This is a genomic window from Pseudomonas sp. AC193, from assembly GCF_979258075.1.
This window is the reverse complement of the sequence record NZ_OZ409832.1, coordinates 2,071,882-2,187,224: the sequence shown is the minus strand read 5'-3', so window position 1 is coordinate 2,187,224 and position 115,343 is coordinate 2,071,882. Positions and strand designations below refer to the sequence as shown.

98 protein-coding genes, 3 tRNA genes and 3 pseudogenes (2 of these 104 only partly in view) are annotated in these 115,343 nt (G+C 58.3%); 65 read left to right on the top strand and 39 right to left on the bottom strand.

The genetic code is table 11. The features are described from left to right. From ahpF to ACZZ0D_RS10045, 3 genes are all read right to left on the bottom strand, one after another. Positions 1-1,078 carry the 5' portion of an alkyl hydroperoxide reductase subunit F gene (gene ahpF / locus ACZZ0D_RS10055; protein ID WP_400644936.1) on the bottom strand. Its footprint begins 485 nt before the window's first position, so the window shows 1,078 of its 1,563 coding nt (coding positions 1-1,078); its start codon is at positions 1,076-1,078; the stop codon falls past the left edge of the window. A gap of 123 nt (positions 1,079-1,201) precedes the next feature. Then, positions 1,202-1,765 carry an alkyl hydroperoxide reductase subunit C gene (ahpC, locus tag ACZZ0D_RS10050; RefSeq protein ID WP_007912224.1) on the bottom strand — a complete coding sequence of 188 codons (564 nt, stop codon included), beginning with the start codon at positions 1,763-1,765 and terminating at the stop codon, positions 1,202-1,204. A gap of 136 nt (positions 1,766-1,901) precedes the next feature. Next, positions 1,902-2,834 (bottom strand): site-specific integrase, encoded by a 933-nt coding sequence (locus tag ACZZ0D_RS10045; RefSeq protein ID WP_463553095.1) that lies wholly within the window; start codon positions 2,832-2,834, stop codon positions 1,902-1,904. Positions 2,835-3,011: 177 nt separating this feature from the next. Here ACZZ0D_RS10045 and ACZZ0D_RS10040 point away from each other — a divergent pair, with 177 nt between their 5' ends. Next, the gene (locus ACZZ0D_RS10040) at positions 3,012-4,028 is read left to right on the top strand and encodes a DNA-binding protein (RefSeq protein WP_463553094.1); all 1,017 of its coding nucleotides are present in this window, start codon (positions 3,012-3,014) and stop codon (positions 4,026-4,028) included. On the opposite strand, the gene gorA is transcribed toward ACZZ0D_RS10040, so the two are convergent. The 3 genes from gorA to galU all read right to left on the bottom strand — a co-directional run bounded on the left by gorA (position 4,025) and on the right by galU (position 8,089). After that, positions 4,025-5,383 carry a glutathione-disulfide reductase gene (gene gorA, locus ACZZ0D_RS10035; protein WP_426620097.1) on the bottom strand — a complete coding sequence of 453 codons (1,359 nt, stop codon included), beginning with the start codon at positions 5,381-5,383 and terminating at the stop codon, positions 4,025-4,027. The genes ACZZ0D_RS10040 and gorA overlap by 4 nt on opposite strands. 74 nt (positions 5,384-5,457) lie before the next feature. Next, on the bottom strand, positions 5,458-6,984 hold the full coding sequence (locus ACZZ0D_RS10030) for an MFS transporter (protein WP_463553093.1): 1,527 nt from the start codon (positions 6,982-6,984) through the stop codon (positions 5,458-5,460). Positions 6,985-7,249: 265 nt separating this feature from the next. Beyond that, positions 7,250-8,089, bottom strand: coding sequence for a UTP--glucose-1-phosphate uridylyltransferase GalU (gene galU, locus ACZZ0D_RS10025; RefSeq protein WP_053120371.1), 840 nt, complete (start codon positions 8,087-8,089; stop codon positions 7,250-7,252). A 248-nt stretch (positions 8,090-8,337) separates the two neighbouring features. Between galU and ACZZ0D_RS10020 the strand changes: the two genes are divergently transcribed. Next, entirely contained in the window at positions 8,338-8,526 is a 189-nt protein-coding gene (locus ACZZ0D_RS10020; protein WP_053120372.1) for a hypothetical protein, read from the top strand. A 140-nt stretch (positions 8,527-8,666) separates the two neighbouring features. Continuing rightward, positions 8,667-8,954: a hypothetical protein gene (locus ACZZ0D_RS10015; protein ID WP_249342556.1), complete on the top strand. Its 288-nt coding sequence runs from the start codon at positions 8,667-8,669 to the stop codon at positions 8,952-8,954. Positions 8,955-8,957: 3 nt separating this feature from the next. On the opposite strand, the gene ACZZ0D_RS10010 is transcribed toward ACZZ0D_RS10015, so the two are convergent. Then, positions 8,958-9,188: a hypothetical protein gene (locus ACZZ0D_RS10010; protein ID WP_053120375.1), complete on the bottom strand. Its 231-nt coding sequence runs from the start codon at positions 9,186-9,188 to the stop codon at positions 8,958-8,960. A 71-nt stretch (positions 9,189-9,259) separates the two neighbouring features. Further along, positions 9,260-9,616, bottom strand: coding sequence for a hypothetical protein (locus ACZZ0D_RS10005; protein ID WP_053120376.1), 357 nt, complete (start codon positions 9,614-9,616; stop codon positions 9,260-9,262). 211 nt (positions 9,617-9,827) lie between these two features. Here ACZZ0D_RS10005 and ACZZ0D_RS10000 point away from each other — a divergent pair, with 211 nt between their 5' ends. The 5 genes from ACZZ0D_RS10000 (at position 9,828) to ada (ending at position 12,962) form a co-directional block, all read left to right on the top strand. Then, complete coding sequence (locus tag ACZZ0D_RS10000; protein ID WP_007946189.1) at positions 9,828-10,130, top strand: DUF1883 domain-containing protein; 303 nt, start codon at positions 9,828-9,830, stop codon at positions 10,128-10,130. 29 nt (positions 10,131-10,159) lie between these two features. Further along, positions 10,160-10,333 carry a hypothetical protein gene (locus tag ACZZ0D_RS09995; RefSeq protein WP_156316150.1) on the top strand — a complete coding sequence of 58 codons (174 nt, stop codon included), beginning with the start codon at positions 10,160-10,162 and terminating at the stop codon, positions 10,331-10,333. A gap of 93 nt (positions 10,334-10,426) precedes the next feature. After that, entirely contained in the window at positions 10,427-11,137 is a 711-nt protein-coding gene (locus tag ACZZ0D_RS09990) for a 2OG-Fe(II) oxygenase (protein ID WP_463553092.1), read from the top strand. Between the two features lie 5 nt (positions 11,138-11,142). Further along, positions 11,143-11,808, top strand: coding sequence for a DNA oxidative demethylase AlkB (gene alkB, locus ACZZ0D_RS09985; RefSeq protein ID WP_400751611.1), 666 nt, complete (start codon positions 11,143-11,145; stop codon positions 11,806-11,808). Between the two features lie 86 nt (positions 11,809-11,894). Further along, positions 11,895-12,962: a bifunctional DNA-binding transcriptional regulator/O6-methylguanine-DNA methyltransferase Ada gene (gene ada, locus ACZZ0D_RS09980; protein WP_463553091.1), complete on the top strand. Its 1,068-nt coding sequence runs from the start codon at positions 11,895-11,897 to the stop codon at positions 12,960-12,962. 13 nt (positions 12,963-12,975) lie between these two features. Here ada and acuI read toward each other — a convergent pair whose 3' ends face one another. Next, complete coding sequence (gene acuI, locus ACZZ0D_RS09975; protein ID WP_463553090.1) at positions 12,976-13,959, bottom strand: acrylyl-CoA reductase (NADPH); 984 nt, start codon at positions 13,957-13,959, stop codon at positions 12,976-12,978. 190 nt (positions 13,960-14,149) lie between these two features. Here acuI and ACZZ0D_RS09970 point away from each other — a divergent pair, with 190 nt between their 5' ends. The 10 genes from ACZZ0D_RS09970 (at position 14,150) to ACZZ0D_RS09925 (ending at position 24,592) form a co-directional block, all read left to right on the top strand. Then, on the top strand, positions 14,150-16,612 hold the full coding sequence (locus tag ACZZ0D_RS09970; protein ID WP_463553089.1) for an autotransporter: 2,463 nt from the start codon (positions 14,150-14,152) through the stop codon (positions 16,610-16,612). A 97-nt stretch (positions 16,613-16,709) separates the two neighbouring features. After that, complete coding sequence (locus tag ACZZ0D_RS09965) at positions 16,710-17,771, top strand: NAD(P)H-dependent flavin oxidoreductase (protein ID WP_463553088.1); 1,062 nt, start codon at positions 16,710-16,712, stop codon at positions 17,769-17,771. 181 nt (positions 17,772-17,952) lie between these two features. Then, a complete protein-coding gene (modA, locus tag ACZZ0D_RS09960) occupies positions 17,953-18,720 on the top strand; it encodes a molybdate ABC transporter substrate-binding protein (RefSeq protein WP_053120386.1) in 768 nt (255 codons plus the stop codon). After that, positions 18,721-19,401 carry a molybdate ABC transporter permease subunit gene (modB, locus tag ACZZ0D_RS09955; protein ID WP_212550761.1) on the top strand — a complete coding sequence of 227 codons (681 nt, stop codon included), beginning with the start codon at positions 18,721-18,723 and terminating at the stop codon, positions 19,399-19,401. Between the two features lie 3 nt (positions 19,402-19,404). Continuing rightward, positions 19,405-20,484 carry a molybdenum ABC transporter ATP-binding protein gene (modC, locus tag ACZZ0D_RS09950; RefSeq protein WP_463553087.1) on the top strand — a complete coding sequence of 360 codons (1,080 nt, stop codon included), beginning with the start codon at positions 19,405-19,407 and terminating at the stop codon, positions 20,482-20,484. 72 nt (positions 20,485-20,556) lie between these two features. Further along, on the top strand, positions 20,557-21,594 hold the full coding sequence (locus ACZZ0D_RS09945; protein ID WP_463553086.1) for a DNA topoisomerase IB: 1,038 nt from the start codon (positions 20,557-20,559) through the stop codon (positions 21,592-21,594). Between the two features lie 144 nt (positions 21,595-21,738). Beyond that, positions 21,739-23,367: an ABC-F family ATP-binding cassette domain-containing protein gene (locus ACZZ0D_RS09940; RefSeq protein ID WP_463553085.1), complete on the top strand. Its 1,629-nt coding sequence runs from the start codon at positions 21,739-21,741 to the stop codon at positions 23,365-23,367. Between the two features lie 71 nt (positions 23,368-23,438). After that, the gene (locus tag ACZZ0D_RS09935) at positions 23,439-23,669 is read left to right on the top strand and encodes a hypothetical protein (protein ID WP_053120397.1); all 231 of its coding nucleotides are present in this window, start codon (positions 23,439-23,441) and stop codon (positions 23,667-23,669) included. Positions 23,670-23,790: 121 nt separating this feature from the next. Then, the gene (locus tag ACZZ0D_RS09930; RefSeq protein WP_053120399.1) at positions 23,791-24,021 is read left to right on the top strand and encodes a hypothetical protein; all 231 of its coding nucleotides are present in this window, start codon (positions 23,791-23,793) and stop codon (positions 24,019-24,021) included. 286 nt (positions 24,022-24,307) lie between these two features. Next, entirely contained in the window at positions 24,308-24,592 is a 285-nt protein-coding gene (locus ACZZ0D_RS09925) for a hypothetical protein (RefSeq protein ID WP_053120401.1), read from the top strand. A gap of 43 nt (positions 24,593-24,635) precedes the next feature. On the opposite strand, the gene ACZZ0D_RS09920 is transcribed toward ACZZ0D_RS09925, so the two are convergent. Together ACZZ0D_RS09920 and ACZZ0D_RS09915 are read right to left on the bottom strand one after the other, a co-directional pair. Continuing rightward, complete coding sequence (locus ACZZ0D_RS09920) at positions 24,636-24,893, bottom strand: hypothetical protein (RefSeq protein WP_282353964.1); 258 nt, start codon at positions 24,891-24,893, stop codon at positions 24,636-24,638. Positions 24,894-24,993: 100 nt separating this feature from the next. Next, positions 24,994-25,215 carry an MFS transporter gene (locus ACZZ0D_RS09915; protein ID WP_463554788.1) on the bottom strand — a complete coding sequence of 74 codons (222 nt, stop codon included), beginning with the start codon at positions 25,213-25,215 and terminating at the stop codon, positions 24,994-24,996. 43 nt (positions 25,216-25,258) lie between these two features. Here ACZZ0D_RS09915 and ACZZ0D_RS09910 point away from each other — a divergent pair, with 43 nt between their 5' ends. Next, the gene (locus tag ACZZ0D_RS09910) at positions 25,259-25,486 is read left to right on the top strand and encodes a hypothetical protein (RefSeq protein WP_463553084.1); all 228 of its coding nucleotides are present in this window, start codon (positions 25,259-25,261) and stop codon (positions 25,484-25,486) included. A 222-nt stretch (positions 25,487-25,708) separates the two neighbouring features. Here the strand turns inward: ACZZ0D_RS09910 and ACZZ0D_RS09905 are convergent, their stop codons facing one another. Beyond that, complete coding sequence (locus ACZZ0D_RS09905) at positions 25,709-26,887, bottom strand: M20 aminoacylase family protein (protein WP_463553083.1); 1,179 nt, start codon at positions 26,885-26,887, stop codon at positions 25,709-25,711. A 141-nt stretch (positions 26,888-27,028) separates the two neighbouring features. Here ACZZ0D_RS09905 and ACZZ0D_RS09900 point away from each other — a divergent pair, with 141 nt between their 5' ends. Continuing rightward, the gene (locus tag ACZZ0D_RS09900) at positions 27,029-27,982 is read left to right on the top strand and encodes a LysR substrate-binding domain-containing protein (RefSeq protein WP_463553082.1); all 954 of its coding nucleotides are present in this window, start codon (positions 27,029-27,031) and stop codon (positions 27,980-27,982) included. A 71-nt stretch (positions 27,983-28,053) separates the two neighbouring features. Here ACZZ0D_RS09900 and ACZZ0D_RS09895 read toward each other — a convergent pair. The 8 genes from ACZZ0D_RS09895 to ACZZ0D_RS09860 all read right to left on the bottom strand — a co-directional run bounded on the left by ACZZ0D_RS09895 (position 28,054) and on the right by ACZZ0D_RS09860 (position 32,982). Beyond that, positions 28,054-28,140 (bottom strand) — tRNA-Leu (locus ACZZ0D_RS09895). A gap of 195 nt (positions 28,141-28,335) precedes the next feature. After that, a tRNA-Cys gene (locus ACZZ0D_RS09890) sits at positions 28,336-28,409 on the bottom strand. 47 nt (positions 28,410-28,456) lie between these two features. Beyond that, a tRNA-Gly gene (locus ACZZ0D_RS09885) sits at positions 28,457-28,532 on the bottom strand. A gap of 60 nt (positions 28,533-28,592) precedes the next feature. Next, positions 28,593-29,153: a CDP-diacylglycerol--glycerol-3-phosphate 3-phosphatidyltransferase gene (gene pgsA / locus ACZZ0D_RS09880; RefSeq protein WP_053120408.1), complete on the bottom strand. Its 561-nt coding sequence runs from the start codon at positions 29,151-29,153 to the stop codon at positions 28,593-28,595. Positions 29,154-29,185: 32 nt separating this feature from the next. Next, entirely contained in the window at positions 29,186-31,009 is a 1,824-nt protein-coding gene (gene uvrC / locus ACZZ0D_RS09875; RefSeq protein WP_463553081.1) for an excinuclease ABC subunit UvrC, read from the bottom strand. Positions 31,010-31,011: 2 nt separating this feature from the next. Next, positions 31,012-31,653 carry a response regulator transcription factor GacA gene (gene gacA, locus ACZZ0D_RS09870; protein ID WP_024012761.1) on the bottom strand — a complete coding sequence of 214 codons (642 nt, stop codon included), beginning with the start codon at positions 31,651-31,653 and terminating at the stop codon, positions 31,012-31,014. A 127-nt stretch (positions 31,654-31,780) separates the two neighbouring features. Then, the gene (locus ACZZ0D_RS09865) at positions 31,781-32,224 is read right to left on the bottom strand and encodes a GNAT family N-acetyltransferase (protein WP_463553080.1); all 444 of its coding nucleotides are present in this window, start codon (positions 32,222-32,224) and stop codon (positions 31,781-31,783) included. Next, positions 32,221-32,982: a carbon-nitrogen hydrolase family protein gene (locus tag ACZZ0D_RS09860; protein ID WP_463553079.1), complete on the bottom strand. Its 762-nt coding sequence runs from the start codon at positions 32,980-32,982 to the stop codon at positions 32,221-32,223. The genes ACZZ0D_RS09865 and ACZZ0D_RS09860 overlap by 4 nt, the downstream gene beginning before the upstream one ends. Before the next feature lie 617 nt (positions 32,983-33,599). On the opposite strand from ACZZ0D_RS09860, the gene ACZZ0D_RS09855 reads away from it, so the two are divergent. Further along, positions 33,600-34,676, top strand: coding sequence for a 3-deoxy-7-phosphoheptulonate synthase (locus ACZZ0D_RS09855; protein ID WP_463553078.1), 1,077 nt, complete (start codon positions 33,600-33,602; stop codon positions 34,674-34,676). 43 nt (positions 34,677-34,719) lie between these two features. Here the strand turns inward: ACZZ0D_RS09855 and ACZZ0D_RS09850 are convergent, their stop codons facing one another. Further along, positions 34,720-35,898 carry a hypothetical protein gene (locus ACZZ0D_RS09850; RefSeq protein ID WP_463553077.1) on the bottom strand — a complete coding sequence of 393 codons (1,179 nt, stop codon included), beginning with the start codon at positions 35,896-35,898 and terminating at the stop codon, positions 34,720-34,722. Positions 35,899-36,233: 335 nt separating this feature from the next. On the opposite strand from ACZZ0D_RS09850, the gene ACZZ0D_RS09845 reads away from it, so the two are divergent. From ACZZ0D_RS09845 to ACZZ0D_RS09800, 10 genes and pseudogenes are all read left to right on the top strand, one after another. Further along, positions 36,234-37,103 (top strand): lipase family alpha/beta hydrolase, encoded by an 870-nt coding sequence (locus ACZZ0D_RS09845; RefSeq protein WP_463554787.1) that lies wholly within the window; start codon positions 36,234-36,236, stop codon positions 37,101-37,103. Positions 37,104-37,198: 95 nt separating this feature from the next. After that, positions 37,199-37,481, top strand: a pseudogene (locus ACZZ0D_RS09840) (peptidylprolyl isomerase). A gap of 135 nt (positions 37,482-37,616) precedes the next feature. Further along, positions 37,617-39,485: an extracellular solute-binding protein gene (locus tag ACZZ0D_RS09835; protein ID WP_159812375.1), complete on the top strand. Its 1,869-nt coding sequence runs from the start codon at positions 37,617-37,619 to the stop codon at positions 39,483-39,485. Further along, positions 39,485-40,546, top strand: coding sequence for a microcin C ABC transporter permease YejB (locus tag ACZZ0D_RS09830; protein ID WP_463553076.1), 1,062 nt, complete (start codon positions 39,485-39,487; stop codon positions 40,544-40,546). Before ACZZ0D_RS09835 ends, ACZZ0D_RS09830 begins: the two co-directional genes overlap by 1 nt. After that, complete coding sequence (locus tag ACZZ0D_RS09825) at positions 40,546-41,568, top strand: ABC transporter permease (protein ID WP_463553075.1); 1,023 nt, start codon at positions 40,546-40,548, stop codon at positions 41,566-41,568. The genes ACZZ0D_RS09830 and ACZZ0D_RS09825 overlap by 1 nt, the downstream gene beginning before the upstream one ends. Before the next feature lie 14 nt (positions 41,569-41,582). Beyond that, positions 41,583-43,157, top strand: a complete 1,575-nt coding sequence (locus tag ACZZ0D_RS09820) for an ABC transporter ATP-binding protein (protein WP_463553074.1) — start codon at positions 41,583-41,585, stop codon at positions 43,155-43,157. 136 nt (positions 43,158-43,293) lie between these two features. After that, positions 43,294-44,700 carry a sigma-54 interaction domain-containing protein gene (locus ACZZ0D_RS09815; protein ID WP_426620119.1) on the top strand — a complete coding sequence of 469 codons (1,407 nt, stop codon included), beginning with the start codon at positions 43,294-43,296 and terminating at the stop codon, positions 44,698-44,700. A 286-nt stretch (positions 44,701-44,986) separates the two neighbouring features. Continuing rightward, positions 44,987-46,378 (top strand): GntP family permease, encoded by a 1,392-nt coding sequence (locus ACZZ0D_RS09810; protein ID WP_463553073.1) that lies wholly within the window; start codon positions 44,987-44,989, stop codon positions 46,376-46,378. 7 nt (positions 46,379-46,385) lie between these two features. Next, complete coding sequence (gene hbdH / locus ACZZ0D_RS09805; protein ID WP_400751567.1) at positions 46,386-47,159, top strand: 3-hydroxybutyrate dehydrogenase; 774 nt, start codon at positions 46,386-46,388, stop codon at positions 47,157-47,159. Between the two features lie 143 nt (positions 47,160-47,302). Beyond that, a complete protein-coding gene (locus tag ACZZ0D_RS09800; protein ID WP_463553072.1) occupies positions 47,303-49,258 on the top strand; it encodes an acetoacetate--CoA ligase in 1,956 nt (651 codons plus the stop codon). A 227-nt stretch (positions 49,259-49,485) separates the two neighbouring features. Here the strand turns inward: ACZZ0D_RS09800 and ACZZ0D_RS09795 are convergent, their stop codons facing one another. Together ACZZ0D_RS09795 and ACZZ0D_RS09790 are read right to left on the bottom strand one after the other, a co-directional pair. Continuing rightward, on the bottom strand, positions 49,486-49,830 hold the full coding sequence (locus ACZZ0D_RS09795) for a hypothetical protein (RefSeq protein WP_463553071.1): 345 nt from the start codon (positions 49,828-49,830) through the stop codon (positions 49,486-49,488). A 242-nt stretch (positions 49,831-50,072) separates the two neighbouring features. Then, the gene (locus ACZZ0D_RS09790) at positions 50,073-51,179 is read right to left on the bottom strand and encodes a PilT/PilU family type 4a pilus ATPase (RefSeq protein WP_463553070.1); all 1,107 of its coding nucleotides are present in this window, start codon (positions 51,177-51,179) and stop codon (positions 50,073-50,075) included. Positions 51,180-51,308: 129 nt separating this feature from the next. Between ACZZ0D_RS09790 and ACZZ0D_RS09785 the strand changes: the two genes are divergently transcribed. Both ACZZ0D_RS09785 and ACZZ0D_RS09780 read left to right on the top strand, forming a co-directional pair. Then, positions 51,309-53,846 carry a hybrid sensor histidine kinase/response regulator gene (locus ACZZ0D_RS09785; protein ID WP_463553069.1) on the top strand — a complete coding sequence of 846 codons (2,538 nt, stop codon included), beginning with the start codon at positions 51,309-51,311 and terminating at the stop codon, positions 53,844-53,846. 51 nt (positions 53,847-53,897) lie between these two features. Next, complete coding sequence (locus ACZZ0D_RS09780) at positions 53,898-54,173, top strand: peptidylprolyl isomerase (protein ID WP_282357700.1); 276 nt, start codon at positions 53,898-53,900, stop codon at positions 54,171-54,173. 115 nt (positions 54,174-54,288) lie between these two features. On the opposite strand, the gene kdgK is transcribed toward ACZZ0D_RS09780, so the two are convergent. The 10 genes from kdgK to ACZZ0D_RS09730 all read right to left on the bottom strand — a co-directional run bounded on the left by kdgK (position 54,289) and on the right by ACZZ0D_RS09730 (position 61,908). Further along, positions 54,289-55,221 carry a 2-dehydro-3-deoxygluconokinase gene (gene kdgK / locus ACZZ0D_RS09775; protein WP_463553068.1) on the bottom strand — a complete coding sequence of 311 codons (933 nt, stop codon included), beginning with the start codon at positions 55,219-55,221 and terminating at the stop codon, positions 54,289-54,291. 134 nt (positions 55,222-55,355) lie between these two features. Beyond that, positions 55,356-56,570, bottom strand: coding sequence for an amino acid deaminase (locus tag ACZZ0D_RS09770; RefSeq protein ID WP_463553067.1), 1,215 nt, complete (start codon positions 56,568-56,570; stop codon positions 55,356-55,358). Between the two features lie 39 nt (positions 56,571-56,609). Continuing rightward, on the bottom strand, positions 56,610-57,374 hold the full coding sequence (locus tag ACZZ0D_RS09765; protein ID WP_159812387.1) for an IclR family transcriptional regulator: 765 nt from the start codon (positions 57,372-57,374) through the stop codon (positions 56,610-56,612). Positions 57,375-57,538: 164 nt separating this feature from the next. Next, complete coding sequence (locus ACZZ0D_RS09760; protein WP_007912330.1) at positions 57,539-57,928, bottom strand: RidA family protein; 390 nt, start codon at positions 57,926-57,928, stop codon at positions 57,539-57,541. 31 nt (positions 57,929-57,959) lie between these two features. After that, positions 57,960-58,757: an amino acid ABC transporter ATP-binding protein gene (locus ACZZ0D_RS09755; protein WP_053120511.1), complete on the bottom strand. Its 798-nt coding sequence runs from the start codon at positions 58,755-58,757 to the stop codon at positions 57,960-57,962. Beyond that, positions 58,754-59,416 carry an amino acid ABC transporter permease gene (locus tag ACZZ0D_RS09750; RefSeq protein ID WP_400644856.1) on the bottom strand — a complete coding sequence of 221 codons (663 nt, stop codon included), beginning with the start codon at positions 59,414-59,416 and terminating at the stop codon, positions 58,754-58,756. The genes ACZZ0D_RS09755 and ACZZ0D_RS09750 overlap by 4 nt, the downstream gene beginning before the upstream one ends. Positions 59,417-59,425: 9 nt before the next feature. Next, positions 59,426-60,088, bottom strand: a complete 663-nt coding sequence (locus tag ACZZ0D_RS09745) for an amino acid ABC transporter permease (protein ID WP_003225455.1) — start codon at positions 60,086-60,088, stop codon at positions 59,426-59,428. 175 nt (positions 60,089-60,263) lie between these two features. Then, a complete protein-coding gene (locus tag ACZZ0D_RS09740) occupies positions 60,264-61,112 on the bottom strand; it encodes a transporter substrate-binding domain-containing protein (protein WP_053120514.1) in 849 nt (282 codons plus the stop codon). A gap of 276 nt (positions 61,113-61,388) precedes the next feature. Next, positions 61,389-61,670, bottom strand: a complete 282-nt coding sequence (locus tag ACZZ0D_RS09735; RefSeq protein ID WP_282357706.1) for a type II toxin-antitoxin system RelE family toxin — start codon at positions 61,668-61,670, stop codon at positions 61,389-61,391. Beyond that, positions 61,660-61,908 (bottom strand): type II toxin-antitoxin system Phd/YefM family antitoxin, encoded by a 249-nt coding sequence (locus tag ACZZ0D_RS09730; protein WP_053120518.1) that lies wholly within the window; start codon positions 61,906-61,908, stop codon positions 61,660-61,662. The genes ACZZ0D_RS09735 and ACZZ0D_RS09730 overlap by 11 nt, the downstream gene beginning before the upstream one ends. A gap of 471 nt (positions 61,909-62,379) precedes the next feature. On the opposite strand from ACZZ0D_RS09730, the gene wecB reads away from it, so the two are divergent. The 5 genes and pseudogenes from wecB (at position 62,380) to ACZZ0D_RS09705 (ending at position 70,792) form a co-directional block, all read left to right on the top strand. Next, on the top strand, positions 62,380-63,534 hold the full coding sequence (gene wecB / locus ACZZ0D_RS09725; RefSeq protein WP_463553066.1) for a non-hydrolyzing UDP-N-acetylglucosamine 2-epimerase: 1,155 nt from the start codon (positions 62,380-62,382) through the stop codon (positions 63,532-63,534). Continuing rightward, on the top strand, positions 63,531-65,702 hold the full coding sequence (nfrB, locus tag ACZZ0D_RS09720; protein ID WP_463553065.1) for a cyclic di-3',5'-guanylate-activated glycosyltransferase NfrB: 2,172 nt from the start codon (positions 63,531-63,533) through the stop codon (positions 65,700-65,702). Before wecB ends, nfrB begins: the two co-directional genes overlap by 4 nt. Further along, positions 65,699-68,854, top strand: a pseudogene (locus ACZZ0D_RS09715) (NfrA family protein). Before nfrB ends, ACZZ0D_RS09715 begins: the two are co-directional and overlap by 4 nt. Next, complete coding sequence (locus tag ACZZ0D_RS09710) at positions 68,854-69,732, top strand: DUF4434 family protein (RefSeq protein WP_463553064.1); 879 nt, start codon at positions 68,854-68,856, stop codon at positions 69,730-69,732. The pseudogene ACZZ0D_RS09715 and the gene ACZZ0D_RS09710 overlap by 1 nt, the downstream one beginning before the upstream one ends. After that, positions 69,716-70,792 (top strand): GGDEF domain-containing protein, encoded by a 1,077-nt coding sequence (locus ACZZ0D_RS09705; RefSeq protein WP_463553063.1) that lies wholly within the window; start codon positions 69,716-69,718, stop codon positions 70,790-70,792. Before ACZZ0D_RS09710 ends, ACZZ0D_RS09705 begins: the two co-directional genes overlap by 17 nt. Before the next feature lie 116 nt (positions 70,793-70,908). Here the strand turns inward: ACZZ0D_RS09705 and ACZZ0D_RS09700 are convergent, their stop codons facing one another. Together ACZZ0D_RS09700 and ACZZ0D_RS09695 are read right to left on the bottom strand one after the other, a co-directional pair. Then, positions 70,909-72,465: a TerC family protein gene (locus ACZZ0D_RS09700; RefSeq protein ID WP_463553062.1), complete on the bottom strand. Its 1,557-nt coding sequence runs from the start codon at positions 72,463-72,465 to the stop codon at positions 70,909-70,911. 328 nt (positions 72,466-72,793) lie between these two features. Then, positions 72,794-73,836 (bottom strand): annotated as a pseudogene (locus tag ACZZ0D_RS09695) (Ldh family oxidoreductase). A gap of 231 nt (positions 73,837-74,067) precedes the next feature. Here ACZZ0D_RS09695 and ACZZ0D_RS09690 point away from each other — a divergent pair. Beyond that, on the top strand, positions 74,068-78,858 hold the full coding sequence (locus ACZZ0D_RS09690; protein ID WP_463553061.1) for a dermonecrotic toxin domain-containing protein: 4,791 nt from the start codon (positions 74,068-74,070) through the stop codon (positions 78,856-78,858). A 58-nt stretch (positions 78,859-78,916) separates the two neighbouring features. On the opposite strand, the gene ACZZ0D_RS09685 is transcribed toward ACZZ0D_RS09690, so the two are convergent. Next, positions 78,917-79,186 (bottom strand): PepSY domain-containing protein, encoded by a 270-nt coding sequence (locus ACZZ0D_RS09685; protein ID WP_053120534.1) that lies wholly within the window; start codon positions 79,184-79,186, stop codon positions 78,917-78,919. A 153-nt stretch (positions 79,187-79,339) separates the two neighbouring features. Here ACZZ0D_RS09685 and ACZZ0D_RS09680 point away from each other — a divergent pair, with 153 nt between their 5' ends. Further along, a complete protein-coding gene (locus ACZZ0D_RS09680) occupies positions 79,340-80,344 on the top strand; it encodes a FecR family protein (RefSeq protein ID WP_463553060.1) in 1,005 nt (334 codons plus the stop codon). A 56-nt stretch (positions 80,345-80,400) separates the two neighbouring features. Here ACZZ0D_RS09680 and pvdQ read toward each other — a convergent pair whose 3' ends face one another. Beyond that, positions 80,401-82,746 (bottom strand): bifunctional acylase PvdQ, encoded by a 2,346-nt coding sequence (gene pvdQ / locus ACZZ0D_RS09675; protein WP_463553059.1) that lies wholly within the window; start codon positions 82,744-82,746, stop codon positions 80,401-80,403. Positions 82,747-83,041: 295 nt separating this feature from the next. On the opposite strand from pvdQ, the gene ACZZ0D_RS09670 reads away from it, so the two are divergent. Then, complete coding sequence (locus tag ACZZ0D_RS09670) at positions 83,042-83,416, top strand: fe2+ zn2+ uptake regulation protein (protein WP_053120540.1); 375 nt, start codon at positions 83,042-83,044, stop codon at positions 83,414-83,416. Positions 83,417-83,434: 18 nt separating this feature from the next. Here the strand turns inward: ACZZ0D_RS09670 and ACZZ0D_RS09665 are convergent, their stop codons facing one another. Next, a complete protein-coding gene (locus tag ACZZ0D_RS09665) occupies positions 83,435-83,623 on the bottom strand; it encodes a hypothetical protein (protein WP_053120542.1) in 189 nt (62 codons plus the stop codon). 157 nt (positions 83,624-83,780) lie between these two features. On the opposite strand from ACZZ0D_RS09665, the gene ACZZ0D_RS09660 reads away from it, so the two are divergent. The 6 genes from ACZZ0D_RS09660 to ACZZ0D_RS09635 all read left to right on the top strand — a co-directional run bounded on the left by ACZZ0D_RS09660 (position 83,781) and on the right by ACZZ0D_RS09635 (position 91,196). Next, positions 83,781-83,921, top strand: a complete 141-nt coding sequence (locus ACZZ0D_RS09660) for a hypothetical protein (RefSeq protein ID WP_007918111.1) — start codon at positions 83,781-83,783, stop codon at positions 83,919-83,921. A 241-nt stretch (positions 83,922-84,162) separates the two neighbouring features. Next, on the top strand, positions 84,163-85,410 hold the full coding sequence (locus ACZZ0D_RS09655; RefSeq protein ID WP_463553058.1) for an MFS transporter: 1,248 nt from the start codon (positions 84,163-84,165) through the stop codon (positions 85,408-85,410). A 10-nt stretch (positions 85,411-85,420) separates the two neighbouring features. After that, entirely contained in the window at positions 85,421-86,551 is a 1,131-nt protein-coding gene (locus tag ACZZ0D_RS09650; RefSeq protein ID WP_463553057.1) for a LuxE/PaaK family acyltransferase, read from the top strand. Position 86,552: 1 nt separating this feature from the next. Beyond that, the gene (locus tag ACZZ0D_RS09645; protein WP_463553056.1) at positions 86,553-88,952 is read left to right on the top strand and encodes an aldehyde dehydrogenase family protein; all 2,400 of its coding nucleotides are present in this window, start codon (positions 86,553-86,555) and stop codon (positions 88,950-88,952) included. A gap of 28 nt (positions 88,953-88,980) precedes the next feature. After that, positions 88,981-90,270, top strand: coding sequence for a phenylacetate--CoA ligase family protein (locus tag ACZZ0D_RS09640; protein ID WP_463553055.1), 1,290 nt, complete (start codon positions 88,981-88,983; stop codon positions 90,268-90,270). After that, positions 90,270-91,196 (top strand): N-acetyltransferase family protein, encoded by a 927-nt coding sequence (locus tag ACZZ0D_RS09635; protein ID WP_463553054.1) that lies wholly within the window; start codon positions 90,270-90,272, stop codon positions 91,194-91,196. Before ACZZ0D_RS09640 ends, ACZZ0D_RS09635 begins: the two co-directional genes overlap by 1 nt. Before the next feature lie 55 nt (positions 91,197-91,251). Here ACZZ0D_RS09635 and ACZZ0D_RS09630 read toward each other — a convergent pair whose 3' ends face one another. After that, positions 91,252-91,782, bottom strand: coding sequence for a hypothetical protein (locus ACZZ0D_RS09630; RefSeq protein ID WP_463553053.1), 531 nt, complete (start codon positions 91,780-91,782; stop codon positions 91,252-91,254). Between the two features lie 380 nt (positions 91,783-92,162). Here ACZZ0D_RS09630 and ACZZ0D_RS09625 point away from each other — a divergent pair, with 380 nt between their 5' ends. The 18 genes from ACZZ0D_RS09625 to ACZZ0D_RS09540 all read left to right on the top strand — a co-directional run. After that, a complete protein-coding gene (locus ACZZ0D_RS09625; RefSeq protein ID WP_463553052.1) occupies positions 92,163-94,154 on the top strand; it encodes a methyl-accepting chemotaxis protein in 1,992 nt (663 codons plus the stop codon). A 217-nt stretch (positions 94,155-94,371) separates the two neighbouring features. Next, positions 94,372-94,818 (top strand): DUF411 domain-containing protein, encoded by a 447-nt coding sequence (locus tag ACZZ0D_RS09620; RefSeq protein ID WP_463553051.1) that lies wholly within the window; start codon positions 94,372-94,374, stop codon positions 94,816-94,818. Further along, positions 94,818-95,252 (top strand): YqaA family protein, encoded by a 435-nt coding sequence (locus ACZZ0D_RS09615; protein WP_282358015.1) that lies wholly within the window; start codon positions 94,818-94,820, stop codon positions 95,250-95,252. The genes ACZZ0D_RS09620 and ACZZ0D_RS09615 overlap by 1 nt, the downstream gene beginning before the upstream one ends. Positions 95,253-95,340: 88 nt before the next feature. Next, entirely contained in the window at positions 95,341-96,387 is a 1,047-nt protein-coding gene (locus ACZZ0D_RS09610; RefSeq protein WP_463553050.1) for an alpha/beta fold hydrolase, read from the top strand. A gap of 13 nt (positions 96,388-96,400) precedes the next feature. After that, entirely contained in the window at positions 96,401-97,354 is a 954-nt protein-coding gene (locus tag ACZZ0D_RS09605) for a D-2-hydroxyacid dehydrogenase family protein (protein ID WP_463553049.1), read from the top strand. 665 nt (positions 97,355-98,019) lie between these two features. Continuing rightward, on the top strand, positions 98,020-99,606 hold the full coding sequence (gene glgA, locus ACZZ0D_RS09600; protein ID WP_212550726.1) for a glycogen synthase GlgA: 1,587 nt from the start codon (positions 98,020-98,022) through the stop codon (positions 99,604-99,606). 32 nt (positions 99,607-99,638) lie between these two features. Continuing rightward, the gene (gene treZ / locus ACZZ0D_RS09595; protein ID WP_463553048.1) at positions 99,639-101,441 is read left to right on the top strand and encodes a malto-oligosyltrehalose trehalohydrolase; all 1,803 of its coding nucleotides are present in this window, start codon (positions 99,639-99,641) and stop codon (positions 101,439-101,441) included. Beyond that, positions 101,438-103,516, top strand: coding sequence for a 4-alpha-glucanotransferase (gene malQ, locus ACZZ0D_RS09590; RefSeq protein ID WP_463553047.1), 2,079 nt, complete (start codon positions 101,438-101,440; stop codon positions 103,514-103,516). The genes treZ and malQ overlap by 4 nt, the downstream gene beginning before the upstream one ends. After that, positions 103,513-106,281, top strand: coding sequence for a malto-oligosyltrehalose synthase (locus tag ACZZ0D_RS09585; protein ID WP_463553046.1), 2,769 nt, complete (start codon positions 103,513-103,515; stop codon positions 106,279-106,281). Before malQ ends, ACZZ0D_RS09585 begins: the two co-directional genes overlap by 4 nt. 27 nt (positions 106,282-106,308) lie before the next feature. Beyond that, positions 106,309-106,623 (top strand): DUF2934 domain-containing protein, encoded by a 315-nt coding sequence (locus ACZZ0D_RS09580; RefSeq protein ID WP_053120574.1) that lies wholly within the window; start codon positions 106,309-106,311, stop codon positions 106,621-106,623. 230 nt (positions 106,624-106,853) lie between these two features. Further along, positions 106,854-109,013: a glycogen debranching protein GlgX gene (gene glgX / locus ACZZ0D_RS09575; RefSeq protein ID WP_053120576.1), complete on the top strand. Its 2,160-nt coding sequence runs from the start codon at positions 106,854-106,856 to the stop codon at positions 109,011-109,013. 1 nt (position 109,014) lies between these two features. Further along, positions 109,015-110,013 (top strand): acyl-CoA dehydrogenase family protein, encoded by a 999-nt coding sequence (locus tag ACZZ0D_RS09570; RefSeq protein ID WP_463553045.1) that lies wholly within the window; start codon positions 109,015-109,017, stop codon positions 110,011-110,013. Continuing rightward, positions 110,010-110,768: a PIG-L deacetylase family protein gene (locus ACZZ0D_RS09565; RefSeq protein WP_463553044.1), complete on the top strand. Its 759-nt coding sequence runs from the start codon at positions 110,010-110,012 to the stop codon at positions 110,766-110,768. The genes ACZZ0D_RS09570 and ACZZ0D_RS09565 overlap by 4 nt, the downstream gene beginning before the upstream one ends. After that, a complete protein-coding gene (locus tag ACZZ0D_RS09560; protein ID WP_463553043.1) occupies positions 110,765-111,364 on the top strand; it encodes an SAM-dependent methyltransferase in 600 nt (199 codons plus the stop codon). Before ACZZ0D_RS09565 ends, ACZZ0D_RS09560 begins: the two co-directional genes overlap by 4 nt. After that, the gene (locus ACZZ0D_RS09555; protein WP_463553042.1) at positions 111,361-112,020 is read left to right on the top strand and encodes a glycosyltransferase family 2 protein; all 660 of its coding nucleotides are present in this window, start codon (positions 111,361-111,363) and stop codon (positions 112,018-112,020) included. Before ACZZ0D_RS09560 ends, ACZZ0D_RS09555 begins: the two co-directional genes overlap by 4 nt. Positions 112,021-112,201: 181 nt before the next feature. Then, positions 112,202-112,960 carry a PIG-L deacetylase family protein gene (locus ACZZ0D_RS09550; RefSeq protein WP_463553041.1) on the top strand — a complete coding sequence of 253 codons (759 nt, stop codon included), beginning with the start codon at positions 112,202-112,204 and terminating at the stop codon, positions 112,958-112,960. Between the two features lie 424 nt (positions 112,961-113,384). Then, positions 113,385-114,167: an endonuclease/exonuclease/phosphatase family protein gene (locus ACZZ0D_RS09545; protein ID WP_053120620.1), complete on the top strand. Its 783-nt coding sequence runs from the start codon at positions 113,385-113,387 to the stop codon at positions 114,165-114,167. A 322-nt stretch (positions 114,168-114,489) separates the two neighbouring features. Beyond that, positions 114,490-115,343, top strand: the 5' portion of a protein-coding gene (locus ACZZ0D_RS09540) for an autotransporter domain-containing protein (protein WP_282358001.1). It continues 217 nt past the right edge of the window; only the first 854 of its 1,071 coding nucleotides appear in the window; the start codon lies at positions 114,490-114,492; its stop codon lies off the right edge, out of view.

Below are 115,343 nucleotides of genomic sequence, written 5' to 3'. Positions count from 1 at the left end.
CAATCACCGCGACACGCTTGCCTTTGAACAGCGGGCCGTCGCAGTGCGGGCAGTACGCTACGCCTTTGTTGCGGTAATCCTGCTCACCGGGCACGTTCATTTCACGCCACCGCGCACCGGTCGCCAGAATCACGCTCTTGGCTTTGAGGGTCGCGCCGCTGGCGAAGTGGACTTCATGCAGCTCGCCGTTTTTGCCAGGGATCAGCTTGTCGGCACGCTGCAGGTTCATGATGTCGACGTCGTATTGTTTGACGTGTTCTTCCAGCGCCGTGGCCAGTTTCGGCCCTTCGGTTTCCTGTACGGAAATGAAGTTCTCGATGGCCATGGTGTCGAGCACCTGACCGCCGAAGCGCTCAGCGGCGACGCCGGTGCGGATGCCTTTACGAGCGGCATAAATCGCTGCCGAAGCACCGGCCGGGCCACCGCCGACGACCAATACATCAAAAGCTTCTTTGGCGCTGATTTTTTCGGCCTGACGTTCAATGGCGCCGGTGTCGAGTTTGGCGAGAATCTCCTCCAGGCCCATGCGGCCCTGGCCGAAGTTTTCGCCGTTCAAGTAGATGCTCGGCACGGCCATGATCTTGCGATCGTTGACTTCATCCTGGAACAACGCGCCGTCGATGGCGACGTGGCGGATGTTCGGGTTGAGCACGGCCATCAGGTTCAACGCCTGAACAACATCCGGGCAGTTCTGGCAGGACAGCGAGAAGTAAGTCTCGAAGCTGAACTCACCTTTAAGCGAGCGAATCTGCTCGATCACTTCAACGCTGGCCTTCGATGGGTGGCCACCGACTTGCAGCAGGGCCAATACCAGCGAAGTAAATTCGTGGCCCATCGGGATACCGGCGAAACGCAGACTGATGTCGGCGCCCGGGCGGTTGATCGAAAACGATGGCTTGCGTGCATCGTCACCGCTGTCGATCAAAGTAATTTGGCTCGAAAGACTGGCGACGTCTTTCAGCAGTTCCAGCATTTCACGGGATTTCGCACCGTCGTCGAGGGAAGCAACGATCTCGATCGGCTGGGTGACCCGTTCCAGGTACGATTTCAACTGGGCTTTAAGATTGGCGTCCAACATACGGGCGATTTCCTTTATTTGAGGCGAAAAAAAGCCCGAGCGAATCTCGCCCGGGCATTTTTTGGGGCGGTGCAGCGTACTTAAGAAGGTGCGGCGTACCGCCCTGAGTTGCGTGTCACAGACTTAGATCTTGCCGACCAGGTCCAGGGACGGAGCCAGAGTGGCCTCGCCTTCTTTCCACTTGGCTGGGCAAACTTCGCCTGGGTGAGCAGCAACGTACTGAGCAGCCTTGATTTTGCGCAGCAGCTCGGAAGCATCACGGCCAACGCCGCCATCGTTCAGTTCAACGATTTTGATCTGGCCTTCAGGGTTGATCACGAAGGTGCCACGGTCAGCCAGGCCAACTTCTTCGATCAGCACGTCGAAGTTGCGGGAGATGGCGTGGGTCGGGTCGCCGATCATGGTGTATTCGATTTTGCCGATGGCTGGCGAAGTGTTGTGCCAGGCAGCGTGGGCAAAGTGGGTGTCAGTGGAAACGCTGTAGATTTCTACGCCGAGTTTCTGGAAGGCAGCGTAGTTGTCCGCCAGGTCTTCCAGCTCGGTTGGGCAAACGAAGGTGAAGTCGGCTGGGTAGAAGAACACGACCGACCACTTGCCTTTCAGGTCAGCGTCCGACACTTGAACGAAGTCGCCGTTTTTGAACGCGGTAGCTTTGAACGGTTTTACTTGGCTGTTGATGATAGGCATTGATGACTCTCCGTCAGGGTTGTGAATTCGATGGGAGAATCCTAACCACTCGCTCGACGGATGGCTCATTGGCAAACCTGATGCTGCTGATATGTTTTGGCTATTAGGCAACTGTATTAATAGAATAAATGGATATCTAGGCGGGCACGTCGGTAATCCGCGACATTCCTTGAAACGGGCTGACCTCGACATAGCGCATCGCAGACTTCATGTCCTTCCAACCGACGTAGCTCATTAACGATTTCAAATCCCAACCACTTTGATGCGCCCAAGTGGCGAAGCCGCGCCGCAGGGAATGGCTGGTGTAGTTTTCGGCAGCGATCCCGGCACGCTGCAAGGCCTGGCGCAGTAAAGGGATGATGCTGTTGGCATGCAGGCCTTCCTCGTTCAGATTGCCCCAGCGATTGATGCTGCGAAAAACCGGGCCGCGCACCAGCGCTGCTTCGGTGATCCAGTCGATGTAGGCCTGAACCGGGCACAGCTTTAACAGCGCCGGCGCTTGATAAGTCTGTCCAAGGTTTTCCCGATCGCCCTTACTGCGTGGCACATAAAGGGTGATGCCTTTGCCGGCGTGCGCTTGCACATGTTCAATCTGCAAGCGGCACAGCTCATCGCTGCGGAAGCCCCGCCAGAATCCCAGAAGAATCAGGGCGCGGTCGCGGTAAGCCTTGAGCAGCGCCGGGCGATCCTGCTTTTCTTTGGCGGTTTGCACTTCGTGCTCCAGGCAATCGATGACGCGCTGCAAATCCTGCAACTGCAACGGCTCGGCCTGTTTCTCCTGTGCCGGGTGCAGGGCGCGAATGCCTTTGAACACCTTGCGCACCACCGGCGCCTTGGTCGGATCAGCAAAGCCCTGACTGTTATGCCACTGCGCCAACGCTGACAGACGCAGCTTCAGCGTATTGATCGATAACTCCCCAGCATGCGCCACCAGATACCGCGCGACGCTATCAGCCGTAGCTGGCAGGAACCCGCCCCACTTCACTTCGAAATGTTCAATGGCTGCACGATAGCTTCGGCGCGTGTTGTCACGGGTGGCGGCTTGCAGGTAGCGATCCAGATCGCTCATGGGCTGTTTTCTCGCTGGCGTACTGATTCAAGGATGCAGACACGCATTTTGCCGCCTGACACTGGGTAATACCAGTATATCCCGTGTCTTTAATATCAATGATTTAACTTTATTTTCAGCATGGTACACTGCGTACTTAAGTGGCATGTACCACAGTATGAAATCGTAGGAGTTCACATGGCCCGTGGCGGCATTACCAAAGCACTGGTGCAGATCGCGCGCACAGCGATTCTGGCTCGCGGAGAACACCCGAGCATCGATGCAGTACGCATTGAAATGGGCAACACCGGCTCGAAAACCACGATCCATCGCTATTTGAAAGAGCTGGATGATGGCGCTCAGCCGACTGAAGCATCAGCAGAACCCATCGACGATGAGTTGACCGCCCTCGTCTCCCGCCTCGCTCAGCGCCTGAAAGAACAGGCGCAAGAGCCCATCGAACAAGCTCGCGAGCAGTTCGACGAACAGCGCGAGGCATTGGAATCGGAGCTGAAGCAGGTTGGTCAGGCGCTGGAAAAAATCGAGCATGAGCACGACATTCAAGGCGCAGCGCTCGCGCGCGAATCCGAAGCGCTGAACAACACGCGCTCGATGCTGCAGACCGAACAAACCCGTAATGCCGGTTTGAATCAGGCCTTGGCCGACTTTGAATTGCGCCTGCAGGACAAGGACGAGCAGATTCGCTCGCTGGAAGAAAAGCACCTGCATGCTCGCGACGCACTTGAGCATTACCGCAACGCCACCAAAGAGCAGCGCGAGCAGGAACAGAGCCGCCACGAAAGCCAGGTGCAGCAGATTCAGGCAGAACTGCGCCAGGCACAGCAAAGCGCACTGGTGCGTCAGGACGAGATCACGCAACTGCATCGCGACAACGAGCGCCTGCTCACGGAAAACCGTGGCACCCAGCGCGAATTGAGCCTTGCACAGGATCAGCTCAAGCAAAGCAATCAGCGTCAGGATCAGTTACTGGAACAAGCGACGCGCGTGGATAGCGAACGCACCCTCCTCCAGGAACGTTTACGCGTGGCCACACTGGAAAGTCAGACACTCAAACAGAACGTCGAAGAGCAGGCGCTCCTCAATCAGTCACTGGAAAAGGAATTAAGCAAAACGCAGGCGAGCCTGGAAGAAAGCCGGCGTCTGGCGGCTACCGTTGCGGCAGCGCCAGACTCGGCCAAACCGAAGGACGCTTAAGCGCCGACCGGTGTACGCATGGTGACAAACTCTTCGGCGGCCGTCGGATGTACCCCGATCGTGTCGTCGAAGTCGCGCTTGGTCGCGCCTGCCTTCAGCGCAATCGCCAGGCCTTGGACGATTTCGCCAGCGTCCGGGCCGACCATGTGGCAGCCGAGAACTTTGTCGGTCTTGCCGTCCACCACTAGCTTCATCAGCGTCTTCTCCTGACATTCAGTCAAGGTCAGCTTCATCGGGCGGAAGCGGCTCTCGAACACCACAACATCGTGGCCAGCCTCGCGCGCTTCCTCTTCGGTCAACCCGACCGTACCAATGTTCGGCAGGCTGAACACCGCCGTCGGGATCATCTTGTAATCCACCGGACGATATTGCTCAGGCTTGAACAAACGACGCGCTACAGCCATGCCTTCCGCCAATGCCACTGGCGTCAGCTGCACTCGACCAATAACGTCGCCGAGGGCCAGAATTGACGGCTCAGTAGTCTGGTACTGATCATCGACCTTGATGAAGCCTTTGTCGGTGAGCTGCACATCGGTGTTTTCCAGTCCGAGATTGTCGAGCATCGGACGGCGACCGGTCGCGTAGAAAATGCAATCCGCCTCCAGCTCGCGACCATCCTTGAGAGTGGCTTTGAGGCTGCCATCGGCCTGTTTATCGATGCGCGCGATGTCGGCATTGAATTGCAGATCCAGACCGCGCTTGGTCAGTTCTTCCTGCAAATGTTTGCGCACCGAACCATCGAAACCGCGCAGGAACAGATCACCGCGATACAGCAGCGTGGTGTTCGCGCCGAGACCGTGGAAAATCCCGGCGAACTCAACCGCGATGTAACCACCACCCACCACTAGTACACGCTTAGGTAGCTCTTTGAGAAAGAACGCCTCGTTGGAACCAATCGCGTGTTCGTGCCCCGGAATTTGCGGAATCTGCGGCCAGCCGCCGGTGGCGATCAGAATGTTATTCGCGGTAAAGCGTTCGCCATTGACCTCGACTTCATGAGGCCCAACGATCTTGGCGTGCGCCTCATGCAAGGTCACACCGCTGTTGACCAGCAAGTTACGATAAATGCCATTAAGGCGATTGATCTCGCGGTCCTTGTTGGCGATCAGCGTCGCCCAATCGAAGTTCGCTTCGCCAAGGCTCCAGCCAAAACCGGACGCTTGCTCAAAGTCTTCAGCGAAATGCGCGCCGTACACCAACAGCTTTTTCGGCACACAGCCGACGTTGACGCAGGTACCGCCCAGATAACGGCTCTCGGCCACCGCCACTTTCGCGCCGAAACCGGCTGCAAAACGCGCAGCGCGCACACCGCCGGAACCGGCACCAATCACATAAAGGTCAAAATCGTAGGCCATTTCTATCTCCTCGGCAGGTGAACAGCATACCTGCCGACGCTCATTGAGCAAGTCTCCAACGGGTTTGCCCTGCATTAGCAACGCCAAGAATCCTCCACCGTCATAGCTTCAGGTATCCGCAAGGTGCGCCAGGTGATCAGCATCGCAACGAGCGCCAAGCCGAAAGCGGCCCATGACACCAGCCCCACACCACCTTCAAACGCCAACGCCGCTTGCAACATCAGCACTTGCGCTTGCTCAGCAGATAACCCGGCGGCGACAGAAAGTGCGCCGGAGAGCGTCTCGCTCGCCAACATAAACTGAATGTCGTTCAAGAAGGCCGGCAGTTGCAAAGCGCCGCGATAGTAGGCCGTGACCAGACCACCAAGCAGAGTAGTGCCCAGCACCACGCCCACTTCATACGCGGTTTCACTGATTGCGGAGGCTGCGCCCGCCTTCGCCGGCGGCACAGCAGACAAAATCACATCGTTGGTCACTGTCGTAATTGCGCCCACCCCGATATTTAGCAAGGCGAACGCTGCCACCCATACCGCCAGACTGCCGCCCATGCTCGCCACCAACAGAAACGCCGCGCCGACAAATCCAGTCAGAATCGGAATCAGGACATGCACGGGCACACGTTTCGCAATCGGCACGACAGCCATCCCGACGATGATCGCCATGATTTGCCCGGGCACGAGCGCCAGACTCGCACTCAGCGGCGACATCTGCAGAACGATCTGCAAGTACTGAGTGGTGAAGAAAACAAAACCTACAAGAAAGGCAAGGCTCATCAGATTGATCAGAATTGAGCTGCTGAAAGCACCATTGCGAAACAGGCTCAAGTCCATCAACGGCTCAGCAAGGCGCGACTGACGCCGCACGAACATCCAGCCTGCTAACAGTCCAATCAGAAACGTGATCAACACGACCTCGTCGATACCGTCACTGGCGCCACGCTTGACGCTGTAAACAATAGCTCCCAACGCGACCATCGATTGCACAATGCTCACTGGATCCAGCGGCCCTGACGCATCCCGCTCCGACTCAGGCAGAAACAGCGGCCCCGAAACCAGTAACGGTATCAGCACAGGCACCGCCAATAGAAAAATGGCGCCCCAATCAAAGAACTCCAGCAGCACCCCGCCGACCAAAGGCCCTAACGCCGAACCCACCGTCAACGTTGTCGCCCAGATCGCCACGGCCAGTCGGCGCTCTTCGCGATCTTCAAATACCCAGCGTATCAACGCCAAAGTCGAGGGCATCAGCATTGCGCCGAAAATACCCATACAGGCACGCCCGATGATCAGCTGCATGGCTGTTTCGGAATAGGCAGTCAAAACAGAAACGACAGCAAAACCAAAGGATCCCGCGAGCAGTAATTTTCGATGCCCGATCCGGTCACCCAAGCTGCCCATCGACACCAGCAAACCTGCCAGCACCAACGAGTAGGCATCGATCATCCACAGTTGCTGACTAGCGGTTGGGTGCAACGCTTCTGCGATTTTTGGCAGTGCGAATCCCAACGCCGTGTTGTCAACGGTCACCAGTAACACTGGCAGCATCAGAACGGCAAGACTCAACCAGCGCGTTTTACTTGGAGGCTTTGCTATCAACACCACGGGTAACTCTCCTTATTGCCAAAAATGGCTCCACGGCAATGCCGTGGAACGCCTCTCCTGCACTCATCCCTGGCAAGAGCCCGTCAGTTCAGCAGTGAATACACCTTCTGACAAACGCTCATTTGTTTCAGCTTGCATCCCAAGAACAAGGTCAGAGACCGTGTCTTTTTTCGGCACAAAAAAAACGCCCCGAACCGGTCGGGGCGTTTTTTGGCCTTCACACAAATGACATCGTGCGAAGGTGCTACAAACGGATCAAGCGCTCTTAGTAAGCCTTGCCAGTCTTGTAGAAGTTTTCGAAGCAGAAGTTGGTCGCTTCGATGTAGCCTTCAGCACCACCGCAGTCGAAACGCTTGCCTTTGAACTTGTAGGCCATGACGCAGCCGTTCTGGGCTTGTTTCATCAGGGCGTCGGTGATCTGGATCTCGCCGCCTTTGCCTGGCTCGGTTTGTTCGATCAGGTCGAAGATGTCCGGGGTCAGGATGTAACGACCAATGATCGCCAGGTTGGACGGCGCGTCTTCCGGCTTTGGCTTCTCGACCATGCTGTGAACACGGTAAATGTCGTCACGGATCATCTCGCCAGCGATTACGCCATACTTGCTGGTTTCCTGCGGGTCGACTTCCTGGATGGCGATGATCGAGCAGCGGAACTGCTTGTACAGTTTGACCATCTGGGTCAGGACGCCGTCGCCATCAAGGTTGACGCACAGGTCGTCCGCCAGCACCACGGCGAACGGTTCGTCACCGATCAGCGGGCGGCCAGTCAGGATCGCGTGGCCCAGACCTTTCATCTCGGTTTGACGGGTGTAGGAGAACGAGCACTCGTCGAGCAGCTTGCGGATACCAACCAGATATTTTTCTTTGTCGGTGCCTTTGATCTGGTTTTCCAGCTCGTAGCTGATGTCGAAGTGGTCTTCCAGAGCGCGTTTGCCACGACCGGTGACGATGGAGATTTCCGTCAGACCAGCGTCCAGAGCTTCTTCAACGCCGTACTGGATCAGTGGCTTGTTTACCACCGGCAGCATTTCTTTAGGCATGGCTTTAGTCGCTGGCAGGAAGCGAGTACCGTAACCGGCTGCTGGGAACAAGCATTTCTTGATCATATAAGTCCTTGAAAAGGCTGTGTGTACGAGTTTCGGCGCAGTCTAATCAGGCGGCGTGCACCTTACAATGCCCCGCGCTGGCTAACCGATGCCATCATAGAGAAATATTCTGGCGGATAGTTCCGCTGGCATCATCGAGCAGCGAAATCAGCGTAGCTCAAAGAATCTACCACCATACGCGCATCATCACCCAGCGCCAGCATTTGCCGGTATCATGGCGACTTTGAAACAGCGAACGAGACAGATAGATGGCCGAACCAAAAATCATCAACGGGTACACCGTCGGCAAGGGCAAAGATGGCCAATGGCACATTACTGCCACCAATGGCGAGGATGTTTCCGGGCCGCTACCTACTGAAGCAATGGCGATTGAGGTGGCCTCGGTGCTCGACTACACCCCTCCTGCGCCTAAGCGTCGCGGCAAAAATCAAGATTGATAGACCGCGTTACGCCATAAGCCCTGCCAATACGCAGGGCTTTTTTGTGTCTACGTGCAAACAAGTGGCCAATCGCTATAACCTTTTCACGCCGGCGCTGTCAGAGCGTCTAGTCCCCCTACTCGCTGAAGACGACACCTATGAACATAAACAAATTTTTGCCACTGATTGCAGTACTGGCATTGGCCGGCTGTGCCACCTCTGAGCCGACGTACCTGAAAACCGGTGAACAGGGTTTGACCATTGATTGCTCCGGCGAAGCCAATTCCTGGGCCACTTGCTATGAAAAGGCTGACGCCTCTTGCGCAGGTACCGGGTATCGCATCGTTGGCACTGACGGCACACCTCAGCCAAAAGAGAGCGACAAAACGCTGGGCGTTGACGTCGGCAACTACAAAACCCGCAGCGTCGTGGTGGTCTGCAAATAAGCGTTACATGTGAATTTCGGCGAACTTGATCCCGAGGCCGCGCACGACTTCGATCAGGTCATCGAGTTTGCTGAACGATTCGACTTCGTCGTTATCGTCGACCAGAAAATAGCTGCGACCGGCGCTTTTCTTGAAAAAGACAATCCATTCACCCGAGTTCGCCGGGTTCTGGATGACATGGGTGGCAGAGATAAGGCCCTCTGCATGGCGCTCCCGCACTTGCTCTCGCTTCATCGCGACTCCAGAAATGAAAATGCCGCCACAGCATGACTGTGGCGGCATTGATGCTGATGACGCTTAGTCTATCAGCCAGAGATGCAGGCGTTGGCCGCGTTACGCACATCGCGAGGGCGTACCGGCACATTGGACATGCGCTCGTGCAGCTTGATGCTGCTGCCGCCGGAGCGGTCTTCGATGTCAAACACCGCTGCTGCACCCGTCGACAATTTGCCCGGGACGATCACCTGGACGCCGTCCTTCTTCGGCTGCACCTGCAGCGCACCACGGCTGTCAGCCAGCTTTTCCGCCAGGCACTGCGCATACTCATGGGGCTTCTTGCCAGAGATCACGCTCATGGTCGGCAGCGTTTCGTTGATTTCAGAAACATTCGCGCAACCACCCAAAGCCAAAACCAACGGCAGACACACCACACCCCACTTCATACAAATCCTCCTTTAAAGACCGTCCGACAGCACAAATGCCGTTTTTCTCCGAGGTCTTCTGCATTTAACCTGCATCCAATCGCGAATATCTGTTCAAAATTGTCAAACCAACGCCCGACGGCCAGATAATAACCCGTGCGGGCTGATAAACTGCGCCCAATCGACAAGCTATCGTTTTGATTTTGTAGAAAAAGCCCTTCTGGAGGCGCCCATGAAATTTATTCACCAGCGCGAGCACCTCAACGAAGACGACATCGTCGTCATCCAATGCTCGCAAACCTGCAACATCCGTCTGATGAACGACGCCAACTTCCGCAGCTTCAAGAACGGCGGCCGTCACACCTACCACGGCGGCGCTTTCGACACGTTTCCGGCCCGCATCACCGCACCGAGCACCGGTTTCTGGAACATCACCATCGACACCGTCAACCGTCGGCCGATCAGCGTGACCCGCAAGCCGACCCTGACGCACTCGATCAAGATCATCCGCCGCTCCAGCACCAAACTGAGCTGAGCCGATCCCGCCAACGCACACAGGTAAGCATGAACGTGGCCCAAACGACCAAATACGTCATCAAGTACAAACTCAATGGCGAACGCCGCTTTGAGTTCGCGCAGTTGGAAAACGGTACCGCCGAAGAAGCCAAGGCTGCACTCGATGCCCTGCATGACAGCGAAGATGTGATTAGCGAAATCAGCGTCAGCAAAGCGTTGTAAGGCGCCGCTGCGAATTCGACCGCAAGCGGCGGAGTGTTCTGCCGCAGGGATGTGTCTAGCCTGATCACCTCGACTTTGCGTCCAGGAATCAGCATGCCAATGTCCCCTGCCCGACTGAATTCGCTCGACTGGTCAGCGCTGGAGCAGCAACTGGATCAGGATGGTTTTGTCATCATCCGCTCCCTGCTGCTTGGCCAGACGTGTGATCGTTTGAGTGACTTGTACCCGCAGACCGAACCGTTCCGTTCGCAGGTCATCATGGCCCGCCACGGCTTCGGTCGCGGCGAATATAAATACTTCCGCTATCCATTGCCCACAGCCGTAGAACGGCTGCGCACAGCGTTGTATCCGTATCTCGCGCCGCTAGCGAATCGCTGGCAGGCGCGCATGAATCTGCCCGAATGTTTTCCGACGACGCACGCTGAATTTATTCAGCAATGTCACGCCGCCGAACAGACGCGCCCTACTCCGCTGTTACTGCGCTATGGCCCGCAGGACTACAATTGTCTGCATCAGGACGTGTACGGCGAACGGTTATTTCCGCTGCAAGTGGCGATTCTTCTGTCAGAGCCTGGCGAAGATTTCACCGGCGGCGAGTTGGTTTTGACCGAACAGCGCCCACGCATGCAATCACGCGTTCACGTCATGGATCTGAAAAAAGGCGACGCCTTGATCTTCGCGGTGAACCAACGACCGGTCAAAGGCGTACGCGGCGACTATCGGGTGACCATGCGTCACGGCGTCAGTCGCCTGCACAGTGGAAATCGGCATACCCTAGGCATCATCTTTCACGACGCATTGTGAACACCATGCAACCGAGCAACTTCGACCTGTTCGCTGACAACGAGCCGCAACAACAACCTCGCGCAGACCAGATCGGTGAACAATCGTGGGTGCTGAGGGGGTTCGCGCTGCCTGTTGTCGATCAACTTCTACCGGCACTTCAAAACGTACTTGAAGCCGCGCCATTGCGTAGCATGATGACGCCGGGCGGATTCAGCATGTCCGTCGGCACCAGCAGTTGTGGCGCTTTGGGCTGGATCACCGATCGCAGTGGTTACCGTTACTCCAGCGTCGACCCGCTCAGTGGAGCGCCATGGCCATCAATGCCAGAGGCCTTCGCTGAATTGGCCCATTCAGCCGCCACCCAAGCCGGTTTTCCTGATTTTGTGGCAGATTCCTGCCTGATCAATCGCTATATCCCCGGCGCCAAGATGTCTTTGCATCAGGACAAAGACGAAAATGCCTACGCCGCGCCGATTGTTTCTCTGTCACTGGGTTTACCGGCGATGTTCCTGTTCGGCGGTTTTGCCCGCAGCGACAAGACCCAACGTGTTCCGTTGCTGCACGGCGACATGGTGATTTGGGGCGGCGTCGATCGGCTGCGCTTTCATGGCGTGTTACCGATCAAACAGGGTCGTCATCCGCAACTCGGTGAGCAGCGGATCAACCTGACCTTTCGCGTAGCCGGATAAGCTTAAGAGTTTGACCGCAAGGCCCGGAGTGTTGTCCTCGCCGGCGCTGGATAACCTGAATCAAACAGGCCAACGGATTAACCTTCATGAAAACGCTTTCGACCCACCTCAACATCGAAAACGATCCACGCTGGGCCGCCGTCGTTGCCCGCGATCCACGGGCGGACGGGCAGTTTGTCTACGCGGTGAAAACCACCGGCATTTATTGCCGCCCGAGTAGCCTGGCGCGCCTTCCAAAACCACAGAATGTGGAGTTTTTCGACAGCGCTGTCGAGGCTGAAGCGGCGGGTTATCGGCCGAGTAAGCGCGCCGGTAAAGATCAGACGGAGGTCAACGCTCAACACGCGAAGACGGTGGCGCAAGCCTGTCGGCAGATTGAGTCGTCTGAAACGTTACCGACGCTAAATGACCTCGCGGAAACAGCAGGCTTGAGTCCGTTTCATTTCCACCGCGTGTTCAAAGCTTCTACCGGACTCACCCCGAAAGGTTACGCCGCCGCGCATCGCTCGCGCAGGGTGCGTGAACGCTTGGCGGACGGCGGCTCGGTGACCGATGCGCTGTATGACGCGGGCTTTAATTCCAATAGTCGTTTCTATGAATCAGCCGATCAGGTTTTAGGCATGAAGCCCGGTGATTACCGCGCGGCCGGGCAGAACAACGATATCCGCTTCGCTGTCGGCGAATGCTCGCTCGGGGCAATTCTGGTGGCGCAAAGTGATCGTGGGGTTTGCGCGATTCTGCTGGGGGACGATCCGCACCAATTGGTGTGTGATTTGCAGGATCAGTTTCGCCTCGCCAATCTGATTGGTGCCGATAGCGATTTTGAGCAGTTGATCGCAAAAGTCGTGGGGTTTATTGAAGCGCCGGCCATTGGCCTCGACTTGCCGCTGGACGTCAGAGGCACGGCGTTTCAGGAGCGAGTCTGGCAAGCGCTGCGGGAAATCCCTGCGGGCAGCACTGCCAGTTATTCCGAGATTGCCCTGCGCATCGGCGCGCCAACCTCGATGCGCGCGGTGGCTCAGGCCTGTGGTGCGAACCGGTTGGCTGTAGCGATCCCCTGTCACCGTGTGGTGCGCAGCGACGGCAACCTCTCCGGTTACCGTTGGGGCGTCGAACGTAAGCGCCTGTTACTGGATCGCGAAACGCAGGCCTAGAGTCGGCTGATTCTCAGCGATTGACGTCGACCACCACCCGGCCACGAATGCGCCCGGCAAGCAACTCAGGCGCAGCATTAATCGCCTCGCTTAAAGCGATTTCATGGCTGATCAGGGGCAACAAGGCGAAATCCAGATCCTTGGCCAGACGATCCCAGGCCTGCACGCGACGGGCCTTGGGTTGAGTCACGCTGTTGACGCCCGCGAGGGTCACGCCGCGCAAAATGAACGGTGCAACCGAGCCCGGGAAGTCCATGCCCTGCGCCAATCCACACGCGGCAACGGTGCCTTCGGAACGCGTACTGGCGCAGGCGTTGGCCAATGTATGGCTGCCGACCGAATCGATCACCGCCGCCCAGCGCTCCTTCGCCAATGGCTTACCCGGTTCGGACAGGGTTGCACGATCGATGATTTCGCTGGCGCCGAGTTGCTTTAAATATTCGTGCTCAGAAGCCCGGCCAGTGGACGCCACCACGCGATAACCCAAGGTGTTCAGCAGCGCAATGGCAAAGCTGCCGACGCCGCCATTGGCGCCAGTCACCAGCACCTCGCCTTGCTCCGGGGTCACGCCGTTATGCTCGAGCGCGAGAATGCACAGCATCGCCGTGTAACCCGCCGTGCCAATGGCCATGGCTTGTGCAGCGGTGAAGGCTTCGGGCAACGGAATCAGCCAATCGCCATTGAGTCGCGCTTTCTGCGCCAGACCACCCCAATGGGATTCGCCGACGCCCCAGCCGTTGAGCAACACCTTGTCGCCCACTTTATAGTCGGGATGCGAACTGGCTTCGACGGTGCCCGCCAGATCAATCCCCGGCACCATCGGAAACTTGCGCACCACCGGGCTGCTGCCGGTAATCGCCAGACCGTCCTTGAAATTCAGCGTGCTGTAGGCCACCTGCACCGTGACATCGCCATCGGGCAGTTGATCTTCATTGAGTTGCTGCAGGTCGGCGCGGTAACCGCTGTCGTCTTTGTTGATCACAATGGCGTTGAACATGAGTGCCCTCGCATGGCTGGATGTTGAAATGTCGTGCCTTGAAATACCACATCGCAACACGTTGCCACACTCGACTTTGTGCCTGGCTTAAATTTCATCGGGTAATTTCATTGTCGGCGTCTATGCTTTTTCGACTACCCTGCTGATCCCGGCCAAGCCCTCTAGAATCCCCTTGTCGATGGAGTTGACGATGTCTCACCCGCGTACTCTTGTAGTGATGCTGATGCTCAGTCTGCTGGCATTTGGCAATGCGTGGGCGGCGCCTGCCCCGGCTGCTGATGCGGCAACATCTGCAGCACCGAGTGAGCCGGCGTGGCCACAAGTCATTACCAGCGGCAAATCGAAATTGACTGTGTACCAACCGCAACTCGACAGTTGGGACGGTTACACGCTCAACGCTCGCGCGGCTGTCGAAGCCACCGGCGCTGATGGCAAATCCACTTACGGCATCGTCGAGTTCAGCGCCCACACCCTGGTCGACAAGGCCACCCGTTGGGTCGCGCTCGATCAATACAAAATCATCAAAGCCGATTTCCCGGCCGATGCCAGTCAAGCAGACACTTGGGCGGCAGCGCTGCAAAAAGACGCCGACAAGCGCAAGAAAACCATTTCCCTTGATCAGCTCGAAGCCGCTGTCGGCGTATTGTCGGCAGAACAGAAGGCAGACAGCGCTCCGCTGGAAAACACCCCGCCGACCATCATCAGTTCCGACGTCCCGGCGATGCTGGTGTACATCGACGGTGATGTGGCGTATCGGCCGGTGGAAGGCACGTCGCTGCAACGAGTGATCAATACTCGCCCGCTGCTGCTCAAGGACGAACAAGGCAAACACTATCTGCACGTGTTTGATGGCTGGATGGTCGCAGACCAGATCAACGGTGATTACACACGTCTGGCAAAACCGCCAGCCGATCTGGAAAAAGCCAAACTGGCCGCCATCAAAAGCCGTCAGGTCGATCTGCTGACCGGGCAAAGTGATCCGAAAGACAAGATCCCCAGCCTGGCCAAACCGCCGCAGCCAAAGATCTTCATTGCGACCACGCCTACCGAGTTACTGGTAACTGATGGCGCGCCGCAATGGCTGCCGATTCAGGGCACCGGCCTGCTCTACGTCAGTAATACCACCGGGCATATCTTCAAGGAAATCGGCGATCAGAACAGTTATGTGTTGATCTCCGGGCGCTGGTTTCGCGCCAGCGACATGAAGGGCCCATGGACGTTCACCCCGGCGGACAAACTGCCGGCAGACTTCGCCAACATTCCCGACGACAGCCCGAAAGAGAACGTCAAAGCCTCGGTCGCCGGCACTCCGCAGGCGAAAGAAGCGGCGATTGCCGCGACCATTCCGCAGACCTCGGCGATCAAGAAAAGCGCGGTGAAAATGACCGCACCGCAGTTCGATGGCGAGCCGCAGCTCAAAGCGATCAACACCACGCCGTTGCAATATGTAGTCAACAGCGCCACACCGATCATCCGGGTCGACAACAACAGTTGGTACGCCGTGGAAAATGGCATCTGGTTTACCGCCACGTCGGTGAACGGCCCGTGGGTCGTGGCCAGTTCGGTGCCGGCGGTGATCTATTCGATCCCGCCGAGTTCGCCGATGCATTACCTGACTTACGTGAAAGTCTATGAGTCCAGCGGTGATACCGTGGTGGTCGGTTATACCCCGGGTTATCAGGGCTCCAATATTGATCCGGTGACTAATGTCGTGGTTTACGGCACCGGTTATCCGTACACGCCGTGGGTCGGTAGCGTCTGGTACGGGCCGCCGGTGACTTACGGTTTCGGCGTCGCGATCCGCTACACCCCGTGGACTGGATGGACATTCGGATACGGTTTCGGCTGGAGTTGGGGCGGCAGCACCGTGGCGATGGGCTGGGGCTGGGGCGCTTATCCGTGGTGGGGAAATTACGGTTGGGGTTACGCCTGGGGCCCGCGCTTGTATCCAGCGCCACTGGCCTGGGGCGGCGCTGCTTATGGTTATCGTGGCGGCGCAGTGGCGTGGGGCCCGGGCGGATGGGCCGGCACTACCGGCAATATCTATCACCAGTGGGGTGACCGCGCGACGGTCAGCCGCTATGGCGCCGGTTACAACGCCTGGACCGGCAATCGCTGGGCAGGTCAGGTCGGTTCCTCCTACAACTCGCGCACCGGTGTGGCGGCCGCCGGTCAACGCGGCGCGGTACACAACGTCTACAACGGCAATTACGCGGCCGGCCGCAGCGGTGCAGTCGTCGGGCCGAATGGCGGCGCTATCGCCGGCGCGCGCCTGACAGAGGGAAATACGCGCACCGGTACGCAGGTCACTGCCAATCGCGGCGCGGTGTACAACCCTAATACCGGCAAGACCACCCAATATGGCGCTATCCACGGCCGCAACGGTGGCGCCGCGCAGGTCGGCAACAACGTTTATGCCGGGCGCGACGGCAACGTCTACAAAAAAACCGACAGTGGCTGGCAATCGATGGTCGGTGGTGGTGGCAGCACACGCGCGGCGCCGCTGAACAACAACCCACAGCTGCAAAATCTCAATCGCGATTCCGCTGCGCGTAATTTCGGCAACCAGCGCACCAACAACTTCCACAACTCCTCGCAATTCATGAATCACTCCTTCGGTGGTGGTGGAGGCGGCGGATTCCATCGACGTTAACGGCTTGTGAATTTCGGACTGGCCCTGAGTCCGGTTTTGCTGTTAAAAAACCGGCTCAGCCGTCCCTGCCCGTTTCAACGTTCGGAGTACCGCTTTCATGAGCCAATGGCCAGACACCCGCATTCTTGACCTGTTCGGCATCGAGTTGCCGATCATCCAGGGCCCGATGGCCGGCGCCACGAACTCGTCGATGGTGATTGCCGTGTGCAACGCTGGTGGCTTGGGTTCGATGCCCGCCGCGATGTTGAGCATTGAGCAGTTGCGTGAAGAACTGAAAACGATCCGCGAGCACACCGACAAACCTTTCAACGTGAATTTCTTCTGCCATCAGCCACCGGCAGCCGATGAACAGCGCGCGCGTGAATGGAAGAATTTGCTGGAGCCTTATTACCGCGAACTGGGCGTCGACTCTAATGCACCGACGCCGGTGTCCAATCGGGCGCCGTTTGATGCGGCCGCTTGCGAGGTACTGGAAGAGTTTCGCCCTGAAGTGGTGAGTTTCCACTTCGGTCTGCCGGAAAAATCTCTGCTGGATCGGGTCAAGGCTACAGGCGCGAAAATCATCTCCTCGGCCACCACCGTCGATGAAGCCGTGTGGCTGGAGCAAAACGGCTGCGACGCGATCATTGCCATGGGCTATGAAGCCGGCGGCCATCGCGGGATGTTTCTCAGCGATGACCTGAGCAGTCAGGTCGGCACCTTTGCTTTGGTACCGCAGGTGGTTGACGCGGTGAAGGTTCCGGTGATTGCGGCCGGTGCGATTGCCGATGCTCGCGGGGTGGCGGCGGCGTTCATGCTCGGCGCGTCAGCGGTGCAGGTCGGCACGGCGTATCTGTTCACCCCGGAAGCGAAAGTCAGTGCCTCACATCACAAGGCTTTGCGTACAGCCAAGGAAAGTGAAACGGCCGTCACCAACATTTTTACCGGGCGACCGGCGCGTGGGATTCTCAACCGTGTGATGCGCGAACTCGGGCCGATGTCGGCGAAGGCGCCGGCCTTTCCTTTGGCTGGTGGCGCGCTGATGCCGCTGCGAGCGAAGGATGATGCGCAGTTTGCCAATCTTTGGGCGGGTCAGGCGTTTACGCTGGGACGGGACGTAAGTAGTGCGGAATTGACGAGGCAGTTGGCGGAGGGGGCGTTGGCGAAATTTGTGAGGTAGCGGACGGATTTCGCAGCAATTGGAAAGAGGGCGTGCTGCGCGCGCCAACGGGGATAAATCCCCTCGCCACAGGGGAGTGTTTCGCTATATATTTCGCTATATAGCGAAACCACCCTCGCATCGGCGCAGTCCACCTCCAACAATAACTGCCCTCTGCACTTGCCAACAACGGAGCTGTTACATGACCACTCGTGCCTCACGTTTTGCCCCAACTTGCCTGGCCGCTTTGCTGGCGACCTTCGCCATCGGCGCTGCTCAGGCTGATGAAGTGCAAGTGGCAGTTGCCGCCAACTTCACCGCACCGATTCAAGCCATCGCGGCAGATTTCGAAAAAGACACCGGGCACAAACTGGTTGCTGCCTATGGCGCCACTGGCCAGTTCTACACCCAGATCAAGAACGGCGCGCCGTTCGAAGTGTTCCTCTCGGCCGACGACACTACCCCGGAAAAACTCGAGAAGGAAGGCGATACCGTTAAAGGCTCTCGCTTCACCTACGCCATCGGCACCCTGGCGCTGTGGTCGGCAAAAGAAGGCTATGTCGATGCCAAAGGCGATGTGCTGAAGAAGAACGAATACCAACATCTCTCTATCGCCAACCCGAAAGCTGCGCCTTACGGCCTGGCCGCCACCCAGGTGCTGGAAAAACTGAAACTGACCGAAGCCACCAAAGCCAAGATCGTTGAAGGCCAGAACATCACCCAGGCCTACCAGTTCGTTTCCACCGGCAACGCTGAGCTGGGCTTTGTAGCGCTGTCGCAGATCTACAAGGACGGCAAAGTCAGCAGCGGTTCGGCGTGGATCGTTCCAGCCAGCATGCACGACCCGATCAAACAGGACGCCGTAATCCTCAACAAAGGCAAAGACAACGCCGCCGCCAAAGCACTGGTTGAATACCTCAAAGGCCCGAAAGCCGCTGCGGTGATCAAGTCTTACGGCTACCAGCTCTAAATGTCGCTGACGAGTGCCGATTTCGCGGCGATCTGGCTGACCCTGAAACTGGCGTCCCTGACCACCGCGATACTGCTGGTTGTCGGCACTCCGATTGCCCTGTGGTTGTCGCGCACCCAATCGTGGTTGCGCGGCCCGATCGGGGCGATCGTCGCCCTGCCCCTCGTGCTGCCGCCGACCGTCATTGGTTTTTATCTGTTGCTGATGATGGGGCCGCACGGTTTCCTCGGCCAGTTCACCCAATGGCTCGGGCTTGGCACGTTGACGTTCAGCTTCACCGGGCTGGTGATTGGCTCGGTGATCTATTCCATGCCGTTCGTGGTGCAACCGTTGCAAAACGCGTTCTCGGCGATCGGCACCCGCCCATTGGAAGTGGCGGCGACCTTGCGCGCCAATCCTTGGGACACTTTTTTCAGCGTGATTCTGCCGCTGGCCCGTCCCGGTTTTATCACGGCGGCGATCCTCGGATTCGCGCATACCGTCGGTGAATTCGGCGTCGTGCTGATGATCGGCGGCAATATTCCCGACAAGACCCGTGTGGTCTCGGTGCAAATCTACGACCACGTCGAAGCCATGGAATACGCGCAGGCCCATTGGCTCGCCGGTGCCATGCTGGTGTTCTCGTTCCTCGTGTTGCTGGCGCTCTATTCCAGCCGCAAAACCCGCGCAGGCTGGAGCTGATCGATGATCGAAGCACGTCTGAAAATCGCTTATTCGGGCTTCAGCCTGGATGTCGATCTGCACTTGCCGGGGCGCGGCGTTTCCGCTTTGTACGGACATTCCGGCTCGGGCAAAACCACCTGCCTGCGCTGCATTGCCGGCCTGGAGCGCGCCGAGCAAGGCTTCGTGCAAATCAACGACGAAATCTGGCAGGACAGCGACAACGGCATTTTCGTCCCGCCGCATAAACGCGCGTTGGGTTATGTGTTTCAGGAAGCCAGTCTGTTTCCGCATCTGTCGGTGCTGGCCAACCTGCAATTCGGCCTCAAACGTATCGCCAAATCGCAGCGCCGGGTTGATCTGGCACAAGCCACCGAACTGCTCGGCATCGGCCACTTGCTCGAACGTCATCCGCAGCATTTGTCCGGCGGTGAACGCCAGCGTGTCGGCATCGCCCGTGCACTGCTGACCAGCCCGAAACTGTTGCTGATGGACGAACCCCTCGCCGCCCTCGACAGCCAACGCAAAAGCGAGATCCTGCCTTATCTGCAACGGTTGCATGACGAACTGGATATTCCAGTGCTGTACGTCAGCCACGCGCAGGACGAAGTCGCGCGACTGGCCGACCATCTGGTGTTACTCAGCGACGGCAAAGCGCTGGCCAGCGGCCCGATCGGCGAAACCCTCGCGCGTCTGGATCTGCCGATGGCAATGGGTGATGACGCCGGGGTAATTATCGAAGGCCAGGTCAGCGCTTACGACACCAAGTACCAACTGCTGAGCCTGCAACTGCCGGCCACCGAAATGAACATTCGTGTCACTCACGAACCGATGACTGTCGGCCAGGCCCTGCGCTGCAAAGTGCACGCGCGGGACATCAGTCTGGCGCTGCACAATGACGCTTCCAGCAGCATCCTCAATCGACTGCCGGTCACGGTGGTCAGCGAACAAGCGGCGGACAATGCCGCCCATGTGCTGATTCGTCTCGATGCCGGGGGCACCCCGCTGCTCGCGCGCATCACCCGCTACTCGCGCGATCACTTGGCGATCCATCCGGGCCAACAACTATGGGCGCAAATCAAGGCAGTTGCAGTGCTCGCATAAATCATTCGGCACCACGGCGAGAGCGCGCGGTCAATCGTTTTACAGACCGCCGCGCCACTTAAGGAAGTCGCCATGTCCGAAACCGAGCTGACCGATGCACTGCCATCCGACCTGCACTACGTCGATGAAACGCAGCCCGGCATCACCCGCAAAAAACTGCGCGGCAAGTTCGCCTATTTCGAGCCGTCCGGTCAGCGCATTACCGACCCGGACGAAATCAAACGCATCAACGCCCTCGCGGTTCCGCCGGCCTATGTCGATGTGTGGATTTGCGCCGACCCGCGCGGTCATCTGCAAGCCACCGGCCGCGACGCCCGGGGTCGCAAGCAATATCGCTATCACGCTCGCTGGCGCGAAGTGCGCGATGCCGACAAATATTCGCGGCTGCGCGAGTTCGGTCTGGCGCTGCCAAAACTGCGCAAACAACTGGAAACACTACTGGCCGCGCCCGGTTTTAGCCGCGATAAGGTTATGGCCACGGTGATCACTCTGCTCGACGCCACGTTGATTCGCGTCGGCAACACGCAATACGCCCGCGACAATCGCTCTTACGGGCTGACCACCCTGCGCAGTCGCCATGTCGAAGTGAATGGCAGCGCGATCCTGTTTCAATTTCGCGGCAAGAGCGGCATCGAACACCAGATCACCGTCAAGGATCGACGCCTCGCGCGGATTATCAAACGCTGCCTGGAGCTCCCCGGACAGAATCTGTTTCAGTACCTGGACGAACACGGCGAGCGCCACACCGTCAGTTCTTCCGACGTCAACAGTTACCTGCAAACCCTGACCGGCGCCGATTTCACCGCCAAGGATTACCGCACCTGGGCCGGCAGCGCCTTGGCCTTGGCGGTGTTGCGTGAACTGCAATGGGAGTCGGAAACCGAGGCCAAACGGCATGTGGTCGACATGGTCAAAGGCGTCGCCAAACAGTTGGGCAACACGCCAGCGGTGTGCCGCAAGTGCTACATCCACCCAGCGGTGGTGGAAAAATTCATGCTCGGCGCCCTCGCCGAACTACCGCGCCCACGCGTGCGCAAGGGGCTGCGCAGTGAAGAAGTGGCCCTGGCGATGTTTCTCGAACGGATGAGCGAGATGGCCGTCGCACCTTGATCGTCCGGGCATCGTCGTCTAGGCTAGCCACCTTCCCCTCTTCAGGATGACCGCAGAAGTGAACAATCAGGCTCTCTAAAAATGTAATCGCGACAGTCGCCGCTTGGCGTTTGTCAGTCTTCACGACATTTTTTGGAGGTGCCGATGACTCACGTCTCGCGTACGCCTGCCCTCGTCTCGCTCAATCAGCTGAGTTTCCAATTCGCCAATCGCGAGACGATTTTCAACGCACTGAATCTGCAGTTCGATCTTGTCCCGACCGCGATTGTCGGTCGCAACGGTGTGGGCAAAAGCCTGCTCGTGCGCCTGATTGCCGGGCAGCTACAGCCCACCTCCGGGAGCGTTTCAAGCGCAGTGCCTGTGATGTACGTACCCCAAACATTTGTCGGCGCCCCTGGCCAAACGGTGGCGGACGCGACGGGGACAGCCCAAGTACTTGAAGCATTGCAGCGCCTCGACCAGGGCAATGCCAGCGCCGACGATTTCGACATCATCGGCGATCGCTGGGATTTGCCGGAACGTTTACGGCAGATGCTTGATGAGTGCGGACTCACCGATATCGCTGATACCGACCTCACCGAAAACCTCAGTGGCGGCCAACAAGTCAGAATCGCCCTGATCAAAGCACTGTTGAGCCAGGCGCAATTGCTGGTGCTGGATGAGCCGACCAATCATCTGGACAGCGCCGGTCGCCACTGGCTGCTGAATACACTCAATCACTGGCGCGGCGGTCTGATCGTCATCAGTCACGATCGACAGTTGCTGGAGCGGATGCAGCGGATCGTCGAACTGACGCCGTTGGGCGTGAATGTTTTCAGCGGCTCTTACTCAGCCTTTACCGAACAACGAAGCCTGCAACACGCAGCCGCTCAGGCACAACTCGATCAAGCCAGAACCGAACGTCAGCGCGAACGTTCCCGCCTGCAACGCGTGCACGACACGATCCAGCGCCATGCCGCCAACAGCCGTCGCAATGCGCAAACCGCGAACGTCTCCAGCATCGAACACGCCGGCATGAAAGGTGCGGCGCGGGACATCATGGGACATGTGCGCGTTGGCCATCAGGCGCGTAAATCCGATCTCGATAACCGCGTGCGTGAGGCGTTTACAAAGGTGTTGCCCGAAGACAGTGTGCTGATCAATCTTCCGGGCAGCGTGGTGCCGAACAGCCGCCAAGTCTGCACGCTCGTGGACGCGTGCCTGCCGTGGTTATCGCCGGTGAGCCGGCTGAGTCTCGCGATCCAGGGGCCGATGCGCATCGCCGTCAGTGGCCCTAACGGCTGCGGTAAATCGACCCTTCTGAACATGCTCGCCGATGAACTGGAACCGGTCAGCGGTACCTGCACGACTCACGTACCGATGGCATTTCTCGATCAACAACTGCGTCTGCTTGATGACGGAAACTCCATTGTTGACCAGTTGCTGGCTCAGCAAACACCGTTGAGTGAAGGCATGTTGCGCAGTTATCTAGCGCACCTTCAACTAAATGCCCAGCGTGCGACGCAGCCCTGCGCTTTGCTCAGCGGCGGCGAACGCCTGAAGGCTGCACTGGCATTGGCGTTGTGGCGCCAGACTCCGGCGCAATTGCTCTTGCTTGATGAACCGACCAATCATCTCGACCTGGCTTCGGTGGAAGCTTTCGAACAGTCATTACAGAGTTTTCCCGGCGCCATTGTCGCGGTTTCCCACGACCAGACGTTTCTACAAGCGTTGAATCCAAGCCATCGGCTAACGTGGCAGCCAACCGGTTGGCTGCTGCAACCGACGAGTTGAGCTGACTATTTTTTGCACGATTGCCACAGGCTTCTATAGTTGATCTGACACGAATCAGCTGCGGTGACGCCATGGAAGACATTTTCGTTGTGAAGCGTTGCAACAAGATCATCATTCATGGTCGGCGCGCCGAGGACAGCCAGCACGAACCCGCCGAAGCCATCGGCTGGTTTCGCATTTGCGATACACGCACAGGCGGTTTCATCGGCGATGGCTACGACCGGGAGGAAGACGCACGGCGCGAATGCCTGCGTCTCAACGCAGCGAGTTCGATATTGCCGGCTCGCGAATCGTCAGCCTGATGCTGATCATTTGCGGGTCTATACTGAAACCAGCTGAAGGAGCAGCGCCCCAACGGCATAAAGCTCGCAGTTCGCGGGCTTTTTGCTGCCGCTCAGCGGTTTCACCGAACGGAGGTGTTCCATGTCCGAAAAAGAGTCCATCACCACCCTCCTCACCTTGCTCGACGCCCGGCAGGCGCGCCTCGCGGCCGCTTGCAAAGAGATCGCCGACTGGGTTGATCATCAAGGCGGTCACCCCACCGCCCTGCGTATTCGCGATCGTCTGAATGACATCGAGAAAGACGCGCCGTTGATTCGCAACACGCTGTCGGCGCTCAGACCCATTGACCGGCCTCTGCCACGGTTTAGATAACAAACGCGAATAGCACGAACGCCCCGCTGCGACTTTCGATCGGGGCTCTAGAGCGGCGACGGCTGTGTTACCGAGGGATTATCTGTCCGGCGTTTATATTTTCCTCGTTGATTTGTTTATTTTCACAAAATCATCACATCTGCGCGCCTACAGTGAAATCACTCCTTTGGAGATCACACTTAACGCCCGCCCGCATGCGGGTGTTTTTTTGCCTGAAATTTGGCTCGGCGAACACCTGCGGCTATCAGTGGTCACAATTTAGTACACGTCACAAAGGAGACGATTCATGGTTATCCATTTCAACGTCGATGGTCATTTAGCCTGCGGGCATAAAGGCAAACATCTCACTGCCAGCCGCGAACTCAATCGCGTGAAGTGCCGCAGCTGCCGTAATACCGATGCGTACAAGCAAGCCAGAAAAGATCAGCGTAACGCGGCTCGACGCGCAACACGCCAGGCCAAAACCACACACCACGCCGTCAACTGGCGCTCCTCATGGGTAGAGCGTTTGGCTGCGATGCCGGGGCGTCAACGCCTGCCTCGCGGCTTTGCCGGACAAGCCTTCGTTTAGTCCGCAATAAAAAATGGGCCGGCGAGTGCCGGCCCATTGCTTACTAGTTGTTGCCCTGAACATCCTTCACGGTCTTTAAAGCCCGATTCGTTAAATCAATACACTTCTGTTTGTCGCCTGCCTTTTGCGCGGCCTCGGCATCTTTACGGTCTTGCTGGATATTGCCCAAAGCAGGCTGTCCCATCACTGCCGTCTGTTTGAGGTCGTGCAGTTTCTGCAAGTTAATGGCGCACAAGTCATCAGCGGCAAACAGCGGTGTTGCAACAATCAAAGACGCGAAGAACAGACCTAATCGTTTCATGACGAATTCCACCTGTTTGGACTTGGGAATTTGACTATAGATGCTGAATTGAAAGAGCGACGGCCAAGGCATATGAAACGCTGAAACAAACAGCCGAACACTAATCCAGCGGCTTGCCGGCGGTCTCCTTGACCCTCATCAAACCGATCAAGGTCAGACCAACGCAGAACATCATGTACAGGGCGGGCGCGTTGTTATTGCCCGTCAGCCCGATAAGCCCGGTGGCAAAAAACTGCGCAAAGCCGCCGAAAACAGAGACGCCCAGGCAATAAATGATCGACAACCCGGTCGCACGAATCGCCCGTGGAAACAGCTCGGTCACCAGCACCAGTGTCGGCACGGTAATCAGCACCAACAGAAACGTGGTGACCAATGAAACGGCCAACAGTGTTATCAGCGTCGGTGCCCATGGTCATCGGCAGATGCAGAACAGTCACGGTGTAGTTGGTCATGTAGTCGAGCACGATATAGCTGGATGCCGTACTGCCGATCACCAGCATTGCCGGTTTACGCCCAACGCGGTCGGCGTAGGCGCCCAGCACCAGACCACCAATCGGGCGCATGCCGAAGCCGACACCAAAGGTTGCCAGTGACAACAGCAACTGCCCTAACGTGCTTTCGACCGGGAAAAACTGCCGACCAATGAGCGTGGCAAAAAAGCTGTAAACAGAAAAATCGTAGAACTCCAGCCCGGAGCCGATGGTGATCGCGGCAATGGCACGCGCGCCAAGCGGTTTTCGAACTGAAGAAGTCGCAGGTATTGCGCTGGATACAGATGCAGACATTGGGTGAACTCCTCAAAGATCGATCACGAATCAGCGCAGAAAGGTTTCGACCAGGCGCACCCAATAGCTGGCCCCTGTCGCGAGGCATTGATCGTTGAAGTCGTAACCCGGGTTGTGCACCATGCAGCCACCCTCGCCATCCCCGTTGCCGATCAGCAGGTAGCAGCCGGGGCAGCGCTGCAACATGACGGCGAAATCTTCGCTGCCGGTCAGCGGTTGCAGATCGCGGATCAGCCCCTCCTCACCCAGCCAGTCCACGGCAACTTGTCGGGCAAATTCGGTGCTTTCGGCATGGTTGACCAACGGCGGAAAACGCTGGGCCTGATCGACGACGACAGTGGCACTCGCGCCGAAGCTTGTTGCCTGCGCTTCGGCCAGGTCGGTGATTCGTAAGATCAATCCGTCGCGGACTTCAGGTTTCAGTGCGCGCACGCTCAGTTGCAGTTCGGCGTGATCGGCAATGACGTTCGGGGCGATGCCGGCGTGGAAGGAGCCGACGGTGACCACGGCAGTGTCGAGCGGATTAACGTTGCGCGAGACGATGCTTTGCAGCGCCATGACAATTGCAGCGCCGACAAACAACGGATCAATGGCTTTGTGCGGCATCGCGCCATGCCCGCCAATACCGTCGACTCGAATGGTCACGGTATCGGTGGAGGCCATGAACGGCCCCGGTAAAAAACCGAGCTTGCCGACCGGCAGGCCCGGCATGTTGTGCATCGCAAACACTGCATCGCAGGGAAACAGCTCGAACAAGCCGTCATCCAACATGCGTTGCGCGCCGCCATCGCCCTCTTCTGCGGGCTGGAAAATCACTACCAGCGCGCCATCGAATTCGCGACTGTCGGCCAGATGTCTGGCGGCAGCGAGCAGCATCGCAGTATGACCGTCGTGCCCGCAGGCATGCATCACGCCATCGTGTCGGCTGGAATACGCCAGGCCCGTTTGCTCAACAATCGGCAAGGCGTCCATGTCGGCACGCAGGCCGATCATTTTGCCACCGCTGCCGTTGCGCAACAGTCCAACGACGCCGGTGCCCGCCATGCCGCGATGCACCTGATAACCCCATTCTTCAAGTTTTCCGGCAACGAGGTCGGCAGTGGCGAACTCCTCAAAGCTCAATTCTGGATGGGCATGAATGTGTTGCCGCAGCGCAATCATTTCTTCCTCGATCGCGCAGATACCGGGCAGCGCAGGCAGGTCGATCATCACGTACTCCTCATTTTTTAAAGTCTTGTTTTCGGGTGTTCCGCTGATAGGCTGCGATGCTAATCAGTTGGCGATGGCCGTGGCAGTCGCAAAAAGCGGGGGCTGAAACCCGCTGGTTTACACCTTTGACTGGGAGAAGTGATGAAGCTGCATCAATTGCGCGCGCTGGTGATGACCGCCGACTGCGGGAGCATTCGCGCCGCCGCACGGCAACTGGGTGTCTCGCAGACCTCAGTCGCCAAAGCGTTGCGTGAGCTTGAAGAACACCTGCATTTGCCACTGCTGGTGCGCAATGCCAACGGCGTAGTGCTGACCCAATACGGACAGTCTCTACTGCAACATGCGCGGCAGATGCTCAGTCAACTGGAGCGCGCGCAACTGGAACTCGCGCATCTGAGCCACGAGGCGCAAGGCCAGTTAAGGTTGGGGATCTCGCCTTGGATGGGCATGACGTTATTGCCGGAAGTGGTGATGCTGTTTCGTCAACGCATACCGAAAGTGCGTCTGGAGATTTTCGAGGGGTTGATGGCCGTGGCGCTGCCAAGATTGCGTGACGGCACCATGGAATTCGCGGTTGGCCTGGTCTCATCGCTGCTACCGCGACCGGAATTCGTCAGCGACCCCCTCTTCGCCTATCAGATGGCCGTCGTCGCCCGCCGCGAGCATCCACGGCGGCGCAGCCAATCCATTCATGAATTGCTCGATCTGGATTGGGTGGTGAACTACCCGGATGCCAGTCACGAAGGCCTGATGACCGAACTGTTCTGGCAACACGGTGCGCAGATCGATATGCAGCACATCCACCGCGCGCACTCACCTCAGCTGACGTTATCGATGATTGAGCAAACTGACATGCTCAGTTTCTTCCCCGAGCCGATGTTGACCGTGCCGATGTATGGCGAGCGTGTAGCGCGACTGCCGCTGAAGGAAGCTTTTGCGACTGACACGATAGGCATCGTCACCACCCGCAATGTGCAGTTGGGCGTGGCGGCTCAGTGTTTTGTTGAGTGCCTGACGCAGGTTATCCGCCGTCGCGCACGTTCGGCGCGTAAAGAGGATGTTGAGTTGTTCGATACGCTGGAATTGTTGATCTGAATGCCCGGCGGGGTTTTTCTGGGCACAAAAAGGGCTTGCATGAGATATGTCATGCAAGCCCTTGATATTCATGGTGCCCGAAGCCGGAATCGAACCGGCACGCCCTTACGAGCGGGGGATTTTAAGTCCCATGCGTCTACCAGTTTCGCCATTCGGGCGGTAGCGCGGTGTTGCTGTCTCCGACTGTTCAGTCGCGATCCTGACAGGATGCAGGCTTGAACAGCCGAGCGGGAAATATATACATCACTCCCCGGTGAAGCAAGTTCGCATTGGCTGTTTTAAAGACTAAATCTTACAGCGCAATGCAAATAAAAAAGCTCCGTAAATCATGGATCTACGGAGCTTGTTTATAGTGGAGGCCGAGGTCGGAATCGAACCGGCGTAGGTGGATTTGCAATCCACTGCATAACCATTTTGCTACTCGGCCTCAAAACGTTTGCTATCAGTAGCACAACAACAAACGCGTTTTAAACTTGGAGCGGGAAACGAGACTCGAACTCGCGACCCCGACCTTGGCAAGGTCGTGCTCTACCAACTGAGCTATTCCCGCTTGGTGATGCGCATTCTATAGAATTAAGAAGCTCCGTCAACCCCTTGATTCAAAAAAGTTTTATTTCTTTTCAACATCGGTCTTCAGATGCGGCCAGGCTGCGCGAAGGTATTGAACCATCGACCACAACGTCAGGCCTGCGGAGATCATCAACAGCGAATAACCCAGAATGACCCAAAAGGTAAAGTCCTTCGGATTGGCCAACAGGATCACCAGCGCGAGCATTTGTGCGGCGGTTTTCCATTTGCCGAGATTGGACACGGCGACATGCGCGCGAGCACCCAGCTCGGCCATCCACTCACGCAGTGCCGACACGACAATCTCGCGACCGATGATAACGGCGGCTGGCAGAGTCAACCACAGGTTGCCGTGTTCTTGCACCAACAACACCAATGCGACGGCGACCATCAGCTTGTCCGCAACCGGGTCGAGAAATGCACCAAATGGCGTGCTTTGCTCCAGGCGACGGGCCAGATAACCATCCAGCCAGTCCGTTGCAGCCGCAAAGGCAAACACCGAAGCGGACGCCATGTAGCTCCACTGGTACGGCAAGTAGAACAGCAAAATGAAGATCGGGATAAGCAGGACGCGTAGAACGGTAATCAGATTAGGGATATTCATCGGCACAACTGGCTACGAGGTGAGGGGGCATTCTACTCGCTATGCAGGTTCGCATAAATCGACTCTGCGAGCTTTTTACTGATCCCCGGGGCTTTGGCGATCTCTTCGATGCTGGCACGAGTCAGCTCCTGCAATCCACCAAAATGTTTGAGCAAATCTCGACGGCGGGTAGGCCCGACACCGGCAACGCCTTCCAGCGTTGAGGTACGCCGGGTTTTGCCGCGACGTGCGCGGTGCCCGGTAATTGCAAAACGGTGCGCTTCGTCGCGGATCTGCTGGATCAGATGCAGCGCCGGCGAGTCGCCGCGCAGCGTGAACTCGTGCGCTGCATCATTCAGATACAGAGTTTCGAAACCAGCCTTGCGCGTTGCGCCTTTTGCAACGCCAAGCAAGATCAGATCCGGCACCGCCAATTCGTTGAGCACGTCACGCGCCATCGACAACTGACCTTTGCCACCGTCGACCAGCAGAATGTCCGGCAGCTTGCCCTCGCCTTCCTTCAGCTTGCTGAAGCGTCGGGTCAAGGCCTGGTGCATGGCGGCGTAATCGTCGCCCGCTGTCACACCTTCGATGTTGTAGCGACGGTAATCGGATTTAATCGCGCCTTCCGGGCCGAACACTACACATGATGCGACGGTCGCTTCACCACTGGAGTGACTGATGTCGTAACACTCCAGACGCTGCGGCGGCTCGTCCAGATTGAGCACTTCGGCCAATGCTTCGAAACGCGCAGCGGTGTGTTGGCGGTTGGCCAGACGCGCACTCAGTGCCTGTTCGGCGTTGGTGACCGCCAACTGTTGCCAGCGCGCTCGCGTGCCACGCACCCGATGGCTGATGGCCAACTCACGACCGCGCAACTTGTGAATGGCTTCGATCAGCGTCGGGAAGTCTTCGTGGACGACGTTGACGATCAACTCACTCGGCAGATCGCGTTCCGGGCTGCTGATGAAATACTGCCCGAGAAACGCCGCCATGACCTCAGAGACATCTTCTTCAATCCCGACTTGCGGGAAGAAATTCTTGCTGCCGAGCACGCGCCCGCCACGGACACTGATCAGATGCACGCAGGCACCGCCCGGATTGACGAACGCAGCAATGACGTCGATATCGCCCGTACCGCCTTCCATGCTCTGCTGATCCTGAACCCGGCGCAGCAAGGCGATCTGATCGCGCAATTCGGCGGCGCGCTCGAATTCGAGGTTGATCGCTGCCTCCTCCATCGCCGTCGACAGTTCATTGGTCAGCGCGTGGCTACGCCCTTCAAGGAACATCACCGAGTGACGCACATCTTCGGCGTAGACCTCAGGCTCGACCAGGCCGACGCACGGCGCTTTGCAGCGTTTGATCTGATATTGCAGGCACGGACGGGTGCGGTTCTTGTAATAGCTGTCTTCGCACTGGCGGACAAAGAAGGTCTTTTGCAACAGGCTGAGACTTTCGCGAATCGCCCCGGCGCTCGGATATGGCCCGAAGTATTTACCTTTGGCCTTTTTCGCGCCGCGATGAATGCTCAGACGCGGGAACTGGCCGTCCGACAAAAACACGTAGGGATAGGATTTATCGTCGCGCAACAGAATGTTGTACGGCGGCCGCCATTCCTTGATCAGCGTCTGCTCGAGTAGCAGCGCCTCGGTTTCGTTGGCGGTGATGGTCGTTTCGACCTGAGCGATACGCCCGACCAGCGCAGCAGTTTTCGGCGCCAGCCCGGTCTTGCGGAAATAACTGGCCAAACGCTTCTTGAGGTTCTTGGCCTTGCCGACATAGAGCAGGCGCGCATCGCTGTCGAACATGCGATAAACGCCGGGGCGCCCACTGACGGTGGAGAGAAAGGCGCCGAAATCGAATACTTCAGTCATGGTCAGGCGCTGGCATCGACCATGCCGTGTCGGACTGCCAGAAGGGTCAACTCAACATCGCTGCTGATCGAGAGCTTCTCGAAAATACGGTAACGGTAGGTGTTCACGGTTTTTGGCGACAGGCACAACTTGTCGGAAATGATCTGCACTTTCTGACAACCGACAATCATCAACGCTATCTGGATTTCGCGCTCGGACAAGGCATCGAACGGCGAATCGTTGGTCGGCTGGAAAGACTTGATCGCCAACTGTTGAGCGATCTGCGGGCTGATGTAGCGCTGACCAGCAAAGACCAGGCGAATGGCCTGAACCATCTCCGGCAATCCCGCGCCCTTGGTCAGGTAACCGGCGGCACCTGCTTGCAGCAACCGTGTCGGAAAGGGATCTTCTTCGCACACAGTGACGGCAACCACCTTGATATCCGGATGACTGCGCAGCAGCTTGCGGGTGGCTTCAAGGCCGCCGATGCCGGGCATCTTGACGTCCATCAGCACCACGTCGGGCTTCAACTCACGCGCCTTGATCAGGGACTCTTCCCCGGACTCGGCCTGGCCGACCACTTGCAGGCCATCGATATCGGCCAGCATCCGTGTAATGCCTGTACGAACGAGATCATGGTCATCGACCACTAGCACCCTAATCAAGCAGACACCTCGCGATATGGTCTTATTGGGATGCCCGACACCTTAGCAAAAAGAGCCAGACAGACCTAGCGGAAAGCCGCATTTAAAAAGTTTCAATTCATCTTTGAGGTCTTGCCAGCCGTGGCTTTCAGAGCACAGGCGTGCTCAAATCGAGCTGCATGCGCAGGAAACACTCGTCCTTTCCATGAAGCTGTAGTCCTTTTCGCTGATACAAATTTTTTGCCGGATTGTTTTCGAATACCGTCAGCCGCAAAGCCGTACGCTTCTCATGGCGAGCCATCTCGATAACCTGATCAATTGCCCAGGATCCCGCGCCCTGCCCCTGAAACGCTTCAGCCAGCTGCAATTCGCGTATGTACAGTGCCCGCGCATCGCGGCTCAGGCTGAGAAACCCCAGCGCGATATCATTGCGGGTTACCAGCCAGTTTTCCCGGCCCATCCAGGCGACGTCAAAGGCTTCATCCTGCCAAAGCAGCTCATGTTGAATGTAGTACGGCAACATGTTCCTGCAGGTGAGATCGCGGGCGAACGCCAAGTCCTCAGACGTTGCACGACGTAACCGGAACATCATCGTGGCAGATCCACTGCAACGACCCGCCCGCTCCATTCGCCATCACGACGCTGCGCGACTACCAGACAATCGCCCGCTCCTGCTGCCGAAACCACAAGATCGCCAGTTTCTGACCAGATCGCACTGCACCCCGCAGACTGCCAGCCGCCGGTGAGACCTCCATGATTGGCCATCAACACGGCCATTGAATGTTGACAAGCATAGCCCTGCAGCAACGCAGAATCTGGCTCGTAGCCTTTCTCGCTGATCAATACACCCGCCGCGTACAGATTGGCACCCTGGTCAGCGGCAGCGGCCGCGTGGCTGGCGTGATTGAAATCAGCGCAAACCGCCAGCGCAACCTTATCGTCACCGATTCGCAGTGTTGCACCGCCGATGCCGGGGGCGAAAATCCGCTCCTCGCCCGTGTGCAAATGTTGTTTGCTGTAAACACCGAGCGAACCATCAGCCCCCAAGACCAACGCGCCAATCCATACCGCAGTTGGTTTGTCCGCCCGGATCGGCATCCCGACGACAGCGGTGATGCCCAGTGTTCGCGCCAGATCGCGTAACGGTTGAATGACCGCATCGTGCGGATCAATGGCCAACGCTGCTGCCGCCTCACCTTCATAACCGGTCAGCGACAACTCCGGAAAGACCAGCAACTCGACGCCCTGCTCCGCCGCCACTTCGATGAAGCACAAATGGCGTTGGATATTCGCCGCAAGATCCCCCGCAATGGAGATGGATTGGGCAGCAGCAATAGTCAGCGTCGACATGGTTCATCCTTGGTTTCAGGCAAAACGCTGAGTTTGTCACAACTGTTGCTACGCTCAAGCGATAGGCAAAATGTTCTTCACGCCATAGCATTTTCTGATTGCTGAGGCGCATCGGCCTCTAGTAAGCTCGGCGCATTCATTGGAGACAGACCATGTTCAACGCCCTTCCACAGCTTCGTATCGTCAGCGCCCTGCGCTCGATGGCGGCTGCGTGGGCGAAAGACGTTTGTGCTCCGGTCAGCTTTTATTTTGGGTATTGGTTTAGCCACTAGCGCGCCTGATACCCAAACGGCGCCCATGTAAAACGGGTCGCCTACCAGAGATTTCTCAACCCCCGGTCGGCCTCCCGACCGGGGGTTTGTTTTTTCTGGCCCCTGCTTTTTCAGCAACACACCAGACACTTTTGAGGATTTACCCATGAACTACGCCACTTATTACCGTTACGACACTTTTACCGCCTGGCGATTTACCAGCCTCCGCTCGGGACAGCCTGCCGCCTCCGATCGGTCACCCACCGGTGGCAAACGCACACACGTAGCCGATACGGCCAATTGTCGAACACCCCAGTAGGGCCGAGCGAGCGGGAAGCACCCGCCGCCAGCCCAGGAATTGTGAATATGAACTCGTCCGCTTCTGCTCTGCCACTGTCCAGCCTCAACTCTGCCAACGAAGCGCTGACCCTGCGTCTGCCCAGCTCGTTGCAACTCAAGCAGCAATTGCCCCTGAGCACTGCCTTGAGCCAGCAAGTCGCCGCCCACCGCCAGGCGGTACGCGCCATTCTCAACGGTGAAGACCAACGTTTACTGGTCATCGTCGGCCCTTGCTCAATTCATGATCCTCAGTCTGCCCTCGAATACGCCGACAAACTCGCCCGTCTTGCCGATCAAGTCAGCAACGACATGCTCCTGGTGATGCGCGCTTACGTGGAAAAACCCCGCACTACGGTGGGCTGGAAAGGTCTCGCGTATGATCCGCACCTCGATGGCAGCGATGACATGGCGGCAGGCCTGAGCCTGTCGCGCGAACTGATGCTGCAAATGATTCGCCTCGGTTTGCCAGTCGCTACCGAACTGCTGCAACCCATGGCCGCCGGTTACTTCGATGACCTGCTGAGCTGGGTCGCCATTGGCGCGCGCACCACCGAATCGCAGATCCATCGCGAAATGGCCAGCGGTCTGGGCATGCCGGTCGGCTTCAAAAACGGCACCGACGGTGGCGCCGCAGTGGCCGTTGACGCCATGCGCTCAGCCGCACACCCGCATCGGCATTTCGGTGTCGACAGCCAAGGGCATCCGGCAATCATTCAAACGCCGGGCAATGCAGATACCCACTTGGTACTGCGCGGCGGCCACAAGGGCCCAAACTACGACCGCAACAGCGTAACCGCCATCAATGCCGAACTGACCCGACTGAAAATCCCCGGCCGGATCATGGTCGATTGCAGTCACGCGAACAGCGGCAAGGATCCTTCGCGTCAGCCCGCTGTTTTCAATGACGTACTCGAACAGCGCCTGCAAGGTGACCACTCACTGATCGGCATGATGATCGAGTCGCATCTTTTCGAAGGTTGCCAGCCGCTGAGTCCTACGATGCGCTACGGCGTTTCCATCACCGATGGTTGCCTGGGTTTCAAGGCGACGGAGCACCTGCTTCTGGATGCCGCAAAGCGTTTGAGTGCTCAGCCGCGCACCTGATGACAACGCCCTCCGGTACTTTTCGCACCGGAGGGCAATCGTGCTACTCAACCCGTAGCAACGTTATCGCGGAAGCTTGACTGTCATCATCCGAGCGCTCCACTGAATAGGCGATGCGCACAGTCGAGCCCTGATGCTCACGCCAGAACCGGTGGGGCACGATAAACACCAACGGCTGCCCCGCTGACTCGCGGGTAATCTCACGCTCGTCACGATGGTTGAAGTAATCACCATCACACTTGAGATAGACCAACTCTCCCTCTTGAGCTTGGGCATTGCCGATCACGACGGTGATGCCATCCGTTGAGTCCACCACATCAAGCACGTCGTCCTGAGCTTCGAGGACATCCGGCGCCTCGAGCAAACCACGAATCAAAGGTGCGATGACAAAGGTTGCGATGTCGGAATCTCGCGCCTCGCCTGTTTTCGGTTCAACCCGATAACGCGCTGTCACTTCGCCGCCAAGATGTCCCGCAATAAGATCAGCACCAATCCAGAAAGACAGCGTATTGCCTACCGCCAACGACTGTAGGGTCAATGCATCGTTAAACACCTCCGTCAGAACAGCGCCTTGCCAGGTCAACAACACTCTGTCGCCTTCGGTCATACGGGAATACGGTCGAAGGCTGATGCAGGTGCCTTCGCTGAGTCGCTCAGGATCAAGGATTGCGCCAACCGCTTCTTCGACATAGGGCGCAAGCAATCTCGGGCGAACATCGCCGACGTCCAGTTGCAACTTTGCCGACGTGACCGGTTGCGCTTGTTTGGCACTGTAAAGCGTCCAGTAGATTTCCAGCGAGCCACCATCCAGCGCCGCGACATGCACGCCTTTGATGACGAATACGATTTCCTTGCCGACCTGTGCTTCGCTGACGAAACGAGCGCTTTCATGTTGATAGGTGAACCCATCGATATCGAGCCCTTCCCAACGCAACAGCACTTTATCGCCGCACGCCATGTTCGGGTAAGGCGGGATCCGGACGATGGCCCTCTTCAGGGACGGGTCAAGTACGGCTTGCGTCATCGAGTCAAGATTGGGTGCGGGCAATGAAAGCACTGCCTCGGCATCCAGGGTATTGCCCGCTCGAAAGCAGAACTCCAGCGACGTTTCATCCGCTTTAAAACTCAGCGCGCCCTGTTTATCCGGTGCAACCCAGCGCTGCTGAAAAGTGCCTGGGCTCTGCGCTGACGCGACTGACAGATGTGCTTCATGCGTAGTCATGGGTGCCTCCATTCCTTGGATTAAACGCTGTCGTCAATGACTGCGTTGACTGCCCCTATTTAACGCGCTCAATCATTCAATGGATATCAGCCGATTGCCTTTAAGCACGGAGGCAAAGGCATCACGCAAAGTAGGCAAGCCGCAAGAAAAACCAACACGCCGTCCGATAGACGTCCAAAGAATAGGAGCTGGATTTCAGCACTTTCCGAAGTTTCGTACAGCTTCTAGTCCAGATTCCAACGACAACCGAGGCTTATTCGTACTTCGCTAACGGAATGACTGTTTTAGAGTGGCACGCAGATTTCACCCAGAACCTCTGCGAAAAGGTAGTCAACATGCAACGGAATGCTACAACTCAGTACCCGATCCTGCTGGTACATGGCCTGTTCGGATTCGAGCGTATTGGCTCCTTCGAACTCTTCCACGACGTCAAGAAAGCACTTCAGGCTGTTGGCTGCCGAGTGTTTGTACCGCATCTTTCAGCCACCCATGACAACGAAATGCGCGGTGAACAATTGTTGCAGCAAATCGACCGGGTGCTCAGGGGTACCGATTCGAGCAAAGTCAATCTGATCGGCCACAGTCAGGGCGCACTCGCCGCCCGATACGCTGCGGCGCTTGCCCCACACGCCGTCGCTTCCGTGACATCGGTGAGTGGCCCCAACCAGGGTTCGGAATTGGCCGATGTGCTGCGTGAAGCACTGATTCCCGGACAACTGCCAGAAAAAGTCGCGCAGACCGTTGTCACGTTGTTTGCCGATTTTTTGTCGGTGCTCAGTGGCCGCATAGCAATGCCGCAGAATGCGATCGCTGCGCTTGGCGCCTTGACGACGCAAGGCGTTGGCCGCTTCAACGAAAAATACCCTCAGGGCCTGCCCGACAGTTGGGGCGGCCAAGGGCAAGAGTCGGTCAATGATGTTCATTACTATTCCTGGAGCGGCACGTTGCCGGATCACAGTCAGCCAACGCTCGATCCGGTGGAGCACATCTGCCGAAACCTGGCCAGATACTTCAAAAAAGACGCTGGCCAAAACGACGGGTTTGTCGGCCGCTTCAGTTCTCACCTGGGGAAAGTGATCCGTTCGGACTACCCGTTTGACCATCTGTCCATTCTGCGTAGCGCAAGCGCCTTGCGCGCAGTATCACCGGATCCGATCGAACTCTACGTGGCGCATGCCCGCCGCCTGCAGGCAGCTAACCTGTGAAGTTGCCGCGTCACGCAAACGGAACTTTGCCGAGAAATCGCCCACTGAATCCGGTAGGCTCCGCACTTTACTGATATTGATTGGAGATTTTCCCCATGGCTAAAGCCACTGCCCGTCACATCCTTGTTGCCAGCGAAGACAAGTGCAACGAACTCAAAGCCCAGATCGAAGCCGGTGCTGATTTCGCCGAAGTGGCCAAGGCCAACTCCACCTGCCCTTCCAGCCGTCAGGGCGGCGACCTCGGTTCGTTCTGGTCCTGGCCAGATGGTCAAGGAATTCGACACCGTAGTATTCAGCGCACCGGTCAACACCGTGCAAGGCCCGGTGAAAACCCAGTTCGGTTATCACCTGCTGGAAGTGACCAGCCGTCAGGACTGATCCTTCGCATTGAATGAAACATAACGGCCCGCCTTTTGGTGGGCCGTTGTGTTTCAGTTACACGATACGGCTGGCGAGCCGCGCGTTGCTCGCGTACAAATTACGCTTATCGATCACCCGGCTCTAAGGCTGACAATGCGACTGGCTTTCCCCACATTGATGTTCACTGCCGTGACGCTGCTGTTGAGCGCCGTAGGTGTGAGCGCGGCACCGCAACATGCATTGACTGTTTATGGCGAACCGGCGAAATACCCCGCCGGTTTCAGCCACTTCGACTACGCCAATCCGCAGGCGCCCAAGGGCGGAACGATGCGCCGCTCGGCGATCGAGATCGGCCATTTCGACCATGTCCTTCCTTATATAGACAAAGGCATCGGTGTCACCCAGATCGACGGCATGCTCTATTCGCCGCTGGCGCAGCGCTCGATGGATGAGCCTTACACCGTCTACGGCCTCGTCGCGCAAAAGATCGAGCGCGCTGACGATGGGTTGTCCTTGCGCTTTTTCATCAATCCGAAAGCGCGTTTCGCCGACGGTACGCCGATCACCGCCGAGGACGTGCGCTACACCTACGATTTGTTGATGACCCAAGGCAGCCTGCGCTATCGCACGCAATTCGCCGACGTCAAAGGCGTCGAAATCGAAGCGCCGCTGACGGTGCGCTTCGATTTCAAGAGCAATGAAAACCGCACTCTGCCACTGGATATCGCCACTCTGCCGGTGTTTCCCGAGCATTGGTGGAAGACCCGTGACTTCGCTGGCGGTGGCGGCTATGAAGCGCCATTGGGCAGCGGCCCGTATCGCGTCGGCAAGGTCGACTCCGGACGCAGTATCACTTTTGAACGCAATGCCAACTGGTGGGGCAAGGATCTGCCGGTCAGTCGCGGCTTGTACAATTTCGATCACTTCAGCATCGAGTATTTCGGCGACACCGACGTCGCCCGCCAGGTGCTGCGCGGTGGCGCTTATGACTATAACCGCGAGTTCTCGGCCACCGGTTACTCGATCGGTTACGACAGCCCGGCATTGAGTGACGGGCGCCTGCAAAAGGCTCATTTGGCCACTGAGGCGCCGCAATCCGCGCAAGGTTTTGTGTTCAACCTGCAAAAGCCGATGTTCCAGGATCGTCGCGTGCGTCAGGCATTGGCCATGCTCTGGGATTTCGAGTGGAGCAACCGGCAGATGATGCGCAACCTGTACATCCGCCAGCAAAGCTACTTTTCCAACACTGAGCTCGCGGCGTCAAAACTGCCCGATGCGCAGGAGCTGCAGATCCTTGAACCGCTGCGTGGCCAGGTGCCTGATGAAGTCTTCAGCCAAGTGTTCGAAGCGCCGAAAACCGACGGCAGCGGGATGATCCGCGATAAACAGCTGCAAGCCTTGCAGCTGCTGGAACAGGCTGGCTGGAAACCGGATGGCGACCAGTTGGTCAACGCCGAGGGCGAGCCGCTGAGCTTCACTTTTCTGGTCAGCCAGAACGGCATGGATCGCTTGCTGTTGCCTTACAAACGCACGCTGAAACAAATCGGCATCGACCTCAACATCCGCCGCATCGATTCCTCGCAATACGTCAATCGCCTGATGAGCCGCGACTACGACATGATCGTCACTGGCTACCCGGTCAGCACCTCCCCCGGCGGCGAGCTGCTCAACTATTTCGGCTCGGCCTCGGCCAACGATCCCGGTGCCAACAATTACATGGTGCTGAAAAATCCGGCCGTCGATACGCTGATCAACGGCCTGATCCGCGCCTCGACGCAATCCGACATGCTGCATTACGCCCACGCACTGGATCGGGTGCTGCAATGGAATTACTACTGGATTCCCAACTATTACCCGCCGGGCACCTCGACGGTCTGGTGGAACCGCTTCGGCATGCCGGCGGTGCAAGCGAGCAATGACGAAGCGATCGAGAGTTGGTGGGAAATCAGCAGCACACCGCTGACCAACCAACAGATGACGGCCGAGAAAATCGGTCGTGGCAAACCCGGAGGGCCGCACTGATGTGGGGTTACATACTGCGGCGTCTGCTGCTGATCATTCCGACACTGGTGATCATTCTGCTGGTCAACTTCGTGATCATTCAAGCGGCGCCCGGTGGCCCGGTGGAACAGGCCATCGCTCACTTGCAAGGCATCGGCGGCGGCAATGTCGGTGGTGGTGCCAGTGAAGCCATTAGCAGTACATCGCGCGCCAGTCGCGGCCTCGACCCGCAACTGATCAAGGACATCGAAAAACAGTACGGCTTCGACAAACCCGCGCATGAACGGCTGTGGCTGATGCTGAAGAATTACGGGCAACTGGACTTCGGCAAGAGCTTCTTTCGCGGCGCCACGGTGACCGACCTCATCCTGGAAAAAATGCCGGTAACCATTTCCCTAGGGCTTTGGGCGACGCTGATCACTTATCTGGTATCGATTCCGCTGGGCATCCGCAAAGCCGTGCACCACGGCAGTCATTTCGATATCTGGAGCAGTACTGCAATCATCATTGGTTACGCGATGCCGGCGTTCCTCTTTGCGATGTTCCTGATCGTGGTGTTTGCCGGCGGCACTTCGCTGAACTGGTTCCCGGTGCGCGGTCTGGTCTCGGACAACTTCGAATCGCTGTCGACACTCGGCAAGATCACTGACTATTTCTGGCATTTGGTGTTGCCAGTGACGGCGCTGGTGATCGGCGGATTCGCCACGCTGACGATTCTGACCAAAAACTCGTTCCTCAACGAAATCACTCGCCAGTACGTGGTGACTGCCCGGGCCAAAGGCTTGAGCGAGCGACGCGTGCTCTATGGGCATGTGTTTCGTAACGCGATGCTGCTGGTGGTGTCAGGCATTCCTCAAGCGTTCATCAGCGTGTTCTTCGCCGGTTCGTTGTTGATCGAAGTGATCTTTTCCCTCGACGGTCTCGGGCGCATGAGCTACGAAGCGGCCGTCTCCCGCGACTATCCGGTGGTATTCGGTTCGCTGTTCATCTTCACCCTGTTTGGTCTCCTGATAAAACTGATTGGCGACCTCTGCTACACGCTGGTGGATCCGCGCATCGACTTCGCCGCGAGGAACGCCTGATGTTCAAGTTTTCGCCGTTGGGCCGTCGCCGCTTCGAGCGCTTCAAGAAAAACCGTCGGGGCTGGTGGTCGTTGTGGCTGTTTATCGGTCTGTTTGCGTTGACGTTGGGCGGCGAGTTGATCGCCAACGACAAACCGCTGATGGTCAGCTATCAGGATGAATGGTATTTCCCGGTGTTCAAGCGTCACACCGAGCAGGAGTTTGGCGGGCAACTACCGTTTCAGGCCGATTATCGTAGCGAGTACGTGCAGAATCTGATCCGCAAGGACGGTGGCTGGCTGCTATTCCCGCCGATTCCGTTCAGCGATGACACGCCCAATTACGACCTCAACAAACCGGCGCCGAGCCCACCGACAACGGTGAACTGGCTGGGCACCGACGATCAGGCGCGGGACGTACTGGCCCGAGTGATTTTCGGCGCCCGCGTGTCGATTCTGTTTGCGTTGATGCTGACGTTTGTCAGTGCGCTGATCGGCATTGCGGCCGGTGCGCTGCAAGGCTATTACGGCGGCTGGGTCGACTTGATCGGGCAACGCCTGCTGGAAGTCTGGTCGGGATTACCGGTGTTGTATCTGCTGATCATTCTCTCCGGTTTCGTCGAGCCGAATTTCTGGTGGCTGCTGGGGATCATGGCGCTGTTTTCGTGGCTGGCACTGGTCGATGTAGTGCGCGCCGAGTTCCTGCGTGGGCGCAATCTGGAATACGTCAAAGCCGCGCGGGCCTTGGGGCTGACTGATCGCAAAGTGATTGTCCGGCACATCCTGCCCAACGCGATGAACGCCACGTTGAGCTATCTGCCGTTTATTCTGACCGGTGCAATTTCTACCCTGACCGCGCTGGATTTTCTCGGTTTTGGCATGCCTGCCGGCAGCGCCTCGCTGGGTGAACTGATCGGTCAGGGCAAACAGAATCTGCAGGCGCCATGGCTAGGTTTGACGGCGTTTTTCACCTTGGCACTGATTCTGTCGTTGCTGGTGTTTATCGGCGAAGCGTTGCGAGACGCCTTCGACCCACGCTCTTGAAGCAGAGATTGACGATGACTGACAACCTGATCGAAATCCGCGACCTCAACGTCGCCTTCAATGGCCAGACCGTGGTGCGCAACCTGTGTCTGGACATTCGCCCCGGCGAGTGTCTGGCGTTGGTCGGTGAGTCGGGCTCAGGCAAATCGGTGACCGCGCATTCGATCCTGCAATTGCTCCCCGAATGCGATGCCCGCACTACCGGCAGCATTCGTTATCGCGGCCAGGAGTTGGTCGGCGCTGACCCCAAAGTCTTGCGTGAACTGCGCGGCAATCGGATTGCGATGATTTTCCAAGAGCCGATGACTTCGCTCAATCCACTGCACACCATCGAAAAACAGATCGGCGAAACCCTGTTGCTGCACCGTGGCCTCGGCGGCAAATCGGCGCAGTCGCGCATTCTGGAATTGCTGCAACTGGTTGGCATCAAAAAGCCTGAAGAACGCCTCAAGGCTTATCCGCATCAATTGTCTGGCGGGCAACGGCAGCGGGTGATGATCGCCATGGCGCTGGCGTGCGAACCAGAATTGCTGATCGCCGACGAACCGACGACAGCGCTGGACGTGACGGTGCAGCGCAAGATCCTGCTGCTGCTCAAATCCCTGCAACAACGCCTCGGCATGTCGCTGCTGCTGATCAGCCATGACCTCAATCTGGTGCGCAGCATCGCCCAGCGGGTTTGCGTGATGAAGGCCGGGGAAATTGTCGAGCAGGCGCCGTGCGAGATTTTGTTTACCGAACCGAAGCATCCGTACAGCTGCGTCTTGCTCAACGCCGAGCCCGAGGGCGAAGCGCTGCCCCGCGATGAGCGCGAGAACGTGCTGGAAGTCGAGGATCTACGGGTCGATTTTGCCTTGGGCGGCGGTCTGTTTCAGCGCAAACAGTATTTGCGCGCAGTGGACGGTATCAGCCTGACCATTCAGCGTGGCAAAACCTTGGGAATCGTCGGCGAGTCCGGTTCGGGCAAATCAACGCTGGGTCAGGCGATTCTGCGCTTGCTCGACTCCGAAGGCAGCATCCGTTTTCAGGGCGAAGCGCTCGACGGGCTCAACCAGAAACAACTGCGGCCATGGCGTCGGCAGATGCAGGTGGTCTTTCAGGACCCGTTCGGCAGCCTCAGCCCGCGCATGTCCGTGGCGCAGATCATCAGCGAAGGTCTGGAGGTGCATTGCGAATCCACCGCCGATGAATGCGATGCGCAAGTGATCCGTGTGCTCAAGGAAGTCGGTCTCGACCCGGAAAGTCGTCATCGTTACCCTCATGAGTTTTCCGGCGGGCAGCGTCAGCGTATTGCCATCGCGCGGGCGCTGGTGCTGAAACCGGCGCTTATATTGCTGGATGAACCGACTTCGGCGCTGGATCGCACCGTGCAGAAACAAGTGGTCGCCCTCCTTCGCGATTTGCAGGAGAAGCACGGATTGACCTATCTGTTCATCAGCCATGATCTGGCGGTGGTGCGCGCCTTGGCGCACGACATGATCGTGATCAAGGACGGCAAAGTGGTCGAGCGCGGCGCCAGTCATGATGTGTTTGATTCGCCGCAGCATCCGTATACCAAAGAGCTTTTGGCGGCGGCGCATCCGGGGTAGGCATTTCTCTGTTAGACCGCATCGCGGCATTCGCGAGCAAGCCCGCTCCCACATTTGCAATGCATTCCCCCTGTGGGAGCGGGCTTGCTCGCGATAGGGCCGCCACTGGCAATACACAATCAGGATCAGCTCTCAGATGAACACCACCGAAAGCCTCAAGGACTACCAACGCGTGCGCACGCTGGCGATCCGCTCGTTGTTCGAGATCATCGAGCAGTCCAGCGAAGGCACGGTGATCGTCGATCGTGATGCCAATATCGTCTGGATGAATGAGCGTTACGCGCGCCGATTTGGCCTCGACTCCGCTGAAGGCGCTATCGGCAAGCCTTGCGAAAGCGTGATCCCCGGCAGCCTCCTGCGTGAAGTGGTGCGCACCGGGCGGCCGATCCTGCTCGACATGCAAGACACACCGAAAGAACCGTTGGTCGTCATGCGCCTGCCGATCCATGACGACGCCGGCACCGTCATTGGCGCCATCGGTTTCGCCTTGTTCGACGAGTTGCGCACGCTATCGCCGATGCTCAAGCGCTACCTGAGCATGCAGGAAGAATTGGCCTCGACCCGTTCACTGCTGCGCGCACGGCAGACCAAATACAACTTCGCCCACTTCATCGGTACCAGCGCCGCCAGCCTTGAAGTCAAACGCCGCGCCCGACGCAGCGCCAGTGCCGAGTCGCCGGTGTTGCTGCTCGGTGAAACCGGTACCGGCAAAGAGCTGTTGGCGCAGGCGATTCACAGTGCTTCGCCGCGTGCGCACAAGGCGTTCGTCAGCATCAACAGCGCGGCGATTCCTGAAGCGCTGCTGGAAGCGGAATTCTTCGGCACAGCGCCGGGCGCGTTCACCGGCGCCGACCGCAAGGGCCGCACCGGCAAATTGCAAATCGCCCAGGGCGGCACGTTGTTTCTTGACGAGATCGGCGACATGCCGCTGCCGCTGCAAAGCAAACTGCTGCGGGTTTTGCAGGAAAAGGAATTTGAACCGGTAGGCTCGAACGAGGTGATTCAGAGCGATGTGCGGGTGATAGCTGCCACTTCGACCGATTTGCAAGCGGCGATCAAACGCGGTGAGTTCCGTGCCGATTTGTATTACCGCCTCAATGTCCTGCCGATTCAGGTGCCGCCGTTGCGCGAGCGTCTTGATGATCTGCCTGCGCTCAGTGAAGCGATTCTGGAGGAACTGCGCAGTCAGCATGAGCTGCACCGTGATGCTCTGGATCTGCTTGGGCAGCATGCCTGGCCGGGGAATATTCGCGAGTTGCGTAATGTGCTCGAGCGCGCGGCGTTGCTCAGTGATGACTTGATGCTGACGGAGAGTGACATTCGTGCAGCAATCGGGCCGCTGAGCCCGGTTGAGCGTGCGTCGGCGCCCACACTTGAAGCGCCAAGTGAGGAGACATTCGCTCAAGCGCGGGAGCGGTTTGATCGGCAATTGATTGAGGCCGCACTTGCGCAATGTGCAGGGAAAGTGCCGGAGGCGGCGGCTCGGCTCGGCCTTGGGCGGTCGACATTGTATAAGAAAATGGTGGCACTGGGGATCGCCTGAGTCTCATATACGAGACATAATTCTCGGTCTAAAGACAAGATCAAAAGCTTCGTGAGCAAGCCCACTCCCACAGGGGAACGCATTCCAAAGGTGGGAGTGGGCTTGCTCACGAAGAGGTCGTCACAGGCAACGAACATCTCAAAAAAGAGACAACACTTCATAAGTTGGCGCCAATTACCACGACAAACCCATATATATCAATAACTTAAACACCTGGCACAAATCTAGCTATACCCTCTCCCACACCGCACCACCCACAAAAATAACAACTCCGGAGAGACACACCATGAGTGTGATCATTGCCTTGGCAGCCCTCGCGCTGCTGATGCTCGCCGCTTACCGTGGCTACAGCGTTATCCTTTTTGCCCCGATCGCCGCGCTCGGCGCCGTCCTGCTCACCGACCCTTCCGCCGTCGCCCCTGCGTTCACCGGGGTGTTCATGGAGAAAATGGTCGGGTTCATCAAACTCTATTTCCCTGTATTTTTGCTCGGCGCCGTGTTCGGCAAGCTGATCGAACTCTCGGGGTTCTCGCGCTCGATTGTCGCCGCTGCGATCAAACTGCTCGGCACCAAACAGGCGATGCTGGTCATCGTGCTGGTCTGCGCCCTGCTCACTTACGGCGGCGTTTCGCTGTTCGTGGTGGTGTTTGCCGTTTACCCGTTTGCGGCGGAGATGTTCCGCCAGAGCAACATCCCCAAACGGCTGATTCCAGCGACCATCGCCCTCGGCGCGTTTTCCTTCACCATGGACGCCCTGCCCGGCACCCCGCAAATCCAGAACATCATCCCCAGCACCTTCTTCAACACCACCGCGTGGGCCGCGCCTTGGCTGGGTTTAATCGGCACAATCTTCGTGTTTTGCGCCGGCATGTTGTTTCTGCAGCGTCAGCGCAACAAGGCGCAACGGGCCGGCGAAGGTTACGGCACGGCACTGCGTAACGAACCGGAGACTGCTGAAGATCTGAAGCTGCCTAATCCGTGGATCGCGCTGTCGCCGCTGCTCGCGGTGGGCATCATGAACCTGCTGTTTACCCAATGGATTCCGCAGTGGTACGGCAAAACCCACAGCCTCGCGTTGCCGGGGATGGCCACGCCGGTCACCACCGAAATCGCCAAATTGACGGCGATCTGGGCGGTTCAGGCGGCATTGTTGGTGGGCATTCTGATGGTGCTCGCCTTCGGCTTTAAAGCGATTCGCAGCAAACTTGCCGAAGGCAGCAAAAGTGCGGTCAGCGGTGCGTTACTGGCGGCGATGAACACTGCTTCGGAATACGGCTTTGGTGCGGTGATCGCGTCCCTGCCTGGTTTTCTGGTGCTGGCGGACTGGCTCAAAGGCATTCCCAATCCGCTGGTCAATGAAGCGATTACCGTGACCCTGCTGGCCGGCATCACCGGCTCTGCTTCCGGCGGCATGAGCATTGCGTTGGCGGCCATGTCCGAGCAATTTATCGCAGCAGCGCATGCGGCGAATATTCCGCTGGAAGTGCTGCACCGCGTGGCCGCGATGGCCAGTGGTGGCATGGACACCCTGCCGCACAACGGCGCGGTAATCACGCTGCTCGCGGTCACCGGCCTGACCCACCGTGAAGCCTATAAAGACATTTTCTGTATTACGCTGATCAAGACCCTCGCGGTTTTCGTAGTGATCGGCACTTTCTACGCCACTGGCATTGTGTGAGGTATTCATGACCACTCTTACGGGCAAAACCGCACTGGTTACCGGTTCCACGAGCGGCATCGGTCTGGGCATCGCGCTGAGCCTGGCCAAGGCCGGCGCCAATCTGATTCTCAACGGTTTCGGTGATGCCTCCGCCGTGATTGCCGAAGTCGGCCAGTTCGGCGGCAAGGTCGGCCATCACCCCGCCGATGTCAGCGACCCGGCGCAGATCGCCGACATGATCGCCTACGCCGAGCGCGAGTTCGGTGGCGTGGACATTCTGGTCAACAATGCCGGCATCCAGCATGTCGCGGCGGTAGAAGAGTTTCCGGTGGAGCGCTGGGATTCGATTATTGCGATCAATCTGTCGTCGGTATTTCACAGCACTCGCCTGAGCTTGCCGGGCATGCGCACCAAGGGTTGGGGCCGGATCATCAACATTGCGTCTGTGCACGGTCAGGTCGGCTCGACGGGCAAAGCGGCGTATGTTGCGGCCAAGCATGGCGTGATTGGTTTGACCAAAGTGGTCGGCCTGGAAACCGCGACCAGTAACGTCACCTGCAACGCGATCTGCCCGGGCTGGGTGTTGACGCCGCTGGTGCAGAAGCAGATCGATGATCGCGCGGCCAAGGGCGTTGAACCGCAGCAAGCACAGCACGATTTGCTGGCTGAGAAACAGCCGTCACTGGAGTTTGTGACGCCGCAGCATCTGGGGGAATTGGTGCTGTTTTTGTGCAGTGAGGCAGGCAGCCAGGTGCGTGGGGCGGCATGGAATATTGATGGTGGCTGGCTAGCGCAGTGACCCGCTTTTGTGGGAGCGGGCTTGCTCGCGAATGCGGTGTGTCAGTCACCATCATCATTGACTGATTCACCGCTTTCGCGAGCAAGCCCGCTCCCACAGGGGTTATGTGTGAATTTGTAGATGAATACAACAAGAGGCAATCCATGTCCGACATCCTCTGGCAACCCGATGCCACCCGTATTGCCCAATCGCGGATGGACACCTTCCGCCGCTCGATCAATCAGCGTCATGGCTTGAACCTCGACAGCTACGCCGATCTGCACCAATGGAGCGTCGAGCAGCGCGCAGAATTCTGGCAAGCCATCGTTGATTTCTTCGATATCCGCTTCCATACGCAACCTGATGCGGTGCTGCGTGAAGGCGCAAAAATGCCCGGCGCTGAATGGTTTCCGGGCGCCACATTGAATTTCGCCGAGCACCTGCTGCGCCGTCGCGACGATGCCGTCGCCGTTGTTGCGGTGGCTGAAAATGGCCAGCGTGAACAACTGACCTGGGCCGAACTGGCGCAACAGGTCGCCGGATTTCAAGCCAGCCTGCAAGCCGCCGGGGTCGTCAGCGGCGATCGTGTTGCCGCATGTATGCCCAACACCTGGCAGACGCTGGTGGCGATGTTGGCCACCACCAGTCTCGGTGCCATCTGGTCGTGCTCGTCGCCCGATTTCGGTACCCATGGCGTGATTGATCGTTTTGGGCAGATTGAACCGAAAGTGTTGATCACCTGCGCGGGCTACCGATATGCCGGTAACGAAATCGACCAGACCTCCAAGCTCAATGAAATCCTCGAACAGTTGCCGACGTTGCAACAGTTGATTGTCGTACCGTACGCGCGGCCCCATGCCCGCGCCGAGGATTACCACACCCTGGCAAACGTCACGCTATGGGATGGCTTTTACGTGACTGGCGGCGAGCCGCTTTTTATACCGGTGCCTTTCGCGCATCCGCTCTACGTGTTGTATTCCAGCGGCACCACCGGTGTGCCGAAATGCATCATCCACGGTACCGGCGGCGTTTTACTGCAACACGTTAAAGAACATGGCCTGCACGTCGATCTAGGTTCCGGCGACCGTTTGTTCTACTACACGACGTGCGGCTGGATGATGTGGAACTGGCTGGTGTCCGCGCTGGCCGTCGGTAGCGCAGTGGTGTTGTACGACGGCTCACCGTTTCAGCCCGACAACGAACGCTTGCTGGATCTGATCGACGATGAACGCATCAGCGTCTTCGGCACCAGTCCGAAATTCCTCGCCGCGCTCGAAAGCAACGGTGTAAAACCCCGCGAAAGCCACGATTTGAGCAGCCTGAAAACGTTGCTTTGCACTGGCTCGGCACTGGCGCCACGCAGTTACGACTTCGTCTACCGCGACGTCAAACCCGACGTGTGCCTGAGCTCCATGTCCGGGGGTACCGACATTGTTTCGTGCTTCGTCAACGGCAATCCAATGTCCCCCGTACGCCGTGGCGAAATGATGGGCAAGAGCCTCGGTATGGCGGTCGAGGTCTGGAACGACGCGGGCCAAGCGGTCATCGGTGAGAAAGGTGAGCTGGTGTGTACCCGGCATTTCCCGGCGATGCCTATAGGCCTTTGGAATGATCCGGATGGCGAGAAACTGCGGCAATCCTATTTCAATCTGTTTCCCGGGACGTGGGCGCAGGGAGATTACGCTGAAGAGTTGCCCCACGGGGCGATGTTGATCCACGGCCGCTCGGACGCCGTGCTCAATCCGGGAGGCGTGCGCATCGGCACCGCCGAAATTTACCGTCAGGTTGAGAAAATCCCGCAAGTACTCGACAGTGTGGCCATCGGTCAGCAATGGCTGGATGACGTACGCGTCGTGCTGTTCGTGCACCTGAAGGACGGCATTGAACTGGATGAAACCCTGCAACAGCAGATTCGCCAGGTCATTCGTGCCAACACCACGCCACGGCATGTGCCGGCGAAAATCGTTGAGGTCAGCGATATTCCTCGCACCATCAGCGGCAAAGTCGTGGAACTGGCCGTTAGAAACGTCGTTCACGGCGATACCGTCAAAAACACTGATGCTCTGGCTAATCCGCAGGCACTTGAGCAATATCGCGATCGCCCGGAGCTCAAAGACTAAGCCAGCAGGCACCGATAGCGCAGATCACTTCGCGGTATCGGTGCAGGCATTCTTGTCGCAGCTTTTATCGCAGCGCTTATCGAGTGTTCAGCTCCATCCAGACCTCGCCCACGATGGGCTTATTCGCACTGGCGCCAACGGCATTAACAATTGCCTCAAGATTTCGCGCAAACATTGGCTCATTAACCGTGAGTTGGTGCAGTAATGCCGTTGTCACGGCAAAGGTGTCAGCATTTTCCAGCGCGCGCGATGCGCTGTGATAGCGGACCGTTGAGTGCGTTTGCGACTCTGCCAAAGAAGTTACTAATCGACCAACCAGTAATGTCAATCCTGACGATTCTCAAGAAGGCCATGAGCTTGTCTCGCATCTCCGGCATCGATCCAAAAAACAAGCCCAGTACAACATCGGTTTTTATAATCGACGCCGGTTTGGACAATATCTCGATCGCTGAAGAAATTTCCCTGTCGACCATTGGCATAGCCTGCCTGATTACGTCACGGGTGTAACTGTCCGGCAGACTTTTATTCGCAAGCGGCAGGGCCGTCTGTGGCGTTCCCGTGAAGTCGAGCATTTTTCTGCCCCATGGCCTACCGCTTCAGCTATAACGCTCTTACGCTCTGCTTCGTCAGCGTAGACGCATGAAACATAACCACCCACGCGATCAGCAAAATCAATTCTTGCTTTCATATCCAGAACACTCCACTCGATCATTAATTAAACCGAGATGGATACTATCCAGAAACGAAAACACAGAAACCGGAGAACCATAAAATCTTATTTCACTTCTGCGGATAATCAACAGTCATTACGAATTCAAACCAACCCCCAATCTGCAGAAGGTTTTTTTTCATCGACTGACAACTCTGAATACAACTTCAGTCGCAGCCTTAAATTATTGGCCGAATCAGCATGCTTTACTGCCTCAGCCTCATCAACAGCCCCCTCTACAAACAATTGATAAAGCGCCTGATCAAATGTTTGCATCTGCACATCTGCCGACTTCTCTATTATATTTTTAAGTTCATTCAAATCATGACGGCGAATCAAATCTGCAATGGTCGGTGTTCCCAACATGACTTCAATGGCCGCACGTCGTTGCCCATCGAGCGTGCGCACCAGGCGCTGCGAAACTGAGGCCCTGAGGTTGTTTGCCAATGCCTGTGTGAGCTGCGGACGACGCTCTTCCGGAAACATATTCACGATGCGCTCCAATGCCTGATTGGCGTTGTGCGCATGTAAAGTCGACAACACCAGATGCCCGGTTTCAGCAAATGCCAGCGCATGTTCCATGGTTTCCCGGTCGCGGATTTCGCCGATCATGACCACGTCTGGCGCTTGGCGCAGGGTGTTTTTCAGTGCCGCATGGAAACTGCGAGTATCGACCCCGACTTCCCGCTGGTTGATGATCGAGCGCTGGTGGCGGTGGATGTACTCGATCGGGTCTTCAATGGTGACGATATGCCCGGTGCTGTGACGGTTTCGGTGATCAATCAGCGCCGCAAGCGTGGTGGATTTTCCAGAGTCGGTCGCCCCGACAATCAATATCAGGCCTTGCTTGAGCATCACCGTCTCGAGTAACACCGCCGGTAACTTCAGATCTTCAAAGCGTGGAATGTCCAGCTTCACGTTTCGGATTACCAGCGAGACGTCGTTACGCTGTTTAAAGATGTTCACCCGGAAACGTCCGACGCCGGTACGCGAGATCGCCAGGTTCATTTCCAGATCCCGTTCGAACTCGCGGCGCTGCTCGGCGTCCATCAGAGAAGTGGCGATGGCAGCCACTTCACCGGGTTTGAACGGCTGATCGCTCAGCGCGGTCAGTACGCCGTCGAAACGTGCGCTGGGTGGCGCGCCCGTCGACAGAAACAGATCCGAGCCGTGTTTGCTGGCCAGTTGAGTTAACAGTGCATCGATTTCCATGGCAAAAAACACCCGCGAAGCATTGAATGATCGAAATGAGCCGCCGCGTGACGCGCCCGGCCCCATAGCGTCTACCGTTCTGCAAGCATAGTAGACGCCGCCTCACCGACCGAACCTCAGGATCCAACGATGAACGCTGTACCGAACACTGATGACGCCCAGGCTCTGATTGCCCGCACCGACTGGAGTCGCAGCCCGTTGGGCGCCGCTGGCACTTGGCCGCAGAGCCTGCGCACTGCGGTGGACATCGTGATTCACTCGCCCATGCCGATGTTGCTGCTGTGGGGCTCGCAACTGACGCAGATCTACAACAACGGCTTCGCGTTGCTCGCCGGCCACAAGCATCCGCACGCTTTCGGACAGCCTGCACACCAGATATGGCCGGAACTTAGAGAATTCACTGACCCGATTTACAGCGCCGTCCTACAAGGCCAGGTGCGCACCTACAGTGAAAGGCGTTTCACCTTGCAACGCGACGGGCAGGAATCCGACTTCTGGCTTGATCTGACGTACAGCCCTATCCGCGATGAAAATGCGCAGGTCGCCGGGATTCTGGTCACGGCCATCGAAACCAATGAACGTCGACGCATTGCCCTGGAACTGCAGCAACGCTCCGAACAAAGTTTGAAGGCCCAGCAGGAAACCGAAGAACGTCTGCAATTGGCCCTCGCTGCAACCGATGCGGTTGGCACTTGGGATTGGGACATTGGCGAGGACCGCTTTATTGCCGACGCGCATTTCGCGCAGTTGCATGGCGTCGACCCGGTACGTGCCAGTCAGTTGCCGATCAGCGAATACCTGCAAGGCGTGCACCCCGAAGACCGCGCGATGGTTGCCCGCAGCATCAAACATTGCATCACCCACGGCACCGAATACGCCGAGGAATACCGCCTGTTGCAACCCAACGGTGAGTTGCGCTGGGTGTTTGCCCGAGGCCGTTGCTACAAGGATCACCATGGCCGGCCCATGCGTTTTCTCGGGGCCGCGCTGGATCTGACCGAACGCAAACACACCGAACAGGCGCTGCGTCAGAGCCAGACCGAACTGCAACTGATCATGAACGCGATGCCGATCCTGATCAGCTATGTCGATCAGGAAGAACGTTTTCGCCTGAACAACGCCGCTTATCTGGACTGGTACGGCTTAACCCCGCAGGAGCTGTTCGGGCGCACCATTCGTGATGTTATCGGTGAAGAAGCGTATTTCCTGCGGGCGCCGTACATTGCTGAAGCACTCGCGGGCCGGTCGTGCTCGTTCAGCCTGTACACCTCCCATCGCGACGGCAGCACGCGCCACGCGCTGATGAATTACGTGCCGCGCCACGGGCCGGATGGCGCGGTCAACGGTTTCTATATTTTTGTGATTGATGAAACCGAGCGGAAAAAGACCGAAGAAGCGCTGCGCAATCTCAACGAGACACTCGAGGAACGGGTCAGCGCCCGCACCGAGCAATTGGCGCAGGCCAACCAGCGTTTGCAAAACGAGATGTTCGAGCGTGAGCGTGCCGAAGATGCATTGCGTCACGCGCAGAAAATGGAAGCGGTCGGCCAGCTCACCGGCGGTATCGCCCACGACTTCAACAACATGTTGACCGGGATCATCGGCAGTCTCGACCTGATGCAGCGCTACATCGCCAACGGTCGTGCCGACGAGATCGGTCGTTTTACCGAAGCGGCCGTGTCCTCGGCGAATCGAGCGGCAGCGCTGACTCATCGGTTGCTGGCGTTCTCCCGGCGTCAGTCGCTGGATCGCAAGAAACTGGATGTCAACGAACTGGTGCATTCGCTTGAAGACCTGATTCGCCGCACCAAAGGCGATCCGATCAAGCTCGAACTGCGTCTGACCGACAATGCCTGGCCGGTCAGCACCGATGTCAGCCAATTGGAAAACGCCCTGCTCAATCTGGTGATCAATGCTCGCGATGCGATGCCCGACGGCGGCAAACTGCTGATCGAGACGGCCAACGTTTACCTCGATGGCAGTGACATCACCACGCTGGAACCGGTCAAGGCTGGCGATTATTTGATGCTCGCGGTCAGCGACAACGGCACCGGCATGACGCCATCTGTGCGCTCGAAAGCGTTCGATCCGTTTTTCACCACCAAACCGATTGGTCAGGGCACGGGGTTGGGGCTGTCGATGATTTACGGGTTTGCCCAGCAATCGGGCGGCCATGTCAGCCTCGACAGCGTGCCCGGTCAAGGCACGTGTGTGCGTTTGTATCTGCCGCGACTGAAAACGCCTGAACTGCAAGCCGCCGAGGTTGAACCGGTGAGCGTTACGCCTCCCACAGCCAGTGGCGAGACCGTGATGGTGGTCGAGGATGACCCGGCGGTGCGCATGCTGGTGCTCGATCTGTTGAAAGAGTTGGGTTATCGCGGGTATGAAGCGCAAGACGCGACGTCCGCCCTGCCCTTGCTGGAATCCGACTCGCGTATTGATTTGCTGGTGACCGATGTCGGCCTGCCGGGCATGAACGGTCGACAACTGGCGGAGATTGCCCGTCAGCATCGCCCAGGGCTGAAGGTGTTGTTCATGACCGGCTACGCGCAAAAAGCCGCCGAGCGTCAGGGCTTTCTTGAGGGCGGTATGGACATGGTCGCCAAACCGTTTGCGTTGGAACTGCTGGCCAGCAAGATCCGCACGATGCTCAGCCAAACTCCGTGACTTGAGGCATAATCCGCGCCCCGCCGTCACCCCGTTATCAGGTACCGCACGATGAAAGCCCAAGCCCGCCACATTCTGGTGAAAACTGCCGACGAGGCCGAACAGCTCAAACAACGCATCGCCAAGGGTGAAGCGTTTGATGTGCTGGCGAAAAAATTCTCGACCTGCCCGTCCGGCAAGCGCGGCGGTGATCTGGGGGAGGTGCGGCCGGGGCAGATGGTCGGCGCGATTGATGCGGTGATCTTCAAGAAGCCGCTGCGCACGGTGCATGGGCCGATCAAGAGCAAGTTCGGGTATCACCTGGTGCAGGTTTTTTACCGCGATTGACGTGTTGGCTTAAGGGCCTATTCGCGAGCAAGCCCGCTCCCACATTTGGAACGCATTCTCCTGTGGGAGCGGGCTTGCTCGCGAACCGATTGCGCAGCAAGCGGCCATTCAGAATCTATCTGGGGATCAGTGCACCAGGAACTTGAATGACTCGGCTTGCTAATTGATGCCCGGCCCGCGCGGCCTCTTCAGGACTGTCGCCCATCAATCGCGCCGCGAGATACGCCGCACTGAACGAATCCCCCGCCGCCGTCGTATCCACGACTTTCTCGACTTTCTGCGCCGGCACTTCAAACGCTTCGCCTTCACAGCCAATCAGGCATGCCTCGGCACCTCGCTTGAGCACCACTTCCGGCGTACCGATTTGCGCGTACGTGGCGAACACCTCATCGCAATCAGCGAAACCAAACAGTGCCTGTTCGTCATCCACCGTCAGCAAGGCCAGGTCAACATACGGCAGGACACTGCGATACGCCGCCCGCGCATCGTCCACCGACGCCCACAAACGTGGACGGTAGTTGTTGTCGAAAACGATCCGCGCATCACGTTGGCGGGCTTCGATCAGGGTCTGGATGAGTTTCTCGCGCCCTTGCGCACCGAGCACGGCCAGGGTGATGCCGCTGAAATACAACACGTCGTAATCCGGCAGCGCGGCCAGAATCGGCTCGGCGGCCGGCGTGGTGAAGCAATCGCGGACGGCCGCTTCGTTGCGCCAGTAGAGGAAACGACGTTCGCCATTGGCGTCGGTCTGGATGCAATACAGGCCCGGCAAACGACCGGGCAGACGTTGCACCATGGCCAGGCCAATGCCTTCTTCTTTCCAGATCTGGCACATGGCGTCGCTGAAGCTGTCATCGCCGAGCGCGGTGACGTAGTCGACTTGCGCCTTGTCGCCCAGGGCTCGGGACAGGTAGACAGCGGTGTTCAAGGTGTCGCCGCCGAAACTTTGCTGGAGGCTGCCGTCGGCGCGCTGCTGGAGCTCGATCATGCATTCGCCGATCAGGGCGATGCGTGGGGTGTTGGGGCCCAGGGGGCTTAGGGTGTTCATGTTGGCGGTGTCTCTGGTCGTTCGATGGTGTTTGGGCGGGCCTCTTCGCGAGCAGGCTCGCTCCCACAGTTAGAATGCATTCCAAAAAGTGGGAGCGAGCCTGCTCGCGAATGGCCGCGACGCGGTCTTGAGCCTTAGAAACAGGTCTCCATGCTCTCGACCACCGTCAACTGCTCATCCACCAGCAAACCCGTGCGCCACTTGTCGAACGTCAGGCACGGGTGCGAGGTGCCGAAAGAAATGATGTCGCCAACGCGCAGTTCAACGCCCGACGCTACGGTCATGAAGGCGTGCTGATCCATCACCGCCGTCACCTTGCATGCACCGACATCGTCCCCCACCGCTGGTACAACTCCAGCCTTGTAACGCAACAACGGCACCGGCAAACCGGCGTCATAAGCCACATCACGCTTGCCCAGCGCGATCACCGCAAAACCCGGCTCCGGCAGCGATTGCACATGCGCCCAGACTTCCAGCGCGGGACGCAAACCTTCGTGCAGATCACTGCGACGATCCAGCACGCAGCACTGCGCTTCTTTATAGATGCCGTGGTCATGCGCGACGTAACTGCCCGGGCGCAACACGCTGAGGAAACGTCCGGCAGCGTTCTGCGCTTCGAACGACTCAGCGATCAAGTCGTACCACGCCGAACCCGAGGCAGTGATGATCGGCTGCGGAATCGCGAACGCGCCGCTGTCCTGTAACTGCACCGCCAAACGCACCAGCGACGCGGCAAACTCACGAATGCCGCTGACCGCGTGATCACCGTGAATCACCCCTTCGTAACCTTCAATGCCGGTCAGGGCCAGTGCCGGTTGTGCATTGATCGCCTTGGCCAGCTCGATCACTTCCTGCTCGCTGCGGCAACCGCAACGGCCACCGACCACGCCGTACTCGATCATCACGTTCAACTTCACCCCGCGCGAGGCGAAGTAAGCGCCGAGATCGGCTACGTTGTCCGGATGATCGACCATGCAGTAGAAATCGAACGACGGATCGGCCAGCAGATCAGCAATCAGCGCCATGTTCGGTGTGCCGACCAACTGGTTGGCCATCAGCACCCGGCGCACGCCGTGGGTGTAAGCGGCACGGGTCTGGGTCGCGCTGGCGAGGGTGATGCCCCATGCGCCGGCGTCGAGCTGACGCTTGAACAGCGCCGGGGTCATGCTGGTTTTGCCGTGGGGCGCGAGTTCGGCGCCGCTGTCGCTGACGAATTTCTGCATCCAGCGAATGTTGTGTTCCAGCGCTTCGCGGTGCAGCACCAGCGCGGGCAGGCTGACGTCACGCGCCAGATGGGCACCGATGGCCGCATCACCTTTATCTACAGCAGAATTGATGACAGTCGTCATGGTCGAACTCCTCACATTCGCGGCCGCAGGCAGCCGCGTTTATTCGTTGATTCGTCGGGCGAGGCTGTTAGCACTCTCGATCAGGACCCGGCGATAGTCGTTGTAATTGTTTTTCGCATCGGCCCGAGGGGCGACGATGCACAGCGTACAAATCGCCACGCCTTGCGGGTCTTTAACGGGCGCGGCGAAGCAATGGGTGAAGGTGTCGGCAACGCTGTCGAACGAAAAGAATCCGTCGATGCCGGCCTGACGGATCTGCGCCAGAAACAGCTCGATCGGCAAACGCTCGCCGTCGGGCAGGATGTAATCGTCTTCGTCGATCAGGTCGCGAATTTGCTGATCGCTTAAATGCGCGAGCAGCAGACGCCCCGAAGCCGTCCACGGGATGGGTGCGTTTTCGCCGATGTCGGAAGAAATGCGGAAATGTCGCTCGCCCTCCTTCATCAATGCCACGGTGTATTTGCGCCCGTTGAGCAGGCACATCTGCGCGGTTTCATGGGTCTGGCTGACGATCTCCTGCAAGGCGTGATCGGCCTCGCGACTGAGGTCGAAATGACGTAAATGTGCTTGGCCGAGGAAGTACAGCTGCCGGCCGAGATAAACGTGACCGTCCTTGCCCACCGGTTCCAGAATCCGCCGCTCGAGTAACGAGGCAACCAGTTCGTAGACCGTGGATTTCGGGCTGCCGATGCCGTTGGCGATGTCATTCGGGCGCAGCGGCTGGCCGATTTCCTTGAGGAAATCGAGGATATCGAACGCCCGATCCAGACCGCGGGCCCGGCGTTTGATGGTGTCTTCGGTCATTTCAATACTCACTCAATATTCCCCGTAGGAGCTGCCGCAGGCTGCGATCTGTTGATCTTGCCTTTTGGCACCGCCAAAAAATGCCAAAAGATCGCAGCCTTCGGCAGCTCCTACAAGGGTCATCGTCAGTCCGGTAAGCGTTTACGCACAGAATGCGCTAATGATCAGGCCTTTTTCTTGTACGCGATGCAGTCGATCTCGACCTTGCAATCAACCATCATGCTCGCCTGCACACAGGCCCGCGCCGGTGCGTGCTCAGGCTTGAAGTACTCACCAAAGACCTTATTGAAACTGCTGAAATCCCGTGGATCGTCCAGCCACACGCCGGCACGCACCACGTCCTCCAGGCCATAACCGGCCTCTTCGAGAATCGCGATCAGGTTCTTCATGGTCTGGTGCGTCTGCTCGACGATGCCGCCAACAATAATCTCGCCATCCACCGCCGGCACCTGGCCGGACACGTGCAGCCAGCCATCGGCTTCAACGGCGCGGGCGAATGGGCGTGGCTGGCCACCAGCGGCGGTGCTGCCGGTGCCGTATCGAGTAATGCTCATGGGTGTTTCTCCTGGTTACAAAAGTGAAGATTTAAAACCGCGTGCTTTTGAGGAACTCAGCCAGACGCGGCGATTGCGGGCGTTCGAACAGCTCCTTGGGAGGCCCCTGCTCTTCGATTCGCCCCTGATTCATGAATACGATTTTGTCCGAAACCTCGAAGGCAAAACGCATTTCGTGGGTCACCAACAACATGGTCATGCCGTCCTCAGCCAGGCCCTTGATCACGTTGAGCACTTCGCCGACCAGTTCCGGGTCGAGGGCTGAGGTGACTTCGTCGAACAGCATCAGGCTCGGGTTCATCGCAATCGCGCGGGCAATCGCCACACGCTGTTGCTGACCGCCGGACAACTGGCCGGGAAAGTGATTGCGCCGCTCCAGCAAGCCAACGCGCTCAAGCCATTTCTCGGCGAGTACGACGGCTTCGTCCTTGTGCATCTTCTTGACCTTGAGCAGGCCAAGGGTGACGTTCTGCAGTGCAGTCAAATGCGGAAACAAGTTGAATTGCTGGAACGCCATGCCGGTCATCGCACGATGACGAGCGATGACTTTTTCCGCATGACGCACGCGTTTGCCGTTGCTTTCGTCATAGCCGATCGATTCGCCGTCGAGCAGGATCTGCCCGCCCTGAAACTCTTCGAGCATGTTCACGCAACGCAGCAGCGTGGTCTTGCCCGAACCGCTGGAGCCGATCAACGTGACCACGTTGCCGCGCTGCATGCTCAAGTCGACCCCCTTGAGCACTTCGACCGCGCCGTATTGTTTGTGCAGGCCACGAATATCCAGCAGCGGCTGGCCGTTCTGAAGGTTGGAAACTGGAGCTTCAATCATGGCAAGGCCACCCGCTTTTCAATGTGCCGGCCGAGTAACTCGATGCCGTAGTTGATGACGAAGAACAGAAAACCGGCGAACAGGTAAAACTCCAGGGTCATGAATGTCCGGGCGATGACCTGTTGCGTGCTAAGCAGCAACTCAGCGACGCCGATCACCGAGAGCAAGGTCGAGGCCTTGACGATTTCCGTGGACGAGTTGACCCAGGTCGGCAGGATCTGCCGCAATGCCTGAGGCAACAATACGTAGGCAAGGGACTGATAAAACGTCAGACCAATCGCCTGACTCGCTTCCATCTGCCCACGGGGCAACGCTTGCAGCGCACCGCGAACGATTTCGGCAACGTGCGAGCCGCAAAACAGCGTCAGGCCCAACGCACCAGCCTGAAATGCACTGATCTGCCAACCCAGCGCCGGCGCCATATAGAAGCAGGCCAGCACCAGCACAAACACCGGCGTGCCGCGAATCAGATCGACATAGAAACGGAACGGTGCGCGCATCCAGAACTTGCCGTACGTCAGCACCAGACCGGTGACAACGCCGAGCATCGTGCCGAACAAAATCGCCAGCGCCGACACCTGCACGCTAGTCAGAAAGCCCTGCAGCAACGTCTCGCGGGCAATCCACAACTCGTGTAACCAAGTGGGAGATTCGTACATCGCAGCCTCCTATCGGCGGATCGCCAGACGCTGCTCGAGGTAACGCAGCAGCATGGCAATGAGGTAACAGGCCGCGACATACAACGCCGTCGTCACCAGCCAGGTTTCGATCACCCGGTAGCTTTCGACGTTGATCTTGCGCGCGTAATAGGTCAGCTCCGGCACCGCAATCGCAGCGGCCAGCGAAGTGTCCTTGAACAGTGAAATGAAGTTGTTCGACAGCGCCGGCAATACATTGCGCAGCATGACCGGCACGGTGACGTAAGCCTTGACCTGCCACTCACCGAGACCAATCGCCAGCCCGGCTTCGCGCTGGCCTTTGGGAATGCTCAGCAAACCACCGCGGAACACTTCGGTCAGATAGGCCCCGGCGTACAGCGACAGAGTGATGATGAACGACGGGATCTTGTCCAGACGGATCCCGAGGCTCGGCAGTGCGAAGTAGATCAACAGAATCAACACCAGAATCGGCGTGTTGCGCACCACTGTGACGTACACCGAAGCCAGCACCCGCAAGGCGCGATGCTTTGACAGCAACGCAAACGCCATCAGCAGGCCGATCACGCAGCCGATGGCGATCGACACCAGCGCCAGTTCGAGGCCCAGACCGAGCCCCGCGAGCAAGGTGTCGAAATCGCGCCACACGGCGGCAAAGTTCAACTGATAGTTCATGGTCAGCAGTACCTTGAGCGGGGCGACGTGCATCGCCCCACTCTTCCTTCAGCAATTTGGAAACGTCGCGAGCGAAGAAAAGACAAGGCGAAAACAGGCGAAAAAGCGGAGTTGACGTCAGTCAATGAGCATTTTGAGGCTGTTTTCAACGCAGTATTTTCGAGCGCAGCAGTTTTCATTTGAATTCGACAGGGAAACCGATCGCTGGGGACGGCAGATCGACACCGAACCACTGCTTGAACGACGCGGCGTAAGTCGGGAATTCAACGCCGGTCATGGCTTCATGCAGCGTGGTGTTGACGAAGTTCAGCCAGTCCTGATCGCCACGTTTGACGGCGCAGGCGTAGGTTTGCGGGCTCCACGCGTAGGTCGGGCTGCGGTAGCGGCCAGGGTTCTGCACCATCAGGTATTTGACCGAAGACTGGTCGGTGGCGGCGGCATCGGCGCGGCCGGAGTTCACCGCCTGATACATCAGATCGACGCTGTCGTACTGATCGACCTTGGCTTTGGGTAGTGCCTGGTGCACCAATTCTTCGGCGTAGACGTTTTGCAGCACGGCCACGGTCACGCTGTCGCCAGCGCCTTGCAGGTCTTCAATTTCCTTGTACTTGCTGTTGTTCGGCAACAACAGGCCGACGCCTTCGCGGTAGTACGGCAGCGTGAACGCCACTTGCTGCGCGCGGCTGGCAGTCACGGTGATGAACTGGCAGCTCATGTCGACTTTGTCGGTGAGCAGATTGGGAATCCGCGCATCGGACGACTGCACCACGAACTCGACTTTGCTCGGGTCGTTGAACAAACCTTTGGCCACCATCCTGGCGATGTCGATATCAAATCCCTGCAACTTGCCGTCCGCACCCTGAAAGTGCCACGGCGCATTGGTGCTGCCGGTGCCCACGATCAACTTGCCCCGGGCGAGAACACTGTCGAGCTTGCTGTCGGCCGCCTGGGCCAGCCCCATGACGGTGGATGAAGCTGCGAGAACAAAAACACACGCTTTAAACAAGGAAGGACGGCGATGCATGGCAAGCACTCCAGATTTGTGTTTATTCCGCTATACCGGAACACGGTTTGTTACTACGGAATAGACAGCAGAAAGTGTGCCACAGGAATCACAAGGAATCTGCAATGGATTGAAATGTTTTTTGAATCAAAGGGATGGGTGAAGTGTGGGGAGTGAAGTTATCAAAGCGATTTGATTGTCGGCGCTACCGTTGGCTACGAGGCGCGGGTAGCAGGTTCCCAACTCAGATAAGAATGCGCTGATTCAGTGCAGCGAAAAATCCGCTTCAAAGTTGATTCAACGCTTTGCCGCGTTATCGTAAACCTCGCCACGTGCTCTTTTCCCGACCGCTATCACTGTCACGATTAACACTTCGTCTCTTACGCGGTAGACCAATCGATAACCCGCGCTGCGAAGCTTGATTTTATAAGCATTGCCTAGACCCTTGAGTCGATCAGCTGAAACATGGGGGTGGCGGAGCCGTTCCGTGAGCTTTTTTTTAAACTGCTCCCTAAGGCTAGCATCCAGCCGATTCCATTCCTTCAAAGCCTGTATGGAAAATTCCAGCTCATAGGTCATCAATTGAAACCTTGATGGTGGGGTCGTTTTCCCTTTCCTTGCAGAGCGCAATCAGTTCCAGATCTTCCAGACGCGTCATCATTGCCTCGTACTCTTTTGCCGGCACGCAATAAAACGCCGGCTCGTTTCGGTTGAGAATTGCTACAGACTGCCCTCCCCCAGCAGCCACGGTACCCATCGGATTTTTTTTCAATTCAGAGATGCTCGCTACCACGTTAGAAAGAACGATATGTGCCATGAGGGTGCTCCTTGGAGTGCTTTGATTGGTACTAAAAATAGCACTCCCAAGAGTTCATGACTCCCACCTATTTGAAGGTACCACGCGGATTACTCGGACGTTTCTGAGTGCTTTGTAAGGACGCTCTACCGTATTAGTAAGACAAAACCACAATGTGGTGATCTCCGCCGGCGTTTCTCACATGAGGCATATTCAAACCTTTGAAATATCGATTGCGCCTCATGGCTTCACCTCTTACGCGATCCGCAGTCATTCGACGCACCAATTCTGTGCACACCCCGGGAACGTTTCCCGAAAGTGCCACCTAAGAGCCATCAACCGATGGCACTTTCGTTCTACATGATCGGTATCAATCAAGCGTCGAACCGGATTGGACAAGCTCCCATCCGGCTGCTTTCCTTTATTTCTCAGTAAGAGAACACACGCTGCAGGCCATCTGGTCACAGCGTTGCCATGTCCCAGGAGGGGTCAATGTCTTTTAAAGTCATGATGGTTTTCGGTACGCGCCCGGAGGCCATAAAAATGGCCCCGCTTGCTCGGGTTTTGCGCCGGTGGCCAGACATCCAACTGAACATCTGCTCCACCGGCCAGCATCGCGAGATGCTCACGCAGGTGCTGGACGCCTTTGAGCTGACGGTCGATGAAGACCTGCAAGTGATGACGCAAGGCCAAACCCTCAACGGCTTGTCCCAACATCTATTAGCTCAGCTCGATCAAGCTTACGAGCGGGTCAAACCTGACATCGTATTGGTACACGGCGACACCACCACGAGCTTCATCGCCGCCCTCGCCGCGTTCAATCGTCAACTGCCGATCGGCCACGTCGAAGCGGGCCTGCGTACCGGCAATCTGCGCGCGCCGTGGCCGGAAGAGGCCAACCGCCGCTTGACCGGCGTCATTGCCGATCTGCATTTTCCGCCAACGTCCAAATCTGCGGCCAATCTGCTGCGCGAAGGCGTGCCTGAGGAAAACATCGAAATCACCGGCAACACCGTCATCGATGCCTTGCTGTGGATGCGCAAACACCAAGAGCAAACGCAGTGGCATCCCGCCGCCGATTCGCCGCTGGCCGTACTCGATGATCAGCGCCGGATGATCCTGGTCACCAGCCACCGTCGGGAAAATCTCGGCGGTGGTTTCAACAACATCTGTCTGGCCTTGGCTGAGTTGGCCGAGCGCTACCCGGACGTGCAATTTGTCTACCCAGTACACCTCAACCCGCTCGTACAAGAAGTGGTGTACGGCATGCTCGCCAACAAACCCAACATCTATCTGGTTCCACCACAGAACTACCCGAACTTCGTCTGGATGATGGGCCACGCACATTTCATCCTCACGGATTCCGGCGGCGTACAGGAAGAAGCGCCGGCGATTGGCAAGCCATTGCTGGTACTGCGCGATGTCACTGAGCGCCCTTCCGTACTGGAAAGCGGCACGATGCTGTTGGTCGGCACCGACAAGGCACGCATCATCAACGAAGCTTCGCGGTTGCTTGATGACGAAGAGACCTACACCCGCATGAGCCGGGTGCACTTTCCTTACGGCGATGGTCACGCCAGCGAATTGATCGCCACCCGCCTCCACGCCTGGTTGAGCGCTCGCTCGACGGCGGGTGACGGGGTATGAGTCTGGGTTGGGTCGATTTTTTTGCGTATGTGCTGTTTGGTCTCAAATATGTGGCGATTGCCCTCGCCCTGCTGATGTTCTTCCTCGGTCTCGATGACCTGTTCATCGACCTTGTGTACTGGAGTCGCAAGCTGATCCGGCGCTGGCGGATCTACGATAAATTCGAGCGCGCCGACGAGCAGCGGCTGTACGCGATTGCCGAAAAACCGCTGGCGATCATGGTGCCGGCGTGGAATGAAGTCGGTGTGGTCGGCGAAATGGCCCGCCTGGCGGCCTCGACCATCGATTACGAGAACTACCAGATTTTCGTTGGCACCTATCCCAACGACGCCGAGACCCAAGCGGATGTCGATGCGGTCTGCCAGCACTATCCCAACGTGCACAAAGTGGTTTGCGCCCGCCCCGGACCGACCAGCAAGGCCGACTGTCTGAACAACATCATCGACGCCATTCTACGTTTCGAGAGCGAGGCGAAAATCCAGTTCGCCGGGTTCATCCTGCATGACGCCGAAGACGTGATTTCACCGATGGAGTTGCGTCTCTACAACTATCTGCTGCCCAACAAGGATCTGATCCAGATCCCGGTTTATCCGTACGCGCCGGAATGGAAAGGCTTCACCGCCGGCCACTATGTCGACGAGTTCGCCGAAAACCACGGCAAGGACGTTATCGTTCGCGAAGCCCTGACCGGTCAGGTGCCGAGTGCGGGTGTCGGTACGTGCTTCAGCCGCAAAGCGATCAGCGCCCTGCTCGAAGACGGCGACGGCATTGCCTTCGATGTTCAGAGTCTCACCGAGGACTATGACATCGGCTTCCGCCTCAAACAAAAAGGCATGAAGTGCATTTTCGCCCGTTACTCGGTGAGTGATCCGAAACTGGCGCTGGAGCAGCCGTGGGCGTTCGGCATGAACCGCGAATTTTCCCAAGTGATCTGCGTCCGCGAGCATTTCCCGCGCGACTTGCAGCACTCGATCCGGCAGAAATCGCGCTGGATTGTCGGCATCGTGTTTCAAGGCACCAAAAACCTCGGCTGGAGCACCGGCCTGCTCAACTATTTCCTGTGGCGCGATCGCCGCGGCCTGATCGCCTACATGCTGAGCTTTCTGGTCAATCTGTTGTTCGCAGTGCTGCTGGTCATGTGGTTGGTCACGGTGATTTCTCCGGACTCCTGGCGCTACCCGTCGATTCTTTCCGACAGTTCATTACTGCCGGTGCTGCTCTGGCTTAACGGTTTCATGCTGCTCAATCGTCTGTTCCAGCGCGGCTGGTTCGTGACCCGCTATTACGGTCTGGTTGAAGGCCTGCTGTCGGCGCCACGGATGATGTGGAGCAACTTCGTCAATTTCTTCGCCAACCTGCGCGCACTGCGCCAGGTCATGGAAATGGGCGATTCGCGGCGCGTGGCCTGGGACAAGACCACCCACGAATTCCCTGCGCTGACCAAGGCACAACGCGTACCGTTGGGGCATCGTCTGGTCGAGAAAGGTTTGATTACCGAAGAGCAACTGGAAGCCGCCATCACCAGTCCAGTTCGTCGCCGACTCGGTCGAGAATTGTTACTGCGTGGGTACATCGACAGCACGCAACTGGTGCAGGCAGTGGCCGAGCAGCTTGATCTGGAATGGGCGCCACTCAACCCGTTCAAACTCGATAAGCGCCTGATTGATGCCTTGCCGCGCCGCATCGCCTCGCACTACGGCGTGCTGCCCGTGGCCGAGGAAGGCGAAACACTGGTGCTCGCCTCCGAAGGCCCGGTCAGTCAGGTTTCCCTCGGCGCCATCAGCCGACAATTAAAGCGTCCGGTGCGTAGCCGTCTGGCACCGCAAGGCCGTGTGACTCTGGGGATTCGTTACTGGTACGCCAGCCCCCGTCAGAATGAGGAAGTGCGTCATATGCTCCAAGTGCTTGAACGTCATCAGGACGATGAAGCCTTGCTGGAACGCGTCAGCCGCCATCAGGTGTTGCTGGGCAACCTGTTGCAGGTTCGCGGCATGGTGCCGCCCACTCTGTTCAATCAAGCGCTGATTGATTTCGATGCGGAAAACATGTCGCTCGGCGAGCACCTGATCGACCGCGGCATGATCACCCGCGAAGTACTCGAACAGGCGCTGGCGGATCAGACGAGTGAACAGCAAGCGGCTTACCGCATTGTCCGGGAGGTCGCATGAAGCCTGTTTACCGTCATTCCCTGATGATGGGGAGCCTGTTGCTTGGTTTGAGTACCGCGTACCCACTGCAAGCCGCACCATTGAGCGAGTTCGAACAGTTCCGCAGCTATCCCTATATGGATCGCAGTTACCGCGAGGCGAAAAAAGGTAACTGGAAAGAAGTCGAACGGCTGATGCGACACCTGCTGGAAAAGGTGCCGAAAAACGATGAGGCGCGTGCCATGCTGGTTGAGTCGCTGGCCAAACAGCGGCGCTATCAGGACGCCGTTCAAGCGTTGCCGAACGATAACAGCGAGGCAGTTCTCGATTTGCGCCTGACCTGGATCGAACAGGATCCACCGACCAGCACTCAAGTCGAACAATGGATGGCCACCAGCAGCCTCAACGACCGTGTGCGGTTGTGGCAGGCCTACAGCTTGAGTCTGGCCAAATTCGGCGGTGCCGCCAAAGCCCACGACTGGCTGGCACACTTGGCGCCCAAGGGTGACGACAATATTCTGCGTCTGGCGCGCTCGAACTGGTCCGAGCAATTGCGTGACTGGAGCGGCACCATCGAAGAACTCGCGCCGCTGGCGGCGCGTCAACAACTCGATACCGAAGGCTGGCAACGGCTGGCCAATGCCTACGTGCAACGCCTTGATGAGCAACCGCTGCAACAACTGCTGCAACAGGCGCCAAGCCCTGAAGCGGCGCGCAAAGTTCGACTGGCGATGGTCGATCGCGCCATCGCCATGGGCCACGATCAGCAGGCTCAGCGCTGGCTGCAATCATTGCCGGCGTCGGATCTGGCCGATCCGTTACAACGTCAGCGGCTATGGGAGCTGGCGCGGCAGACTGATGATGTGCCGACTGTCCAGCGTCTCAGCAACGACTTGCAGCGCCCTTGCCTGGAAACCGTCGACTGGCTGTCGCGGCACGATCCGGAAGCTGCACGGGTGCAACTGCGTGGTTGTCAGCCAACAGATGATCCCCAGGCCTGGCTGGTTCTGGCGCAACGTCTGCAAGCCACCGACCTGTTGCAAAATACACAACTGCCGCAGCCCTGGGACAGCCAGCGGCAAGCGCAACTGCTCTATGTCTGGCAGGAACAGGGTGAGAGCAGCAAGGTCATGGTCTGGCTCGCCGGTCAGACGCAAACCCCTGCGGTGGTCAAACGCCGCGCGGAGCTGGCGCAGCGCATGGGGCGCCGTACTGAAGAACAGACCTTGTGGGAATACCATTACCGCCAGACCGGCGATCTGGCCTCACTGAATCAGGCCAGTTTTCTCGCGTTCAATAGCGGCGATCGCGCGCACGCACAGCAATTGCTGGAAAACGCTTACGACCGTCATGGCGGACCAGCCACCGCGCTGCAGCGTCTCGCCGGGATCTACGCCTCTTTGACAGAGATCACGCCGGCCCAGCAGCAACGCATGGCGTCTTTGATCGGTCGTGTCGACGGCGCCACTCGCGGGCAATTGCTCGCACAACTGGCAGAAAAAGGTCAGTGCGATGTCGTGCAGCAGGCCATTGGCAGTCACCCCCAAGCAATTGGCGACTTCCGCGCACTCGGCCGTTGTGCGATGCCCGATCGACCCGGCGAAGCCGTCGTTTATTACCAGCAAGCCGAGAAACTTGGAGACCGCAGCAGTCGTTTGCCTTTGGCCTATGCGCTCGAAGCTGCAGGCGATTCCGCCGGTGCCTTGGCGATATGGCGCAGCATCCCCGCTGCGGAGCTCACAGACAACGCACGTCTGACCGCCAGCCGCAGTGCGCTGAATGCCGGCGACGCCCAAACCGCCGAGCGTTTCTGGCAACAGAGCAACACTCGCGGGGCTAACGAATGGGCGCTGGGCGCGGCGACTGCCGATGCTCGCGGCGCGCATGTACAGGCGCTGGAACGCCAACGCCAGGCCCTATTGAAAGCACCGGATGCCGGGCACTTTTATGCCGCCTCGGTCACCGCACAAAAGGCTGGTGATTTGTCACAAAGCACCGCATGGCTGGCCGAAGCCGTGCGCCGCGATCCGAAAAACCCACGCTACCGCGCCGATTACGGCATGCGTTTGTCGGGCGCACAAACCCGCGAAGAGCGCGCCAGGGCAATCCCCTATCTGCAACAGGCGACCCGCGACTTCCCAGAGGATTATCGTCTGGGCGAAACCCTGGCCTGGCGCTACGACGAAGTCGAGGACAGCGCCTCCGCGCGTAAAGAACTGCGCCGCGTGATCGACCTCGAACAGAACCCGGTTGCGGCGGACGACGAAGACGGCAGCATGGAGGCTCGTCGCTATCGTCAACGCCGCGCTCATGAAGCCTTGTCCCGGCGGGATAACTTCACGATTGCCAGTACCTGGTCGCCGGCCGGGGTATCGACCAACGACTTTCTGCGTGACGACGACAGCAAAGGCTCACGCCGCAGCCCCAACTCGCAGAACGTACAAGTGGCCATGTGGGATCACGCCCTCGGTGAAGAACCGAGCCGAGCCGGCAGTTCGCTGTCCGTCTATGGCCGCGTGCTGATGGGCGGACAAAGTCGCTCCAGCTACGCTGAGTCCGTCGCCGCCGGTGTTGGCTTGCGCTACAAACCGTGGGGCACGCAGAACATCAACTTCTACGGCGAAATCTATAAACAGAGCCAGTTCGACGACAAGGATAACCACGGCCTGAGCCTCGGCCAGTTGATCAATCCAGACAAGCTCTCGGATCAGCTCGACGACCATCGCAAAGATGGCCACACCAGCACCGACTACCTGCTACGCGCCACCGCCTCGTTCCTTGATCAGGGCAAGTACCGCAACGATTGGCGCGTCGACGAAAGTGCATGGGATGAACGCTTCCTCTACCTCGACGCCGCTTCGTGAGCCAAGGCCGGCGATCACCAATGGTTATCGCGTTTCCAGCAAGGTCATACGTGGAAACTGCCGTTCAGTGGCGCACAAACGATCATGCCGTACGGATTTCTTGAATTCGCCAGCCAGGATCCGAGCAACGACTGGCGCCAGGATTTGCGCACCGGCGTCGGTTTGCGCTGGCAATGGTGGTACGACGATGACCGCTACAACGCCTATCGCTCGAAACTGACGGTGCGTACCGAATATCAACAGTCGCTGGGCGGCAATTTGTATGAAGGCGGCAACGGTGTGCTGCTGGGCGTGGAGTGGAATTTCTGATGGCTCGCTGGATAATGTTTTTCTGCTTGTTGCTTAGCGCCGTCGCTGTGCGTGCTGATGAGCGTGTGTTCTATCAACCGCTTAATGTCGATGCCAGTCTCAGCCAGACGCAATGGCAAAAAATCTGGCAAGACAGCGCAAAGCAAGGCACGCGGACGCTGATCGTGCAATGGACTGCGTATGGTGACTCGGACTTCGGTGGTGCCAATGGCTGGCTCGCCAACAGTTTGAAACTGGCGCAGCGGCAAGGCTTGCAGCTGGTACTCGGATTGAAAATGGATCCGGCCTACTACCAGCGCATCGATGAGCTCGACAGCGCCGGCCTCGCCACTTATTGGCAGGCGCAATTGGGCCAGACATTGGCGCAGCAGCAAAAGCTGCGCAAGGACTGGAAGTTGCCGGTAACGGGTTGGTACCTGCCACTGGAGCTCGACGACTTGCATTTTCTCGCCGCAGAACGCCGGGCGACGTTGCAACGCCAACTGACGGATCTGGCGGGCAAACTGGATGCTCCCCTGCACATCAGCGCATTCAGTGCCGGCAAACTCGCGCCGTCGGTCAATGGAAAGTGGCTGGGCGATCTGGCGGCTGCCGGAATTCAGGTCTGGTGGCAGGACGGTGCGGGTACCGGGCGCCTGGCCCCGTTGGTACGCACCGGTTATGCCGGCGAACTACCCTGCTCGGTAGGTATCGTGCGTGAGGCGTTCCGGCAGGTCAGCCGCGATGGTCAGCCATTTCGTGCCGAGCCCAGCGCACCTGACGTGACATCTACCGGTTGTCATCCAAACGCCGTATTTTCCCTGCGTTACCGCCCATGGGGCCAGGTGATCCTCGACAACCAGCGCAGACATCAGGGCGGCGATGTACAAAATCATTGAAGACGAAGTGCTGAAAAAAACCGCGCCGGCGGCAGTGCGCGCCGAGTTCGTCCAGCACGAATTCGAGCGCCTCCACCGGTTCAGCGTGTTGATCTTCCTCACCAGCACGTTCATGTGGCTGGTGTTTGATCTGATCGTCAGCTTCCTCGGCGGCCAGGGCTTCACCTGGCGTTCAATGGTTTTTCTACTGCTGTTTTCGATTCTGACCGTCGTGCTGGGGTTCACCCGCAAGGCGCGTCATTTTGATGTGCTGACCGTGCTCTTCGTGCTCGGTCTCACTGTTGGCGTCCGGCTCATCGTCTACGGTGTACCGGACATTGTGCAGAGTTCCTGGCTGGTGCTTGCCGCCGCCAGCATGCTCTACAGCATCTCGGTACTGCCCTTAAGTCGCGTGGCGTTTTTCGTCGTGCAACTGATCATCTGGTCGTTGCTCAACCCGTTTATCAATACCAGCATCAGCCTCTTCGAACTTCGCGGAGTCATGACGGCTTGCTACAGCGTGTTTCTGTGTGCACTGACCATCTACACCTTTCTCAAACTGCGCGAGGCCAAGCTCCACAACTACATCATGTCGCGGTTGCTGCTGGATCAGGCCTACAACGATACCCTCACTGAAATCCCCAACCGCCGTTCCTTCATGACCCTCGCGGAAAAACACCTGCAAACGGTTCCGCGCGAACACGATCATTACTTATTGATGATCGACATCGATAACTTCAAGAAAGTGAATGACACCTATGGGCACGACATCGGCGATGAAGTGCTCAAGCGCGTTGCCGCCGACATCAAAATGGTGATGAAAGCGCATGATTTTGCTCGATTGGGTGGCGAGGAGTTTGCGATTTATCTGACCGATGTTAGCCGCGAGGATGCCGAAGCACTGGCCGGGGAATTGTGCAGACTCGTGCGCGAACAACCGACGAAGTATCCGGTGACCATCAGCATCGGCGTAACCCGGGTCGAGGAACACGACACCCTGACTCAGGCGTTGATCAAGGCGGATGATGCGTTGTACGAATCAAAGCATTCGGGTAAGGATCGCTACACTTTTCATCGCTGATAAGTGCGTTATCTCTAAGACCGACTTCGCGAGCAAGCCCGCTCCCACACTTGAAATGCATTCCAAATGTGGGAGCGGGCTTGCTCGCGAAGGGGCCAGTAAGACCAGCAAATCAATCAGTCATTTTTTATCAGCAACACCCGCGTCACCCGCCGTTCTTCAACCGCCACCACCGTCATCTGCCAGCCTTCGTATTCCAGACGATCGCCCACCATCGGCAAGCGATCCAGCAAACTCATCACCAGACCGGCCAGCGTTTGATAATCCTCGGTGGGCTCAGCGCCAAACCCGGTGCGCTGCCGCACCCGTGTCAGGTTCAGCGCACCGCTGACCATAAACCCGCCCTGCTCTTCAACCACGTCAGGGCCTTCAACTTCACTGGCGTCGGGTAATTCACCGGCAATCGATTCAAGGATGTCGGTCATGGTCAAGATACCGACAAAATCACCGAATTCATTGACCACAAACGCGATGTGGGTCGACGCGGCACGCATTTGCTCCAATGCGTTGAGAATCGAATAGCTCTCGAGCAGATTGATCGCCTTGCGCGCCAGGTGCTCCAGATTCGGCTCCTCACCGGCCAGATACTCTTTGAGCAATTCTTTCTTGTGCACGAAGCCCAGTGGTTCATCCACCGCGCCATCGCGAATCAACGGCAATCGTGAGTAGGACGAATGCATCAATCGTGTGCGAATCGCTTCGGCGTCATCGGCCAGGTCGATGTAGTCGACATCGGCGCGCACAGTCATCAGGGCACGAATCGGACGTTCAGCCAATTGCAGAACGCCGCTGATCATCACGCGCTCGCGGCGATCGAACAGTTCCGTACTCGGCGCTTCGCCGTTGTCGAGCAGGTCGGAAATCTCCTCGCCCACTTCCTCCACTGCCAGTTTGCGCCCGCCCAGCAGACGCATCACCGCGTGGGCCGTGCGCTCACGCATCGGACGCAAACCCTGCATCGAGCGTTTGCGACGGGCACGGGCAATCTGGTTGAACACTTCAATCAGAATCGAGAAGCCGATGGCTGCGTACAGATAGCCTTTCGGGATGTGGAAACCCAGGCCTTCGGCGGTCAGGGCGAAGCCGATCATCATCAAGAAGCCCAGACACAACATGATCACCGTCGGGTGCGCATTGACGAAACGTGTCAGCGGCTTGCTCGCAACAATCATCAGGCCGATGGAAATGATCACCGCGATCATCATCACCGCCAGTTCATCGACCATGCCGACAGCGGTAATCACCGCGTCCAGCGAGAACACGGCGTCGAGCACCACGATCTGCGCGACGATCGGCCAGAACAACGCATACGCGGTGTTAGAGGTGCGCTCGCCGACATGACCTTCCAGCCGTTCGTGCAACTCCATGGTTGCCTTGAACAACAGGAACACACCACCAAACAACATGATCAGGTCGCGACCGGAGAAACTCTTGTCGAATACCTCGAACAGCGGCTGCGTCAGGGTCACCAGCCAGGAAATACTCGCCAACAGGCCCAGGCGCATGATCAACGCCAGCGACAGGCCGATGATTCGCGCGCGGTCACGCTGATGCGGCGGCAGTTTATCCGCCAGAATCGCGATGAACACCAGGTTGTCGATGCCGAGTACCAGTTCCAGCACGATCAAAGTCAACAAGCCTAACCAGGCCGTGGGATCCGCTAACCATTCCATAAAATATCTCGATCTCTCTTCAGTAAATTCAGGCTGTCGGACACGACGAAGTGCAACGCGATAGCTCTGAAGCTGCGTTGTCTACGATAGTCGGGTGTCGGAAAACCGGATGCTGCGAGTGCGTCAAGACCGCGCCGTGGCGCATGGAAAACGGATAACTGGGAGGCTCCGAGAGGGTGTTCATGCAAATCCTGAAAGGAAAAAGGCCTTGAAGCGTACAGGCAGAAGCGGGCCTTTCCCCAGTCGCAAATTATTTCAAAATCTGTAAAGCACAGCTTTGATGGGCTGCCGAAGCCTCTCCGGCAGCCGATGGAGTCCACTGATAAACCTAGTGTCCGGCCAGCCGCTGCAGCTGTTCCAAAGTGTGTGTCTCCAGGGCAATGCCGTACTTGAGCGACTTCTCACGTTGCAAATGCCGACGATCACCCGGCAGACGCTTGAGCCCGACGCCGTGCATTTGCCGCACCAGTTCATGGCTGCGTTCGGCAAAACTCTGGCCCGACGCCTTGGAGGGATCGATCACGATCAGCAACTGACCGGCTCCATGGCGTTTTCGCGCCGGGATGATTCTTCCAGTCGAACTCGAACGAGAAGTTTCCACCGGTGAGTGCCGCCGCGAGCAACTCGACCATCATCGACAGCGCCGAGCCCTTGTGCCCGCCAAACGGCAACAGCGCGCCACCTTCCAGAATGGCTTTGGGATCTTGCGTCGGCTGACCAAGGCTATCGACGCCCATTCCCGGCGGCAGGCGCTCGCCGTTACGCGCGGCAATCTGCACGTCGCCGTGCGCAATGGCACTGGTGGCCAGATCGAAAACGATCGGCGCCGCCCCGGCCTGTGGCGCGGCGAAAGCAATCGGATTGGTAACCGAACAATGGCCGATCGGCCCCGTGCGGCACCACGCACGTCATGCTGTTAACCACGCTCAGGGCGACCAGGCCCTCCTCGGCGAACGGCTCAACGTCCGGCCACAGTGCCGCGAAGTGATGGGAATTGCGGATCGCCAGCGCCGCGATCCCGGCGCTGCGTGCTTTCTCAATCAGTAGCGGACGGGCCGCCGCCAACGCTGGCTGGGCAAACCCGTTACCGGCATCAACCCGCACAAATCCGGCAGCGACATCCTCCACCAGCGGCACAGCCTGCCCGTTGACCCAGCCACTTTGCAGAGTCGACACATAACCGGGGATACGGAACACGCCGTGACTGTGCGCCCCGTCACGCTCGGCGCCGGCACAGTTAGCGGCCAGTGATCGAGCGACCTGCGCAGAGGTGCCGTGGCGCAAATAAATCGTTTCAAGCAGTTGCGTCAGTTCTTCGAGCGACAGCGTGGATAAAACAGCAGCAGACACATGATCGGATGGCGCAGACATCTGAAGCTCCAGATTAATTATTGGAGGGAACAACAGCGTACGAATTAGCGAATCGATTAATCACGCCTGCAAGGCAGCGTGTCAACCCTTGCCGAGGGCAACGGCGTCACAGACTGGCACATTATCAAGCTGTGTGTGCGGTAACTATGTACCACCTGCCCACCTTCTTCGATCCATACCCTAGAGCCTCAATCTATCGGCGCGACTCTTGCGCCTTGTCGAGACTCGTTGATGCCAGCCACTCATTCTCCGCTGTTGTTTCCAGAAACCTTGAAGTCACCCGGCCTTTGGGGCGAACTGGGCCCAATCCATGGTTTGTCACGTAAGGACTTCGATTGGCTGGCCCTGACCGAACTCGCCACGCAGGCATTACGCAGCCAACAATCCCCACCAATGCTGGCCCAGCGCATTCTGCTCAGCATTCCTGGCGCTGCCGCCGTGCCGCTGGCGGGCTGTTTTGTCCTGGGTGCCACTCCGGATGACGGTGGCGAGATCCTCTACTCCCCGTATGAAGGCATCAAAAAACACCACAGCCGCGCTGATCTATTGGCACGACTGGAAACACGGCTGAACACGCCAAGTGACGCTGAACGACTGCTGGCCTTTTTACCGATATCCCGACGCAAGCAACTGCTGGATTCACGCGCCATCCGGGTCTCGCTTGAACCGATTGCCGGGGATATTTTCGAAGATCAGCAGGCGCTGATTACGCAGGCTCAACGTGAGAATGCCGAGGCCATGCTGATCGAGCTGAAGCAACTGCCTTTGCTGCATACGCTTGTTGAACAGGTCATGGATGATTTACTACGCAGCGACGTGCAAGCCGGATCGCCACGTGCAACCCGCGTCAGTTTTTACCTCAGCCCCGACAACGGCGCGACTCGCCACTGGCTGGACTCCATGAGTCTGAGCGACGCCGTGCTGATGTATTACCGCAACCAATGCTGGCCGGCAGGCCAACAGCACGAGTTCTCAAACCCGACCATTGCTACACAACCTGATGATCAAGCCCGCTGGGAGAGTGCCGTGAAAAGCGCCTCGGCAAAGTTAGCGGTGCTGTTGTTTGATCAACTCGAAGCCTACTGGCAGGCACCTTGCGCTGACGGATCATCCCGTCGCGATTTTTTCGCTCAAGCGGTGGAAGACCAGGCCCGTGCGGATCTGCTGCTCAAACGGGAAGCCAGCATCATTGACGCTGCGCAATTCATCACCCTGCATCAAATGATCGAACCGCTTCCCACCGTTTCTCGCCTGCCAACCATCGAAACCGTAAGGATGTGGGAGTACCAGGCCAACTTCGTCGAACTGGCCGGATCCTTGATGATCAGCCACGACAACGCCTACCTCTATACCCCCACTCAGGGTCTTCAAGTACTCAAGGACTACGCGAACCTCAAAGAGATCTTACTCAGAAAATTCAAGCGAGCCGGGCATGAAGACCAGCTCTACGGGTTGCTCAGCCTCGAAGAACGCAATCGTTTTATTGGTTACGACCGTCCGCAGGTAACGGGAGAGGTGATTTCCGGTGCCATTTTCAAAGTGCTGTTCGAACTGATCATCACCAAACAACGGCAGAACCTCGACTACGCCTTGCAGGTGTTTCGCCACAGCGATGGCGCCATCGATGTGCATGCTTTGGTCGACAAGGCGCTGGACATCCGCACGATGCTGAATGAGCAATTGCTGACCCTCGATGCCGGTGAGCGCTGGAGCACACGTCCAGTACTGTTCGGCCGGGCGCAACCTTCGTGGGTGCTGGCCGACAAGACGACGCTGGCGATAAAGTCGTTCGCCGACGTCAAAGCCCCCCTCGCCGGTGATTTCGCCGCACAACCCCACACGACTGCAGCTTCCCAGCGCAGTTACCTTGAGCATATGAAGACCCGGCTGGCCCATGGTTTTTACGTAGGCGTGCGTGGCGAAGCGGAACTGCGGATGATTTACGGCACGCTGCAAAAACCGCAACGGGCGATCGTTGATACCGTTTTCAACGCCGACCAGCCCACGCGTAATGATCGCCGTACGCTCAATGGGTTTCGTCCCGATGCCTGGGCACTCTCGGTGAAAGGCTCAGGTGAGACACATGCATTTCCTCTGGATCAATGCGTTTTGCTCACGGAGCGCGGCGGTCTGGATGTCGAGCACTCCGGGCGCGTCATTCTGTGGACGCCGAGTTTGGGCCTGGAGGCGTTTGACGGAATTGTCAGCGTCCGCCGCACATTGAATCAGCGCTTGCTCGACAGTGTTCAGCGCCTTTCTTTGCTGGAAAACCTTCGCCCGCCACAACAATTGCTCCGCCGGAATTACCAGTTGGGGCCGCTGCAACTGATCGAAGGCAATGTGATGGAGGCGTGCATGCAATCGGCGATCAATCACTACCTGGCCCGTTGCGAGCAACTGCGCGCACGCCTGAAGGATCCCGCCCGCCTCAATGATTCGTTGACGCTGCTCAGTAAAACCCTGCTCGAAACCAACTTGCAGCGTGCATCTGACGTTGCGCAAGCCATCAGGCAGCAGCAATCGCTCCCGATCTGGCTGGGTATGGCACCGATCGACGAGCAGCAATTACATCTGGAATTGTTGGAGCAATGGCACAACAGCGTGACCGATGACGAAGATTATCTGCACGGCATTCCTTCATTGGAGCGCTACGTACGAGAAACGCTGAAGTCGTTACTCGATGTGCGATTCCCCGGGAGCAATCTTGATCCGCAAAATATAGAGATCATCCCCAATCTGGCCCTCGCGGGACCCGCGCGCAGCCTGTCCGAGTTTGCCTTGAATCACGTCAACGTCGCGCAAGGAACTGGCTTCATCGTAGCGTCGAAGACTGCCCAACCGTTACCGCCGGGTCTTGACCAACAGGCCGTCAGACAAATGTTGGCGTCGCTGGCGATATCCACTGATTACGCAAAAAGGGTCACTGATGCCCTGTCTGTACCCTCCCCTCAATCCGATGCACGTAAACAGCGCTTTTTCCGCCAGTTACCGTGGCAACTGTTACAGCATGCGCACGCCCTGAAACTGCAACAACGTTTGTCCGACAAGGCTTTCGACCTGATCGCCCAAGTGCTGGACATGCCAGATGGCAAGGCGCGCGCCACCGTCGAGGGGGCTCACGCAAATATCTATCCACTGTCGCTGATCAAGACGCCGAGAGCGGCGCCAGTTGAAGCGCTCGCCATGTACGTGATCGATTCCGACCATCGCCTGCGCAATCCGCTGGTGCTCTATGCACCTTATGCCGACGAGGTGTTTCGCGAGTTTGCGAGCGAAATGGATCTGATCACAGCACTGAACACACCGGGGAGCTTGCAGGATCTGCTCATACGCCGCAGCCCCGAGCACCAGCAGGCGTCGCTGCGAGGTTTGTTGATTTCAAGCGTGGGCGAGGTCAGCGAGATGACGCTCGCCGTGAACCCTGTCACGGGAAATATCTTTCACCGACTGTACGACGACAATATTGCGCTCCTCCCGCAGCTGCTCGGCAGCCAGTTGAAAACTGCAGCGCAGGCAGATTGGGAGGCTGCGAAAAATCTCTTCAGCGATGGCAGCAAACTGCTTTCAGGGCTTCTGCCGGGCAAGCTGGGTTACCTGTCGTTTCTTTGGCAAAGCTACAAAGACTTCAAGGATTCGGCCGAGGCACTGCAGGATCATCACTGGAAACCCGCACTGAAAGCATTCATTGCCGGCGCGATACAAATGGTCAGCATGGGCCGCTTGTCGATGGAGTCGTCCGCTGAGTCCGTGACCCCTTTAAAGGCTGCCTCCGAAGAGCCGCCATTAGTGGCCCCTCGGCTACAGCAGATCCAAGTGACTGCACCGTCACGCACCGCCCTGCAACACTTCGAAACCACGACAGTCGCACTCAAAGACCTGTCCCTTGAGCCACACAGCGGGACTTACATCAATAACGCCGACAGGCTTCGCTATGCCGCCATCGCCGGCAAGGTTTATCGCGTCGACAAACCCGGCGCCGTTTGGCGCATGGCGAATGCACAGTCCTACGGTCCGACATTACGCAAGGGAGGCACACAGCTGGTTATCGATCCGGATCGTCACACCGTCCATTACGGCAAGGCGATGTCCAAGATGTACAACCGCTTCGCCGCCGACCGCGAACGCCGGCTGGTACTGAACATCGAGGCAGTTGGCATGGAGGCCATCCGCAGCAAACACCCGGACAAAGCGCGGATGCTGGTGCAGGCCATCGATATGGCCCGCTATTACGCCTTCAACAGCTTGCATAATCTGGCACAACTGCGCAGTGCACCGGACGGCACCCGACTCGATCGCTTCCTCAAGCAGTTCTTTGATGTGAGTCAGATCGACGACACGCTGATCAACAAAATAAAACAGGCGATCGTCCCGGTGTGCACGGCGCTGGTAGATCCGAGTGAGGACTTGATGAACACCGACCGCTTCGTCATTGGTTCGAACAAATATCCCGGCGCCAACCTGAATGCCTTCGTCCTGGATGACGATGAGCAACGCAAGGTGCACTTCACCGAAAAATTCTTCTCCCAGCAACTGGACTGGTACAAATCTTCTCTGACCGAACCCTTTAATGTCGACGGGCATGCCCAGGCGTCCGTGCTGATTCATGAGTTTGCCCATCAAATCTGCAACGCCGTAGACATTGCCTCGCTGGAAGCCCGCCGGCCCTTCAGCGATTTGATCGAGACCCTTACCGGCCAAGGCATCGCAATGAAAAACACTCAGCAGACGTTCCAGCGTCAAGCGCTGTCGTTGGCCACCCCGCGACAAGAGCTGTTTTCGCGCTGGAGCGATAAGCAACAAGCCTGGATCGGCTTCGATCAACTGCCTCACATGACGAACGTCAGCCGACAGATACTCGACGCCACGCTGAGCCCCACGCTGAACGACGCACGCAATGCCTTCCTCGATCAACAAACGCCACATCCGCGCATTGATACTATTTTGCGCAATGCCGACTCGATTGCTTTCCTGATCGGCGAGATGGGCCGGCAATTGGATCCGGCACCAGTCATTTCGCCGTAATCAGGCAAAAAAATGCGCAGGCCAGACCTGCGCATGATTGAGACAAAGAACTGTGACGTCAGTCTTTCTGATCCCGCAAGACATTGCCCGAAGCACCGTCGATGCGGAATTCGTACACAACGCCGTCGGCTTTACGCCCTTCGCCTTTCCAGTAACCGTTGTTGTCGGCTTCGATTTCGTAAACCTCTACGTAACCGGCTTTGGTTTTGACGATTTCGATGGCTTTCTCAATGGTGATCCAGCCTGCACCGGGCTTGTCTGCCAGCGCGGCGCCAGCGCTGAGCAAACTGGCGGTGGCAATCAGGGCGGCAAAAGTTCTTTTGATCATTTTTTCACTCCATTTGTGGATAGTGCGCGAAGGTGTCCTGTTTTTTTGGGCGCCTCAGGGAAAAATAAGTTCCACTTTGATGGGTAATTGCCATGACGGATGTTCTCGGCAACTGATCGTCAAGGTTAGAATGTGCGAAATCAGGACGAGTCAATGACCCAAGACACTCTCTCGGAAGCCGAATACGATGCGATCACCGATGCCGCCGCGCATTGGTGCATGCGTGTGCACGCGGCTGATTGCACGGACGAAGAGCGACGCGCGTTCGAACAATGGCTCGATGCTCACCCGCTGCATGCGTTCGAATATGAAGCGATGCTGGAAATCTGGGACGTTGCCGAACATCTGCCGCGCCCCGAAGTTGACGTTGTCGTGCCGATCAACCGCTCGCCGTCACGCTCGTGGCGACACTACGCGTTAGCCGCTGGTGTTTGCGCCGTCGCATTACCGCTGGCTGCAGTCGCTGGCTGGAACCTTGGCTGGTTGCCCAACAGCTATCAGCATTTCGCCGCCACCGACAACGTACGTCAGGTCACGCTGGGTGATGGCAGCCAGGTCGAACTGAATCTGAATACCGAGCTGACCTTCAGTAATTACAAGGACGAGCGCCGCGTCACCCTGGAAAAAGGTGAAGCGTTCTTCGCCGTCAGCCATGACATGAGCCACCCGTTTGTCGTGCGTGCAGGCGAAGGCAGGATTCGTGTAACGGGCACACGTTTCAACGTCTGGATGTATGAAGACCAGGTGCGTGTCAACCTGATTGAAGGTTCAGTGCTGGTGACCAGCAACACTGCATTGTCGGGTGATGGTTTGCGTCTCGGGCCGTCGATGCAGGCTCGCTACAAGCATGGTGATTACATGCCGCAGATCAGCCAGACCTACCCCAATGACAGCGCTCTGGCCTGGCGCAGCGGCAAACTGGTACTCGACAATCTGTCGCTCAACGACGCACTGCCGCTGATCAATCGCTATCTGGACAAACCGTTGATGCTCAACGATAACGCGACCGGTGCGATTCGCGTGGGGGGCATTTACAACATCAAAGAGATGCACAACCTGCCAAGCACCCTGCCTAAAGTGCTGCCGGTCTATCTGTCGCGCAACAAGGATGGCGACCCGGTGATCAACTCGCTGCCACAACAACCGCCAAAAAGCTGAAGGCCGCGCCCCTTGCGGGATGCGGCTCCAAATTTTAAAGTCGGCAATAGCCGTTTTTACTGCGCTGCCATCTTTCCAGTCTTATCCAGTGCTTCGCGGATTGTCTGTACCTGATACTGCGGATCCGCCTGAATCTGCTGTTCGGTAAACGGCAGGACGCTCCATTGTTTCTTCGAGAACGCTTCAGTCTGATCCCGCGAATACTTCGACGCCGGATCACTGGACAACGAGAACGCCAACAGTCCTTGTGCGTGCGGGCCCTTTTCATCGAACGTGACCACTTGCAGGTAGCTGGTGCCGCTGACCACTTCCAGTTTGCCGTCCTCACGCGGCACGCTCTGAATCGCGTTATAGATCCCCAAAGTACCCGGCCCGCCATGAATCGGCGTCTGTTGCCCACCACTGCTGACCACCTGAATATCGCCCCAGCGAGCGTCAGACTTGAGGCCCATTTTTGCGCTCAATGCGACCGACGCCAACATGGCCTCGCGAAGCGCTTTGGCCACCGCTGGCTGCTCAATAGCCAGACCACTTGGCGTGTTTTGCGCATCCTTTGGATCGAACGCCACCCGCCAGATATCCGGAGATTCTTGCAAGGCTTGCATGATGTTCTGGAAGTGCACCAGGCCCAGACCCGAATCCAGATTGGCCCGGCCGTCCCACGCTTTCAGGCTGGCACACAGCGGTTTCAGCGCAGCAGCGTCAGTACCTGTTTCATTGGCGCAGAATTTCAGCAGATCCGGCACAACCTGACCCGCCAGATACACTTGATCGTCCATCACCATGTGCTGGAGATCCTTCACCGCCAAGGTAGCGTTTTTGCTCAGGCTGGCGAGACGATTCAGGGCGAAGCGCGAGCGCAGCGCCAACGGTTGACCCTCCTGACTGATCAGCGGCGAGAACCCGGTCAAGGGTTGCGCCGGATTCGCCAGCCAGGCGGAATCATTGGAATGCTGTACGAAATCCTTGCGCAGTAATTGCGGCAGCTGGCTGGAGGCAAAAATACCTTTCTGCGCGGCTGCCGGATCAATGTCCCAGGCGCAAGCGCTGTTCGAGCCGTCCAGAATGATCATCTGCAAACCGATGCGCGGATCGCTGCATTTGGCCAGTTTGTCGGCACTGACGTTGGGCACCACCGACAGGTTCATGTACAGCGTCTGTCCCTTGTCATCCACGGCCAGGGTATTAACCCAGGGAATGCCTTGAATTTTGTGCACCGAATCCTGCAAATCCTTGAGGCTGGCAGCCTGATTCATTGCGTACCACTGTTTAAGTACGCGATCGTTCTCAAGGTTGGCGTCGCGCAAACTGTACGCGTATTGATTATCCCAATCGAGCTTGCCCGGCCACTGCACCACCGGGCCAAACTGCGAGCTGTAAATGTCTCGCGATACCGGCACGACCTGACCATCCGCCTGTTTGACCTGCAGCGTCACGGTCTGCTTGCTCATTGGCAGTGATTTGCCATCGAGCATGTAGCGCGTCGGATCTTTTGGATCGAGTTGCAGGCGGTAAAGCGTGAAGTGTTTCGACGAGTCGACTGTGTGCGTCCACGCCAAGTGCTGGTTGAAACCGATGTTGATCATTGGCAGGCCCGGCAGCGCAGCCCCCATAACGTCGAGTTTGCCGGGGATGGTCAGGTGCATCTGATAGAAACGCATGCCGCCGACCCAAGGAAAATGCGGATTGGCCAGCAACATGCCGCGACCATTAAATGAACGCTCGCTGCCAACGGCCACCGCGTTACTGCCGCGATCCAGGGCGAAACGTTGCTGGCGCACGCCGGCCATTTGATAAGCGTGATGATCGTGCTCGATCCGGGCAGTGGCCTGTGGCGGTGTCGCACCCGCCAGTGCTTCGGCGAATTGACCAACGCCACCTTCAACCAGCAGACGCCGCGTCAACTTGACCAAATCTTCAGCTGCAATGTCGCGCACCCATTCGCCTTGGCATTGCTGCGGCAGGCCTTGCTGGCGACGTTCAGCAAGATATTTGTTGTAGCCGGCGGCATAACCTTCGACCAGATCCTGCACTTGGGAAGTCTGTGCCTGCCAAAAACCATTGACCGCTTCAGGCGTGTTCAGCCAATTGAAAAACACATCGCTGACGCGATTCTCGCGCTCTTCCACGGTGAACTGATCCGGGCCGAAATAGCGTGAGCGCTGACCATTGACCGTGACGATCTCATTGGCCAGCAGACAGAGGTTGTCTTGCGCGTAGGCGTAGCCGATGCCAAAACCCAAACCGCGTTCGTTGTCAGCGCGAATGTGCGGCACGCCAAAAGCGGTACGCCGAATATCGGCGCTGGCCTCAGTGGCGGGACTGAGTGCATGGGCGGAAAAACTTAGCCCGAAAGCCATACCGGCAAGGGTCAGTCCAATTAACTGCCTGGAAATAATCACGCTCGCTCCTGATCGAAATGCCGAAGAGCGCAGGCGTGCCTGGCCTGAAAGGACGGGCATCGGCTCCGCTCTGAAAACACCCACGCGTCCACGCGCAATGAGCCTTTGCAAGTAACGAAGCCGAGAAAAAAAATTTAGGCCGCCGAACAGCGATCTGAAGCCGTAATTACGGAGAAAAGACGAATTTCCGACAAAATTTCTACATTTTTTCTTTCATGATTTCTCGTGCTGATTCGTCTTGTTTAGAGAGAGCACAAAAACCTTTCCCGATCTGGCCCTGCAAAGGAGTAATCGCATGTACAACTCGCAACTACCATCGGACGGTAGCCAGGCGCCACAAGGGGCTTCCATGAGCTCCCTGGCGAGCGATTTCGGGCAGCGTGCCGACCGTCACGGCAACGAACGGATCCGCCTGCTACTGAAAAGTTTTGGTCTGCGCACCAGTCTGATCCGACTGAAAGTCATCGACGCCCTGCTGGTCGCGGCACAAAGCGAACGTCGTCTGGGCGTTCGCGGCGTCCACAGCCAATTGCTGGATCTGGACATTCCGCTGTCATTTCTCAGCGTCCGCGAAGTCCTTAAACGCTTGTGCGCCGAAGGTGTCATCACCTTCAACGCCGACAAGAGTTACAGCCTGCATCCACAAGCTGCGGCCGTCCTCAACGAGTAACCCGTGCAGCGATCGCCGTCAGGATTTGACCTTGCGGCGCATCACGGCGTTGATAATCACCACGATCACCGCCACGGCGATGGCAATGTACTGAAACATCTTTTCAGTGATCATCCCGGCGTTTTGCGCCCAGGACAGGCCGAGCATGATCGCCAGTACCGACACGGCAATCAGAATCGAATAAATCAAACGTTGCTTATGGGTCATTGCGGTTTCCTGAAACTTTGAAATGTATCCGGTTTGTATCTGTTTGCATGCCATGCGCTTACCGTTTCACGGGGATGCGCCGCTGCAATCGGGGTCTCATGTTACAGCCGATGAAGAGTTTTGGCTTCATGACGGCGTAACCATGAGGATTTTTGAAATGCTGCGTCGAATCACCTGGCTGATTCCCGTTCTTGCCCTGCTGACCCTGAGTGGCTGCATCATCTTCCCCCACGGCGGCTGGCACGACGATCACCATCGTTACTACCAGGGTGGCCCTGGTTATTATCAACATCGCTAGAACGGGATTGTTCGCCCTGCCCGCTCTTCTCTGAATGAACGCGACAGGGAAATCACCCAGCCGATCCACTGCACACAATGCCCGCATTCAAGCGGGCATTTTTGTGTGCGCCGATCCGCCAGTCCAGCGCTTAAACAAGCCGCAAGCATTTGAAATCTAATGTCGCAGCAAACCGTTAGGCCACCGGATGGCGCGCGCCTAGGATTTGAGAATCTTTTTCGACTCGCAAACAAGGATGTTTATGCAGAGGACACTTATCAGGATCCACCGTCGACAGGCCATCGGATTTTGTCTGGCCATAATGGCGTTTGAATTGCTGACCTACATGGCCAGCGACATGATCATGCCGGCCATGCTGACGGTAGTGACGGAACTGGATGCCGATGTGCGTCACGTGCCAAACGCCTTCAATCTGTACCTGATTGGCGGTGTCTGCCTGCAATGGCTGATCGGGCCATTGTCGGATCAGTGGGGTCGGCGGCCGATGCTGCTGCTGGGTTGCGCACTGTTTGGTATTTCCTGCGCGGTTGCCTTCATAACCGACAGCATCGAAATGTTCAATCTGCTGCGCGTGCTGCAGGGCATGGGTTTGGGGTTTGTGGTGGCCGTCAGTTATCCGGCCCTTCAGGAAGTTTTCTGCGAGGCGGACGCCGTGCGTCTGATGGCATTACTCGGCAATGTGGCGCTGTTGTCGCCCTTGCTCGGGCCGCTGCTGGGCAGCCTGCTGTTGGAATGGGTGAACTGGCGCGAGCTGTTTCTGGGGCTCGCAGTGGCGGCTGGCGTGGTCTGGGTCGGGCTATTTATCTGCATGCCCGAAACCGTGGGCATTGTGCGCCGTGACGGACAGGCGCTACGCCCGGTGGCCTTCTCTTGGCGACAGACGCGTCAGCGTTATCTGGCCCTGCTGGCCAATCGCAGGTTCCTCGCTGCAAGTCTGGCGCTAGGCCTGATGAGCCTGCCGTTGATTGCCTGGATTGGCCTTGCCCCCTTGTTACTGATCCAGCTGCTGGGCCTGACTTCGGTTGAATATGGCCTTTGGCAAATCCCGATTTTCTCGGCAGTTATCGTCGGCAACCTGATGCTTGATCGTTTATTACTGACGCACTCGATACCCGAATTGATAGGCCTGGCACTCTGGCCTTTCAGTCTTGGATTGCTGGCTCTGGGCGTGTGCGCAGTGATTGGCACAACCATCACCCCGGTGATTGCCAGCCTGGCGCTGTACGCCATCGGGTTGGGCATGAGCAATGCCGCTTTGTATCGAATGGCACTGTTTGCCAGTGATGACAGCAAGGGGCTGGTGTCCGCCATGATCGGCATGATTTCGATCACCGTGATGGGCATCGGCGGCTCGCTGATTGCTGCTGGCGGCGGTGGCTCACGCCTTGAATTCTTCGCACTCTGGTCAGCCTTCGGCGGCCTGCTGTGTTTGCCTTTTCTCCACAGTTTTTTACGAGACGCGAAAACCGCGCCCCTTCCACCTCAATAAAGGATTATTGATGACTCATCTGCCCTATAGCGACGCGCTGTGCGCGTTGCCGCAGCCCTATTGTCGGGACTCGGCCCCCGCAGGACTGTTCGATCAAGCCATGGCCGAGACCAGTCGTTTTCATTGCCGGCACACCCCCGGTTACGAGCACTGGCTAAACAGTCATGGAATAAATGTGCATGACCTAGACAGCCTGGACGAGTGGTCAACATTGCCGCCGATCTTCGCCAGTTTTTTCAAGCGTCACCTGCTGCTCAGCAGCACCGGTGAGCACGCACTGGAACTGACGTCTTCGGGCACCAGCGGCGAACAAAGCCGTATGCGCTATGACACACGCAGCCTGGCTGGCGCCCAGTTCATGGTCGAACGAATATTCGATCATTACGGCTGGAACACTCCCGAAACCCCATGCAACTACTTGCTTCTGAGCTACGAGCCAAAAGATCGCATTACCTTGGGAACCGCGTATACCGATCAGTTTCTCTGCCGTTTTGCGCCAAAAAATCGCGTGATCTACGCCCTTCGCAATACGGGCGACGGTCATCAGTTCGATGTATTTGGCGTGATCGCTGCTCTGCAATCCTTCGCTGAAAAAGGCCTGCCGGTGAGGATATTCGGCTTTCCCGCATTTCTCTGGCAGGCCCTGCAGCGAATGCAGGCGAGCGGTGTAGCGGATTTACAGTTACCGCCGAATTCGCTGGTGTTTTTCGGGGGTGGCTGGAAAACCCAGGCCGCGCAGGAAATCCCAAAAACGCAGTTATATGCGCAAATCCACCGGCAACTGGGGATTGAGCCGTCGAATTGTCGCGATGGTTATGGAGCCGTCGAGCACGCAGTGCCTTACGTCGAATGCGCTGAGCATCACTTTCATGTGCCGGTGTATTCACGCGTCTACATACGCGATCCCGGTGACTTTCGCGTGTTGCCCTATGGCCGGCCAGGCCTGTTGGGATTTGTCTCGCCCTACATCTCGTCGAGTCCTGCGCATGCGGTAGTGATGAGTGACCTGGCCACGTTACACCCCGGCGAAAGCTGCAACTGCGGCCTGGAAAGTGACTGGTTTGAACTGCATGGTCGCGCCGGCACCAGTGCCGGACGCAGTTGCGCCATGGCCGCCGCCGAACTGCTGGGGGATCACTGACATGTTTTTGATTAATGGACAGCTGAATCCCCAACGTAGCCTCGATGACGCACTGCACACTCTTTATGCGGATCTGCCACAGCGCTTGAGCATGCCCTTGCGCGCAGAAACGGTGATCAGCGCAGCAATCCGGTTCGCCGAACAATTGCGCGACGGCAGCACACTCGCGCTCGACGCCGAGCAATGCCAAGCGTTGATCAACTTCTGCCAGGCCGATGCTTTGCGCCACAAACTTGCGCGCGAACTCGGCGATCAACCAACCTCACTGCGGCGTATTTATTACCGTCAGCCACGTTTCGAAAGCTGGCGCGCATTGGGACTGGTCGTGCACATCACGCCGGGCAACGCGCCGTTGCTGGCATTCTGCGCGGTGCTTGAAGGTTTGCTGGCCGGCAACGTCAATTGGCTGCGCCCCAGCAGCAGCGATCAAGGATTGACCGCGCGTCTGCTTCAAGCGCTGGTGCAATGCGATGCCAGCGGACAACTCGCCGGCTACATCGCCGTATTACCGGTGACCACTGCGCACATCGGTCAGCTGTGCAAAAAGGCCAACGGCGTCGCCGCCTGGGGTGGAGAGTCCGCGTTGCGGGCCATCCGCCAACAGCTGCCGCCCGGTTGCCGCTGGATCGATTGGGGACATCGCATCAGCTTCGTTTACATGACACCGGAGGCGGCATCAGCGCAGGCGCTGGATGCCGTGGTCGATGAGGTCTGTTGTCTGGATCAGCAGGCGTGCTCCAGCCCGCAATGGCTGCTGGTGGACAGCGATGACCCTGCGGCTCTGCGCGACATCGGTCAAAAAGTGGCCGAGGCCTTTGAACGTCGCGCCGGGCAATGGCCAGCGTTGCAGCCCACGCTGCAAGAAGCCTCGCAAATCACCACCCAAACGCAGATGACCCGCTTGGCGCAGAGTTTTGCCGGGCAGATGGGGCACGTCTGGAGCGGATCGGGCTGGCGTGTGATTTGGGCGCATACCCGCCAATTGAGCCCCTCACCGTTGTTTCGCAGCTTGCTGCTGTTCCCGGTGCCTCGCGCGCGAATCAGTGAAACCTTGCTGAATTGGCGAAACGTCCTGCAAAGCTGCGCGCTGGTGTGCGAGGACAGCCAAATCAGTGAGCTGACGCAAACGTTGATCAGCGCCGGCGTCACCCGTCTGGCGCCGGTCAATGCCATTCACGACGGCTATGACGGCGAACCCCACGACGGCGTCTATGCGCTGCAACGGCTTAGCCGTCGAGTGTCGGTCAGCCTGTCCGCAACCACACTGCCGACCCATGCAACCCTTGACCCACTGCCACTGGCGCCCGTCCACAACGGTCAGCCGATCATGAGTAAAGACGCCTTCGTCTCGCAGCCCATCAATCCGGCAGCGCAACTGTATTTTCGCTCCGGCGGCAGCAGCGGCCTGCCGGCGTTGGCGGGTTTCAGCTACCGCGACTTCGAGCGGCAGATGCGTGCAACGGCCGATGGACTATTTGCGGCTGGTCTGGATCCGCGCCGTGACCGGGTCATGAATCTGTTCTTCAGTGGCGGGTTGTACGGTGGTTTCTTCAGCTTCGCCAAAGTGCTTGAGCTGCTCGACGTTAGCCACCTGCCGATGGGTGCCCCCGCCGATGATGAATACGCTGAAATCGCGCAACTGATCGTCGATCAACGCGTCAACGTGCTGATTGGCATGCCGAGCACCCTGCACCGCTTGTTCCTTAAAGAGAAAGAGCGACTGCAAGCGTACGGCAACATCGAAAAAGTCTTTCTCGGTGGTGAGCACGGCAGTGAGCAAAGTCGCGATCTGCTGCAAAGTTGCGGCGTTTCCCTCATCCGTTCGGCCATTTACGGCAGCGTTGACGCAGGCCCGCTGGGCCACGCATGCCAGGCGACCGGCGATGGCGTGTTTCATCTGCTAAGCGATATCCAGCACCTGGAAATTATCGGGTTCGATGACGACGTCGCGGTGAGCGGTGATGGCGTCGGCCGACTGATCTTTACCTCAACCGCCCGGGAGGGCCAGTTCGTCGAGCGTTATGACATCGGCGACAGTGGTCGCTGGGTGCCCGGGCATTGTGCTTGCGGGCTGCTCTCGCCGCGTTTCGAACTGATGCAACGCCACGGAAAACTGATTCGTATCGGCACCGATTTCATTTCCCTGAGCGAATTGGCCGAGCGCCTGCAAAGCCCTTTCCAACTGTTGCTTGACCACGCACCCGACGGCGTCGAACGCATGCACCTGCGCTCGGAACTCTCATCAGAGGAGGCGCTGACCAGACTGGCCAGCTACTTGACGCTCGCGACCGTCGTGCAAAACGGATTGTTGGTGCTCGAAGTTGAAGCCTGTTCCGTCGAACACTTCACTCGCCACAAACACAGCGGCAAGACGCCGATATTCATCGACTCACGGCGTTAACAGCCGACTTATTACAAGAGAAAACACCGTGAAAACTATTCATCAACTCAACGAGCTGATCACCTACGCTCGTCAACACTCGGGTTTTTACACAGAAACGCTGGGCCCTGTTAATCAACCGATCACGGCTTTGTCCCAACTGCCACTGACCGATCCAGTCGACTACTGGGATCAAAGCCATGACCTTGATCGTTGGCCTGTGCTGACAGGTTCACCGAGTCAGGCGCTGGTGTTCAAAACAGGCGGCTCGACCAGCGCGGGCAAGTTGTCCGTTTACAGCCGCAGTGAATGGCACGCGCTCGTCAGAGACTTCGGTCATAGTCTGACAATGCAGTTCAAGCCCGACGATCGCGTGGCCAATCTGTTTTTCGCCGGCGACTTGTACGCCAGCTTTCTGTTTATTCATGACGCGCTCGCGCATGTCGATACGTCGATTACCGAATTCCCTTTCACCGGCGACGTCGATTCCAGTGTATTGGCCGAAGCGATCGTTCAGCATCGGATCAATGTTCTGGCGGGAGTGCCTGCGCACCTGTTGGCATTTGCCGCCTGGCTCAGTCGTCATGGGCAGATTCTGCAGGGCGTCGAGACAATCCTTTACGGCGGCGAAAGCTTGTTTGCTTCGCAGCGGCAGGTACTCGGCCAAGTTTTCCCCAACGCCCGCATCACCTCCATTGGCTACGCCAGCGTCGATGCCGGTTTTATCGGCGCCAGTACACTGGACTGTGATGACGGCGAGCATCGAATGCAGGACGAGCACGCCATTATCGAGATCATTGACGAGGTGTCCGGAGCGCTGATCGATGACTGTGATCAGCCGGGACTGTTAGTGCTGACCAACCTGAATCGAACCTTGATGCCGCTGATTCGCTACCCGGTCGGCGATCGCGCCTGCTGGCGTGAGCCCGCCGGCACCGCCCGGCGTAAATTTGCCCTAAAAGGACGCAGCGCCAGCAGCCAACGGGTGCGCGTGGGCCTGCTTTCGCTGATTCCGAGCGAAATCGGCGCCATCGTCCAGCACACCGTTGGCAGCGACGACTGGCAACTGATGATCGAACAGACAGCGCACAAGGATGTATTGAGCCTGAAGTGGCAACCGACCACCCCGCCGCCGTCCGATGAGAACGCTTGCCGGCAACTTGAATCGCGCTTGGTCGAGTGCTATCCGCTGATCAAAAAACTGCAGGCTGACCAATTGCTGGAACTGCGCATTCAGCGTTGCACATCCGAAGACCTGCAACGTCATCCGCGCTCCGGAAAATGCTTGCGCATACTCGATCGGCGCGTGTACTCGCCCCCTGCTGCGGGGCTTACGTGATGGAAACACTGATTTTACGCAACTACCGCAATTCCGACGCAACGGCGGTCAGCCAACTGTTCAGGCAGGTCTACGGTGATCACTATGTGCAACCGCATGTGTACCTGCCGCACATGATTAGCCAGAACCACGCGGATCATCGATGGCATTCGCTGGTTGCCGAAGTCGATGAACAGATCCTCGGCCACGCCACACTGTTTCGCGAAACCGCCTCGCACAGCGCCGAACTGGCGCTGAGCGTCGTCCACCCGCAAACCCGTGGCCAACAAATCGCCACGCGTCTGGGCGAGCAGTTACTGACTCATGCGCAGGCGTTGGGGTGTCGCAATGTCACGATCAAGCAAGTCACCCATCACCCCTACACGCAGCGGATGGCCGCCAGCCTTGGCTTTCATAACACCGGGCTGCTGCCGGACTACGTACCCTCGCCGTTCGGCGCCAGCACGCCGGAATCGATTGTCATTGGTTGCCGGGTCATTCCAGGCTATCAACAACCGTTGCCAAACCAACGCTGGCCGACCTGTTGCGCGGCATTCATGCTCCACCTCAGCAACGTGTTCGGTGTCGATGATCAAACGCCTCGCTGGAGCGGCGTACCGGTTCAGCTGGAAAAGCAGGCGAACCGTTACGACATGCTTGTGAAAAAGATCGGTCTGGGCTTGATCAGGCAGTTGCGAGAGTTGCCAGCGCATTGGCTGGTGTCGATAAAGCTCAGACTGTCCAGGCACTTTGCCGTGGATCTGAGCCGGCTCGCCGATATCGGTTTTGTCTTTACGGGACTGGCGCCGGGACACGGCAAATACGAGGGATGGTTGGCGTTGTTTCATCGGGGTATGTGTCAGCGGACGCTGCATCTCCACTGTCCGCACATGCAACGCTTGCACGAACTGACGCAAACGCAGGCAGCCACACAGATTGATCGTTAGCTGAAGCAGTGACCTGTGGTCTGCAAAAATGCCCCAGACCACAGGATTATGTTGTTTATGCCTTGGCTTTAACGCCTTTATCCGAAGGAGGTGTAGGCGCGTTGCCTTCACCGTAGGTCTTCAGATTCTGCAGCACATAGATGGCTTTCTTGAATTCGGGGATCAGGCTCTTACCGTAGAAATTGCCGTTGAGGCTATTGCTCTGGATGGTGTCCAGTTGAGTGGCGAAATACTCCAGCGCGTTAAAGCGTGCTTCAGGGTCTTTCTGTACGCCGAAACGGTCGAATTTGTCGCCGGCATTGAGCAGAGTGATGGAGGTGATCTCTGAGATCAGCCCTCTACCGCGCAGAAATTCGCTCAGATTACCCAGTTGTTTCACCGACACGTTGGTCGGGTCAAACCCTTTGATCTGCTTGCGCAGTCCTTGCTTGTCCATCTCGGCAACGTTCAAGGCATTAGGGTTGGTGCCGACCTTGGTGAGCATTTGCTGCACCTTGACGCTCTGAGCCACCTGTTTCTTCGCACCCGTGTCGCGAACCAGAACGCCGGCCTTGCTCTGCCAGGTACCGGTAATGCCGATAGTCATGCGAAAACTCCTTGAAAAACGGCCATGAAATGTCCTTGTTGAGCGACTTGTATGCCCGAGAGTATCGGCCGGCACACCAGTGACTCCAACTTATTTATGGTCTTTTTACACATTTCGTACATTTTAGATACAAATCTGCAAAGCCTCCTAAATAAAGGCTTACAGCGATATTGTTAGAGCGCCGAGAATAGATTTATAGCACTAATGAACAGGCTGGTTAGTTTGAATGTATCAATGCCGATACGTGCCTTTGATCGACAATTCGAAATCCAGTACGAAAGTACCTAAAGCTTCCCTTTGCCGCGACGATACGTAGGGATACCCGCACTGTTTCGAATCCCCGCGCCATAACTACAATCGCAGCTCAAGGACCGGTTTCCATGCCCGCATTCCGCACCATTCAGGCTCGCTACACGCTGTTTCTGGTTCTGTTCATTCTGCTGTTGTCAGTGCTGACCGTGGTCGGCATCAGCCAATTGGTCGCGCCCAAATTGCGGCACACCGAAGAGCAAGTCGTGCTCAATCGCATCGCCGAAGTTGCTGAACAGATTCAGGGCGAATTGAACAAGGTTCAGGCACAGCAACGCAGCATCACTCAAACCATCCCACTGCTCGACAGCGCGGCAATCGACACCGTGTTGCCGGGGCTGGTTGACCAGTACGGCGAATTGAAAGTCTTTGGCGGCGGTATCTGGCCGCTGCCCGGCCAACGTGAAGCCGGACGCAACAAGTTCAGCACTTTCTGGCACCGCGACGCCTCGGGAAAACTGGCGGTAAACACCTTCTGGAACAGCGACGCCGCGCCCAATTACTACGACCAGAGCTGGTACAAGGGCGGCATGCAAACCCCGCGCGGCCAGTGCGCCTGGGCCGCTGCCTACAAAGACGATGCCAGTGCCGAGCCGCGCACCAACTGCGCCATGGCCATCCAGAAAAACGGCGTAGCGTGGGGCGTGTCGACCATCGACGTGACCCTCGGCTTTTTCAATGATCTGGTGGCGCGCAAGGAAAAAGATCTCAACGCCGAAATGCTCATCGTCGAAGCCGACGGCAAGATCATCAGCAACAGCTCGCGAATCAGCGGCCCGATCGTGCTGAAGAACATCAGCGAGCTGGCGGGCAACCTGCCGTTCGCCAAGCAGATCAACGCCGGCCTGCAAAACCGCGAGCAATCGCAACGCATCGAGTTCGACAACAACGGTCAGGACAGCACCTTCTTTATGCGTCCGATCGAAGGCACGCCGTGGTTCCTCGCCACCGCCCTGCCGACCAAAATGCTCACCGCCCAGCGTGATGACGTGCTCAGCACCTTGAGCCTGTTGCAGATTCCGCTGGTGATTCTGTTGGTGCTGCTGCAGGTCTACGCGATTCGTCAGTTGATCGCGCGCATGAAAGCGTTGAAGGCCAACATTGATTTGCTCTCCAGCGGCGATGCCGACCTGACCAAGCGCATCACCATTCGCGCCGAAGATGAACTGGGCGCGATCGGCCATTCGATCAACACGTTTATCGCGTACCTGCAAAACATGATCGGCGAAGTGACTCACGCTACCGGGGCAATGGCTTCGAGCCTCGACAACCTGCAACGCACCTCGGCGCACACCAGTCAGATTCTGTTGCGCCATGCCTCGGAAACCGATCAGACGGTTACCGCGATCACCGAAATGAGCTCGACCGCCGAAAGCGTCGCGCAAAATGCCGCTGAAACCGCCGCGTTCACCCAAAAAGCCAACGAAAACGCCGACCGCTCGCGGGTGGTGGTCGGTGAAGCGACCAACAGCGTTGTAGCGCTGATCGACGAAGTGGCCAGCGCTACCCATAAAGTTGAAAACATGCAGCAGGACGCTCAGCGCATCACCGAGATTCTCGGCGTGATTGGCGCGATTGCCGGCCAGACCAACCTGTTGGCGCTTAACGCTGCGATTGAAGCCGCCCGCGCCGGAGAACAGGGTCGTGGTTTTGCCGTGGTGGCTGACGAAGTCCGCGCCCTCGCTGCTCGCACTCAGGCCAGCACTTCGGAAATCAACGAAATGTTGACCCGCCTTACACAAGGCGTGAGTTCGTCGGTGGCGGCGATGGAAAACACCCAAGCCAGTTGCCAGTCGGCCGCCGATGCTACGGCGCGGGTCAACACCGGTCTCGATGAAATGGCCGGTTCGGTCAGCCACATCAACAGCCTCAGCACACAAATCGCCACCGCCGCCGAACAGCAAAGCGCCGTGACCGAAGAGATCAACCGCAGCATGGTGCAAATCCGCCACATGGTTGAGGAACTGGTACACGGCGGCCAGGCCAGCGAGTTGAATACGCAGCAATTGCTGGAGGCTAATAGCCGGGTGAGTGCGATTATGGGGCGCTTTAAAGTCAGCTGAACCACCAAAGTGACACCCCTGTAGGAGCTGCCGCAGGCTGCGATCTTTTGATTTGGCTTTTAAGGGGCAAGATCAAAAGATCGCAGCCTGCGGCAGTTCCTACAGGGACTACGGCGTTCCGGTCTTGTAGCAACTGGAAACACTCCGTTGAAGCCGGGCAGGAAAAACCGGTCAAAATACGTTCTTTTTTGACCGCCACTCGACTCGAGAACCTGTCATGCGAACCTCTCTGCGTCTGCTCACCCTGAGCGCTCTGTTCATTTCTTCCCTGGCGCAAGCCGCCGATCTGATCCCGATCGAAGTTCACCGCGACGCCAATTGCGGCTGCTGCAAGAAGTGGATCAGCCACCTCGAAGCCAACGGCTTTAAAGTTGAAGACCATGTCGAGAGCGACATGAGCAGCTTCAAACAACAACACGGCGTGCCACCGCGTCTGGCGTCGTGCCACACCGCGATCATCAATGGCAAATTCGTCGAAGGCCATGTACCGGCCGATCAAGTGCTGGCCCTGACCAAGCGCGATGATCTGCTCGGTGTCGCCGCGCCGGGCATGCCGATGGGCTCGCCGGGCATGGAAATGGATGGCATGAGCGATGCTTATCAAGTGATCGGTTTGAAGAAGAACGGCACTGACGTCGTGGTGGCGGACTACCCGGCTCATTGATGGGTGCAGCATACGTCGGGCTGTTCTTTGCCGCGTTCGGTGCGGCAACGTTATTGCCGTTGCAGTCCGAGGCGTTACTGGTCGGGTTGATCGTCAGCGAGCGCTACTGGCTGTGGGGGTTGTTGGCGGTAGCGACGCTGGGCAATGTGCTCGGCTCGCTGGTCAATTGGTGGCTGGGGCGCGGGATCGAGCGATTTCAGGAACGCCGCTGGTTTCCGGTCAGCGCCAAACACATGGCCACTGCGCGCAAGCACTATGAGCGTTACGGTCATTGGTCGTTGCTGCTCAGTTGGTTGCCGATTATCGGTGACCCACTGACGCTGATCGCCGGCGTCATGCGCGAACCCCTCGGGCGTTTTCTGCTGATCGTCACACTCGCCAAAGGCGCGCGCTATGGCGTGCTGGCCCTGCTGACCCTCGGCTGGCTCGGTTGAACCATCAGCCGCCGACATTGCCTGTGTGTTTAACGTCGCCGTAATACGGCCATTCCAGCATCGGCCGATTTCCATGGAGTTTGTCCCTATGTCCAACTCGTTAAACCGCTGGTTGCCCGGCCTGTTTCTCAGCGCTGCCCTGCCCCTGTTTGCCCATGCCGCCACTGAAACCGCGCCCGCCGAAGGCCCGGCGTATGGCCCGGAACTGCAGGGCTTCGAATACCCTTACACGCTTAAACACTTCGCTTTCCAGTCCCAAGGCAAATCCCTGCAAATGGGTTACTTGGACGTCGCCGCTCACGGCAAGGCCAATGGCCGCACCGTGGTGTTGATGCACGGCAAGAATTTTTGCGGCGCGACCTGGGACAGTTCGATCAAAGCCCTGAGCGAGGCCGGTTACCGGGTGATCGCGCCGGATCAGATTGGGTTCTGCTCCTCCAGCAAACCCGACAACTATCAGTACAGCTTCCAGCAACTGGCGACCAACACCCAGCAACTGCTGAAAGCGCTGGGCATCCAGAGAGCTACGCTGCTCGGCCACTCCACCGGCGGCATGCTGGCCACGCGTTATGCGCTGCTGTTCCCGGAGCAGGTCGATCAACTGGCGCTGGTCAACCCGATCGGTCTGGAAGACTGGAAAGCCCTTGGCGTGCCCTATCGCAGCGTCGATCAGTGGTATGAGCGCGAACTGAAAGTCACTGCCCAAGGCATTCGCGACTACGAACGCACGACTTATTACGATGGCCGCTGGAAGCCTGAATTCGATCGCTGGGTAGACATGCTCGCCGGCCTCAGCAAAGGCCCGGGCAAGACCCAAGTCGCCTGGAACTCGGCGCTGATCTACGACATGATTTTCACCCAGCCGGTGTACTACGAGTTCAAGAACCTGAAAATGCCGACGCTGTTGTTGATCGGTACCTCCGACACCACGGCCATCGGCAAGGACATTGCGCCACCGGAAGTGAAGGCGAAGATCGGTCACTACGATGTTCTCGGCAAAGAGGTGGCGAAACTGATCCCGCAGTCGACGCTGGTGGAATTCCCCGGCATGGGCCACGCGCCACAAATGGAAGAACCCGAGCAGTTCCACAAAGCGCTGCTGGGCTGGCTGAGCAAAACCAATCCCGTTCGTTGATGAGGTAAGGCTGATGGCGGTGCAGATTGCGGTAATCGATGACTGGCAAGACGTGGCCCGCAACGTGGTCGACTGGTCTGTGCTGGACGGCATCGGCGAAGTCACGTTTGAACATGATTACCCGGCGGACAACGCCACTTTGGCGCAACGTCTGGGCCGCTATCAGGTGATTTGCGTGATGCGCGAGCGCACGCGTTTCGATGAGGATTTGCTCAAGCGTCTGCCCAATCTGAAGCTACTGGTCACCGGCGGCATGCGCAATGCGGCGCTGGACATGCCAGCGGCAGCCAAACTCGGGATCAAGGTCTGCGGCACTGATAGCTACAAACATGCAGCACCGGAACTGACCTGGGCGCTGATCATGGCGGCCACACGCAATCTGGTGAACGAAGCCAATTCTCTGCGCGCCGGGCAGTGGCAGCAGGGTCTGGGTGGCGACCTGCATGGCAAGACGCTGGGCATTCTCGGCCTCGGCAGCATTGGCCAGCGTGTCGCGCAGTTTGGTCAGGTGTTTGGCATGCGCGTGATTGCCTGGAGCGAGAATCTCACGGCTGAGCGGGCGAAACAGGTCGGCGTGACGTACGTCAGCAAGCAAGCGCTGTTCGAGCAGGCGGATGTGTTGTCGGTGCATCTGGTGCTCAGCGAGCGCAGTCGTGGCTTGGTCGATGCGCAGGCGCTGGGCTGGATGAAACCGACGGCGCTGCTGGTGAACACCGCGCGCGGGCCGATTGTTGATGAAGCGGCGCTGATCAAGGCGTTGCAGAAACAGCAGATCGCCGGGGCGGCGCTGGACGTGTACGAACAGGAGCCGTTGCCGGACATGCACCCATTTCGCAAGCTGGATAATGTGCTGGCGACGCCGCATGTCGGGTACGTGAGTCGGCAGAATTATGAGCAGTTCTTTTCGCAGATGATCGAGGATATTCAGGGCTGGGCTGCGGGCAATCTCGTCCGACCACTGAATTGAGTCATTTCCTGATTGGGATGGTGCAGGTGCCATCGCCTTCGCGAGCAAGCCCGCTCCCACATTTTTGACCGGGTTCCTTCAGATGGAAGGCGATCAACCTGTGGGAGCGGGCTTGCTCGCGAAGGGGCATTAACTGTCCCCACAACAACAAACTGCCCGCACCACAACAGTGCACCCCCCCTCCTTCCCCAGCACAAAATTGTGACTGTTCAGTCACCGTTTTAGCCCCGCGCCTCAAAAAAACCTGCACTTCGTCGGTGCGTTTACCCCTGAAAACTCCGGTTCCCGATTAAAGCAAACCGATTGTCGAACAATTTACCCATTTGCCGTCGCCCGCTCTAGGATCTGGCCTAGACTGGTTTTCGGGGCACGAAACCGGTTGGTCACATTCCGGAAAAAAAGTCGAAACTTTTGCACGACGCGGCGGGTCATCACAAAGGTAGGGCCGAAGCGGCTGGTGCAATCCTTGCAATAGCCCAAACACCCATTCTGCTTGCGCGTGTTGGGTAGCGTTTGCTCACCGATGCGTGGCGCGTTTGCGCTTGCCGTACGTAGGAGCTGCCAAAGGCTGCGATCTTTTGATCCTTTAAAAGCCAATGATCGCAGCCTTCGGCAGCTCCTACAGAGAGAACACAAGAATCAGATCAACAACACGGGAGATTCATATGATCAGTGCGGCATTGGATATTCAGGGAGAGCGTGCTCACCAATCGATGGGTGAATCGAGCACCATCAGCGTTCCCGGTAGCCGACAGATCAACGTCCCCGGCACCAAAACGCTGACGCCAGTAGCAAGTCAGAATCCCAACAAGAAGAAAGTGTTGTTCGTGACCTCGGAAATCGCCGACCTGGTGAAAACCGGCGGTCTGGGTGACGTGTCTGCCGCCCTGCCCCGTGCCATGGCCCATTTGCACGATGTGCGCGTGTTGATCCCCGGTTACCCGCAAGTCATGCACAGCGAGAACCCGATCCACATCATCGGCGAACTCGGCGGTCATGCTGCGCTGCCTCCGTGCAAGATCGGGCGCATGGACATGCCTGACGGTCTGGTGATCTACGTGTTGATCTGCCCGGAACTGTACGAGCGCGAAGGCTCGCCGTATGGCGCCAACAACGGTCGCGACTGGCCGGACAACCATATCCGCTTCGCTCGTCTCGGTCTGGCCGCTGCCGACATCGCCGCCAACCTCGCACAAATTCACTGGTGCCCGGATCTGGTGCACGCCCACGACTGGCCGGCTGGTCTGGCCCCTGCTTATATGCACTGGCGCGGGCAGCGCACGCCGACCCTGTTCACCATTCACAACCTCGCGTATCAAGGCGTGACCAGCCTCGGCTCGTGCCCTGAACTGGGCATTCCCAACCATGCCCTGCAACAGGAAGGCATGGAGTTCTACGGCAAGATGTCGTTTCTCAAGGCCGGCATGGCCTACTCGAGCCACATCACCACGGTCAGCGCCACCTACGCGCAGGAAATCACCACCCCGGATTTCGGCTGCGGCCTCGACGGTTTTCTCGCCGCCAAGACCCAGCAAGGTTTGCTCAGCGGTATCCCTAACGGTATCGATGAGAGCTGGGACGCCGCCACGGATCCGCACCTGTTCGCGCCGTTCGCCATTGGTGACTGGGAAGGCAAAGCCGTCAATGCCGCCCATGTCCGCGAGCTGTTTGAACTGAATGACTCTGAAGGCCCGCTGTTCGCTGTGGTGTCGCGTCTGGTGTATCAGAAAGGTCTGGATCTGACTGAAGCGGTGTCCGAGTACATCGTGCAGAACGGCGGCCAGATCGCAATCATCGGTCGTGGCGAGCCGGAAGAAGAGCAAGCCATGCGCGAACTGGCCTTGCGCTTCCCGGGCCAGATCGGTGTGCGCATCGGCTTCAACGAAACCGACGCCCGCCGCATGTTCGCCGGCAGCGATTTCCTGTTGATGCCTTCGCGTTATGAACCCTGCGGTCTGAGCCAGATGTACGCCCAGCGCTTCGGCTCATTGCCGGTTGCGCGCAACACCGGCGGGCTGGCCGACACCATTGAAAATGGGATTACCGGTTTCCTCTTCGACGAATCCACTGTTGAAAGCTATCAAGAAGCCTTGAGCCGTGCGTTCAAAGTCTTCGCCTATCCTGATTTGCTCAATGCCATGCGTTGCCGGGCAATGGCGGCACCGTTCAACTGGTGCAAAGCGGTTGAACCGTACGCCGAACTCTACGAACAACTGGTGGCCAAGGCCTTGGGTAAAGCAATCCACAAGTAACCGATCCACAAGGAACAAGGAGGTTGTAAACGATGCCGTTCCGGTCTATTGAAACCTGGCCCCACGGCGCGATCATGCTGGATGCCGAGCACACGCAATTTGCGCTGTGGGCGCCAGATGCGTTTTACGTCAGTGTCGAACTCGAAGACGGTCAGTCCCTGCCAATGCTGCCTCAGGCAGACGGCTGGTTTGTGATCAAGGCACGCTGTGCGGCGGGTACCCGCTACCGCTACAACATCGACGGCGAACTGGAGGTGCCCGACCCGGCCTCCCGCGCGCAGGACGGTGGCCTCGACCGCCACAGCGTGGTGGTAGATCCGCTGGCCTATCAATGGCGACACAGTGCCTGGCACGGTCGCCCGTGGAGTGAAGCAGTGATCTACGAGTTGCACGTCGGTGCGCTCGGTGGTTTCGCTGAAGTCGAACAACATCTGGCGCGCCTCGCAGGTTTGGGCATTACCGCCATCGAACTGATGCCGCTGGCGCAATTCCCCGGCGAGCGCAATTGGGGTTACGACGGGGTTCTGCCCTACGCCCCGCAAGCCTCCTATGGCACCCTGGAACAACTTAAACATTTGATCGACAGCGCCCACGGTCATGGGCTGGCGGTGATTCTCGACGTGGTCTACAACCACTTCGGCCCCGACGGCAATTACCTGCACCGTTACGCTAAAGGCTTTTTCCGCGAAGACAAGCACACGCCATGGGGCGCGGCGATCGATTTCCGCCGCAGCGAAGTGCGCGAGTTCTTTATCGAAAACGCCCTGATGTGGTTGCTCGAATACCGCTTCGACGGTTTACGCCTCGATGCAGTGCATGCCATCGAAGACCCGGATTTCCTCACGGAAATGGCCCAGCGCATCCGCGCGCAGATCGACCCGACCCGCCATGTCTGGCTGACCGTTGAAAACGAACTCAACCAATCCAGCCTGCTCGAATACGACTACGACGCGCAGTGGAATGACGACGGCCACAACGCCCTGCATGTTTTGCTCACCGGTGAAACCGACGCCTATTACGCCGACTACGCCGCGCAACCCACCGAGCAATTGGTGCGGTGCCTGAGTCAGGGTTTTGTCTTCCAGGGCCACATCACCCGCCATGGCGAGCCGCGCGGCGAACCCAGCGAACACCTGCCGTCCACCGCGTTCGTGCTGTTCCTGCAAAACCACGATCAGATCGGTAACCGCGCATTCGGCGAACGCCTGCATCATCTGGCCGACCCGCGCGCTGTGCAGGCAGCGACCGTGCTGTTGCTGCTGTCACCGATGATTCCGCTGATGTTCATGGGCGATGAATTTGCCGCCGAACAGCCCTTCCAGTTTTTCACCAGCCACCATGGCGAACTGGCCGAACTGGTGCGCGAAGGCCGACGCAATGAATTCGCCGCGTTCAGCGCCTTCGCCGATCCGCACAAACGCGAGCAAATCCCCGACCCGAATGCCGAAAAAACCTTCCACGATTCGCAGCCAAGGCTGATCGGCAATGGCAGCGTCAAACAGCAGGAAACCCTCGCGCTGTACCAAAAGCTTCTGCAATTTCGCCATCAATACATCATTCCGCATCTGTCCGGCACCCAGGCACTCGGCGCGCACATGCTCGGTCACGCGGCGGTCAGTGCACGCTGGCGATTGGGCAATGGCAGTGAGCTGCGAATTGACCTGAACCTCAGCGACACGCCAGTGGTCAACCCTCCACAGACCGAGGCCGTGTGGTTGTTTCAACAGCCACCCACCGTCGATCTATCGGAATCGGGCCAACTGCCCGCGTATTGCGCGCTTGTCAGCCTCACGGCCGCAACCCCTTTGCAACCTCTGGATGGAGAGCGCCTATGAGCGATGCGCAACTGGAAATTCTCGCCAGCCGAGCCGGCCTTGCTGTCGACTGGATCGACGCGAACGGCCGCCCGCAGAAAGTCGCCCCGGCGGTACTGCGTAATGTCCTGATCGGCCTCGGCCACCCCGCCAGCACCGCACAGGAAATCGACGCCAGCCTGCTGGAATTGCAAGCCGTGCAACAAGACCGTCATTTGCCGCCGCTGCTGACCAGCGATGTCGGCGTCGGCGTCGATCTGGCGCGTTACTTCGCGCCGGAGACCCCGTGTGAAATCGTTCTTGAAGACGGCTCGCGACTGAACCTGAAACTTGACTCCGAGGCAGTGCTGCCCGGTCTGGTGCCGGTCGGTTATCAGCAGGTGCACATCGCCGATCAATTTTTCACCCTCGCGGTCGCGCCGGAACGCTGCTTCAGCGTCGGTGATGCGGTGGACAATCCGATCCCCCGCGCCTGGGGCCTGAGCGTGCAGCTATATTCGCTGCGTCGCTCCGGCGATGGCGGTTTCGGTGATACTCAAGCGCTGGAAGAACTGGCGCGAGTCGCTGGCGAACGCGGTGCCGAAGCCTTGGCGATCAGCCCGTTGCACGCGATGTTCAGCGCCGACAGCGGCCGCTACAGCCCTTATTCGCCGTCCAGTCGCCTGTTTCTTAATTCGTTATACGCCGCGCCCGGTGCGATTCTCGGCGAACGTGCCCTGCGTGATGCCATCGACGCCACCGGCCTGGCCGAGCAGTTTGCGCAACTGGAAGACTTGAAACTGGTCGACTGGCCCGCCGCCGCAGATGCCAAGCAGAAACTGCTGCAAGCGTTGTACGAAGGCTTCGTTGCTGGCGATCACCCGTTGCACCCGGACTTCGCCAGTTTTCGTCACGCCGGTGGCGAAGCGCTGGAAAATCACTGCCGCTTCGAAGCGATTCAGGAAATGCGCGCCGCCCGTGGCGAGAACCTCGACTGGCGGCAATGGCCGGAACACTGGCACGACCCACGCGGCGCCGCGCTTGAAGCGTTCGCCGAAGAATATGCCGATCGCATCGGCTACTTCGCTTTCTGCCAATGGCTGATCCATCGCTGCCTCGAGCGTGCGCAAACCGCCGCTCGCAGCGCCGGCATGGGCATCGGCCTGATCGCTGATCTGGCGGTGGGTGCCGATGGCGCCGGCAGTCAGGCCTGGAGTTTTCAGGATGAGTTGCTCGCTTCGCTCACCGTCGGCGCACCGCCGGACATTCTCAATCGCTCCGGGCAAGGCTGGGGGATTTCCGCGTTTTCGCCGGAAGGTCTGATTCGCAACGGCTTCCGCGCCTTTATCGACATGCTCCGCGCCAACTTCGCCCATGCCGGCGGTTTGCGCATCGACCACGTCATGGGCCTGCAACGTTTATGGGTGATCCCTAACGGCTCGGCACCGGCGGATGGCGCTTACCTGTATTACCCGGTGGATGACCTGCTGCGTTTGCTGACGCTGGAGTCCCATCGTCATCAAGCCATCGTCCTTGGCGAAGACCTCGGCACCGTGCCCGACGGTCTGCGCGAAAAACTCATCGCCCGCTCGATGCTCGGCATGCGCGTGCTGCTGTTCGAACAAGACAACACGCATTTCAAACCGATTCTCGACTGGCCGGATAACGCGCTGGCGACCACCAGCACCCACGATCTGCCCACCCTGAATGGCTGGTGGCACGGCCGCGACATCGACTGGAATGCACGCCTTGGATTTGTCGATGCCAACGGCGAAATCGAATGGCGCCAGCATCGTCAACGTGAACGCGAAGGCTTGCGCAGCGCACTGAGCCAGGATCCGCAGAACTTCCGCGAAGAATCCCACGAGGCCGATCAAGTCGTTGATGCCGCCGTACGCTTCCTCGGCCACACCCGTGCGCCGCTGGTATTGCTGCCACTGGAAGATGCGCTGGGCATCAACGAACAGGCGAACCTGCCCGGCACCATCGATACCCACCCTAACTGGTCGCGTCGTTTGCCCGGCCCCAGCGAAGCGTTGCTCGACGGCGTCGACGCTGCACGACGTCTGGAACTGCTGGCTTGCGCGCGTCTTCAGGCTGCCGAGCGTGACCAATGAACCAAACGCTTATCCAGCCATTGCGCGCGACGTTGCGCCTGCAATTCCATAAAGGTTTTACCCTCGAACAAGCGGTGCCACTGGTGCCGTACTTCGCTCAACTGGGCATCAGCCACATTTACGCCTCGCCATTGCTCGCCGCCCGCGCCGGTTCGATGCACGGCTACGACGTGGTCGACCCGACGCAAGTCAACCCTGAACTCGGTGGCGAGCCGGCCCTGCGGCGTCTGGTCAGCACCCTGCGCGAACACAACATGGGGCTGATCCTCGACATCGTTTCCAACCACATGGCCGTCGGCGGTAACGACAACCCGTGGTGGCTGGACTTGCTGGAATGGGGACGACTGAGCCCGTATGGCGAGTTTTTCGATATTCAATGGCATTCGCCCGATCCGCTGATGGAAGGCCAGTTGTTGCTGCCGTTCCTCGGCAGTGACTACGGCGTGGCCTTGCAGGACGGCACGTTGAAGCTGCATTTCAACGCGCAGACTGGCAGCTTTTTCGTCGAGCATTACGACCATCACTTCCCGATCTGCCCGAATGATTACGGCGAGATTCTCAAGCACGAAGAAACGCTGAAGCCCCTCGCTGACCGTTTCAGTGCGCTGAGTTACCAGACCGACGCGCATTCGCTGGCGGTTCCACTCAAGGAAGAATTGCGGCAACTGGCGAGCGATGCGCAGGTGCTGCAAGCGATTGAAAACAACCTCAAGCATTACGACTCGACCACCGAGGAAGGTTTCTACGCGCTGCATCAATTGCTCGAGCGCCAGAGTTATCGTCTGGCCAGTTGGCGCACCGCCGCGGATGACATCAATTGGCGGCGCTTCTTCGACATCAATGAACTCGGTGGTTTGCGCGTCGAACGTCCGGCGGTGTTTGAAGCGACTCACGGCAAAATCTTCCAGTTGGTCGCTGAAGGTCTGGTCGACGGCTTGCGTATCGACCACATCGACGGCCTCGCCGATCCGCGGGGTTACTGCCGTAAATTGCGCCGGCGCCTTGACCTGATCGCGCCGGATCGACACCTGCCGATCTACGTCGAGAAGATCCTCGGCGCCGGCGAAACCCTGCACCGCGACTGGGCAGTGGACGGCACCACCGGCTACGAATTCATGAATCAACTGTCGCTGCTGCAACACGATCCGGACGGCGAACATGTGCTCGGTGAGCTGTGGCAACGCCGCACCGAGCGACCCGCCGCGTTTATTGAAGAGGCGCAATTGGCGCGTCAGCAGATCCTCAACGGTTCGCTGGCCAGCGATTGCGAAAGCGTTGCGCAAGCCTTGCTGCAAGTCGCCCGCGACGACCTGATGACCCGCGACCTGACCCTCGGCGCCATCCGCCGCGTGTTGCAGGCGCTGATCATACATTTCCCGGTGTACCGCACTTACATCAGCGCGACGGGCCGCTCGGCGCAGGACGATGTGTTTTTCCAGCAAGCCATGGACGGCGCGCGACCAACGCTCAGCGAGGCTGATTGGCCGGTGCTCGATTGCGTGGCGGCGTGGCTTGGTGGCACACCGTGGCGGCGCAAACCGCTTGGCCGCTCGCGGAAAATCCTCAAGCACGCCTGCGTACGTTTTCAACAACTGACTTCGCCGGCAGCGGCGAAAGCCGTGGAAGACACCGCGCTGTATCGCTCGGCAGTGCTGCTGTCGCGCAATGACGTCGGCTACAACACCGAACAATTCAGCGCGCCGGTCAGTGATTTCCACGAGGTCAATCAGCGGCGCCTGGCGGAATTTCCGGACAACCTGCTCGCCACCGCGACCCACGATCACAAACGTGGTGAAGACACCCGCGCACGTCTGGCCGTGCTCAGCGAACGCAGTCACTGGTACGCCGAGCAGATCGAATTGTGGCGCGCCCTCGCCCGCCCGGTTCGTGTTGACGATCAAGTGCCGTCGGCCGGTGATGAGCTGATCCTTTATCAAGCCTTGCTCGGTAGCTGGCCGCTGGATTTGCGCGACGACGATCACGCCGGGCTCGCCGACTACGCCAAGCGCATCTGGCAGTGGCAACAGAAAGCCCTGCGCGAAGCCAAGCTGCAAAGCAGTTGGAGCGCGCCGAACGAAACCTATGAAAATGCGACCCAGGCCTTCACCGAAAAACTCCTGACCGGTGAAGACGGCGAACTGCTGCGCGCGGCGCTGGCCAAGACCGTCAACAGCATTGCCGCTGCCGGCGCGCTTAATGGTTTGGCGCAAACCTTGCTGCGCATGAGCGTGCCGGGGGTGCCGGATTTGTATCAAGGCAATGAGTTCTGGGACTTCAGCCTGGTCGATCCGGACAATCGCCGGCCGGTGGATTACGCCGCTCGCGAGCAGGCCTTGCAGGAGCAACTGCCACCTGCGGAACTGCTGACGCACTGGCGTGACGGGCGCATCAAGCAAGCCTTGATTGCGCAGGTGCTGAACGTGCGCGCCGAGCATGCCGGGCTGTTTCGGCATGGCTCGTACCAGGCCCTGGAGGTGCTGGGCGAGCAGGCGCACAACGTGCTCGCGTTTGCCCGCGAACACGAGGGGAAACACGCCATCGTGATCGTGCCGATCCGTTGCGCGACGCTGCTGGAAAACAGTGCTGTACCTCAGGTCGATGCGCTGCGCTGGGGCGATACCCGGGTGGTTTTACCGTTCGACGCCTCTGACACAAACCTGAAGGGACTTTTTCAAAGCAGCGCAGTCACAAAAAACAGGGAGCTGAAAATCAGCGACGCGCTGGGGGATGTCCCGGTCAATCTCTTTATCCAACACTTAACGTAAGCATGAGTTCAGTTCAGGAGCATTGCGATGAGTACCGACGATAAACGCATTCGCGAATTCGCCTATCAAATCTGGGAATCGGAAGGGAAACCTGAAGGTCATGAGGAGCGCCACTGGGAGATGGCGCGCAAACTGGCTGAAGCTGAAGCCTTGGCACCGAAGAAAGCCCCGAAAGCGGCGGGCAGCAAAACCGCTGGCAAGGACGCTGAAGTGAAAGCACCTGCTGCCAAACCGAAGGCAGCGGCCAAGGCCAAGCCAAGCAGCGCCGCCAAGGTGATTCCACCCGGCGAAAAACCCGCCGAGAAAAAGCCACGAGCGCCGCGCAAGCCTTCGGCGATCTAACGCTTTACCGACGATTGAATTGAACTGAATGACCGTGTGGCGGGCTTGCTCGCCACCGAGGGTTAACTCGCCCTGAAGAAATACACAAAATCCCTTGTGGGAGCGGGCTTGCTCGCGAATGCGATCTGAGATTCAGAAATGATGTCGACTGACCTGACGCATTCGCGAGCAAGCCCGCTCCCACAGGGGATCAGTGTCAACTGACTACCCCGTTTTTTGCAGGAGCAATCATGACCCGTCCAAAAAAAGCCGAGCCCGCCGCGCACGCTGAGCCTTCGAGAATTCGTGAAGGCCTGCCCTTCCCGCTCGGTGCGACCTGGGATGGTCTGGGGGTGAACTTTGCGCTGTTCTCCGCCAACGCCACCAAGGTCGAACTGTGCATCTTCGACGATGCCGGCGAAGTCGAACTCGAACGCATCGAACTGCCGGAATACACCGACGAGATTTACCACGGCTACTTGCCCGATGCGCACCCGGGGCTGATCTACGGCTACCGCGTGTACGGCCCTTACGATCCGGCCAACGGTCACCGCTTCAACCACAACAAACTGCTTATCGACCCGTACGCCAAGCAACTGGTTGGCGAACTGAAATGGTCGGAAGCGCTGTTCGGCTACACCATCGGCCACCCCGACGCCGACCTCAGTTTCGATGAACGCGACAGCGCGCCGTTCGTGCCCAAGTGCAAGGTCATCGACCCGGCACACACCTGGGGCAACGACCAGCGTGTCAGTGTGCCGTGGGACAAAACCATCATTTACGAAACCCACGTGCGCGGCATCAGCATGCGTCACCCCTCGGTGCCGGAAAACGTGCGAGGCACCTTCGCCGGTCTGATGAATGACGATGTGCTCAAACACATTCGCAGCGTCGGTGTTTCGTCGGTCGAGTTGTTGCCGATCCACGCCTTCGTCAACGACCAGCACTTGCTGCACAAGGGCATGACCAATTATTGGGGCTACAACAGCATCGCGTTTTTCGCCCCGGATCCGCGTTATCTCGCCAGCGGCAAGATCGCCGAATTCAAAGAGATGGTCGCGCACCTGCACGAGGCCAATCTCGAAGTGATTCTCGACGTGGTCTACAACCACACCGCTGAAGGCAACGAACAGGGCCCGACCCTGTCGATGCGCGGGATCGACAACGCCTCGTACTACCGCTTGATGCCCGATGACAAACGCTACTACATCAACGACTCCGGCACCGGCAACACACTGGATCTGAGCCATCCGTGCGTGCTGCAAATGGTCACCGATTCGCTGCGTTACTGGGCCACGGAAATGCACGTCGACGGTTTCCGCTTCGACCTGGCGACCATTCTTGGCCGTTATCACGATGGCTTCGACGAACGTCACAGCTTCCTCGTGGCCTGCCGTCAGGATCCGGTGCTGCGTCAGGTGAAAATGATCGCCGAACCGTGGGACTGCGGCCCCGGTGGCTATCAGGTCGGCAACTTCCCGCCGGGCTGGGTCGAGTGGAACGACAAGTTCCGCGACACCGTGCGTGCCTTCTGGAAAGGTGATGACGGCCAGGTTGCCGATTTCGCCAGTCGCATGACCGCTTCCGGCGAGATGTTCAACCAGCGCGGACGTCGGCCGTATTCGTCGGTGAACTTCATTACCGCGCACGACGGCTTCACCCTCAATGATCTGGTCTCGTACAACGACAAGCACAACGAAGCCAACGACGAGAACAATCAGGACGGCAGCAACAACAACCTGTCGTGGAACCACGGCGTCGAAGGCCCGACTGACGACCCGGAAATCAATGAACTGCGCCATCGGCAGATGCGCAACTTCTTCGCCACGCTGTTGCTGTCGCAAGGCACGCCGATGATCGTTGCCGGCGACGAATTCGCCCGCACGCAAGATGGCAACAACAACGCGTATTGCCAGGACAGCGAGATTGGTTGGGTCAACTGGGATCTGAGCGAAGACGGCAAAGGCTTGCTGAAATTCGTCAAACGCCTGATCAAGCTGCGCCTGGCTTATCCGATTCTGCGTCGCGGACGTTTCCTGGTCGGCGAGTACAACGAGGACATCGGCGTCAAAGACGTCACCTGGCTGGCGCCAGACGCCACCGAGATGACCACCGAGCACTGGCACGATGCACACAATCGTTGCCTGGGCATGCTGCTTGACGGCCGCGCGCAGGAAACCGGGATCCGCCGCAAAGGTGCCGATGCGACTTTGTTGCTGGTGGTCAACGCGCACCACGACATCGTCAACTTCACCTTGCCGGAAGTGCCGGACGGCGGTTTCTGGACGTGCATGATCGACACCAATCAGCCTTCGATTCGTGGCCAGGAGCGCTTCGATTTCGGCCATGAATATTCAGTGACCGGCCGTTCGTTGCTGCTGTTTGAACTGCAACACGAAGAAGAAGATTGATATGGATCTGCACTGTTATCTCGCCCGCAAACCGCCGGATTATGCCGACACCCACGCCCTCGGCCAGTGCCTGCGAGCGATGGTCGAGGCCGGGCTTGACCGCTTGCCCTTACCCGGCAGCGGTCAGACTCTGGAACGCTTTCAGCATTTAGCCGCTGTCGGCGGGCATGATCTGGGTCTGTGCAAACTCTATGAGGGGCACACCGATGCACTGGCGATCATCGAACAACTCGGTGGTACGCCGACGCCCGGCAGCACGTGGGGCATGTGGGCAGCGGAACCGCCGCAAGCCCGGGTGAAGGTCAGTCCGGCCGGGCATATGGTCGCGTTGAATGGACGCAAAGCCTGGTGTTCCGGTGCGGCGGTACTCAGTCACGCATTGCTCACTGCCTGGGACGCCGATGATCAACAGCAATTGGTCGCGGTGGCGCTCGATCAACCGGGTGTAACGGTCACTGATGAAGGCTGGCGCGCCGTGGGCATGGGCGCGACTGGCAGCGTCGAAGTGTTGTTCGATGGCGCTGAAGGTCAGGCCATCGGCAATCCCGGCGACTACTTGCAACGGCCTGGTTTCTGGCAGGGCGGCATTGGTATTGCCGCCTGTTGGTACGGCGCGGCGCAGCAGATTGCCGAGCGGTTGCGCAAGCAGTGCGGTCAGCGTGAAGAACCACATGCCCTCGCCCATCTCGGCGCCGTTGACAGTGCCTTGCAAGCGGCTGCGGATGTTTTGCGCTTTAGCGCTTTGCATATTGATGCAAACCCTGAAGACAACGCCGAACTGCTCGCCCGTCGCGCCCGCGCAGTGGTCGAGCAGTCTGCCGAACAGGTGATCCGTGAAGTCGGCCGCGCATTGGGCGCCGGGCCTTACTGCAAGGATCGCCACTTCGCCCGACTGATCGCTGACCTGCCGGTGTTCCTCCGGCAAAGCCATGCCGAGCGGGACCTCGCCGCCCTCGGCCAATTGATTGCCCAACAACCCGATGAGGTCTGGTCGCTATGAGAGCCAATCCAATCGTCGGCCAGGGAACGACCCTGCATCAATGGCAAGGCTCGCGGCATTTGGCGGAGCTGCAAAGCATCGACGTGCTGAGCCTGGTACCACCCGGATCGCGCGCGGTGGTTATTGCACCGCACCCGGACGATGAAGTGCTGGGTTGCGGCGGTTTGCTGCAACTGCTCGCCGCTGCCGGGCGCCCGTTGCAACTGATTTCGGTCACCGACGGCAGCGCCAGTCATCCCGGTTCCGAACGCTGGCCGGTTGAACGCTTGAGCGTGATTCGGCCGCAAGAATCCGCTGAAGCGTTGCGCCGCCTCGGCCTGCCAATGCATCGGTTGAAATGGTTGCGCGGTGGGTTCACCGATACTCAAGTGGCTGCTCAGGAACAGCAATTGCGCGCGTTCATCGAAAGCCATCTGCGCCCCAACGATGTGGTGTTTACCACGTGGCGCGAAGACGGCCATTGCGATCACGAAGCCGTCGGCCGTGCCAGTGCCGAGGCCGCGCGTCAGGTCGGCGCGACCTGCCATGAGCTGCCGGTGTGGACGTGGCACTGGGCAACCCCCGAAGACGCCTTTGTGCCGTGGCAACGTGCGCGCAAGATTCTCCTGACGCCGGCGCAAGTCGCGCGCAAACGTCACGCGGTGCACGCTTTTGCCAGTCAATTGGAAGGCGACGCACAAGCCGGGCTTGCACCGGTGTTGGCGCCATACGTGATCGATCGCCTGCTGCAGCCTTTTGAAGTGGTGTTTTTATGAGTGTCGATGATCGCTATTTCGACGGCCTGTTCGCCGGCAGCGACGACCCGTGGGCCTTTCGCGAGCGCTGGTACGAGCAGCGCAAACGCGCGATCACCCTCGCCGCCCTGCCGCGTCCGCACTACCGGGCGATCTTCGAACCGGGCTGCGCCAACGGTGAGCTGAGCGCCGAGTTGGCCAGTCGTTGTGATCGTCTGTTGTGCTGCGACACCGCCGACGCAGCGGTGCGTCTGGCGCGAACCCGATTAAGTCTGTTCGACCACGCCGAAGTTCGCCAAAGTCGTCTGCCGGGGGACTGGCCGGAGGAAAAATTCGACCTGATTGTATTTAGCGAAATCGGCTACTACCTCGACCGCGATGATCTGACAGCCGTTGCCCAACGCATGGGCCAGTCCTTGGCTGCAGACGGGCAAGTGCTCGCCTGTCACTGGCGCCCGCCGATTGACGACTGCCCGTTGAATGCGCGGCAGGTTCACGATTTGCTCCACGAACATTTGCACCTGCCACGCCTGGTTTTACATCAGGAAGCGGACTTCATTCTGGAAGTGTGGAGCCGCGAACCGCGCTCCGTGGCGGCGCTGGAGGGCTTGCGATGATTGGCATCCTGATTCCGGCGCACAACGAGGAAGACTTGCTCGACGAGTGCCTGAGTGCCGCATTACGCGCCAGCAAACACGGACTGCTCGCCGGCGAACGGGTCGAAATATTGGTGGTTCTCGACAGTTGCACCGACCGCTCGGAACAGATTGTCAGCAAATATCCAGTTTTGAGCTTGAATATAAAAGCGCGCAATGTAGGTCAGGCGCGAGCGACCGGCGCGCGGATGTTGCTGGAGCGAGGGGCGCGGTGGATATCCTGCTCCGATGCCGACAGTCGGGTCGCCGACGACTGGTTGGTGGCGCAACTGGGATTAGGCGCCGATGCTGTGTGCGGCACGGTGACGGTTGAGCGCTGGCACGAGTCGTTCGATAAAGCGGCGCAGATTCGTTATCACAGCCACTATCGGACGGGTGATGGCCATCGGCATATCCATGGCGCCAACCTCGGCATCAGTGCTGACGCATACCGTTTGGCCGGTGGTTTCGAACCGCTGGCCTGTGATGAAGATGTACAACTGGTGCGGCAACTGGAGCTGACCGGCGCCAATATTGCGTGGAGTCATCGGCCATTGGTGCACACCAGCGCGCGGCTCGACAGCCGAGCACGCGGCGGATTTGGTGACTATTTGCGGAATTTGGTACAGATAGGCTAAAAAAAAGCGTATCAGTTTGCGAGGTTTCGAGACGAATCGTTGTTCATGAGCAATACTCTGTTGCGCGGCAATCCAGGGTTCGGAGCGTCGTGTAGCAATCAACCAGCCTTCAAGCGTCGGACACGTTGAGCAACGTTGCCAGGCGCACGACTGAGGGCGAAACCAACAAGGACGTCGCAACATGAAACCGTTATCCCTCAGTGAAAGCAGTTCGACCGCACAGATCTGGAACAGCGCTCCGCAACTCGACAATATTCCCGTCATTAATACCCGAAGCCTGGTGCCCGCTGGTGCGCGCGCTGTGATCATCGCCCCGCATCCGGGGGATGAAGTGGTGATGTGCGGCGGCCTGCTGCAATTGTTTTCCGGCCTGGGTCATCCATTGCAATTGCTCTCGATTACCGACGGCAGCGCCAGTCACCCTGGCTCGCGACAGTGGTCGGAAAAGCGCTTGAGCGTGTTTCGTCCGCAAGAAAGCGTTGAAGCCCTGCGCCGCCTCGGCCTGCCGATGCACAGCCTGAAGTGGGTGCGCGGCGGGTTTACCCACAACGCCCTGCTCGACCAGGAACGCCAACTCACAGAGTTCATCGGGCGCTATCTGCGCCCCGGCGACGCGGTGTTCAGCACTTGGCGCGGTGATGGCCTCGACGACCATGAAGCGGTTGGCCGCGCCGCTGCTGAAGCGGCAGAACAGGCCGGGGCGACCTTTCACGATGTGCCGGTCTGGGCCTGGCACTGGCCCGAGCGCGAACAGAAACTGATTCCCTGGGAGCGCGCGCGCAAGTTAAGGCTCGACACCTGGACAGTCGCGCGAAAAAGCCACGCCACCCACGCCTATGCCAGCCAACTCAAGGGCGAACCGGCAATCGGCATCGCGCCAATGTTGCCGCCAGTGATCCTTGAGCGGATGCGCCTGCCGTATGAAATCGTGTTTGTCTGACCCCCATTCAGTCTGCACCACCATTCCCCTGTAGGAGTGAGCCTGCTCGCGATAGCGGAGTACCTGCCAAAAAAATGTTGAATGTGCCGACGCTATCGCGAGCAGGCTCACTCCCACATTTTGATCTCACCCGACACAAAACCTGCATCCAACACACCTGCCCTGTGGGAGCGAGCTTTCTCGCGAAAGCGGTATATCAGCCAACAAGATGTTGAATGAACTGACGCCTTCGCGAGCAAGCCCGCTCCCACTCTTTGATCTCTACACGACACAAAACCTGCATCCAACACACCTGCCCTGTGGGAGCGGGCTTGCTCGCGAAGGCGCTGGGTCAGGCAACGCAGATATTGATGGGTGTTCAAAGGAACTGCCGCCCCCACGCATCAGTCGCATGAATAGGCAGTCAGGATTCAGAGGAGTGAACGTGTCCAGCGATCTCAAGCGTCATGTGGTCGACGCGCCAGTCATTCATCGCTTGCGCGTGCTGACGGTGAATACGCACAAGGGTTTTACCGCGCTGAATCGGCGCTTCATTCTGCCGGAGTTGCGTGAAGCGGTGCGCAGCACCTCGGCGGATCTGGTGTTTTTGCAGGAAGTGGTCGGCGAGCACGAACGGCATTCCAGTCGCTACAACGAGTGGCCGCAGACCTCGCAGTATGAATTTCTCGCCGACAGCATGTGGAGTGACTTTGCCTACGGGCGCAACGCGGTTTATCCCGATGGCCACCACGGCAATGCGTTGCTGTCGAAATATCCGATCCGCGAATACCGCAATCTCGACGTCTCGATTACCGGCCCCGAACGCCGAGGCCTTTTGCACTGTGTGCTCGACGTCCCGGGCCATGCGGAAGTACACGCGATCTGCGTGCATTTGAGCCTGCTCGAAAGCCATCGCCAATTACAGCTGCAACTCCTCTGTCAGTTGCTCGAATCGTTGCCCGAAGATGCACCGGTGATTATCGCCGGCGATTTCAATGACTGGCAGCTCCAGGGCAACGCCGCCCTCGCCCGCCGCGATTACCTGCACGAGGCCTTCGAACGTCATCACGGGCGTCCGGCCAAGACCTATCCGGCGCGATTCCCGTTGCTGCGCCTCGACCGGATCTACCTGCGCAATGCCAGCAGCCATGACCCGCGAATCCTCGGCAACAAGCCGTGGACACATCTGTCGGATCACTTGCCGCTCGCCGTTGAAGTGCATTTGTAATCCTATGCCTGAGGGCTAAAACGTCTACGCCGCAGGTTTTGCGGCGTTCTTCCCAATAAACAACACCTTAGATATGTTCAGAAAAACAGACAGTTGCGTCGTCTGATATCTCTCATACCACTCATCGCGCAGTTTCTTGACGCAAGCCCCTCAGTCTTCTTAGCTCAACCTTACTACCCCCGGAATCACTGCCCGGGGCGAGCCTTCTGACACTCGCCAAATCGAGCGGCCACGGTTCGCCCCGCTCCATTCGGTCGCCCCTCGTTCGGGGTAGGAGAGACGCCACGTAGAGACAGCGCATGCGATAGCAAGGTAGACCTCCATGAAAACTTCATTCACCTCAGCAGAGATCAAAGTTACTTTTTGCACAGTGTCGAGTTCTATCTTGCTGTGTTCATCCATGGAGGCGCAGGCCGGCCCTGCGGCGGATGAGACGGCGGCGTGGTATCGCCAGGATGTTCCGGTGATGACCTTGCCCGCAACGGTGATCACCCCGGATCGACAACGTTTCAGTCCACGCCCGGATGTGCAGGGCGCCAAGCTGATCACCGAAGACATTTCCCCTTCTGCCTGGGATCAGCTCTACGGCAAAAGCGCCCGACAGGCGCAAATCGATGTGCAATCGGCAGGTTTCGCGATGCCCGGCAGCGGCGATCTGAAAGGCCCGGCGGTGCTGACCCTGCAAAGCGGCAGCGGGCATACGCAAACCATCGGACTGATCGGCGGGGTCAACCAGATTCAAGGCAACGGCAATGGTTTAATCACCAGCCGCGCCCTCGCCGACCCGGCTACTGACACCCTCAACCTGCAAGGCCAGAGCCTCGGCGCCTATTACAGCCTGACCGGGCCGCAAGGCTGGCACGTTGATCTGACCGCCAGCGGTGGCCGGGTCAACGGCTTTAGCCGTAACGAACAAGGCGCGCGGCAGTTGACCGAGGGCAGCGCCATGACCTTTTCCGTTGAGGGTGGCTACCCGATTGGTCTGAGCGAAAACTGGGTGGTCGAACCGCAGGCACAACTGATCAACCAGCGCATCACCCTCGACACGCCGTATGCCGGCAATGGCAACGCCTCGTCCAGCGACATAACGTCGTGGAGCGGCCGGGTCGGCGCACGGTTGAAAGGCAGTTACGATTTGAGCGGTCTGCCAGTCGAGCCGTATGTGCGCACGAACCT

Bases quoted from the DNA above. Each gene is read 5' to 3' on its own strand.
- ahpC (WP_007912224.1), bottom strand. From the start codon at position 1,765: ATGCCTATCATCAACAGCCAAGTAAAACCGTTCAAAGCTACCGCGTTC.
- ACZZ0D_RS10045 (WP_463553095.1), bottom strand. From the start codon at position 2,834: ATGAGCGATCTGGATCGCTACCTGCAAGCCGCCACCCGTGACAACACG.
- ACZZ0D_RS10040 (WP_463553094.1), top strand. From the start codon at position 3,012: ATGGCCCGTGGCGGCATTACCAAAGCACTGGTGCAGATCGCGCGCACA.
- gorA (WP_426620097.1), bottom strand. From the start codon at position 5,383: ATGGCCTACGATTTTGACCTTTATGTGATTGGTGCCGGTTCCGGCGGT.
- galU (WP_053120371.1), bottom strand. From the start codon at position 8,089: ATGATCAAGAAATGCTTGTTCCCAGCAGCCGGTTACGGTACTCGCTTC.
- ACZZ0D_RS10020 (WP_053120372.1), top strand. From the start codon at position 8,338: ATGGCCGAACCAAAAATCATCAACGGGTACACCGTCGGCAAGGGCAAA.
- ACZZ0D_RS10015 (WP_249342556.1), top strand. From the start codon at position 8,667: ATGAACATAAACAAATTTTTGCCACTGATTGCAGTACTGGCATTGGCC.
- ACZZ0D_RS10010 (WP_053120375.1), bottom strand. From the start codon at position 9,188: ATGAAGCGAGAGCAAGTGCGGGAGCGCCATGCAGAGGGCCTTATCTCT.
- ACZZ0D_RS10005 (WP_053120376.1), bottom strand. From the start codon at position 9,616: ATGAAGTGGGGTGTGGTGTGTCTGCCGTTGGTTTTGGCTTTGGGTGGT.
- ACZZ0D_RS10000 (WP_007946189.1), top strand. From the start codon at position 9,828: ATGAAATTTATTCACCAGCGCGAGCACCTCAACGAAGACGACATCGTC.
- ACZZ0D_RS09995 (WP_156316150.1), top strand. From the start codon at position 10,160: ATGAACGTGGCCCAAACGACCAAATACGTCATCAAGTACAAACTCAAT.
- ACZZ0D_RS09990 (WP_463553092.1), top strand. From the start codon at position 10,427: ATGCCAATGTCCCCTGCCCGACTGAATTCGCTCGACTGGTCAGCGCTG.
- alkB (WP_400751611.1), top strand. From the start codon at position 11,143: ATGCAACCGAGCAACTTCGACCTGTTCGCTGACAACGAGCCGCAACAA.
- ada (WP_463553091.1), top strand. From the start codon at position 11,895: ATGAAAACGCTTTCGACCCACCTCAACATCGAAAACGATCCACGCTGG.
- acuI (WP_463553090.1), bottom strand. From the start codon at position 13,959: ATGTTCAACGCCATTGTGATCAACAAAGACGACAGCGGTTACCGCGCC.
- ACZZ0D_RS09970 (WP_463553089.1), top strand. From the start codon at position 14,150: ATGTCTCACCCGCGTACTCTTGTAGTGATGCTGATGCTCAGTCTGCTG.
- ACZZ0D_RS09965 (WP_463553088.1), top strand. From the start codon at position 16,710: ATGAGCCAATGGCCAGACACCCGCATTCTTGACCTGTTCGGCATCGAG.
- modA (WP_053120386.1), top strand. From the start codon at position 17,953: ATGACCACTCGTGCCTCACGTTTTGCCCCAACTTGCCTGGCCGCTTTG.
- modB (WP_212550761.1), top strand. From the start codon at position 18,721: ATGTCGCTGACGAGTGCCGATTTCGCGGCGATCTGGCTGACCCTGAAA.
- modC (WP_463553087.1), top strand. From the start codon at position 19,405: ATGATCGAAGCACGTCTGAAAATCGCTTATTCGGGCTTCAGCCTGGAT.
- ACZZ0D_RS09945 (WP_463553086.1), top strand. From the start codon at position 20,557: ATGTCCGAAACCGAGCTGACCGATGCACTGCCATCCGACCTGCACTAC.
- ACZZ0D_RS09940 (WP_463553085.1), top strand. From the start codon at position 21,739: ATGACTCACGTCTCGCGTACGCCTGCCCTCGTCTCGCTCAATCAGCTG.
- ACZZ0D_RS09935 (WP_053120397.1), top strand. From the start codon at position 23,439: ATGGAAGACATTTTCGTTGTGAAGCGTTGCAACAAGATCATCATTCAT.
- ACZZ0D_RS09930 (WP_053120399.1), top strand. From the start codon at position 23,791: ATGTCCGAAAAAGAGTCCATCACCACCCTCCTCACCTTGCTCGACGCC.
- ACZZ0D_RS09925 (WP_053120401.1), top strand. From the start codon at position 24,308: ATGGTTATCCATTTCAACGTCGATGGTCATTTAGCCTGCGGGCATAAA.
- ACZZ0D_RS09920 (WP_282353964.1), bottom strand. From the start codon at position 24,893: ATGAAACGATTAGGTCTGTTCTTCGCGTCTTTGATTGTTGCAACACCG.
- ACZZ0D_RS09905 (WP_463553083.1), bottom strand. From the start codon at position 26,887: ATGATCGACCTGCCTGCGCTGCCCGGTATCTGCGCGATCGAGGAAGAA.
- ACZZ0D_RS09900 (WP_463553082.1), top strand. From the start codon at position 27,029: ATGAAGCTGCATCAATTGCGCGCGCTGGTGATGACCGCCGACTGCGGG.
- pgsA (WP_053120408.1), bottom strand. From the start codon at position 29,153: ATGAATATCCCTAATCTGATTACCGTTCTACGCGTCCTGCTTATCCCG.
- uvrC (WP_463553081.1), bottom strand. From the start codon at position 31,009: ATGACTGAAGTATTCGATTTCGGCGCCTTTCTCTCCACCGTCAGTGGG.
- ACZZ0D_RS09865 (WP_463553080.1), bottom strand. From the start codon at position 32,224: ATGATGTTCCGGTTACGTCGTGCAACGTCTGAGGACTTGGCGTTCGCC.
- ACZZ0D_RS09860 (WP_463553079.1), bottom strand. From the start codon at position 32,982: ATGTCGACGCTGACTATTGCTGCTGCCCAATCCATCTCCATTGCGGGG.
- ACZZ0D_RS09855 (WP_463553078.1), top strand. From the start codon at position 33,600: ATGAACTCGTCCGCTTCTGCTCTGCCACTGTCCAGCCTCAACTCTGCC.
- ACZZ0D_RS09850 (WP_463553077.1), bottom strand. From the start codon at position 35,898: ATGACTACGCATGAAGCACATCTGTCAGTCGCGTCAGCGCAGAGCCCA.
- ACZZ0D_RS09845 (WP_463554787.1), top strand. From the start codon at position 36,234: ATGCAACGGAATGCTACAACTCAGTACCCGATCCTGCTGGTACATGGC.
- ACZZ0D_RS09835 (WP_159812375.1), top strand. From the start codon at position 37,617: ATGCGACTGGCTTTCCCCACATTGATGTTCACTGCCGTGACGCTGCTG.
- ACZZ0D_RS09830 (WP_463553076.1), top strand. From the start codon at position 39,485: ATGTGGGGTTACATACTGCGGCGTCTGCTGCTGATCATTCCGACACTG.
- ACZZ0D_RS09825 (WP_463553075.1), top strand. From the start codon at position 40,546: ATGTTCAAGTTTTCGCCGTTGGGCCGTCGCCGCTTCGAGCGCTTCAAG.
- ACZZ0D_RS09820 (WP_463553074.1), top strand. From the start codon at position 41,583: ATGACTGACAACCTGATCGAAATCCGCGACCTCAACGTCGCCTTCAAT.
- ACZZ0D_RS09815 (WP_426620119.1), top strand. From the start codon at position 43,294: ATGAACACCACCGAAAGCCTCAAGGACTACCAACGCGTGCGCACGCTG.
- ACZZ0D_RS09810 (WP_463553073.1), top strand. From the start codon at position 44,987: ATGAGTGTGATCATTGCCTTGGCAGCCCTCGCGCTGCTGATGCTCGCC.
- hbdH (WP_400751567.1), top strand. From the start codon at position 46,386: ATGACCACTCTTACGGGCAAAACCGCACTGGTTACCGGTTCCACGAGC.
- ACZZ0D_RS09800 (WP_463553072.1), top strand. From the start codon at position 47,303: ATGTCCGACATCCTCTGGCAACCCGATGCCACCCGTATTGCCCAATCG.
- ACZZ0D_RS09795 (WP_463553071.1), bottom strand. From the start codon at position 49,830: ATGCTCGACTTCACGGGAACGCCACAGACGGCCCTGCCGCTTGCGAAT.
- ACZZ0D_RS09790 (WP_463553070.1), bottom strand. From the start codon at position 51,179: ATGGAAATCGATGCACTGTTAACTCAACTGGCCAGCAAACACGGCTCG.
- ACZZ0D_RS09785 (WP_463553069.1), top strand. From the start codon at position 51,309: ATGAACGCTGTACCGAACACTGATGACGCCCAGGCTCTGATTGCCCGC.
- ACZZ0D_RS09780 (WP_282357700.1), top strand. From the start codon at position 53,898: ATGAAAGCCCAAGCCCGCCACATTCTGGTGAAAACTGCCGACGAGGCC.
- kdgK (WP_463553068.1), bottom strand. From the start codon at position 55,221: ATGAACACCCTAAGCCCCCTGGGCCCCAACACCCCACGCATCGCCCTG.
- ACZZ0D_RS09770 (WP_463553067.1), bottom strand. From the start codon at position 56,570: ATGACGACTGTCATCAATTCTGCTGTAGATAAAGGTGATGCGGCCATC.
- ACZZ0D_RS09765 (WP_159812387.1), bottom strand. From the start codon at position 57,374: ATGACCGAAGACACCATCAAACGCCGGGCCCGCGGTCTGGATCGGGCG.
- ACZZ0D_RS09760 (WP_007912330.1), bottom strand. From the start codon at position 57,928: ATGAGCATTACTCGATACGGCACCGGCAGCACCGCCGCTGGTGGCCAG.
- ACZZ0D_RS09755 (WP_053120511.1), bottom strand. From the start codon at position 58,757: ATGATTGAAGCTCCAGTTTCCAACCTTCAGAACGGCCAGCCGCTGCTG.
- ACZZ0D_RS09750 (WP_400644856.1), bottom strand. From the start codon at position 59,416: ATGTACGAATCTCCCACTTGGTTACACGAGTTGTGGATTGCCCGCGAG.
- ACZZ0D_RS09745 (WP_003225455.1), bottom strand. From the start codon at position 60,088: ATGAACTATCAGTTGAACTTTGCCGCCGTGTGGCGCGATTTCGACACC.
- ACZZ0D_RS09740 (WP_053120514.1), bottom strand. From the start codon at position 61,112: ATGCATCGCCGTCCTTCCTTGTTTAAAGCGTGTGTTTTTGTTCTCGCA.
- ACZZ0D_RS09735 (WP_282357706.1), bottom strand. From the start codon at position 61,670: ATGACCTATGAGCTGGAATTTTCCATACAGGCTTTGAAGGAATGGAAT.
- ACZZ0D_RS09730 (WP_053120518.1), bottom strand. From the start codon at position 61,908: ATGGCACATATCGTTCTTTCTAACGTGGTAGCGAGCATCTCTGAATTG.
- wecB (WP_463553066.1), top strand. From the start codon at position 62,380: ATGTCTTTTAAAGTCATGATGGTTTTCGGTACGCGCCCGGAGGCCATA.
- nfrB (WP_463553065.1), top strand. From the start codon at position 63,531: ATGAGTCTGGGTTGGGTCGATTTTTTTGCGTATGTGCTGTTTGGTCTC.
- ACZZ0D_RS09710 (WP_463553064.1), top strand. From the start codon at position 68,854: ATGGCTCGCTGGATAATGTTTTTCTGCTTGTTGCTTAGCGCCGTCGCT.
- ACZZ0D_RS09705 (WP_463553063.1), top strand. From the start codon at position 69,716: ATGTACAAAATCATTGAAGACGAAGTGCTGAAAAAAACCGCGCCGGCG.
- ACZZ0D_RS09700 (WP_463553062.1), bottom strand. From the start codon at position 72,465: ATGGAATGGTTAGCGGATCCCACGGCCTGGTTAGGCTTGTTGACTTTG.
- ACZZ0D_RS09690 (WP_463553061.1), top strand. From the start codon at position 74,068: ATGCCAGCCACTCATTCTCCGCTGTTGTTTCCAGAAACCTTGAAGTCA.
- ACZZ0D_RS09685 (WP_053120534.1), bottom strand. From the start codon at position 79,186: ATGATCAAAAGAACTTTTGCCGCCCTGATTGCCACCGCCAGTTTGCTC.
- ACZZ0D_RS09680 (WP_463553060.1), top strand. From the start codon at position 79,340: ATGACCCAAGACACTCTCTCGGAAGCCGAATACGATGCGATCACCGAT.
- ACZZ0D_RS09670 (WP_053120540.1), top strand. From the start codon at position 83,042: ATGTACAACTCGCAACTACCATCGGACGGTAGCCAGGCGCCACAAGGG.
- ACZZ0D_RS09665 (WP_053120542.1), bottom strand. From the start codon at position 83,623: ATGACCCATAAGCAACGTTTGATTTATTCGATTCTGATTGCCGTGTCG.
- ACZZ0D_RS09660 (WP_007918111.1), top strand. From the start codon at position 83,781: ATGCTGCGTCGAATCACCTGGCTGATTCCCGTTCTTGCCCTGCTGACC.
- ACZZ0D_RS09655 (WP_463553058.1), top strand. From the start codon at position 84,163: ATGCAGAGGACACTTATCAGGATCCACCGTCGACAGGCCATCGGATTT.
- ACZZ0D_RS09650 (WP_463553057.1), top strand. From the start codon at position 85,421: ATGACTCATCTGCCCTATAGCGACGCGCTGTGCGCGTTGCCGCAGCCC.
- ACZZ0D_RS09645 (WP_463553056.1), top strand. From the start codon at position 86,553: ATGTTTTTGATTAATGGACAGCTGAATCCCCAACGTAGCCTCGATGAC.
- ACZZ0D_RS09635 (WP_463553054.1), top strand. From the start codon at position 90,270: ATGGAAACACTGATTTTACGCAACTACCGCAATTCCGACGCAACGGCG.
- ACZZ0D_RS09630 (WP_463553053.1), bottom strand. From the start codon at position 91,782: ATGACTATCGGCATTACCGGTACCTGGCAGAGCAAGGCCGGCGTTCTG.
- ACZZ0D_RS09625 (WP_463553052.1), top strand. From the start codon at position 92,163: ATGCCCGCATTCCGCACCATTCAGGCTCGCTACACGCTGTTTCTGGTT.
- ACZZ0D_RS09620 (WP_463553051.1), top strand. From the start codon at position 94,372: ATGCGAACCTCTCTGCGTCTGCTCACCCTGAGCGCTCTGTTCATTTCT.
- ACZZ0D_RS09615 (WP_282358015.1), top strand. From the start codon at position 94,818: ATGGGTGCAGCATACGTCGGGCTGTTCTTTGCCGCGTTCGGTGCGGCA.
- ACZZ0D_RS09610 (WP_463553050.1), top strand. From the start codon at position 95,341: ATGTCCAACTCGTTAAACCGCTGGTTGCCCGGCCTGTTTCTCAGCGCT.
- ACZZ0D_RS09605 (WP_463553049.1), top strand. From the start codon at position 96,401: ATGGCGGTGCAGATTGCGGTAATCGATGACTGGCAAGACGTGGCCCGC.
- glgA (WP_212550726.1), top strand. From the start codon at position 98,020: ATGATCAGTGCGGCATTGGATATTCAGGGAGAGCGTGCTCACCAATCG.
- treZ (WP_463553048.1), top strand. From the start codon at position 99,639: ATGCCGTTCCGGTCTATTGAAACCTGGCCCCACGGCGCGATCATGCTG.
- malQ (WP_463553047.1), top strand. From the start codon at position 101,438: ATGAGCGATGCGCAACTGGAAATTCTCGCCAGCCGAGCCGGCCTTGCT.
- ACZZ0D_RS09585 (WP_463553046.1), top strand. From the start codon at position 103,513: ATGAACCAAACGCTTATCCAGCCATTGCGCGCGACGTTGCGCCTGCAA.
- ACZZ0D_RS09580 (WP_053120574.1), top strand. From the start codon at position 106,309: ATGAGTACCGACGATAAACGCATTCGCGAATTCGCCTATCAAATCTGG.
- glgX (WP_053120576.1), top strand. From the start codon at position 106,854: ATGACCCGTCCAAAAAAAGCCGAGCCCGCCGCGCACGCTGAGCCTTCG.
- ACZZ0D_RS09570 (WP_463553045.1), top strand. From the start codon at position 109,015: ATGGATCTGCACTGTTATCTCGCCCGCAAACCGCCGGATTATGCCGAC.
- ACZZ0D_RS09565 (WP_463553044.1), top strand. From the start codon at position 110,010: ATGAGAGCCAATCCAATCGTCGGCCAGGGAACGACCCTGCATCAATGG.
- ACZZ0D_RS09560 (WP_463553043.1), top strand. From the start codon at position 110,765: ATGAGTGTCGATGATCGCTATTTCGACGGCCTGTTCGCCGGCAGCGAC.
- ACZZ0D_RS09555 (WP_463553042.1), top strand. From the start codon at position 111,361: ATGATTGGCATCCTGATTCCGGCGCACAACGAGGAAGACTTGCTCGAC.
- ACZZ0D_RS09550 (WP_463553041.1), top strand. From the start codon at position 112,202: ATGAAACCGTTATCCCTCAGTGAAAGCAGTTCGACCGCACAGATCTGG.